Here is a 115,343-nt window from a genome sequence, read left to right on the forward strand (position 1 = left end):
ATATTGGCCGGTGTTCATTTGGGATTGCGTGATATTATCAAACCCGGCATCTCATCATGGGAAATTGAAGAATTTTCCCGGAACTACATTGAATCACATGGTGCAACGGCTTCTGAAATTGGATTTGACGGCTACAAGTTTGCAACCTGTGTCAGCGTCAATGAAGAGGTGGCCCATGGCATTCCCCGCAAGAATCTCATCCTCAAAAAGGGAGACATTGTCAAAGTCGATATGTGCGTCAATTTGGACGGATTCGAAAGCGATTCTTGCTGGAGTTATGCAGTTGGTAAAGTTTCAAAGGATGTCCAAAAATTGATGGATGTTACTTTAAAGGCCCTTTACTTGGGAATTGATCAGGCGCAGGTTGGTAATCGAATTGGTGATATCGGCTATGCTATTCAACAATATGTCGAAGTGGAAAATCATATGGGCGATGTCCGTGACTTAATTGGTCACGGGATTCAGCCAACCATCCACGAGCAACCCAACGTACCCCACTACGGCGAAAAGGGTAAGGGATTACGTTTGCGTGAAGGAATGACGATTACAATTGAGCCAATGGTGAACCTTGGCACTTGGAAAATTGTCCCCCGCGTTGTTGATGGCGATTCTTGGGAATACTACGCATCGGCCGACAACACGCCTTCTGCCCAATTTGAACACACCTTAGCAATCACAAAAGATGGTCCTCAGATTTTAACCTCACAGGATCCAGAGTTTGATAAAAGATACCTATAGAAAAACGGTTAACCACAAACCCAGTGATTAACCATTTTTTACTTCCATCCCCTATTTTCTAAATCCATCTCGCGTTTTCTCATTCCTGAAACGTATGGGTTCCCCGCCACAAAATAGCGCAGTGGCAACAACGTGCCATTTCCATTCTGACTAACACCAATTCGGGAGGATTCTCCCACCTTTGCTGGAATTTTTCCGGTTAATTGAATTGTGAGTGGGGCCTCATCTAAAGAAATGAGGTTTAAAGACTTGTCCTGGATACCAAGTGCCTGCATTAATTTCCCAGGGCCATTTGTTAATTCATACCCTTCACGCGAACGATTTTGTCGCATTAACTCAATCCCATCAACGGGTTCCAACCCTCTCACCAAAATCCCTTGGGGAACGGCGGCTTCCTGGGTCGCAATGTCAAACATGTACCGACCATGGATTGAATAGATATAAATCGTACCAGGATCACGATAGAGAGCTTCATTTGAGGGAGTTCGCTTCCCTTGAAAGGCATGAGCCGCTGAATCATTTTGTCCCAAATACGCTTCCGCTTCAGTAATGTAGCCGCTCATTACCCCCTGATTTGTCTGATAACGTAGCGTCTTTCCCAATAATTCACTGGCGATCAGCTCAGTTGGTTCCCCACTGAAGAACGCTGTTAATTCACTCATCAAATCCCCCTCCTTTTCTCTAATATAACTTGGTGGTAAACTTTCAACAAGGGTGGTGACTTTCATGAAACTTAAAATTGAACGGATTTACACCAAACCGATTGACCAAAACGGCTATCGAATCTTAGTGGATCGGCTTTGGCCACGTGGAATCTCCAAGGTGAACGCAGCTTTAGACCTTTGGAAGAAGGAAATTGGACCGTCAACTGACCTTCGGAAATGGTTCAATCATGATCCAGAGAAGTATGCTGAATTCAGTCAAAAATATATTGCTGAACTTGATGCAAACAAAGAAACGGCGGCATTTATTGATCTAATCAAAGACCAGCTTGAGCATCAGGACGTCATTCTCCTATTTGGCGCGAAGGACGAAACTCACAATCAAGCAGTTGTCCTCCAAAAATATATCTCAGAGAAATTATAAAAGCCTACTAACTCAACGTTAGCAGGCTTTTCTTATAGCGTTTCAAATATCAAATTTAGATTTAAAGCAATTAATATAATGGCGATAATCCACGAAGTCCATTTGACCCACGGCTTGTTCACGAATGGCCCCATGAGCTTCTTACTACTTGTGAAGATAATCAGTGGCACAATCGCAAATGGCAACGCAATGCTCAGGAACACCTGCGACAGTGTCAGCAACCCTTCGATCTTTGCCTCGTTACCCTTAAAGTAAATGGCAAAAATGAGCACGGGAGTAATTGAAAGTAATCGTGTTAATAGTCGTTGGGCCCAAAGTGGCATCTTTAAGTGAATGAACCCTTCCATAATAACTTGACCAGCCAATGTCCCCGTAATAGTAGAACTTTGTCCGGATGACAGCAGCGCAATGGCGAACAACATACTTAGAATTGGACTGGCAATTGCCCCCACAATTTGAGAATCCTGTAGGGCGTTGTACAAGTCGCCAAATCGACCTAAATCGCTGTTTGTGCCAAAGAATAGTGCGGCACCTAAGATTAATAGCAAACAGTTCACAACAAACGCAACCGTCAACTGTGTGTTCGAATCGATAATCGTAAATTTGATTGTCTTGCGAACACTTGCTTCATCGTTATGGTCAAAGCTTCTAGTTTGAGAAATTGAAGAACCCAAATATAAATTATGAGGCATCACAGTTGCACCCACAATTCCAAGGCCTAAATAAAGCATCGAATTATTAGTGACTAAATCCGTCTTGGGAACGAAGCCGCCCAAAATTTGAGAAAACTGTGGTTGCGCTAAAATAACTTCATATAGAAAGACAAAAAGAATAACGGCAACCAACGTCGCGACAATCGCTTCAATTTTTCTGAAGCCAAGTTTCATTAATAAGAGCAATATCAAAACATCTAATGCGGTAATTGCAATCCCGATAATTAGTGGAATGTGGAACAGCAACTCGATTGCAATACCGGAACCAATAATTTCAGCGATATCAGTCGCCATAATCGCTAATTCCGTGATAATCCAAAGGAATATTCCTAGGCCTTTATTTGTGTGATCACGCGTTAATTGTGCTAAATCACGTCCCGTGACGATTCCCAACCTTGCCGCCATCGCTTGAAGGAGCATCGCAATTAAACTAGATAATAGAATAACCGTTAACAGCTTATATTTAAATTGAGAACCACCGGCAATTGAGGTAATCCAGTTACCAGGGTCCATATAGCCGACCGCAATCAGCGCTCCTGGACCACTATATGCTGCAAAGGTTCGCCAGAAGCCCGCGTTTGCCGGCACATTAATCGTGCCATTAATTTCATCCAAACTCTTGCTTTGCCCATCGGTGACATCCATCATTTTTTCATGTTTTGTCTTATGTGTTTCGTCAGATTTTGCCATATTCTGCCTCGCTTCCTATGTGATGATTTATAAGATGACTATCGAACGACGATAACGGAAGTAGAGGCACGTTTCGCTAAATGTAGTCCAATTGTTTTACCTGACTTATGTCTGGCATCAACCATGTCAGCACCGCAGACAACGAGGTCTGGATGAAATTCAGGAATAATTTGATCCAGCACAACATCATCAACGTCACCGCCCTCACCAATTAGTGATTTAACGGACTTAACGCCATATTGTTTAGCCAAATTGGCATAATGCTTAACAACTTCTTCAACCGCCTCACGCTTTTTTTGTAAGCGATCTGGTGATAATGAATCATAAATATTAATATCTTCCATTTCCATAACGGAAACGATTCCCAAACTAATCCCATTGTCCTTTGCGTACGTCACTGCAAATCGAAACGCATGCTTAGTAGAATCAGTATCATCGGCATCAACCGTCAACAGTACCCGTTTAAAAAATAGTGGCAACGTTTGCTCACTTTCACTCATTTTAAAATCCTCCCTAATCAATCTTAATTATTCATTTCACATTATAGCATTAAGTCCCGTTTCATGGCGTTCAGCCGCCCAAATATATCAGACAAATTAAATACGCATTTCAAATTAAAGACAAATGAGACTATTTAATATTCATTTAATATTATGGACAATATACTAGTGTGTTAGTCATTATCATAAATTTAGGAGTGAGTAAGTTGGGTAAACATAAAAAGTTGTCTAAATTGTTAGCGCTGCCAGTACTGGCTTTGGGTCTTTTGCTCGTGTTAGCTGGTTGTAGTTCAAATGCATCGGGTGGTACCAGAGATGCCAAAACAAAATCAGGGGTTCTCTCAAGCGCCCAGGTTAAGAAAAACATTAATGGCCATTGATTACAACTCGTGAAGACAATCAAAAATCATTAACTGCTACATATAAAAAAGAAGTTGAGTCTACCAAAAACACTTTGGATACGCCATACGTTAAGGTAAATCCATACGAAACTTCGCCACTTTCCGCCCTGGTCATCTTCCATACCGATGATGCCGTAAAAGTGACCTACACGGTTGTTGGAAAAACGAAGAATACATCAATTTCAAACTCGGTTAAGGGTTACAGCAAGACCCACCAAATTCCAGTGGTTGGTCTTTACTCTGGCGCAAACACCGTTAAGATTACGACTACCGATAAAAATGGCAAAAAGGCAACTAAGTCATTGTCTGTGAAGACAACAACTTCGCTACCTAAATACATTAAGGATTCAAAACCAACCATCAAAAATACGAACAAATCAAAAATGGTGATCGGTAAAAATAAGTTAACGCTGCTTGTTCGATCAACTAAAGAATCATTTGCAGTTGATGGTGATGGCGTCGTTCGTTGGTATTCAACCCTTTGGAACCAACATTTGATGGAAAACATTCATAACGGCCACTTCTTGTTCCTAACTAAGAACAAGCAATCCGACATGATGTATAACGACCTTCTTGAGACCGACTACCTTGGCCGCGTCTACAAGGAATACTCATTTGGTACCAAGACCACCACTAACGAAACTGGTGCTGCTAAAGCTGAAACAACGATCATTCACCATGACATCACCGAGTTACCTAACCATAACTTACTTGTCACTGTGAACGACGGCTCAAAGAAGTACGTTGAGGACACAGTTGTTGAAATTTCACATAAGACTGGGAAAGTCGTTCGCGTCTTAAACCTTAAAAATATTTTGCCAGCCGCAATGTACAAGGAATATAAATCAAAGAAACGGGCTGATGGCAAACTAGATTGGTTCCATAACAATGCTGTCGACTACGTTAAGAAGGATCACAGTATCTTGCTCTCGAGTCGACACCAAGATTTGATGATGAAGATTAACTGGAAGACCCAACAAATTAAGTGGATTTATTCCGGCAAAAAGAAGTCAACTTGGCCCAAGGCATATCGCAAGTATCTATTGACCCCTACCAAAGGAACAGCGGTTACTGGTGGACAACATGGCCTTTACCAATTATCACAATCTAAATCAGGCAACATTGAAAACGTTCTGATTTTTGACAATAATATTGCCGTTACAAATGGTGATAAGAAAACGTCTGGCAAGTATTCTCAAGGAGTTCAATTCAAGATTAACCAAAAGAAAAAGACCATTACCCAAACTTGGGCTTATGGTAAAACGCTTGGCAAACAAAACTTTAGTTACATCATCGGTTACACTCAAAAATTAGGAACCGATAACTATCTCATGGACTATGGGTTCGTCGATGGCGGTAACAAGAGCAACATCGTTGAAGTTGATCAAAACAAGCAGATCTTCAACCTAACCGTTTCAAATCCAGCTTCAAAGGCTTACGTTTACCGAGCTTATCGAGTTGCAGTTTATCCAAGCAACTACACCTTCTCAGTTTACAAATAGCGAAAACTCAGTTAATTTAATAATGTTAAAGAAAATGCGTTGGAGGTGATTTTTCTTAACTCCAACGCATTTTACTATGATTAAGGGGACTCATTATGAAACGAAAATGGCCGGTCATCGGCGTCGTACTCATCATTATCATTGCAATCATCGGGGGATATGCCTATCACGAGCGAACTGTCATCAAGAATCGTTCACTGGTAAGTCAGACACACACAAACAAGCACACCTTATCAATCGCTCAAATCAAGCAAAATTTAACACCCACGCTTTCAACGACTCACATTGATGCAACCAAGTCGTTGCGGAGTTACTATAAGTCCCAGCTGGAAAATCTTACGGTTGGAACTGTCAATGGACAAGCAATCGTTAACCCTTACAAAACCAGTCCGTTAAGCGGCCTCATTTTGGTGAAAACGAAGACCGCTACAAAAGTAACCATGCAGGTTGTTGGGGACACTAAGGCAACGACTATCACGAAACACTATAAAAAATATCAGCAGAATCATTCCGTTGGTGTCCTGGGCTTATATGCTAGCCGAACAAATCAGGTGCAGCTAACGTTTACGACCAAATCTGGCACAAAAACAAGCGCCACTTATGACATGACGACGGCTGCCGTCCCCGCCGACGTTGGGACAAACACCCTCAAGAAATCGGTCCCCTCCAAAATGGCATTAGGCAAAGGAAACGCCAAACTGACCTTTGCCATCAGTAGTCAGGGAATTACCTATGGGTTGGACGCTCAGGGAAAAGTCCGTTGGTACAGCACCAAAGAAACATCGCACGTCTTTAAACGCCTCAAAAATAATCGCCTTTTGATTGTGACCAAAGTGGATGATAACTCTCATAAGTACAACGCCCTGCAAGTGACCGATTTCTACGGTCACGTTTACAAGCAGTACGATTTCAAGGGAATTTTCCCAACCCATTCAGATCATACGAAGCTCGCTGAAAACACCGTCATTCACCATGATGCAATCGAAATGCCAAACGGCGATTTTTTGTTAACGGTTGATGATGGCAGCGCAGACTACGTTGAGGACACCATGATTCAGATTGACCGCCAAACGGGAAAAATCAAGAAAGTTATCGATTTGAAACGAATTCTCCCCGTCAGTTCCTACACAAAGTACGAGGGCACCCATCGTTCCGACGACAAAATTGACTGGTTCCACCAAAATTCGATGTATTACGATCAGAAAAACGGTGAACTCATCATTTCTGGTCGAAACCAAGATATGATTTTCGCAATTAATTACAAAACATTGAGCCTTAATTGGATTTTAGCCGCCAATCAAAAGCTTCCGAAAAAGTATCAGAAATTTCTGCTAAAGCCAACCACCAAGAACTATAAATTCAACGCTGGCCAACATGCAGTTAAATTGATTCATACCGGCAAAATCAACGGCAATCAGGTTGAACTCGAGTTCTATGACAATAATGTGGTTGTAACTCGTGGAAACCAGAAAGCGTCAAAAACCTATTCCACTGGTGATATTGTCAAAATTGATCGAGTCAACCGAACCGTTACTAAAACCTGGAGTTATGGTAAATCGCTTGGAAAGACGAATTTCACCAATATTGTTGGAAGCAGTTACGCTATCGGCAACGATAATACGCTGATTAACTTCGGTTATGCCGATTCTGGTAAACGAAGCGAATTTGTGGAGGTAAACCGCAAAACCAATCAAGTTGTCTTTGATGTTGATCGAACGAATTTCTCAACTGGAGATTGGAGTTATCGCGCGCAGAGAATGACCTTGTTCCCATAAGAAAAGGAGTAAACGTAAAAACACGTTTACTCCCTTTTGTTATTTTGGATCATTGACCGCAAAATCGGGACGTTTCCCCGATAATGCTTGATCCACCATTTTCTCGGCACCCAGCGCCATTCTTTGACTTGCTTCAATGGTATTAGAACCCGTATGAGGTGTCAAAAATGCGTTGTCCAATCCAAGTAGTGGGCTGTCCTTTTTCAATGGCTCTTGTTCAAAGACGTCTAATGCTGCGCTTCTAATTTCACCGCTCTTCAACGCTTCCACCAGTGCCGCCTCATCAATCACCGAACCACGCGCAAAGTTCACAAGGCTGGCACTCGGCTTCATCATTCTAAGTTCTTTTGCGCCAATCATGTGATGGGTCGCCGGTGTGGCGGGAACGTGCAGTGACACATAATCAGATTCGGTCAAAATACGTTCAAGTGATACTTGCTCTCCGTAGGTACTTGTTTTCTCTGATCGATTATAAAATAAAATTTTAACGCCAAATCCAACGAGTCGCTTTGCGACCTCTTGGCCAATGTGACCAAAGCCAACAATTCCGACCGTTTTGCCGTTTAAGTCAAATCCCATCGTCTGTCGTTTGATATTCCAGTGGCCGTCTTCAAGCGCTTGGGAAGCCTGATAAGCGTTCTTCGATAGTAATAAGATATCTGTCACCGTTGATTCCGCCACCGTAATCGCATTTGACCCAGGATTATTTGTCACCCAAATGCCCAGCTCTGCAGCAGTTTCAACGTCAGTCGCATCGTAGCCGACACCCATGCCAGCCACAATGGTCAATTGTTTTAAGCTCTCTAGGGTTTGCTTGTCATAGCCGTGACCAATGGAAACAATCGCATCAACGTCAGCGGCTTTTCCCATAAAGTCGGCGTCCAGTTCGTGATCGTATTCGACGATGGTGTACCCTTTTTTAGTTAAATAGTTTTCGGTTAATTGTTCCCCATTTCTGGGAATTAAGACCTTCTTGCTCAATTACAGCACCTCATTTCGACTTTAATTATACCGGATTATAGACCATTGGACACAAAAAGCGAGACAAAATGTTCTTGCCTCGCCTATATTATTAACTGATTAATTTGTTGCGTGATTTGGTGACAAAATTAGATGACCATGAATTGCTGATCGTCGCTCAACCAAGGATTCACGTCGGCGTTTGGTAGCCAAATCCGATTCCTTTGCAGCCAAGATGACTGGATCCTTTTTGACGAGTTTCCAAATCGAGAATAATGTGATTAAACAAACTCCAATTAGTGGGAACCCGGCAATGACGGAAACAGTTTGCACGGCATTAAAGCCACCAACCAACATAATACCAAATGAGAAGAGCATGAAGACAACGACCCATGACATTCTGTTAAATCGGCTAGGTTCTTGGTTATGCAACGGTGTACTGGTGAATGATGCCAAAATATAAGCAGATCCAGAAATAGTTGTTGCCAAGAAAATAAAGCAAGAAACACCGTACAAACTCATCATGACGGTCTTCATTGGTAATGTTCCAATGACGGCAGCGATAACGGCAGCCTGACCTTGTGTGTTCAGTACGTGAACCAAATCAACGACACCCGTTTGCTGAATCCAAAGTGTGTAACCACCAAGGACCGCGTAGAATGACGCACAACCACCGGCACCATATGTCAGCATTCCGACAAGAACCTGACGAATCGTTCGGCCTCGAGAAATTTGGGCAATGAACAAGCCCATGATTGGCATGTATGATAACCACCAACCCCAATAGAATAACGTGTTCTGTTGACCAAAGTTATGATGCATCCCAAATGACATTGGAACAAACTTTTGAACAAATAAACCAACGCTATTAAATTCAGACCCAATCAATCGACGGGTTGGTCCAATGAGAAAGACCAACAGCAAGAATAAGATTGCGAGCCAAATATGAATTTCACTTAATTTATCAATTCCACCATTTAAACCATGAAAAACGGTGACAGCAAAAATAATGAACAGGAAGAAGAATAATCCTGATTTAAGAGTTAAATTGTCAGTCCAACCAGTGATTCCTGATAAAACTTTAGAAATAACTGGAACTTCCATTCCGATTGACGAGCCAATACCACCCATGATACCGAAAACGACAAGAAGATCGACAACGTTCCGGCCAATTGTTTTACCTCGACCTTTACCCTGCAAAACTTCCAAACCATCGCTCAAACGTTGAACATGGCCGCGCTTACGGTACAAGATGTATCCAACTAGGATGGTTGCTGGCGCGAACATCATCCACGCCATGGGCCCCCAGTTAAATTGACCGAACACCGTTGCCATGGCAAAAGCGCCCTTGGACATTGGTGCGGAACCGTAACTTGGATGCTGGATCATCCGAAGTGGATCAACCATGCTGAGCATCATGATACTTGCATCGATTGCCGTTGCAAATACCATGGCACCCCATTTGAAGTTACTATACTTAGGCTTGTCTGTTTCACTACCAAGCTTAATGTTCCCAAATCGACTAACAGCTAAGTAAATCAAAAAGATAAAGTTGATCGCATAAACCCATAGGTAAGCCCAATCTAAATGTATGTTGATCCAGCTCAGTACACTGGCTAAAGGTGCCTGCAATGCAGACCCACCAATGATGAAAACTAATGCTGCGACCATGAATACGGCGATGACTGGTATGAAAACCAACTTATCGATATTTTTACTTCTTAAAATAAAAATCCTCCTCTAATCTAGTGGTACCGTGCTAGGCTAACCCTATCGTTAATCTAGCAGCAACTCAATTTCGCGGGCAAATAAAAAAACGCACAGTCAGCAACTACTTTTAAAGCCACCTGCACAGCGCGTTTTACATCTTATACAAATTGCCAATTCCATTCACGATATTGATCTTAGTTTCATTATAGCCATTAATATCAATAAGTAAAATCGATTGGATGAATAAGCATTTTGTAACAGCCAATTGTAACCGTTGCCATCTTCATTACAAAGCAATTTGAAATTTATTTAGAAGATTTTGGAACTTCTTTGATAACTCTTGCTGGATTTCCGGCAATGACAACGTTATCACCAAATGATTTTGTGACCACTGAACCGGCACCGACAACAACATTGTCTCCCAAAGTAACGCCGGGAAGGATTGTCACTCGGCCACCTAGCCAAGCACTATCACCAATCGTAATGGGTTTGCCCATTTCAACATCGGCATTTCTTTCCGTGGGATCCAATGGATGAACTGGTGTATACAAGCCAATATTGGGGCCAAAATAACAATGACTCCCAATCGTAATTGGGCAAGTATCCAAAAATGTCATGTCATAATTACCGTAGAAGTGATCACCAATATGAATATTGAAACCATAATCAAATTTAAAATCTGATTCAACAAAAAAATGTTCGCCGGTTTCAGCTAGAAGATCCTTAAACCGACCGTTCCGTTTTTCGTTATCCGTAATATGGTTAATTGAAACCAATTCATTTCGAATAAACTCTCGTCGTTCTATCAATTCTGGGTCGAATTGCTGGTAGGCTTCACCTGCCGTCATTTTTTCACGCTCTGTCGTCAAAAGATATTCCTCTTTTCTTTTTACCCCTCTATCATATCACATCGTTAAACAACCACTTTTTTAGCATCGTGCTAGAATGAAGATAATTGGAATAAATCAACGAAGAAGGCTTTTATTTGAAACTTGCTATTACCATTTTTTTGCTAAATGCGTGTTACATTACTTTAAACACTTTTCGAACCATGCTGGTCGTCAGGCGGCAACGTCTATGGGCGCCACTGTTAGCTGTTGTGGAAGAATTTGTCTACGTTATCGCACTGGCGATTGCGTTGAAGAATATCAATTCACCCGTTAACGTCATCGCCTACACCGTTGGCTTTGGTTTAGGAATCTACCTCGGAATTTTGATTGAGGATCATATTGCGCTTGGCTACGTAAACTTTCAAGTTACCGTCGAAATCGATAATGATAGTCCAAGCTATGAACACAACAAGAAGCTCCCAGAAAAATTACGCCAAAGTGGTTACGGCGTTACTGAAACCTGGGGATATGGGCGTGAAGGCTCACGGCTCATTATGAGTATTCTGGCACCGCGTAAAGCGGATAAGCGACTTATGGCGTTGATTAAAGAACTTGCGCCTACCGCCTTTGTGATGGTAAACGAGCCAACTGAACTCTCAGGCGGCTTCTGGAGTAAGGAAGTTGATCGCCGATTTAGAAAAGCAATAAAAAAAGAAAAGTAGAAAAAAATCCTTCATAACCAGTCAAAATCTGATTATGGAGGATTTTTTAGCTACTTTTCTTTCTGATCGTAACCGCGCTTCGATTTGAAGCCCGCCTTAAAAACAACTTTCATTTGCTCAATATGACGTTCCTTAGTTGCTTCCGCTTTCGCACCAAAAATGAACCGAGCCCATTCTCGCTGATAGCCTGGCGTTAAGGCATTAAAGAATTCCTGCATTTTCGAATCTGTTGCTAATAACTCGGCCACTCTAGGAATATCGACTTCATAGTCTTTTAACGTTTTCTTTTCCATAATTTCCCTCGCTCCACTTAAAATCCTAATTTTTTCAAACTTTCAGCAATATCGTTAACGGAACGTTCTGTTGCCGCTTTATCCGCCACGGTGGGTTCTGCCTTTTTGATAACTGGTTCCTTTTTTAAAGCAGGTGCTGATACCTCAGGCTTCGTTAAATGCGCCTTGGTAGGTTTGTGGCTGACGTGGGGTTGCTTTGCGCCCTTGTCTGGCATCTCGTCCATCGTTTGATTGAGGAGCTCATCCACAAAAATGTTGCCATCATTAGTCGCATGACCCTTTGTCCACTCATACCGAAGCTTCGAAAATTGGGGCAGTAATCGGTCAAGTTCTTGCCACAGTTCTTTATTAAGAAGCTTGCCCGAGGAGCGTTTCCACCCATTCCGCTTCCAACCTTTCATCCAACCCTTGTTGATTGCATTTAAAACATAGGTCGAATCCATGACAATTAAAATTTCACGGTCAGTTAAATTTAACGAAACGAGTTTCCGCAGGGCTTCTCTCAATGCCATAATTTCCATGCGGTTATTAGTTGCCCCAAACTCGCCGCCAGATCCCGGAATGACGGTGTCATCCACTTCAATTCGGTATGCCCAGGCAGCTTTATCACTCGCCTTAACGTGGCCACCCTGAACGTTGCCAGTGTTGCGGGAACCCCCGTCCGTATAGACCACTACTTCATTTGTCCAGTGAACGAGTGGCGTCTTACCTTTTTTGAAATCTGAGGACGGTTTTTCTTCCTCATCTTTTAAATAGGCCTCAGCATCAGCCTTTGCCTTGAAGCTTTTATACTGTGCGCCAGGATAGCCTGAAACCTGCGCCTTTGTTTCATCCCAGTTTGTAAAAATACCGGTTTTCTTCCCTTTTCTTACGGCGTAGTACTTGGCCATTCCAACTCACCTCCCTGACTTTCCATTTTGAGTAATGCCGCTTTTAATTCAGGTCCAGAACTGTACTGACCTATTTTTCCATCAGATTTAATAACACGGTGACACGGAACCAGGTACATTACCGGATTATGTGACACTGCGTGAGCAACTGCTCGAGCCGCGGTTTTTTGTCCCATTTTTTCAGCTAATTCACCATAACTAACCGTCGTTCCATAGGTGACTTGTTCGAGCGTCCGCCAAACTCGCCTTTGAAAATCTGTTCCAATCGTTCGATCAATCGGTGGCATGGCGGACTTGCGACCAGCAAAATAAGAAACAAACCACTTTTTAAATCCGGCAAGGTTTGAAATCTCAGCCGTATCAATTGTGGCTGGATCATAAAAATTGTTAATTTCATCCTTAGCGCCATTTGGTGCGCCAACAAATACCAAGCCCCTCTCGGAGACACCAATCCATAACTTAAAATTGGGCAATGTAAGTTGATTTAGACTAATTTGCATTTCACGTCATCCCTTCGCTGGAACCTTAACGTTTAGTAAACATCGAACACCTCAATACTAATTTTACCGCGATTATGCTAAAATTGAACTAATAGATACAATCAGAGCACAATTAATTTAGAGGGGGCATTTGATGGATCATTTTCGAGTAAAGTTAATCACGGCTAACCAAGCCCGCGCACTGTTAAAGGATCAAAAAAGTCAGCGCGACGAGCCGTTTCCAGAACTGGAATCAACTGGTCAATACATATTACCTGATTACCGTTTAACTCGCAAACGTGAGGCGTTTAAGATTCGTCGGCACACATTTCTTAAACGGCACTACAAGTCATACGTTGCTTTTGATTCTGAAAATGGCCAGACATTGTGGATGCACAACTTTGCCAGTTTGACTGAAGCACTATTTTGGCTGGACACGGGTTTGAAGCCAACGGATACCGATTCTTCGTTCACCTATCAAGATTGGAAAACAAAGAATACCAGTGACATTCAGACTATTAAGGATCAGCTCAAGGTGATTAAGGAACAACAACCTAAGAAGATTAAAAAACGCAAATAGGTTAATTTATGATGATTGACCTAATCCCTCCATCGTATTTGGGGGGATTTTTTGTATAAACCTGTTTTTCTACCAACTATGTATGGCATAATGTAACCAAACTAACCGGTTTAGGAGGCCTCAGAATGCAGCGGTATGCCCACAGACATCTTTCACTTTCAAAAACATTAACGTTCGGCTTCATTTCAATTATTTTCGTTGGGACGATTTTACTAATGCTTCCCATCTCAACGACTGGTGGAAATGAAACCTCCCTACTAACGGCATTCTTTACGGCGACTTCTGCCACCTGTATTACCGGGCTGACTTTAGTCAATACGGCCCTGCACTGGACCTTTTTTGGCAAAGTCATTATTATGCTTCTAATGGAAGTCGGTGGCCTAGGTTTCATGACGTTTACGGTCCTCCTCTTCCTATTCATGAGACGAAAACTCGCCTTAACAACTCAACTCTTAACTAAAGAATCCCTCAACCTTAATAATCTGTCGCAAGTTAGCATCGTTCGATGGGTCATTAGCCTTTCACTCATTATTCAGCTGGTCGGCGCTGCATTACTATTTGTGGACTTTTATCCGCGTTTCGGCCTTTCAAAGGGCATCGGCTATAGTATTTTCCACGCCATTTCGGCATTTTGTAACGCCGGCTTTGATTTATTTGGTAACAGTCTTATTTCCTTCCGAAACGATCCCTACGTCCTCATTGTGATTTCCATTTTGATTATTGCTGGATCCTTTGGTTTCCTGGTTTGGCAAGATTTACTGCTTTACCACAAAACAAAACATCTCTCACTTCATACCAAATTAGCGCTCCGAACTGGCAGCGTGCTAATCATTCTAGCAATGATTATCTTCTTTATTTCAGAACGAAACTTTCATTTTGATCAATCGGGATCCTTCTTCGATCGTATCGTCGATACTATTTTTATGGCAATTACCCCACGAACAGCGGGATTTGTGACCGTTCCTTATAATAAGTTGTCAATGGCAGGGATTCTGTTCACGATGGCCCTCATGTTTATCGGTGGAACCCCTGGATCGACCGCTGGTGGGATTAAGACGACCACGGTGGGTCTTCTTGTGATTCAAAGTTGGGCGACCCTTAGAGGCAATCGTGACGCCGAATTTGGTCACCGTCGTTTCACACAGGAGAACATTTTTCGTGCATTAACGCTGGTTTTCGTTGCCTTAGTTATTTTGGGAGTTGCCATTATTATCCTAACCTTTACAGAAACGGTACCTAAAGGGTCTGGACTGGAGTACATTGTGTTTGAAGCCCTAGCTGCTTTTGGGACTACTGGGATTTCTTTGGGACTGACAGCTCATCTAACCGTCGTTGGCAAATTGATCATTATCGCCTTAATGTTCATTGGGAGAGTCGGAATTTACACAGTGATGTTCTCAATTTTAAATTCGGAGCATCCAGCAAAAGGGTACCGCTACCCAGAGGAGAGTGTCTTAATTGGATAAACTACGTGGAAAAGAAAACTTTGCAGTCATTGGATTAGGCCAGTTTGGCGGTTCAATTTGTCGGGCATTGGTTGAGGCCGGTGAGCAAGTTCTCGCAATTGATAAAAATGAAGAAATTGTGGATGATTTTATGAACATCGCGACACGGGCGGTCATTGCTGATGCAGAAGACGAGGATGTTTTAAAGAATCTGTCACTCGGCAGTTTCGATTACGTTTTTATCTCAATTGGCGAGCATATTCAGGCCAGTATCATGGCCACCCTGATTGTGAAGGAATTGGGCGCTAAGCACCTCATTTGTAAGGCTGAAAATTCGAGCCATGCCCGAGTTCTTGAGAAAATTGGTGCCGATAAAATTGTTCAACCAGAAAAAGATATGGGAAAACGGGTTGCCCTGCATACACTCAGGCCAAACATCGTGAACTACCTCGCCCTAAATGACACCGTGACTTTGGCTGAAGTCAAAATTGAGAATTCAGCTTTTGATGGACACACGTTGGCGGAACTAGCCATTCGTGAAAAATACGACGTCACCGTCATTGCGATTACGCGAAATGGTCGAGTTGATGTGTCGCCCCTACCAGACGCTAAAATTCATTTAGATGACACAATTGCCGTCGTTGGCGATGCGACGAATGTTGATAAATTTAATAAAGAAACAGATTAAAAAAACGAAATCTGAAGTGAACCCCGATAATTGGAGAAATCCAAATTATCGGGGTTTTACTATGTTTTCAAAAAAAATAAAATTACAGGCTATTCTAGAATTAGCACAGGGCCTTCCACCAAGCTATATCAATAAAAAGTACGGAATTAAAGGGTCTGCGACTATATATGAGTGGAAACGTCATTTTAATCAGTTTGGTGTGGAGAGTTTCCAAGACAAACAGACCAAGACTTACTTTGATTATTCGTTTAAAATGAAAGTAATTAAATGGTGTTTCAATCAAAGAGCCTCTTATCCTGAAACTGCGAAGCAGTTTAAAATCAAGCATCCAGCTGTAATCTGGCAATGGGAAAAAGCTTTTAAAGAAGGACGCCTCAATATTGATCAAAGGCGGTCGAAATTAATGTCCAATAAAGATGTAGAAAAGAAATCTAAAGAACAGCTAGAAGAAGAAAATCGTGTGTTAAGGGTTCGGGTGGCTTATCTGGAAAAATTGCACGCCTTGGCTCAGAAGAAGAAAGACTTACAAACCAAGAAAAAGCGCAAATAGTTACTGAGCTGAGGCGAGAATTAAACGAACAACTAAGCTTTATCCTCAAAGTTATTAATATGGCTAGTAGTAGCTTTCACTACGCCCTTGGGCGTAAAGATGACTCTAAATATCCGCACAAATTAGTAGCTGAAATCCTCCAGATTAGATTGGATAATCCTGACTTTGGCTATCGCACTGTAACTGCCGAATTAAAAAATAGAGGCAAGAGAATTAATCATAAGGTCGTACTCAAAATCATGAAGCAGAACAACGTTCTCTGTCATGCCTTTGATAGGAAAACCAGGAAGTATAACTCATATAGAGGAACTGTGGGCAAACTAGCTAAGAATAAATTAAAGCGTAGATTCAATACGAATCGACCTTATCAAAAAGTAGTCACCGATGTTACTGAATTAAGATGGGGAACCAGTTCCACTAATGAACGAGCTTACTTCACCGCTTTTGTGGATTTATTTAGTAATGAGATATTGTCTTGGAACCTTGGGCTTAGCCCAAATGTGGATTTTGTTACAACTCCATTGAAAGATTTAATCAAATCAAAGCCACAACTACCATATAAGATGCTGATTCATTCAGATCAGGGATTTCAATATCAGAATCGTAGCTATGTTTCAAAGTTAAAAGAAAACCACATCATCCAAAGTATGAGTCGCAAAGCGACATGCCTGGATAATGCGGTTGTTGAAAGCTTTTTCCATATTCTAAAAGTTGGAACAGTGCATAATAATCATTATGCCTCTTACGAAGAGCTTAAAATCGGCATTACCAAATATGTGGACTATTACAACAATAAGAGAATTAGAACAAAATTGGCTGGAAAGACCCCGGTTCAATACCGAGAGCTTTCCAACCAATTCAGTGCTTAAAATTAACTCCAATATTTGGGGTTCACTTCAATCAGGTGAACTGATTTCGTTTTTTTAGATTAATCACTCAAATGATCTAACGCATACTGCTTTCTGCCACCAGGCTTAGGAATCTGGTCTCCCATCATCATGTGGAAACCACCATCAACTGGTAACTCCGCCCCATTAACATAATCAGAGCGATTGCTTGCTAAGAACAAGACACTATCCGCAATATCGGATACAGTGCCAATCCGCTTGCTTGCCGTTAACTCTTTTCGGCCATTTTCAACGTCAGGATCAGAATAAAATCCCATGGACATTGGCGTTTTAACTAAACAAGGCATGATGACATTACTTCGAATGCCAAATTGTCCCCATTCAGCAGCGAGTTGTTTTGACAGCATATTCACGCCCGCCTTACTGGTACTGTACGCACCACTGTAGGTTTCTGGTGCTTCAGAGGCGACGGTCGAAATGTGTACCATTGACCCGCCTTCATGTTTCATCATCAGTTTACCGAAATGTTGTGCCATCAAAAAGTAACCATCTAAATTAACATTAAGCACCTTTTTCCAGGTCTTATACGATAGTTTTTCAAGTGGCGCAAATTTTAAGATACCTGCAGTGTTTACTAACACATCACACTTATTAAATTTTGCAGCCACCTTTTCCACTAACTCGGAAACTTGGTCTTCGTCCGTTGTATCACAAACTGCTCGCATTATTTCAACATCAAATTTTGCTTTAATTGAACTAGCCAATTTGGTTAACTTATCTTCATCTAAATCCACTAAGACTAGCTTGGCATGCTGCTCAGCCAACTCTAAACAAATTTTTTTGCCCATGCCACCAGCTGCTCCAGTAATCACACAAACTTTATTTGCTAAATTTAACCAACTTTCAGACATCTTAAGATCTCCTTTTGTTTAAGCGATACTCGTTTTCTTCTCCCTTAGGAGCAAGAGCGTTGCAACCGCACAAATGACGCCTAATACTGCGACCCCAACGTCGAACCACATAATATTTCGAATACTTTCCTTGGCAATAAAACCAGTGAAAATAGGAATTGTAAAGGAAGCCAATCCGCTAGCAGTGTAATAGATTCCTAAAACTCGACCCTTATGTTCAGGATATAGGTCACTCATGAGGGTTAATCCGATTTGTAAGACGCCGCCAGTTGCGGAAACGCCGATGACAAATCCCCCAATTGCGACCACCCAGTAGACCGGAAATGCTGCCATCAAAAATAGTGTTATCAGCGACACAATTGTATCAGCCAGCATAAAGTTCACTTGTTTGATCAATCGATTAACGATGATAGCGGTCAATAACACGCCAAATATGGAACCGACACTATAAATGCTAACCAACAACCTTGCACTCGTTAAATGCAAATGTAGCACTTCTGTTCCGTATTCAGTCAGCCACTGACTAATCAGATAAAAAGTCGCCATTCCAATATAGCCAAAAATCGTTAATACGATTGAGCTTACCACTTTACGACTAGGCGAAAGCGAGCTCGTTTTTTTGATTATTGGACTACTTTGATTACTAACCGAATCCGCCAATTTGGGGAATTTTCTGAATTGAAGATAGACCAGGTTTCCAATCAAAATGACGCCACCTAGAATAAATACCCAGCCATACCACATATTCGAAATATCGAGTACGGAGACCAAAATTGGTAAAAGTAACTCCCCAACTGATGAAAACGCCTTAATCATAATATTGGCAGAAGCCTCATGCTGCGGGAACAGGTCCATCAATGTTGGATAAGTACCCGCGTCCAAGAATGAATTTGCCATCCCCGCCATAATTCCCAAAATATAAGCTAAAACTAAATTTTTGCAAAATATTATTCCAAGGAAAAAGGGTAAATAGGTCAAAATTCCTAATCCCACAAAAATTTTCCGCCCAAATCGATCAGACAAAATTCCGGCAACGTAGAGCACCAGCAAATGGCCAATTCCGAGTGACGAAATTACAAATGAAACCCCTGCACTATCGACATTCCACTGGTCTCTTAACGAATTCATATTCTGAGCCAAAATCACGATTGCCATTCCGTAGACGACGTAATTTAAATAAAGGCAAGCGGCCGTCTTCATCTTTTCCGCCTTATTCATATCATTCAACTCACATTCTATTTGATATAGCAAAAAGGTCAGACAAGTAAGATAGCTTGATCTGACCTTTTTAGCATGGATTTATTCAGATGCTAATGACTTGTCCATCTCAATAAATTTAAGGAACTTGTTAAAACATGACTTAAGAAAGTCAACACTACCTGAATCAGTAATCTTGTTGTCTTCATCAAACTTGTTTCCAGCTTGTGGCAACATAAATTCACTACCAGGCATCACCTTAGCATCCACCCCTGGTGAATCCAGAATTTGACGAAGATTCGTTTGTGCACGAACCGTTCCTTGAATTCCAAGTGACGTACCGACAATCATAACTGGCTTGTCAGTAAATGGATGTTCAATGGATGAAAGCCATTCGATTGCGCTCTTCAAAGAGGCAGGAACGGAGTGGTCATATTCAGGTGTACTGATGACGATTCCGTCAGCATCCTCAATTTTGGCTGCAAGGTCCTTAACAATCTGAGGTTCACTTTCCAGGAGATCCTCGTTAAACATCGGAATATCCTTAATTTCACAAATTTCGAAATCAGTTTGGGCATCAAACAAATCACGCATTGAGTGTAATAACTTCCGGTTGTATGACTTAGAAGCGTTTGTCCCAACTAGCGAAACAATCTTTTTCTCTTGTCCGCCGACTTCATTCAATCTATCAGCATTCTTGCTAGCAGCTTCACCAGCTACATAGCCAGAAGAAATGCCCCAAGTATTCATCATACTTGGCATTGAATCATGACCGTTGGCACCGCCAATGACTTCACCAGCACCAAAGTAATTTGGCACTAACTTATCTGATTCATCTAATAGTTCAAGGTTAGCTGGACTAACTGAATAGCCACCCAGTGTGGTGGCGTAACGGCCACGTTGTTCAACGACGTAGAAAGTATCGCCTTCAAATTGGTGAAGGAACTTAGCGTCACGACCAAACTCAGGATCGCGACCCTTTTCTGCATAGCCTTGGTAGTCGGAAACAGTTTTTTCAAGTTGAGTAGCGTCAATTCCAGCTACTTTGGCAACGTCAGCTAAACTGCCTTTTGCAAATACAGGCTTCTTATCTTGGTTGTCAAAGAATCCTTTAATCTCTTCTGGTAAGAAATCATGGAGAACAAGCAAGTCATAAAATGCCTTCCAAGTCCGTTCGTCCATCACAAGGTATGAAATTCGATCTGGTTGCTCAAGGATTGCATCACGATCATCCGTGTAAGGAGCTGATTCGTTAACAATTCGTTTTCCCTTTGAGTTGACATAGATTGACCCTAAATCGGTTGCTTCCTTTGATGCGTAAGTTGTTAACTTGGCGATACCAGGTTCAACTTCAACACCATGAGGATAAATTTTGTACCAGCCGAGATCATGCGTCTTTAGCTTCAATTCTGAATTGAAACTGTATGCGTCACCGGTTGCAGTCATTGGACCGTAATAGTCGATGCCTTCACTTTCGGCACCACGCATTTTAGCGTTGGCTCCATGACCACCAGCTGCTAAAACAACTGATTTAGCCTTAATTTTGATAGTTTCGTTATCACTTTCAGCAACTAACCCATTCAAGTTACCCTTGCTATCAAATGTTAATTGTTCAACACGAGCAGATAGGATCACCTTGCCACCCTTGTCTTCAAATGCTTTGGAAACTTTTTTGATAAATTCATAACTACTTGCAGTTGGCAATTCGATTTGGCGATCGATTGAGTGTTCGATGGTTTGGGTCTGAGCTTTTTGATACTCAAGGCCAGCAAAATCACTGATGAAATCAATCGCAGATCCGATGTTATGCGCCATCAAATTAGTTAAATCTGGATAATTTGAGTCTTTGCTTTCACGAGCAACATCTTCTGCCAAATGTTCCGGAGTATCACCTGAGTTTCCAAAAATTTTCTTAGAAACTTCAGAACCGGTACCTGTTACGTTTGAACCATTAAGAATCGTGGCACCACCAAGGTAACCATTCTTCTCAACCAAAATCACATTTTGTCCTTCAGTTAAGACGCGTGCACCAGCAACTAGGCCGGCTTCACCACCACCGATAACGACAACATCAGTCTTCAAACGCGTTGTTTGGTGTTCAACCACTTTCTTAGGAATTGGCGTCAAATGAACGTCCTCTTCCTTAGTTGAATCCTTGGCTGAATCCAAAATGGATTTCGTCATAACCGTTGCACCACTAATGGTGTCAACATCAAATGATTGTTCGTCAACGATACTCTTCTTTAACTTATCAATAACTTGGTTAAAGATTCCAGAAGTTTCTGAATGTTTTAATATTTTTAGATCCTTGACTTTATCGTCCGCAACGTCAATTTCATAGTCAATAATACCGTTGTGACCTTTTGCCTGCCCTTTGATCTGTTTTTCTGAATTACTCAATAGTGTTTACTCCTTTACTTTGGCTTTTACTAGCTTAACTTTAAATCTTCAAGTTCGTTCTTAAGGTGAGCCAATGAAATTTGGCCAGGAGCTGAGGCTGCACCCACAGTTGCAAATGTCAGGCATGAGCCAAACACTTCGCCACTTAAACGAGAAACTTTTCCTAAATCACCCATCGACATGGTAATGATTGGTTGATCTAATTTTTCATTAGCTTCATGAGTAGCAGTTAACAATGTTAAAACATCATCAACTGAAGTTGGCATGACCGCAATCTTTGGAACGTCTGCGCCAAATTCTGCCATGCTCGTCAAACGAGCAACAATATCGGCTTCATCTGGGGTTTCATGAAAGTGATGATTACTCATAACAACCTTGACGCCATTAGCGTGAGCCGCTTCGACAACAGCCTTTACTTTGGTTTCGTCGTGATAGCGTTCAACGTCTAATGCATCAGCGTAGTTACCGGCAAGAACCTTCTTACAAATTTCAAAATAATCATCATCAGAAAGTTCAAGCTCCCCACCCTCGCTCATCGTTCTAAACGTAACGAGCAAAGCAGTTTCACCCAAGGCTTCACGGAGAGAATCCCCGACTTTAGTCAATTGGGCTTCATCTTGGACGCCTTCAAAATAGTCAATCCGCCATTCAATCAAATCGGCGCCTGCTTCACGAGCCTTTGTGGCCTGCTTAACGAGCTCTGATTCAGTTGTACCGGTAATCGGAACGGCCATTTTAGGACGACCTTCACCAAGCATCGTACTTCTCAATTTAACAGTATTTTTACTCAAGGTTAGCGCCTCCTTGTCGTTTTTTACCAAATAATTTATAGTATCGAATTGTAATTAAGACGGCTAGAACAAATCCTGCAAGCGCGATGAAAACGTCAAACAAGATAATGTTTGCCAGATTTGAGGACATTGCACCAGTTAACAGCGGAATTGTAAACGAAGCGATTGATCCTGCTGTATAAAAGGCACCCGTAATTGTTCCTTTTCCTTTGGGGAAGAAGGTTGACATAACAGTTAGTCCTAGTTGCATAACGCCACCAGCTGCTGAGAAACCAACAACGAATGACATAATTGAACAAATAAGTGCTGTAGGGAACAGATACATTAGAAGTAATGATGCGAATGATAGTAAGGTATAAACTCCCAAGAATTGAATTTCCTTAACAGCCTTTTTAGCTAAAACGGCTGTTAACAACACACAAACAATTGAACCGATACTGTAGTAACTGATTAATGCCCGTGAACTTGTATCTCCCATGTGCGCTATGCTTGCACCATATTGGCTCAACCACTGACTAACAAGGTAGAAAGTTGCTTGAGAAATGTAACCGTAAAGGATGAAGAGTGTTCCATCAATCCATAAGTTACCTTCTTGTAATTTGGCACCTGGGCCCTCTTCTTTTTCTTCTTCTGCTTCAGCCTCTTTAGCATCCTCATTTGGAGCTGGGAATTTACCAGCAAAGATAACGAAGATTAAACTGATTAAGAGAACAACGAGAGCGACAACGAATGACCAGCCAAACCACATTTTGCTAGCAACTAAGAAGCTAACAAATAGTGGCAAGATGAATTGTCCTGCAGAAATGAAGGCTTTTAGAACAACGTTGGCAGTTCCTTTAGCATTGGGAAACATTTCCATCAAAGCTGGATATGTCCCAGAATCAAGGAACGAATTTGCAATTCCGGCTAAGATACCAAAAATGTAGGCCACCGCAATCGAGGAACTCATTAATATCCCACCAAAGAACAGCATATAGGTGATTATCCCCAAAATAACAAATGGTTTACGCCCAAATTTATCTGATAAGGCACCTGAAACTAGTAGGACAATGATTCGTCCAATTCCCAATGAAGAAATAACAACTGCAACCCCACCGGCATTTGTGTGCCATTTAGTTGCAAGCATTGCCATGTTTTGCGCCAAGATAATGACACCAATACCATGGATAAAGTAGTTCATATACAAACTTATAGCAGTTGGCATATAACGATTTTTCATGTTTAAACTTCCCCTTTATGTGTGGACTATTTGGCGTCGTCGCCGAATAGAATTTCACGAATGTAATCAACTGGCATATCTTTCTTAGTCCAAAGCTTGAATGCGGCTGCGCCTTGTTCGAGCATCATGCCTAGACCGTTGAATACATGCTTAACACCTGCTTTTTCAGCAACTGCCATCAATTTAGTATCTCTTGGTGCGTAAACTGTATCGAATACGATTTGGTCTTCACTGAACCAAGTTGGGTCGGTAACTAAAGTCTGATCTTGAAGTGGATTCATACCAACACTAGTTGCATCGGCGTAAATGTATGAACTAGCAATTTCCTTCTTGAAATCGTCTTGATCTTCAAGTTCATGAAGGGTTGCTTTGCAGTCAGTTTTTTCGTTGATAATATCAACGTTACGTTTAGCATTGTCGAAGAATTCATCATGACGGTTAAAAATTGAAATTTCTTTAACACCATCTAAAGCAGCTTGGATAGCCATTGGAGTAGCAGCACCACCGGCACCGGCCAACGTCATCTTCTTACCGCGAATATCAAGTCCTTCATCAGCTAATGACTTCATGAAGCCAATTCCGTCAGTCGTGTATCCTGTTAGAACACCGTTATCGTTAACAACTGTGTTAACAGCACCAATCATTTCGGTAGCTGGATCTAATTTATCTAGTAATGGAATCACTTTTTGCTTGTTAGGCATTGAGATGTTTGATCCACGCATGTCTAAAGTCCGAATGGCATCAATTGCGCCAGGTAACTTCTCATTTGTGATTTCAAAAGCAAGGTAAGCAAAGTTCAAACCTAATTTAGCAAAAGCATTATTGTGCATTGTTGGGGACATCGAATGTCTGATTGGGTAAGCCATCAAACCAATAAGTAATGTGTGTCCGTCAAGTCGTTCTGTCATAATATAATCACTCCTAAATAAATTTTTGGGTAATTTGTTACTCAATTCACTTGCAATGTTAGCACTTACACCTATAATAATAAATAAGGATAAGTGTGGTAATCAATAGAAGTTCTCTATCAATAGAAGCTGGTGAACATTTTGAACATTAAACATTTGGTTTACTTCAAGGAGTTAGCGCGTACTGAGCACATGTCACAGGCGGCAGAAAATCTCGGGATTTCTGAGCCTTCACTTAGCTATGCCATCAAAAAGTTAGAAGTTGAACTTGGTGTGCCGCTTTTCGAACCGGATGGCCGAAACATCAAATTAACCCACCTTGGTGGTCTCTATCTCAAGTACATCACCGCAAGCATTAACAGCCTGAATCATGGGAATGACCTCATCAAACAACTGATTAATCCGAATAAGGGCTACGTTAAACTGGGATTCACCTACACGCTTGGCCAAAGCTTGGTTCCGGAACTCATTAAGCAGTTCTCCATTCAAGAAAATAATCGTGAAATTTCGTTTGAATTAAACCAAAGTTTCACCGCCCAACTATTGCGGGACTTATACGATGAAAAATACGACGTTATTTTATCCTCCGATGTCACTCAGTTTGGTGATCAGGATCCCCATAAAATCTTTAATTTCACGCCGATTGTCGAACAAGAAATAAAGTTAGCAGTTCCCTTTGACCATCCCCTCGCACAGGAAGCAGAGGTTCGAATGGCAGATATCGGAGATCAGCCATTAATTATGTACTCAAAGAATAGTGGATTAAGACCCCTAATCAATCAAATATTAGAACGTGCGGACATTCAGCCAAACATCAAATTTGAGATGGTTGATGATCACTCAATCGTTGGCTTTGTACGCCAAGGGCTGGGAATTGCGCTAGTGCCAAATCTCCCCCAACTCAATCAAGAATTTGTGAAACTAAAACCAATTGTTGATAATCCGGTTAATCACGAGCTGTTTTTGGTAACCAAGCAGAGTCAGTTCATCACCCCCTCTGTCAGCCGATTCCAGGAATTTGTTAAGAGCTACTGTTGGCAACACTATACAAATAAAGATCGATTAATTTAAAAAACGTCAACCTAGTTTTCACTAGGCTGACGTTTTTAAGTTACACAAGTTTTTCAGTCGTATTCTGTGGGCCATTTTTAAGAACAATAAACACAATAATACTGCAAAGGACGCCGATTACTGCGATTCCCACATCAAACCACATAATATTATGAATGCTCGTTTTAGAAATGAAAGCCGTAAAAACTGGAATCGTGAACGAAGCCAGGCCCCCAGCCGTATTGTAAATTCCGGTGATTCGTCCTTTCGTTGCCGGAAAGAGATTACTCATGACGGTTAAGCCAATTTGCATCACGCCACTTGCCGCCGATGCCCCGATAACAAAGGATCCAATATACATTATCCCCGGAATAGGAAGCAGCGACATAGCAATCAGTGCAATCAAGGAAACCGTTGTATCAAACAGCATGAACCAAACCGGCCGAATGAACCGCTCCACTAAAATAGCTGAAATCACAACACCAATAATTGAACCGACACTGTAAATACTAACAAGCAATCGGGCATGGACCATATTTAAATTAACAACCTCACTGCCGTACTTGGTTAACCATTGGCTAATCAGGTAAAAGGTGGCCATTGAAATGTAGCCGAAAATTGTCAAAATAATTCCTAAAAATAGATTCCGTTTGCTCGTCTTCGGTTTCGCAACCGGTGTCGCTTTCTCAACCTTTTTTGGTTTTGATTGCGTGGGATTATTTAATTTAACATTTCTCAAAAAGACGAGACTTATCGCCATTGCCACGGCACAAAAAATGAATGACCAGCCGTACCACAACTTTACAAACGACAGGACCGCAACAAAGATAGGCAAAATAAGTTCACCTATCGACGCAAACGCTTTAATCAGGATATTAGCTGAAGCCTGATTTTTGGGATAAAGCTCCATAAGCGCAGGATAGGTTCCAGAGTCCAGAAAAGAATTCGCCATTCCTGCAAAAATGCCACAAACGTACGCTGCTGGAATCGTATGCGACAAAACAATCCCAATGAAAAATAGCATGTACGTCACTATCCCTAATTTAATAAAAAAACTTCTTCCGAAACGATCGGACAAATTCCCGGCTATATATAAAACGAGTAACCGACCGATTCCTAGTGAAAAAATAACCAAAGAAACACCGGCATCATCTGTATGCCAATGTCGGCTTAAAACTGTCATATTTTGAGCTAAGATTACAATGCCCATACCATGCACAAAGTAGTTGAAGTACAAGCACGCTGTTATTTTAAATCGCTCTAAACGAGTCATTGATGCCACCTACGCTTTACTGTAATTTGAATTGATTAACGTGGTGTACGTTCAATATGTAACAAATGAATTAGTCCCATTAAATGCTGAAATGCAACAAAAGTCAACTTTAATTTGTCGGGCAAAAAAAAAGGATGAACCCATTCCGGTTTCATCCTTCCTTACTCAACTAGTCGACTTCCGTTTCGTTCCACCAATGATAAAGGAAACGATTAATACCAATATGATGGCACCGATAATCGATGGAACAAGCGCCATTCCACCAAGACTTGGGCCCCACGATCCGAGGATCATTTCGCCAAGCCATGATCCGACCAAACCGGCAATAATATTGCCAACCCAGCCCAATGGCATATCGCGACTGATGATTGCACTCGCCACAATTCCGATGATTGCGCCGACGATAAGTGTCCAAATTAAACTCAACATGGTCATCATCCTTTCTAAAATCCAAGGGAGTTGCGACTATACCTTGAGTGTAACTGGACACTTTGAATAAACCTTGGAGAAACTTTAGCATTTGTGTGACTACCAGTTTCCGGTGTCCCAGGTCCGTCCGTCAATTTCACCACTCACTTGATTGATTCGCTGGCTGAGCTCTTTTGCTGTATCTTGAACGGCAATGAACAGTGCTTTTTCGTCAAATTTTTGACTTTTCTCCGCCATCATTTGCGACTCGTTTAATAGCCAATCCAAATTATCCATCAATTTCACCCTCCCGCTTGATAAGTGCCAAAGTGTCCTGCAAATCCGACAGTTGTTCGGTGCCATTTTGCAATTCAGTCATGATTAATTGAACTCGCTGCTTGGTCGCTTCATCCAACTCTAGCTGATTCAATCGGCTAATTAGCCAAGTAATTTTAACCTGTAAATTATTTAACGGTTCCTGTGTCAGATAGCGTTGATATTTAATCAGTAGTTGGGCTTTCTCCTCATCCGTTTGGTAGGCAAATTGCGAAATGATCAGTGGTGGTAAAAAGGTCATCCCAAGCTTCAATGCCACTGCCTGAAATGGGGTTGTAATTTCCCCCATTCCAAAGTGTTCAGTCCCACCTCGTTCGTAGGCATCGCTCGGTTGCCCCGTTGAGATAACGAGCCCCAATTGCTTCTCATTGAAGTTCATCGTATCAAATTGGTCAGCCAAAACTAAATCTTCCCACTCTTTCAAACTTGCGGGTGCACTGTACCAATAAAGGGGAAATTGAAAAATAATTCGATCATGATCTAAAAATAAGTTTCGTTCAGCAGCAACGTCAAATGGCATGCTGGAATCTAGTGAATGCCAGGTGACGTTTTCAATTTGTGCAGCTCTTGCCAAAAACTGTTGGGTGTAAGAATTATCAACGTGTGGATGCGCCATTAATATGAGTGTTTTCAACGTTTGCCTCCAGTAAATTTTACCCCTATCATATCATTTAATTTGTGAATGAAAAGATTTGGCTTTTAGGGATTGTTAAAACGCTTTCGCAAACTTATACTGTAACTAGTCTTATTACAGAAAGGATGATATTTCAATGTTAAGTAAGACGAAGCATTTATTGGTTGGTTTATTGGGAATCGCCGTCATCGTGCCTTTGGTATTGGCAGGATGCGGAAAAAAGGAGGGTAGTAATAGCAATGATGTCAGTGTTAATGGCGACAAAACGTTAATCGTTGCCACTTCTGGGACGTTGTACCCTACTTCGTACCACGATACAAAGGGAAACAAGTTAACTGGGTTCGACGTTGAGATTGTCAGAAACGTGGCAAAGGAAATGGGCTATAAAGTAAAGTTCAAGGAACTCAACGTGGATGGTCAATTAACCGCCGTCAAAACCGGTAAGGCTGACATGGCAGCAAACGACTTCGGTATCTCGCCACAACGGAAGAAACAGTTTACCCTATCGACACCTTACAAGCACTCGTTTAACAGCTTGATGGTTCGAAAGAGTGACAATTCTGGAATTCATTCATGGGCGGATATCAAAGGTAAGAAGTCTGCTGGTGAAGCTGGAACCGGTTATCAACGACTTGCTAAGCAATTGGGTGCTAAGCTAGTCAACTACGATAACGTTTCAAATGACGTTTACCTTCGCGATGTTAAGAACGGGAAGACTGATTTTATTGCAAATGATTACTATCTTCAAAAATTGGCGCTCGCCGCAACACCTAACAGTGGTCTGAAGCTCATCAAGAACATGTACTTCAAGACGACTGACGATGGTAGTGGTGTTGGGATCATTATGAAAAAAGGAAACACCAAGCTGGATAAAAAAGTGAATGCTGCTCTAGCAAAACTTAAGAAATCCGGTAAGCTCGCAAAGATTTCAAAGAAATTCTACGGCACGGATGTTTCAAAACAGCCTAAGGTCAAGATTTCAAAAACCTTCACGATTAAAAACGATAATTAGCTTCAAGAATTGAGGTAAGTGGATGAATTGGCTAAGTCATTTCTCAATTCCGAATTTCTTTGACGCACCGCTCGCCGTACAGTCCATTCCAAAAATTTTAGCTGGCTTTCCCATTTCTGCTTTTCTAACGATTATCAGTTTTGCCCTCGCCCTCATTTTAGGATTGTTACTTACCTTGGCGCAGCTTAGTAAATTTCGGATTTTACACTGGCCGGCTCGGGCTTTCATTTCGTTTATGCGTGGGGTTCCCATGCTGGTCGTTTTGTTCATCATCTATTTTGGCTTTCAAACAGATGCAATTCCTGCAGCAATCATTTCATTCACAATTAGTTGTAGTGCATTCATCTCTGAGGTATTTCGCTCCTCATTTCTGGCCGTTAATAATGGTCAATGGGAAGCCGCCTACTCGCTTGGTTTACCATACAGAAAGGTCATCTCAAAGGTGGTGTTACCACAGGCGTTTCGAGTTGCCATTCCGGCCCTGGGCAATATCCTGCTCGATTTGTTCAAGGGAACGTCTTTAGCCGCAATGATTACGGTCACCGATATGTTTATGGATGCCAAAATAGTGGCGGGTGCAAATTTAGATTATATGACAATTTACATCACCATCGCCATTATTTATTGGTTCTTCTGCTGGCTGATTACAATCGGCCAGACCCAGTTGGAAAATCATTTAGCATTATAGCGAAACGCAAAACGGACAAGCCAACTTTTGGCTTGCCCGTTTTATTTATTATTGAAAGATTAACGTCCAGTATTGACCGCACTTTGGCGAGCAAAGACTGGTTTCAGGAAGTGAATTCCTAATCCTAGGACTGCTCCAGCAAGGGCTGGAACTACCCAGTCCATTCCTAAACTAGCGAAAGGTAGAACGCTTTGTTGGAATCCAACGAGTGCTTTACCAAAGGCACTTTGGCTGACAACTGGTGGAAAAGCCGCAACCATATCAAGAAGTGCGGGAACTGACGTGAAGACCACGACAAACGCATAGACAACTGAATCTCGTTTGAACAGTGGTGAGAAAACGGAAAGGAGAATCAATACCATTGCAAATGGGTATAAGAACATCAACATTGGTGTTGACCAGAGAATGATCTTCTCCAAACCGAAGTTAGCGGTTAAGAATGACGCAACACACATGAAACCTAACCATTGGCGATAGCTCACCTTTGAAAAATGCTTATGGAAATCTTGTGCAAATGCAGCAACCAATCCAACCGCCGTTGTCAAACAGGTAACAGTTAGCAATGTTGCTAAAAGCGCATGTCCAACACCACCAAGATAGTGAGTAACCAGTTGGTTGAACGCAACACCACCATCAGCTGAAACTTTATAATGGCCAAGGGTTGTGGAACCAAGCCAGATTAAGCCAACATAGATAACGCCGATCATGGCGGTTGCTAACACTCCGGCTTTGGCGGTAACGCGGGCGTTGCTCTTTCGAGATGTTTTTCCAAGTTGACGAACTGCTGTCACAACGGTTACACCAAAGGCTAATCCTGCCAATGCATCCATTGTGTTATACCCCTGAAGGAATCCATTGAAAAATGAATCACTTTGGTAGGCTGCCGTTACTTTTTGGCTGGCTGCTTGACCCATTGGTGACAAGAATCCTAGGGCGAACACAGAGAATAAAAGAACCAAAAATAGTGGATTTAGTACTTTACCAACACTGCTCATGATGTTTGATTCCTTGTATGACACTAAGAATGCTGTCCCAAAGAAAAGCAGTGAGAACACGAACAGGCCAATTTGACCTAAATTACTTGGTAAAAGAGGTTGAACCCCAACTGAAAATGGAATTGTCGCAGTACGCGGTGTTCCAAAAAGTGGTCCAATTGTTGCGTGAATTAGAATCATGAAGACTAACGCAAAGGCAGAACCAAGCGGCTTGCCAATGTCATAAACGCCTTCAGAATGAGTGACACTAATTGCTAAAACGGATAATAATGGCAAAACTACGGCGGTTACTAAGAAACCAAGTGTTGCAAGTCCCCAGTGTGCACCCGCTAGTTGTCCCAAGTGAATTGGGAAAATGAGGTTTCCTGCACCAAAGAAGAGACCAAAGAGCATTGAACTCACTAATAAGTATTGTTTAACTGTTAACGGTTTACGATTTAAATCTGGCATGTCATTCATAATATGTATTCCTCCAATTAATTTTGTCATTTAAATGTGGTTCCTCTAATGTGACTAATCTGGCCTTTCAAATGATCATCCCCTTCTTTTAATTAACGACGCCAAAAAGCACCCTTAATCCACTTCTGGATTAAGGGTGCTTTGCACGGTACCACCTTATATCGCTATTCCATTACTGAAATAGCCTCATCACGTACAGCAGAATACTGCGATACGCTAACACGATAATGGGTGTGCCCAGTGTAGATTACTATTAGTTCACTACATCGCTCAAAAGGGATTTTCGTCATTATATTTTGCTTCCTCTCACCAACCGAAGCTCGCTTAAAAAATGATAATAACTACTCAACTTTCTCATAGCGTTTTAATTTAAAACTAATCTTAACCAGTTTATGTCCCACTGTCAACCATTAAATCAAAATTTGTTATCTTTATTTTTCTCATAATTCAACTTAAAAAATACAAAAAAAGACTTACCACGAATGGTAAGTCTTCCCGCTTAACATTTAAGTTAATTAAGCAACAGTTACGTTAGCAGCTTGTGGGCCACGATCGCCGTCTTCGACGTCAAGGGTAACATGTTGGCCTTCTTCAAGAGTCTTGAAGCCTTCAGAGTTGATAGCTGAGAAATGTACGAATACATCTGAGCCGTTTTCTAAAGTAATGAAGCCGTAACCTTTATCTGCGTTGAACCATTTAACTGTACCTTGTTCCATAAGAATGAAACCTCCGTTGCGCTATTGCGCTAATTTATTTGCATTTGAAACTTTTGAAAAAGGAGCCATTCTTAAATAGAACGTTGTACCTTTATTCCGAAGCATAAATACATTAACCATAGAATAACAGCTATTTCGTTAAATAGCAACCCTTATTCTTTAATCAGCTTAAAATTAATCGATATTTTTTTGCATATCAAGGTGCGGAATGCCGTCAACTGGGTATACTTTGCTAATTGCTTTCAATCCGAAACTTTCGTAAAAGTTTTGTAGGTAAGCTTGGGCTTGAGCAAGAATCGTGGTTGTTCCCGGATACTGCTTGGGAATTTCTGCTAACAATTTTGTGACTAGTTCTCGTCCTAAACCACCTTTTCTAGCTTCCGGAGCCACAACGACTCGACCAAAGTGAACGACTTTACCCTCTTCAGCCGGTATCAAGCGGGCATAAGCAATGATATTGCCATCAGCATCTTTCGCAAAAAAATGCTTTGAAATCAGATCATCACGATCCACTTCCTGATAGTAACAAGTTTGTTCAACGACAAAGACTTTCACACGTAGTTCATAAATTAAAAACAATTCTTTAGTGGTGAGCTCATCAAAGCTTTTTACGTCAAAATCTGCCATAATTACACCAACCCTTCTTTTTCTAGAAGTTAGTATATCATGATTGCTTTATTGTTGCGAATACAACAAAGCGTCAAATTATTGGAGGTTTTTATTTTGGGAAAATACATTGTTCATTCAACGCTTCGTCCAATCGGAAGTCAGGTCATTAACAAGCTGGGTATCCATTCTTTCCTATCAGACGAGCCGGTAGCGGCAAAGGGAACCGATGCTGCTCCCAATCCTGTACAATATCTATTGGCAGCCGTAGGGAGCTGTATGGGGGCAACTGCACGCGACATCGAAAATCGGGAAGACTCCCTAACAATCAAAAGCTTTAATGTAGACGTTCATGGTGAAACAACCACCTACGCCGATCAAAGTTCAAAAGTAACCCATATCGATATCAAAATTAAGTCTGAAACGAATTTAGATCCAGTTGACCAGCAAACATTTTTGAACGAGGTCGTTCGCCAATGTACCGTTCACTCTTCATTAGAGGGATCAGTGCCAATGGATATTTCATTTGAATAGCAACCAAAAAACGCCTGGAATTTTAATTCCAAGCGTTTTATTTTACGATTAATTCAATTTCACCTTTACGCGCCGCAAAATTAATCCCCAATAACGGCTCCGTCAAAATTTTTTGGTATTCGGAAAGAACCTCATCTGGTAGCGGTGTGTGTACACTAAGTTCCATGATGAGTGAATCTGCAGAATCCGCACTCGAAAAATCAATAAACAGCCTAATCTTATTGATTACATCGTGAAAGAGCTCCGTCATAATTGCGTTTGGCTTCCCCTCCGTGTCGGTAATCAGAATCCGGTTTATCGTCAAATTTTGATGGTCAATTGTTGTCATCTTCAAGACATCAAACAGTGTGTTCATCTAGATTCCTTCTTCCGTTTGTCCTAAGTTGTTGGCTTAATTATACACATCAATCCTCAAAGGGTCATCTATTTACTCGTTCTTTATCAAAAGCTGCAAACAATTTAACTTGAACTTTTGGAATGGGTAAGTCATTTAAATCCGTTTGGGAAACTAATTTTCCCGGGAAATTGCTTAAGTCTGGGGCCTTTTGAAGCTCAGCTCTGTAAAGCTTAATTTGCCATTTTTGATGCGTAAAGGTATGGGTCACGTCCTTCACATCAGCATCATCAAATTGAACCTTTAGCCCATACTCGTCTGCCACTATCTGATTCAAAGCCTCTACAATAGTTAATTTAGGCTGTTTCTCTAAGAATTCCGTCACCGTTTCTTCGGAAATGAGCGGAAATGCCCATAAATCAGCTAGCATCCCCTTACTTGGCCGCTTTGTCAGTAAAACGCTGGTAGCTACCTCGATGACTAAGCCAAATTTTCGCTTTAACACGGGCCGAGGCTTTTTCGTTTTAACCGGATAACTTTCCTCAACCCCATCCAAATAAGCTTGATTAAATGCTCGAACGGGTGAATGCGCCGAATCTGGATTTGCAGCACTCATGTAGGACGAGCCCAAATCCATGATTGCCTGATTAAAATCGCCGGGCCGGGTTGGTGAGACAATCGGTTGCAGAATTTCTTCAAATAGGTGCCGCGTTTGGGGCTTGGCAATGTCCGCATCAATTTCAAGCAGCCTGGCAAACACTCTAAACGCATTCCCATCGATTGCAGGCACAACTTCACCAAACGAAATACTAGCAATTGCACCAGCCGTATACGGCCCAATTCCGGCTAATTTTTGCAATCCAACCGCCGTATTAGGCCATTTACCTTCGTAATCAAACACAACTTGTTTGGCGGCTTTTTGTAAATTTCTAGCTCGTGAATAATACCCGAGTCCTTCCCACATTTTCATTAAATCATTTTCGGCCGCGTTTGCTAAAGCCTCAATCGTCGGGAATCGCTTCATAAACCGCTCATAATACGGAATCACCGTCTTAACCTGCGTTTGTTGCAACATGATTTCCGAAATCCAGACGTGATATGGGTCATGATCTTGACGCCATGGTAGATGCCGTTTTTCTTGATCGTACCAAGCTAAAAGAGTGTCTTGAAAAGCTGCTATTCTATTTTTGGACCAGTTGATCACTTATTTTCCTCCACTTTGGCTTCTAGTGTGATAATCACATCGTTTAATTGATCGTCGGCAGGATTGGTTGGCACCACTTGTTCAAGAATGTCAGAAACTAAACTCAACCCGAGGTGGACTGCATGCCTTGTTAGCTCGTCTATGGCTTCTACCAAATGATCGATGCCAACAAACGTTTCTATTAAGTAATTGCCTGCTGGAAGCTCAATTGTTTCACTCGTTTTCCGTGAGGCGCTCGTCACTTGCCTTGCTGAATCATTTGTTGTTTGCGCAAACAGCTGGCTAACATCTGCTAGGGTAACTTGTTCATCATCCGTCACCTGCTGAAAGTACCGTGTCTGTTTGGCTTCAATTACAAAGTTTTCGTTTGCAACCGGTGCGGAACTTAAGTCAATCAATCGCTGCTTCGTCTCAGTTAACGTTTGAATTTGTTGCGCTATTTCGAGGACTTTTTTCTCGAAGTAGGTTTTTAATTCGCCAACATTCCGATTTCTCTGCAATTTAATTTCCGCCGGTGAAACGCCCACGGTCATCAATTGTTGAATTAATTCAGCGATTACCAACTGTTCAACGCGATATCGTTTATTGCCATTTTTGTCCCTTTTAATTGGACTAAACAAATCAATTTCATCTAAATGGGCAAGTTCGCTTTTGGTCAAATTGACCATTTTAGCAAACTGACCCGTTGTCAATTCTCCTTTTTTCAAGGAACACCTCGTTTCCCGTGGCTACAAGCTTGACACGCCTTATTCTGTCCCCTATTATCAAACTTAGGAGAACATTCGTAAAGGGGTGGTGAAGATGCACCAACGTCGCATTTTAATGAGCATCGTATTTTTGAGTGTGAGTTTATTTATTGTGGGGTGTACCGCCGCTCCCGAAAAGCCTCAACAAAAGACTGACGATAAGGGCGTAATGACCCAAAGACAGGTCCTTAACATTTCCGAAACCAAACCATTAGACACCATTGATATTTCAAAGGCAACCGGGTTTGGTAAGCTTGCTAATTCTACTGAGGGCCTTTACCGTCAGGGCGAAAGTGGCAGCATCGATCCTGGTTTGGCAAGTAAAACGGCCATCTCTAACAATGGTAGGCGCTACACGTTCACAATTAGGAAGAATGCTCGCTGGAGTAATGGTCAAGCCATTACAGCGCAGGATTTCGTCTATTCATGGAAACGAACGCTACATTCTGAAACTAAATCTGATTATACAGATTTATTCATTGGAATCAAAAATGCTGCTGCCATTGCCCACCACCATATGTCGGTCAACCGGCTTGGCGTCAAAGCGCAGGGTAAGCGAACCTTAGTGGTAAATTTGGAACACCCAATTATCTATTTTCAATCGCTGATGGCTTACCCACTTTTTGCCCCGCAAAATGCCGAAATCATCAAAAAAAGTGGATCCCGCTTTGCATCAACTGCCAGTAACCAAGTCTATTCTGGGCCGTTCAAGCTCATTAACTGGAAAAAAGGCGACCAGTCGCGGACCCTTGTCCCTAATCCTTACTATTGGGACCGAAAGCACGTTTATCTTTCCAAAATATCAATCAGAACCATTTCGAGTCCCTCTAGGTCGCTATCTTTGTACAGGGACCAAAAATTAGATTCAGTCGAACTAATTGGCAGACAAATCAAAAATAACTTTAGACGAATGGATTATACGATTCGCCCTTACTCAATGATGATGTTTCTCTCGTATAATTTCAGAAATTCGACGGGTAGTCAGCGTCAGTTACTCAATAACAAAGACTTTCGACTAGCTTTGTCCCACGCCATAGATCGAAAGAAATTAATCTACGACGGCCTACAAAATGTTTCTTTAGCACCACGTGGCTTTGTCACAACTGGTCTAAGCCGAGAAGTGAAATCTGGTGCTGATTTTGCGGGTGTCCAGCGTGCTTCTAGCACCGTAACCGGTTCAACCAAGAAGGCAAAGACTGAGTGGCAAAATGCACTCAACCAGCTCAATCGAAAATCAGCAACCATTAAAATTGTCGTGGTTAATTCCCAATTGAATCACCTTCTGGCAACTAACTTGAAGGAACAGCTTGAAAATAATCTGCCGGGATTAACCATCAAATTTAATTTTGAACCAACCACAGAAGCGGTCACTAACACCTTTAAATCGGGAAATGCAGATCTCATGATTTCTGGTTGGGGCGCCGATTTTTCGGATCCAATCTCATTTCTTCAGATTATGTCCTCGCGCAATCCCTATAATTATGGTGGCTGGACAAATAAGGAATACGACAAGCTTGTCTTATCAGCCATCAGTAATTCCGACAATGACGCTAGTCAACGTTGGAACACGATGCTAAAAGCCGATGAAATTTTGATGAAGGATCAGGGTGTGACCCCGCTTTATCAGCAAGTCCACTCATACTTAGTTAATCCGCATTTGAATGGCGTTGTCTTCAACTCAACGGGTGTGTCTGCGGATTATAAGGGCGCTTATTTTGTGAAATAAGAACCTAACACAGTACAAATAAAGGTCATGACGTGGTTGGGCGTCATGACCTTTCTCTTTACAATTTTTTATCTAATCTTACTAAATCATCAAAACTTTCTCGTTCAACAACTAGTTTTGCTTTGCCTTTTTCAACGAATACCACGGCTGGTCGCGGATTACGATTATAGTTTGAGGCCATTGAATACCCGTAAGCCCCTGTATCTAAAATGGCAATCACATCCCCAGCCTTCGTTTCAGGAAGTGGTTGATTTTGAATTAAAATATCTCCTGACTCACAATATTTTCCAGCAATTCTAACCGTTTCAACGGGTTTGGCTAATGGATTATTTGCCAGCACCGCTTCATATTCTGCCTGATAAAGCGCGGGTCGAATGTTATCACCCATTCCGCCATCCACAGCAACGTAAGGCTTGATACCGGGAACGTCTTTGCGGGAACCAATCGTATAAAGGGAATATCCAGCGGGACCCACGATTGAGCGACCGGGCTCAATCCAAATTTCAGGCGTGGCCAACTGGCGTTCAGTCGTACGAACCTTTACGGCCTTCACAATTGCGTCCACAAAGTCTTCTGGTGCAATTGGATCGTCCGTTTCAGTGTAACGAATTCCAAAACCGCCACCGACATTGATCACCTTGGGTTCGTAACCCAATTCATCATGCCAATCTGCCACGGTGTCGACCAATTTGTTGGCTGCCATGACGAACCCGTTCACTTCAAAAATCTGAGACCCAATATGTGCGTGAACGCCAAGCATGTTCATCCGTGGTTCAGCAAGAACTTGTTTCAAAGCGTCCTGCGCCTGACCAGATTTAATATCAAAACCAAACTTACTATCTTCTTGGCCAGTTTGATCGTACTCGTGCGTATGGGCAGAAATCCCAGGGGTTACACGGAGCATAACGTTTATTTCAGCTGATTTCTCTGCCAAAATTGCTGACAACAGCTTAATTTCGTGAAAGTTATCCAGCATGATGACGCCAACGTGCTGATCAACCGCCATTTCAAGCTCAGCAGTCGGCTTATTATTACCATGAAAGCTGACACTTTGCATCGGGAAATTTGCTTTCATCGCTGTGTAGAGTTCGCCGCCGGAGACAACATCAATGTGGCCATGCTCTTGCGCAATTAATTGATACATTGCAATGGTTGCGAAGGCTTTGCTGGCGTAACTAACCGCGTAATCCACCTTATTTTGTTCAAAAACGGATCTGAATCGATGAATCTGATCCCGAATTGCAGTCACGTCGTATGCTACTAATGGTGTCCCGTATTGCTTGGCCAAATCAAGGGCATCTACACCATCAATGGCTAAGTGACCCGCTTGATTTACCTGTTCCCTACTTAATTGTTCGCTCATCGTTTAACCCTCAATCTCTCTATTTGTCGGTTTCTGTTAGTCGTTGTTCCGCTAGTTTGAGTGCTTCATCACTGATGGCTGCTGAAGTAAACCGCTGCATTGGCGTAAAGCCATGGCGATCCTTAAACGCAACGGGCAAAGTCTTGATGACCGCAATTTCTAAATTGTTTTCAGTTAAAAATACTTGTCCCAGTTTCTTAAATTTGCCCTTGGTATGTTTCCCAGTTCGCCAAGAATGAAAATTAAAGCCAGCCTCATCAATCACATACTGTCCGGATTGATCGGTCGTTACTGGAACGCCAATATACTGTGTTACCTCATACTTGCCCTTCACTTGATCGCCTCAAATTTTAATTATTTTACTATTATACTATTGCAAAATAAGCTTGGCGAGCTGATCTGGGCCATTTTCACCAATTGCGTGCTTCACGAACCGCTTATCGATTGCGCGCGTAATTGCAGTTTCGTCTAGTGAGACGCCCGTCAATAGGTCCTGCAGCTTGTCCGCATGCTTCCGTGAAAGGACATCGCCGTATACGGCCATTTTACTAATTTGATTATTTTCTGTCGCAAAATTAAAAACGATTGCTTTGTCATCAAAAGCTTGACGGCGATACTGACTAAATCCTGGATTGGAGCCGAAATTCCAATTATCCTGATTGTACTTTTCAGCCAACCGCTCATCAATAATCTGCCAATCTTTCTCGCTCAAATGATACGTTTCAATTTGATCTAAGCTGTCAACTTTGAAAAGTTTTAGTAGTAGCTGTTCCCGAAATTCTTCCGGAGTTAACTTCTGATAGTCAGCTGCTAAAAATGGCTTAACATTGGTGATATTACTACGGTTTGATTTAACCCACTTACCATGAATCTTTTCTTCAACGGGGTGAAGTGCGTTGCTTGCGGCGTCAATGTTCATGTCAAACATCAAGGTGCCACCAGCTGCGTACCCGTCGCCGGCTTTCACCATCGTCATCCCCGTAAACTTATGATCATTAATAACCAAATCGCTCTTCCCGCGCAGAACTGCTTGTGAAGCTCCCAGTTCGTGTAAGGCATCCAAAACTGGTTGCGCGAACACGCCATAGTCGCCCCATTTGGCATTATCATCTGTTTCACCAACGACGATATTCTCAAAAATTAAGTTTCCGCGATCATGGTACACGGCACCGCCTCCGGAAGAACGGCGCACCAATTTAATCTTATTTTCGATAAGATAGGGCACGTTGACCTCAGCAAAAACATTCTGATTAACTCCAACAATGACTGCAGGATCGTTAATGTACATGATTAGGCCATGGCCTGGCAGCTTTAAATCGTTAATTAAATAGTTATCGAGTGATTGATTGACGATTGGATCATAAACGGGTTTACCGTTGCGACTAGTATCAATTAAAAACATGAGTTTCCTCCTCATTAACGCGTGATTTAATACACTTAGTTTACTTTGTCACCGTATAAAAGTAAACGCTTCCCTTTCAGCAAAAATCCGTTATACTTTAGGTAATATCTTTTCACAAAGGAGTATCGCACAAATGACTAATTCACCACAACAAACTGGCTTCTGGGCAAAATTAAAATCATTCTTCACGGGTCACTCATCCCGTTCGGCTGCTTTTGAGCCAACCGAAAAGGAAGGCGTCTGGTATTGGAAGAATCCGGATTCTGGAAATACACTGGTTGGCCTGACGAAATTCGCCTATCAGGATATTGGAAACATTACGTTTGTCGATTATCCAACAGCTGAAGATTCTATTGAAACGGATGATGACCTGGTAGAATTAGAGGGCGACAAGGCCGTTGAGAATCTAAAGGCGCCCGTTTCAGGACACATTGTCAAACGAAACCAAGACCTGATTGATAATCCAGAAAAAATTTCAGAGCAGTCAGATCGTGATAACTGGTTGATGGAAATTACTGAAAATTAAGTTAAATGATGCCAAAAAGAGGACTAAATCCAATGGATTTAGTCCTCTTTCAATAGTCAATGTTAGTTGGCAATTAGTTTTCTTTTGCTAGTTTGTCGGCTTCTTCGTCAATCGTTGCAAAACCTGACTTAGTACGCTTTTGAGGATGCTTTGAGCGTTCCTCTTCTGCTTTTTCGATCATAGCTTTACGATCTGCTTTACTTACTTTTCCTGCCATAAGCGATTCGCCTCTTTAATTTAGTTTGTGAGATAAAAACTCCACAACTCCACTGTATCACTTTTTCGGCAATGCGGCACAAATTAGCTCTAATTAAATTTTAATTAATATAGGCGTACTTATAACTCCACTGAGTTCCAGCGGTGTTATGCACAATTCCCTTTACGTCAGAACGTTGTAGGTATGACGTTTCATTTTGATAAAGAGGGGTCATCCCTTGATCTTCACTAAATAAACGACTTGCCTCAAGTAAATCTTGCCAACGTTTGCTTGGGTTATTGGCATCTTGGTCATCGGCTCTTTTGACTAATTTATCGTAGGCCTTATTACTATACTTCCCATAATTGTATGACGTTCCAGTCATTGGAATCTGGAGGAATGAGATTGGATCATTGAAATCTGCACCCCATCCAGAGATTGTAATATCAAATTGGCCCTTTTGACCGTACTGATTAGCTGTTTGCGTTGGAACGGCCTGGATATCTAAAGTAAAGCCAGGTAATACCTTTTCAAATTGTGCTTTAAGGTACTGGGTAACTGCACTCGTTGACGGATCATCATTTGCCGCAGTAATGGTCATCTTAAGCTTCTTTTCCCCAATAGCCTTCAGCCCTGATTTCCAATAGTTAGCCGCCAACTTTTCATTATGCGTCACTGTGTTTTTCACAGCTTGTCCCTTTGAGAAATCCTCGCCATTGTAGCTTGCCAACCCACTGGGAACGAATCCATTAGGCACGGTTGAACCGTCACCAAGAACCTTCTTGGTCAGTTGCTTTCTGTCTATTGCAAGAGAGAATGCACGGCGAATGTCTCGGTTATTAAGCGCCTTTCGATTCGTTGCATCAGGATCTTTGAAATTATACTTCAAATAGAAGATTTGTGAATATGGGTAAGATTTGAACTGTGCATCATCTTTGTAATTTTTAACTTGTTCACTTGAAAGTTCAGTTAAATCAAGCTTCTTTTGACGGAATAAATCTAGTCCAGTTGTTGGGCTCGAAACCACTGTGAAGTTCACTTTCTGAAGCTTTACAGCTTTTTTATCCCAGTACTGATTATTTTTTACGAAGGACCATTTGTTACCAGTTCCGTTCCAGTTCTTGATCTTAAAGGGTCCGGAATAAACCATATACTGTGACTTTGTGGCGTATTTCTTACCATATTTTTCGACCACTTTTTGATTTTGGGGTGCAAATAGTGGATATGCCATCAAAATTTTAAAGTAGGCAATCGGCTTGTCCAAATGAATGACAACCGTTTTACTATCAGTTGCTTCAATGCCTAATTTATCAGGGTTCAATTTCCCTTCATTAATCTTATCTGCATTTTTGATTCCTTCAAACAGGTAAGCATATTGCGATTTTGTACTAGGGGTCAATGTGCGGCGCCATGAATAGACAAAATCTTGAGCGGTAATCTTGTCCCCGTTGCTCCATTTGGCGTTCCGAAGCTTAAATGTCCAGGTTTTACCGTCCTTTGATTCAGTTGCCGATTTCGCAAGTCCCTTTGTTGACTTCCCATTTTTACCCAAACGGAAGAAACTCTCATAGACGTTACCTGTTTGTCCATAACCCGTGGCCTTTGCCAAATCAATTGTTGGCAGTGGTGCCTCAGCACTGAGGTTCAGAACTTGTGGCTTACTTGCTGTGCTACTTTCATTACCACAAGCGGTCAGAAATGCCCCTAATCCAACAACTGCAATTGCAACTAAACTACCCTTTATCCACTTTATATTTATCATAATTAATCCCCAATTCTGACTGATTTATTTTTTATTCGCTATATGGAACCCCTCAACATCCTGCAACAACACGCTTTTTTCATAGCGTTATTCACCTCCAAGAACAAGAAAGAGACCCCCAAATACCGGCACGAACACCGACACTTGAGGGTCTCTTAGCTGCATCAATCAATTTATCCGTTGGTTACAAACGGCTAATAAATTAATTTTGAAGCACAAAAAGAGGGTCCACTTCAGCGTTAACGTACGCAAATTGTGCACAACCAAAACACATATTTTCACAACAGCATTGCATTAACATTGAAGTTTCCCCCTTTCTCTCATAATTTATTAACCTAATATTACCGACCAATTGCCTGATTGTCAATAAACAAATTTCTCGTTTGACACCTCGTTTTGAAAGCGTCATTATAAAAGGTGAAACGTTACACAAGCATTTTTATTAAATTGATTGGGGATGACCAACATGGCAGTAGACAGTATTAATAGAGAAAATGAGCTAACTTTATGGCTATTAATAAGCTCTCCAAGGCCAGTCACAACTAGTTGGATTCTCGACTACTATGACATTGATCTCAATGCACTTCATCAAGATTTGAGCGTCATTGGTGATTTCACCAAGACATTCAGACTTACTTTAAATCCGGAATTCGATCAGCTTTCGATTTTTGGCCATGAAAATGATATTCAGCAAGGGATTATGTTTATCCTGATGGATTTATATTCCCAAACAAATGGCCAGCAAGACCATCTTCCGCAAACACCTTTTGCAAAACAACGGGTCATTGCAAAAATTCATGATGGCGTTAAAAATTTAGCGGCCTTTTCTGATTTAAACGAATCCAGTCAGGTCGACATTACCAATTACCTTTGGACACTAACAATGCGTTATCATTATGGAACTGTTAAGCACGCGGCGTTCCAGCAGTTGTTCACAGATAAACAGGCCAATATGATTCAGGAGTATGATAAGTTGTTTAATTGGTCAAAGGGTATTTTGCATGATTTGGCCCAGCTTTATAAGGATTTTGAGTTTCCTGAATTGGAAGTGTATTTGCTGACGTTGAGGGTGTGGCTGAATAAGTAAGAAGTGTGATACCTTACGCCCCTTTTCGAGCACTACTCATCCGCAGGCAAAAAGTGGCCGAGACAAAACTTTTGTTTTGTCTCGGCCACATCTTTTTACTATTACTTTTCCTAATCGGGCTCCAAAAGGCAACTTCCTATGCCTAACTACGATTAACAAACAATCCAGGTACGGGATTATTCGTTAATCTAGGTTGCGACTTGGACTGTCGCACTTCGACATAGTCCAATCGATATCGTAGCGGAGCGAAGTACGCTCGGAAGCTGACCGCCTTTTATCTCACCTACTCATGATCTCTGATTATAAAATTCTAAATATTGCTTTCCCGTCAACGACTCAACCGTTAGCTTAGTCACACTCGTGTTGGCCGGCTCCGGCAACGTCATTGGATCAGCTGGCTGCAAAGCGTTCAACGTAAATGCCTTAACCGTAAATCCGTGGGTCACGATTATCAGTTTCCCATCCGGATACTTCTTGGTCATACTCTTCGTAAATGCGGCAACGCGTTTTTGAACAGCCTCAAATGTTTCGCCATTCGCAAGTGGCGCATATGCTGGCAACACATCGTGCAGATGGTGGTCGAAGACTTCGGGAAACTCTGCTTCAAGATTGGCATTCTTTTGTCCATCCCACATACCATACGAAATCTCCAAAAGTCGATCGTCATAACTAACTGGCAATTTTGCCGTCTCATTAAGAATCGCTGCGGTCTCAATCGTTCGATGTAATGGACTCACAATCAATCGATCCGCAAATTGAATGTTAAATTTCGTTCGTAGATTTCGAGCTTGCTCCTTACCCCGATCATTTAAGTATGTAAATTTATCATTAATGATTCCCTGCTTGATTCCTGCCAAATTTGCATTCGTTTGGCCGTGACGAACTAGGTAAAATTCAGTCAATTAACGATCACTCCTCATTATCACTTTCTGTCATTATCTCATAACTTTATCATCTTTTTGATGTCATTTCGATTTCAACCTGTATCAACCTACTTGTCAGATTTATTTTCACATGCTATATTACAGATAATAAAGAAATCGGAGGATTTAGGCCAATGCGCATCTAATCATTTTCAACAACAGAACGATACTTTGCAACATGCTGAGTATAACCGTTTATTTAGTGTTGGGATTGATTAACTGCGTGCGGACTAAGTCTAATAGTTGGCACACGCTTACTGATAAGGTGTGCTTTTTGTATACCCTCAAATGCTTAATTGATCCCTTAAAGGGGGACAACCAAATGACACAAATTAAATTAACTCATCTTAAAAAAATCGTTGCTGGCGAACCATTATTCGACGCAACGGACCTGACCGCAACCACCGGAGATGTCGTTGGAATCGTTGGTAATAACGGAACTGGTAAAACAACTTTAATGAAAATTATTGCCCAGCAGGATACCGATTTTGAAGGACAGCGAACCGTTCAAGGCACCCTTTCCTTCGTCCATCAGGTGAACCCAATTACCGACAAAAGTGGTGGTCAAGAAACGATTGCCAAGATTCGTGAAGCCTTGGCGCTTAGACCAGAAATTCTAATTTTGGACGAACCAACCGCTAACTTGGATTAACAGCATCAAGACTGGCTCGTTAAGCAGGTCAACCAGTTCAACGGCTTGATATTAGTCATTTCTCACGATCGCCACTTTTTAACCCAAACTGCGACAAAGATTTGGGCGATCTCAAATGGTCAATATACCCAACTTGATGGTAATCTTGCCAACTTCGAACAACTCACCAAACAAAATCACGCCAATCAACTTCACGAGTATCACCGACAAACTCAAAAGGAACACGACTTAAAACTCGCCGTTCAGTCTAGAAAAGAAAAGGCAGCGAGAATTAGGCGTGGGAGTCGAAAAATGGGCCGAGTGGAGCTGGCCAAAACTAAATCTGCCAGAGAACAAAATGCTGGCAAAATGGAGCGTGGCGCACACGCCCTATTGAGTCGGGCGCAGAATCAAAACTCGGTTGAGAAACCATTCGAAACCTCTGCTATTAAGCTAATGGCCACTGATTTCCCCACCTTTTCTGGTAAAACCGTCGTGAGTGCGAATGATTTAACGCTAAAACCCTATGGAAAAGCGCTTTTAACAAATGGTTCTTTTCAAATTAAGCCTGGAGAACGAGTCGCCTTAGTTGGGCCGAATGGCATCGGAAAGACAACCTTGATAAGGGCTATTCTCGCAGGTCAACCTCATACGCACCTTTCTATCCACGCTAAAGTAGGCTATTTCAATCAAGACATCACTAAGTTACCGCTAAACCAAACCGTTTGGGAATTCATGAAGCGGCAAAGCGTTCTCGACTACGATCGTACCCGCCAAATGATGGGCGCATTTGGACTTAATAGTCCCTTCTATACGCGTCAAATTGACGAGTTAAGCGGTGGTGAACGGGTAAAACTGCAGCTACTCAGTGTGTTGCTCAGTGAAAGTAACTTTCTCATTCTGGATGAGCCAACCAACTTTCTTGATGGCCAAGCACTTGATGCCTTAGCTACCTATTTGATTGCCTATCCGGGCACAGTGCTTCTCGTTTCACATGACGTCGATTTTCGTCAACGGGTCGTCAGTCGAACGCTCAAATTCCAAGATCAGCAGTTGATAGATCCTCAAAAAACGGCCGTTCATGCCGCGAAACCAAGCGACCTGCCCCTGCTTCAGCTGAGGTATGATCAACTAATGACCGCTCCCGAGTCTGACTCCCAAGAATTACAAAGATTAAAAAAACAAATTGACTCTTTAAAATAAAGTTGAAATTCAATTTGACTTCAAAATAGAAATTTGTTAGATTTAGATTAGAAAGTGAAAGGGGTTCTATCATGTTTAAATTAAACAATCAAAATTTAAGTCTTGCCTCTTCCTGGTCTACATTCTCATTTATGTAGGCTAAGCTTTTTGTACCAAAAATGCCCTGCATAGATGAGTCACTCATCCAGGTAGGGCAGACAATCAAGTCTATAAATGGAGTAAATCCATGCCCTCATCGCACTTGCGGTGGGGGCTTTTAATTTAGAACGGGAGCGATTTTATGTCAGTGTACAATTTTTCAGCAGGACCAGCAGTGATGCCAAAACCAGTTATCGAGCAAATTCAAAGAGAATTACCTTCACTGAATAATTCCGGAATGAGTATTTTAGAAATCTCTCATCGAAGTCAGCAATTTGAGCAAATAATGGCCGATGCCGTTGCTAACATCAAGGACCTTATGGCGATTCCCGATGATTATCACGTTCTCTTTTTGCAGGGTGGCGGTACTGGTCAATTTGCTGCCGCTCCCCTGAATCTGGCAACTAAACACCGCTCAATTGCCCTTCTTGATAGTGGTCACTGGGCTGCAAAAGCGGGTGCTGAAGCCAAAAAACTAAGGTTCCACGTCACCACTTTAGCAACAACGGAAAGTGGTAAATACCGAGAACTTCCACGCTTAAACCAAACAATTCCAGCAAACTCGTTTGATTACTTACACGTCACTATTAATAACACAATTGAGGGCACCGCTTATCACGAGGTTCCCGAATCAAATATTCCAATCGTCGGCGATATGTCATCGAACTTTTTAGGCGAACGCTATGACGTTAAAGATTTCGGGATGATATTCGCCGGCGCCCAGAAAAATCTTGGCCCAGCAGGCGTCACTATTGTCATTATCAAAGACGAGCTCATGCATCACGTCGATGGCATCCCCAGCATTTTTGATTACCAACTGAACGCGGACAAGAATTCCATGTTGAATACCCCACCCGTTTTCGCCATTTACGCTTCCGGTCTCGTCCTCAAATGGTTAAAAGAACAGGGCGGCGTCGATGAAATGGAAAAACGTAATCGTGCCAAATCAAGCAAATTTTACGACTATCTCGATCAGTCTCACCTATTTAACTGCCCGGCCTTCAAAGACGATCGTTCGTTGACCAACATCGTGTTCTCAACAACTCACGATAAATTGGATCAAGCATTCGTTGAGGAGGCAACTAACGCTGGCCTACTAAACTTGAAGGGACATCGAAGTGTTGGTGGTTTGCGTGCGAGCCTGTATAACGCGATGCCGATGGCGGGTGTCGATGCCCTCATCGATTTTCTCTATCAATTTGAAAAGGACCACAAGGAGGTCACTACCCATGTATCAAATTAAAACGTTCAACGCAATTGCCCAAGCAGGACTCGATCAATTCACGGACGACTACCAAATTAACGAATCAGAAGCACCAGATGCCTACCTCATTCGCTCGGTCAATTTGCATGAAGCGACCTTCCCTAAAAAATTAAAGGTCATTGCCCGCTGCGGCGCTGGCTTTAACAACGTCCCTTTGGATAGAACAACGCAGAATGGTATTGCGGTTTTTACAACCCCAGGCAGCAACGCCAACGCGGTTAAAGAACTGGTTATTTCTTTGTTAATTGCCAGCTCACGAAACCTATTTACCGCAGCTGCGTTTAGTGCCAAGAACAGCGGCGCCGATATTTCACTCCGAACAGAAAAAGAAAAGACTCAGTTTAATGGCACCGAGCTCGCTGGCAAAACTCTCGCAGTCATTGGTGTCGGCCACGTCGGTTCACTAGTCGCCAACGCTGCAAATACCCTGGGCATGAAAGTCATCGGCTATGATCCCTACTTATCCGCTGATGCTGCTTGGCGCATTTCAACCAAAATTCATCGGGCAAACTTACTGGAAGCAGCAATTTCAAACGCCGATTACGTGACTATTCACGTTCCCAAAAATGAGGAAACAGTCGGCATGTTTGATGAAGCCATCATTTCCCAAATGAAACCCGGTGCCGTTTTGCTGAACTACGCTCGTGGTGGAATCGTTGATTTAGATGCTGCACTTGCTGCCCTAAATCATCACCAATTGACGCAATTTCTTACCGATTTTGGCGACGACAAATTGCTCAATCGTGACGATGTTGTCATCACCCCACACATTGGTGGTTCAACTGGACAGGCCGAATCAAACGGAGCCGTTCAGGGCGCGCAAACCATCATGAACTTTCTTGAAACTGGAAATGTTCAAAACTCAGTCAACCTACCTGACATTCAAGCCCCTTTTAAAACGAGATATCGCTTAACTTTAATGCACAAAAACATTCCCAACATGGTCGGTCAAATTGCGACCCTCCTTGCCGATTCAGGAATTAACATTGAAAATATGAGCAATGCCGCAAAGGGCGACACTGCCTATACCATCATTGATGTCGACCATTTAAAAGAGGTTCAAGAAACGGAACTTAAAAGTAATTTAGCAAAAATCCCAGCCGTTTATCGCGCTAGGTTATTGAAGAAAGCTTAATTATCTGCACATTAAAAGCCAGCTGAAATTTCAGCTGGCTTTTTCATTCTACTTAATAATTTCCTTATCCAAACTACTTCTTCCACGCTGCAGAATATAAATTGCCAAAATAACCATGGCTGATCCGATCACTTCCACAAATGAAATCTTGAGACTCAAGAAAATGACACTTAAGATGAACGTCATCACGGGTTGCACCGCATCCACAATGCTCACCACATCCGAAGGGGCAAAGTTTAAACTATATAACAGTAAGCTAAACGGTAGGATTGTTCCAACCACGATGACCGTTAAAACGGAGGCCACTAAGGTTCCCGTGATTGGCGGCGTTGACATCCAAAATGGATGATTCAGGTTAAACAAAATACCAGCGATAAACGTGCCCCACCCTAGGACCAAAATAGGTGAATGGTGGGCAACGATTGGCCGTGGTAAAACAACGTAGAATGCTGCCGTTATGCCGGAACCAATTCCCCAAAATAGGGACGCCATTGGAATCGACAACTGACTGATATCGCCCTTGGTAATCGCCAAGAAAACCCCAATCATTGAAATAACGAACGCCAGTAAATCACTTCGTAGTGGCATAATTCGTTTGAAGAGAAAGCTTCCCACCACGATAAAGAGCGGACTAAGGTACTGCAAAATAGTGGCCGCAGCAGCGGTTCCCGTTTGAACTGACATATAAAAAGTCAGTAGGTTTCCCATTAATCCAAAGATGGCGTAGGCAAGCAGCCACCCGATTGTATGCCAGTTTTTAAAAATATCAAAAATGCCCATTCTGTACTTGAATAAACTAATCACCAGTAAAATGGTGCCAGCCCCAATCGTTCTGATCGAAAGCAGCCACCCTGCTGGAATTGCCTGTCCTTGTGCGATAAACTGGAGCACCGTTCCCGAGATTCCCCACATTGTCGAGGCCACCGTTGCCCAAAAAATCCCCTTCATGACGTTTTTGCCAGGAAGATTATGACTATCCATATTCAAATTCACCCTATTCAACAAGATTAATGTAGTAACTCATACATTTTAATTGCGGCTTTTGCCCGCGATAAATCATTATTTGTCACCAAATTGACGAAAACTTTCCCTGAAAGCACGTCGTCAAATTGATAAATGTCGCCATAGCCGATTCCCATATACATTAGGTTCTGAGCAGACTTCGAATGGAGGAGGCCAAGTGTATGCCCCATTTCGTGTTCCAGAATTCGACTAAACTCGACCATGCGCGCTTGTCCAGCAATCCCTTTATCAATCATTAAATTGGCATCCGAGATTGACAGCGCTAGATTAAGTTGGTGTTGATAATTTTTCTTCATCTGTCTGCTAATATCACCAAGTTCAGTATTATAGTACACACGGGAAATTGCAATCGTCCTTGATTTATTAAACCACCAGGAAATGCCCCCGTCAATTTTGGTCTGGGCATCCCCGACAAATTTGATTGTAATGGAATGATGACTAGCTGTTCCTAAATAGAAACGCTTTTTCCCCAGTCGGCTATTCCAATCATTCATAGCTCTGTTTAAGCTGATGCCGACTGATTTGGAGTGAGTCGCGTCGTAAATGTAAACTCGGTGAGTCTTAGAGTAGCCCGTCTGAAACGCATAGTTAATGCCATACTTTTTCCCAATTTGCTTTTTATATTTTTGGGCTGTTTTTTTAGTCTTAATTTGACTGATTGTAACAGCACGACTAGTCGTCTTCGCGTGAACTGTTTCTGCAAATCCCACAGTCATTAAAGCGCCCATTAGTGCGGCTGCAAAAATACTAACCCCGATTTTCCAGTTCAACTTAGCTCACTCCCCTCAGTTTTCAAGCTAAGTATACTCAGGTTTCATTGCCTTTAGCAATCATTATTACCATTAATTTTAACCGTTATGATCTTCACCGGGAGCTGTGTCTTTTAACTTATCTAATACGGCCATATCGGCAACACTAATTTCAAATTCGACTTGTTTATTATTTTCAATGTGAGCGCTATTAGTTGCCTTTGGAAGGGGCAATAATCCGTGTTGCAAGACGTATCGAATCGCCAGTTGCGCAACAGAGACGTCATAGTGTGCTGCAATATCTTTGACCGCTTCGTTATTTAACAAGTAACCAGTGGCCAAAGGTGAGAAGGCTTCGACCAACATATTATGGTCTTGCGCGTAAAAAGTAATGTCTGGTTCTGTATAGCCAATGTAATATTGAATCTGGTTCACCATCGGCATGATTGTGGCATGTTTTAAAATGTTCTTTTGGTCGGCAACGTTAAAATTAGAAATGCCAATTGCTCGGACTTTACCGGTTTTATAAATATCTTCCATGGCTTGCCAAACTTCAATGTTCTGGGTACTATAATCGGCACCCATTTCATCCCATGGCCATGGTGCGTGAATTAAATAAAGGTCCAGGTAATCTAACCCAATTCGATCCATTGTTTCATCAAACGTCTTCATCGCGGCATCATAACTCTTGGCCGCAGCCGCAAGCTTAGATGTCACAAAAACATCTTCCCGGTTTAATCCGGAATCTCTGATGGCCCGTCCAACGCTTTCCTCATTGCCATACTGCCACGCTGTATCAATATGACGGTAACCCTGCGAAAGCGCCTCAGCAACCGCGTCATAGGCAACCTGACCATTTGGTACCTGCCAGGTTCCGAAACCAATTTTGGGAATCTTAACCCCGTTTGATAGTTCATACGTTTCCGTTAATTTGCTCATTTTGAGGACTCCTTATTTTTAATAAATTCAATGACGTCAGCCGCAAGCTGTTGACGGTACTTACTATACGTGATGACGTGTGGCGCCCCTTCGTATTTTTTCAAAGTCACACTTGTGCTCGGCCTTAGGTAGGTAGCAAGCTGTTCATTAATCCTCGGATCTAATAACTCATCCGCCGTTCCTTCAGCAATAAAAACGGGTTGCTTAATGCTTGATAGATCATCATGAATCCCCACCGTATAAGTACTGATTGCCTGCAATTGATCCGAAATATGCTCGCTAAGCCAGCCGACCCGCTCGGCAATAGTCTCTGGCGATAATTTTTCCTTTTGAAACCAGTTCTGAGCCCGTTCGACAAATCTTGCCTTGACGTGCGTTTTATCCACTGGAAAAAGGGGCGTGCTGATGGTTCCGCCACAACTTATCTCTGGAAAAGTTTCCATTAACTTAAGGGCAAAAATCCCACCCAGTGACTCGCCAAATACGGCAATTGGACTGTAACCATCCCGTTTCAGCAATTGGTAAGCGGCCAACGCATCCTCCCACCACATGTCTGGATGACCATTCGTGATGACGTTTTCCGGATCATCCGTCCCATGACCGCTAAATAAGGGACAGAGAACAGTATAACCAGCCTTATTCAAGTCCTGGGCAAATGAGCGAACATCGATTGGACTGCTTGAGAATGTATGAAAAAGTAGGATAGCTGTGGGACCACCTTTGAAATAAAACGTTTCTGGTAAAACTGGCATTGCGCCACCTCCAAATTTAATCACTAAAAAGGGCAAGAACCCTATACGACCGCCTAATAAGCTGGTAATATAGGTAAATACATACTTATTTTTCTATAAGCAGTTTGTCAATCAATGGTCATAACGACTTTAATAAAATTTTACCACAAGGGGGCGTTCACGATGACAACTGCTACCCCATGGAAACGAAATCTTTACATATTGTGGCTGGGTAACTTTATTGCTGGAATTGCGTTTAACCTACTCATGCCATTTCTACCGTTATTTATCAACACGTTGGGTCACTTCAGCAAAAATTCGCTCAACCTTTGGAATGGGGTTGCCTATTCCTCAACCTTCTTAGTGTCTGCTTTAATTGCACCGCTTTGGGGCCGTTTGGCTGATAAAAAGGGGCGAAAATTAATGTTGCTCCGGTCCTCGCTTGGAATGGCCGTCGTCAACTTAGCCATGGCGTTTGTCACAAATACTTGGCAATTAGTCTTTGCTCGAGTCCTAATTGGCCTCTTTTCTGGCTATATCCCTTCCGCTAGCGCCCTCATTGCAACCGAAGTTCCCCAAAATCAAAGTGGGAAAGCGCTAGGATTCCTAACGACTGGCAACATTTCCGGCACCTTGTTGGGACCCTTACTGGGTGGCGCAATTGCATCGGTTTGGGGCTACCGCAGCACCTTCATTATCACTGGGATTCTACTGCTGATTGTCTTCTTTTTAAGCCTAATCTTAGTTAAAGAGCACTTTACCCCCTTATCCGAGGAGAAAGCCAAGCTTAGTTTCAAACAGATTATGGCATCCACCCAACACGAAAACGTCATTTGGGGCATGATGCTGACCACCCTCATCATTCAAACGGCAATTACCATGGTTAATCCCTTCCTAACCCTATTTATCCGCGAACTCATGCACTTCCACGGGCCAATAACGATGGTTAGTGGCGTCATTGCCGCTACCCCAGGATTTGCCACCGTTCTCATTGCCGCAAAATTGGGCGACATTGGCGATCACATTGGCACCGCCCGAATTATCAAGATTGCACTTGGCCTTGGCGTTATCGTATTCATCCTAAGCGCCATTGTCACAAACGTTTGGCAGCTTTGGGGACTTCGCTTTATCATTGGTCTTGCGGATGCCGCCTTGCTCCCTGGCGTTCAGACAATGCTCATTAAAATGACCCCCAAAGAAAGTGTGGGGACCATCTTTAGCTATAGTCAATCTGCCCAGGGATTCGGCAGCGTCATTGGCCCGATGATGGGAGCCGTGCTTGCCGGTATCATCGATTATCGCGGCACCTTCGTGGTGAACGCTGTTTTACTGCTAGTGACCCTAATTGTTCTGATGATGATTCATCGTACAAATGAAAAATTAAAGTCAGCACTATAATTCATCCATAAAGAAGGGCTCCCCGTTTCGGGAAGCCCTTCTTTGCTATGTGTACGCATTTCATTTTCTATGTGAATTTTAGCTAATTAACGGCCAGCCTCAGCGATTGGTTCCACCTCTGCTGCACCAATTTCTTGGATAACTGCGTGGACGCGTTTGCCGTGTTGGTAAACGTCCTTATCACGCTGGATGACACTGATATCATCGATTGGATTATCGGCCATGATGATAAAGTCCGCAAACTTACCTGTTTCAATGCTTCCGTACTCATCGCCGACTTGCATGACCTTTGCACAAACAATCGTTGCTGATTCAATTGCTTGAGCGGGTGTCATATGGGCCTTTTCAACTTCTAGCTGAATCTCGTATGCACTTTCTTCTTTAAAGCCGTTATAGGGTGTTCCTGCATCCGTGCCCATTGCGATCGGAATTCCTGCTTTAGCGGCTTTTTCAATTGATTTAAAATGTTTCTTAATGTTAACAATGACCTTTTGACGCGCCCAGTCTGGAACGGTGCCTTCGCCAAATTCATAAATCCCGTACATGGCATTTAATGTTGGCACTACCGCGGTCCCGTGTTCCTTCATCATGGCAATCGTTTCATCATCAATATCAAAGCCATGTTCAATGGTATCAACACCAGCTTTGACGGCCTCTTTAATTCCCGCATTGCCCTGTGCATGAGCGGCAACCGTAAAGCCCTTATGATGCGCTTCAATAACCCCTGCACGAACTTCATCAAATGTGAGCTGAATGTCATCTGGCGTTTCGCCATTCTTTAGAACACCGCCAGTAACCATCATCTTAATGTTGTTGGCACCATTTTTCATAGCTGTTCGAACTGTTTTTCGCATTTCATCGGCGCCATCGACTTCGTAGCCACCATCTGAACCATGGCCGCCAGTCATCGAAATTGCTTGACCCGATGCTTTAATTTGCGGTCCTTGAATGAATCCTTGTTTTTGCATTTCTCGAATGGCAATATCAACATCAAATGGTGCGCCCACGTTTCTAATATAAGTAACCCCGTTGTCGATCATGTCTTGCATGTTATGAATGGCGTACATCGTTGCGGTTTCGCGAGTTGATGGATGACGTGCATCAACCTTGTCGGCAAAGTCGCGAGGAACACTCGTGATATGAGTGTGGGCGTTCATGATGCCCGGCATGACAAATTGATGGTGAACATCAATCGTGTTATCTGCGGAAATGTTGATGCGTCCTTCACCAGTTTGAGAAATTTTACCGGTTTCGTCATCTACGGCGAACCATGCGTCCCTGATAAAGTTGTGTTGGCGGTAGCTGTAAATGTTTGCGTTCTTGTAAATTGTTGTTGTCATAATAGTACTTCCCTTCGAATTTTAGTAACGGACCATCAGATTGTTCCTCTTGTAACGCTAACTGGGACTTCACTGCCACCACCTCCTTAAAATATAAAAAACGCCCTCAGTAATCGAAATTACTAAGGACGCTTTCAACGCGGTACCACCCTAATTGCTGGCTTGCGCCAACCTCTCACACACGGCCACTTGGCGATGTGTTTGACCGTTATCGGGGCCACCGGATTTTTTTATCAGCTCAAATCAACTTTTGGATATAAGTCATGGCACCTTCCCACTAACTGGCGCTCCCTTTGCATGGCTTAAATCGTCATCCTTGATTCTTCATTGCTTGTCGTTTAATTTGTTTTTAATGATTCACATCATAATCTCATTTAGAATAAAATGCAACCCTTTTTAAAAATTAAGTTCATGACAGACTGATACACAATTGTTAGTCGACTGTAATTCCCCTGTTTTTACTTTGTTTTATTTTCTCGTTACACTAGGGGTAAATATAATTACATAGGGAGGAAACATTTTATGAAGAAACAACCTTTATTAAAACGACTTATTACCGGTGCCTTTGTCGGTCTCGCATTTCTAGCTATTGGTGCCACTGGTGCGGATGCTGCTAAGACGAAGATTGCCGATGTGTCCCAATGGCAAGGTTCCATTAACTGGTCAAAGGCCTCAAAGCAACTCAAAATGGTAATCATCCGGGTTAAGCATGGTAACCCAGGAGATTCAGATTACGCGATTGATACAAAACGAAATACAAACGCAAACGGCGCTTACAAGTACAACGTGCCATTTGGCCAATACGACTTCGCTGAATTTGATAGTGTCGCTGATGCCAAAGCTGATGCAAAACAATTTTATAGCTTAGCCAGCAAAAACGCCAAGTTCTACGTTTTAGATAACGAAAAGCGTAAGCCAGGCGTTAAGGGTAAGGAACAAACTTACGTGAATGCGTGGTTAACCACGATGCGTTCACTGACCAACAAGCCTATCGTTTACTACTCATACCAAAACTTCGTATCCGTCCACAGCATCAACTACTCTAAGTTTGATGGCTCATGGATTGCGAACTACTCAAACAAGCCAAACGTCAGCACCGACTTATGGCAATACACGAGTAAAGGATCGGTCTCAGGAATTAGTGGCAACGTCGACTTAAACAAGGTCGTTGACTCATCCACTGTTTCTAGCTGGTACTCAGGATCAAGTACAAAGACGGCACCAAGCTATTACACTTCCGTAACTGCTGGTCAAAAGGTTACTGCTAAAAAGGCCTTCTACCAATACACAACCGCAAACTTCACGGGTAATCTTTCAAAGGTTTCTAAGGGCAAGACTTACACGGTTAAAGCAATTGCTAAGTCAACTAAGGGAACACCAAGAATTCAACTATCAAACGGCCACTACATCACGGCTAACAAAGCCTACGTAATGGTTAAATAAGCAATTTTAAAGAGCTGCGATTAATCTCGCAGCTCTTTTTTTAATGCACTAATCTTTTGTCATCCAATTTGTCCTTATCAAATACCTGCCGCACGATTGCCAATTCTTCATCCGTCGGCACAATTAACGCCATTATTGGGCTCGTTTCAACGGTAATCTGCCCTTCAACGCCAATCTCGTTTAAATTTGGATCAATTTGAACGCCAAGATGACTTAACCTTGTTAAAATTCGGCGGCGCATCTCGTCATCCTTTTCACCAATCCCACCTGAGAATACGAGCGCATCAACGCCACCCATTTCCGCATAGTAGGCGCCAACTTGTTTGACGACTTGATTTTCAAACATTTGCAAAGCCAGTTCAGATTGATAATTTTCCGAAGCGTTTAGGTCGCGCATGTCTGAAGAAAGCCCCGATACGCCGAGTAACCCTGATCGTTCATTCAGGATATTAATCACTTCTTCAGGCGTATCAAGATCCAACCGTTTCATCAAAAATGGCACTAGACTTGGATCAACATCTCCAGACCTGGTTCCCATCAGAACCCCCGTTACTGGGGTTAAGCCCATTGACGTGTCGTAAATTTTGCCATTCTTAAATGCTGAAATAGAAGCACCGCTGCCCAAATGCATGGTGATGATGTTCAAATCTGCTTGGGCTTGTCTCATCAAGGCTGCAGTTTGGCAGGCCAAGTATTCGTGGGAAATCCCATGTTCCCCGTAGCGCCGAATATGAAACTGTTTAGATAATTCGTATGGGATACCAAACAATGCCGTTTCTTCAGCCATTTGGTGGAAAAGGGCGCTATCAAATACAGCAAATTGAGGCGTATTTGGCAAATAGGAAATTAAAGTTTCCACCGTTGCGACCTGCATCGGATTATGCAGTGGTGCATAATCGCTGAGTTGTTTTAATTTTTCAATCACGGGCGCTGTTAATTCTGTGACGGATTTAAATTCGGCCGCTCCGGCAACAATCCGGTGGCCCACTGAACCGATTTCGTCGAGTTGGCTCACAATTTTGGATTCCACCAAGCTATTTAGCACGTTTTGGACGGCATCGTTCATGGATAGCTTATCGAAAGTCCGCTTTGTTTTATCACCGTTAAATTTTAACTTGACCGTTGAATCTGCCAAATTAATTCGCTCAACGTGCCCCTCTGCCACCACGATTTCTTCTGGCATCGAGAATAGTTTCCATTTAAGGGATGAGCTGCCAGCATTGATGATGAGAATTTTTTTCAAGTGAGCCACCTCCAATTTAGTGTTATCATATCTTATAAAGTCCCTCAATGGAAGCGGATTCACTGTCTTTTCGGTTTTCTTTCACTGAAAAATCATACTTCTCGAAAAAGGATTAATTTTTGGAAATAATTCGCCGTTAAAATTCCATAATATTGGGTTTTAGCGTATTATGATGGTAGTTTATAGATGCACTATTTCGTTCGGGGGAGAAGGGATCCATATGACTCATAAAAAACTAATTTTACACGTTTCGCTTGCAACATTATCGGGGCTAATGATTTTTGCACCAGTCGCCACTATTCCAGCACAAGCTTCCAGTGTTAAGCCTTCATCTGCAATGTTAAAGAAGAGCAATAGTTATTATAAAAAGCATTACAAAGCAATCGCAAAGAAGTATAAATTTACGTATAGTGCCCAAACCGGATTGAATAAATCTGGCACCATTTATGTCTATGAGAAAACGAAGAGTTCTTACCTCAAAAAAAGTCTCAGTTTGGCAATGAACTATTGGAATTCTAAACTTGGCCGCCAAGCAATTAAGGTTGGCTCCAAGAAATACCACACCGTCACCTTCTCCGTTTCCAACGCGAAAGCATCCAAATCGGATGACAGTGATGCTTGGTGGATCCCATCAACTAAGAAAGTTCAGATTCGTAACAGTCTCTATGCCGATGATCTTTCGGTTATCACAAATACAACATTGTATAACAGTGAAAAATCGCTCGTCAAAACGGCAAACGCCAATTTAGCAGCTTACAAAGCTGGCTTAAGCACCACTGATCCAGATTATCAGTCAAAGCTTGATACTTACCAACAGCAGCAAGTTGACTATGCGAAGGCCGCTTTTGATAACCAAGAGAGCAATTTGAAATCCGGACTGGCAATCAAGGCCCGTGAATTCGAATATGCCAACACCTTGGCTCACGAGTTTGGTCACGTGATGGGCTTAAAGCATTCGCCAAACAAGTCGGATTTAATGTACTGGGCGAGTGGGACAAACGATATTTATAATTATAATAAAGTCAAAAATAGTAGTAAGGGATTCAGCCTAGTCACAAGTACCGATGTTGCGAGAGCAAAGTTGGCAGTGAAAGTGCATAATGCGAGAAATTAACTAAAAGAAATGTTAACCACAAAAAATCATCCAGCTCATTAACTGGATGATTTTTTTATTTGACGCTATATGTGTCAACACCTTACCCACAACCGGTGTCGCCTATGTGTTTCTATGTGAATTCCTATGTGTTAAATTTTTCTATATGTGTCTTGTTCTATGTGTTGTTACTATGTGATGCTATGTGTTGGAACGTTATGTTGGAACTATATGTGCTACCTATACTGCCTGGGTGCCTTTTGAGAAATCGTATTGTTGCCTCCATTAGCAGTCACTCTAATCTGAATCTGACCATCGTCAGCATTCTTCATAATGTCCGATTCCATAAAACCACCCCCTCAAAATATGTATTTTAAATTTAGACGAAAAAAGCACCCTAACTCTCATTTCTGAAAGTTAAGGGTGCTATTGCACTTTACCACCTTAATTTGCCAATTTATCGCTAAATTAGCCTCATCCTGTACAGCCAAATTGGCGATACAGTCATGCTGTAACGGGCATCCCCGACGCAACCTACTTGAATTCAGCGCGCAACTTTAAAGAATGATGGTCGCAATCATGACTGTATCCCGTTTACACCAACTCGGGACTCTCTATAACAATCGGATAAAAGGATCGTTTCTTATAATCGTCTGTTAAATCTCATCTAAATTTAATTTATGAACTTAGTATAATCCTTTCCAGCATTTTTTCAACCCCCAAATTAAAAAAAGATAAACCAACATTATCTTGGCTTATCTCATAAAAATATTTGTTTAGAAGAACGCTGATGCTCTAGTCCAAGCCTTTTGGGCAGGAATATAGTAATACGTTGTTTGTTTCCCGTTATGCGCCGTTCTGACTGCTCGGCGGGTAACATTAACTGAACTTGGGAAACTTGCCGTAGTCCCAACTGATTTAGCCAACGTCGAGTCATTAAAGACCTTGGTATAGGTTGGATAACTTTGCAGTGGGGTTACCGTCTTGCTGTAGTCCTCATAAGTAATCTTATTAAATGAGAGTGACCCCGCTTTAATCCAGTAGCGAATACTGCTCGTACTTGAGGTAAATCGAACTCGATACCAGTTACCACTTGTGGCTTCAGCCCGCATATCGATGTACACGTGAGTTGCCTTAGAAGCCTTTAGTTTCTTGGTTGCATAGTTCCAGTTCTTAGATCCCTTGATATGCGTATAAAGAGCATAGGTCTTTTTAGCATTTGTCTTAAAGTAAGCATATTGAGATGCTAATCCAGCATAATATTTTTCGACTTTATTTGTCTTTTTATTTTTCTTGCTGTTGATAGGCGTTGCTGTTTTTTGCTTAGCTGCCTTTGCGGTTGCAGTTGCTTTAGCAGTTGAAACCTTGTTGCTATCAATGGTCATCCCATCCGTACTAAAGTTAGCTGATACAAATGAAATCGACTTCTTAGAAGACGTAATCTGATTATTGGAAACGTCAACGCCCGTGATATCGCCCGCTTCGCCATCTTTTTCAAAATAGACGTATCGGTTGCCAGGGTTCAAGTTAACAAACTTGTTATTTTTAATGTTGAGGTTATCCATTTGAATGTCTGAACGGGTATTGTATAACCGAATGTAGTTACCTGACCCTAACGCATGCTTGTTCTCAAAGGTATTGTTCTCGATATACAAGTTAGAAACGGCTACGAAATGTAAGTTAGCGCCATCTTCTTCTCGTAATGGTTTTGCATCCTGAACTGTATTTCCCTTGAAGTAAACGTCATGGATTGTGCCGTTGAATAGTTTCGTATAAACAACATGTTCCCCAACTGGGTTAGGCGCGTATGACTTAATGGTTCCAGACGCCTTGTTGATTGGTAAGAATTTGTTGTTTGAAATGTAGACGTTGTATGAAGGAAGTCCGTCATAACTATCACCGGAATTCTTATAGGACATTGCCTTAGAATTTGAGTAGTCAACTTGGATAGCTTCCTTATACTCATACCCCTTTTTTGGATAGAATCCATTAAAGGTTGAGTTCTTAATATGAATATTATGACTCCCACAAATATCAATGTAGTGTCCTGTGGGTGATTCGGCATTGGTAAACGTACACTTGTTAAAATTAACGGTTACCGCATGGTTCAAGCTTTGGACAAAAACACTCTGCGTATTTGCGGAAGGATGAGTTCCTTTAAACGTGGCATTATTCCATGTCACATTTTTGATCCCACCGTTATAGCCGTCTTCTGGACTAGGATAAGCGAAGGCAATCCGATCGCCACCCCGAATTTGGAAAATGGCTCCTTTGTCAAAATTAAACGTCACGTTTGAACGTAATTTAATCGCATTTAATTCTGAATCTTTAAATAGGTACGTCCCCTTGGTAATATGTATGGTCATTGGCGTATCGCTATTGTATTTGTCGAGTAGTTTTTGCAAAATTGGCGTATTGTCTGTCTTATCATCCGCCTTCATCCCCTGATGCTGTGCATTAACCGTAAACGAAGTAGCGGCTTCAACATTCTGCTTGGAATTGCTTGTGACAATCCCCGCACCCGTTGCTGCACCTAGTAGTAGCAAAGCTGCTATGTATTTTATGACTTTTTTCATTGAACTAATCCCCCTTGGTAAATTTGGTTCTGCTATCATTGTACAGAATAAATTGAAAGCGTGCGAATTTTTGTTCGTTTATCCACAAAATTTAATCTGCCTGAAATATAAATTTTACCAAAATAAAAAGGCTGAAACTTTCTCAGCCTTAATCCGAATTTTTATAGCACTTCTTTTTCAACGTACTTTTGTGCTAAGTCGTTAAAATCATAATTCTTTAAGTTTTGAATATCGTCTTTACCACTAAATAAAGCAGTGTATGATTGTGCGACCATCAAATTGATTTTTTGATCTTGATTATACTGAATCACAATCACGGGAATTCCATGTTCAAATGCTGCACCAATTTCGAAAATTGTTCCTGAATCTGGCTCGTTTTCTTGCGTTTCTTCCATTTGATAATCTAGGATAGCAACCACTGCATCGGCCTTACGTACCTGACGCATGTCGGAAGCAAACGTAGCAACCTGCCATTTAAATGATCCAAATTCTAAGTCCTCATGCTGATGTTCCATTGGCACAAAAATGCCATTTGAATCAATCGTTTTGTTGGCCTTAAGTAAATCGAGCACCTCTTTAATTCTGGCGTTCTGATTGTCGCTGAAAAATGGCGCTGCTAAGTAAATAGTATTCATAGTTAATCCCTTTCTCTTTACATACATATAGTAGTGATGAATTCATCATACCACAAAATATAGCATTATTAGCCAAAAATTTGCGAAAAAAAAGAATCCGACTTCCACCGAATTCTTCCTGAAATTTCTTCATTTTAATGGAATTGCATCCCACCATCAACTTCTAGCGTTTGACCTGTTACATAATCCGAATCTGGACCAGCCAAGAATGAAACACCAGCTGCAACATCTTCAGGTTCTGATAGACGTTTCAATGCGATATCTTTAGCAAATGTTTGCATACCCCATTCGTCATCTTTGCCAGCATTTTGGCCAACTTGATGCGCAATATCAAACATCATTGGTGTTTTGACAATTCCCGGTGCATACGCATTTACATTAATATGTTCTTCTGCCAGGTCACGTGCGGCAACCTGTGTTAATCCACGAATCGCAAATTTGGTCCCACTGTAAAGGGCTAAGTTTGGATTTCCGACAACCCCGGCTTGAGAGGTTGCGTTGATAATCTTGCCACCGTGGCCAAATTTCTTAAATTGTTCATGCGCTGCCTGAATACCCCAAAGAGTCCCAGCAACGTTTACGTGATAGACTTGATCAAATTGTTCAGGAGTGATGGTGTCGATTGGTGTTGTTGGACCAAGGCCAGCGTTGTTCACAATGACATCAAATCCGCCAAGCACTTTTGCGGTTTCTTGGACCGCCTTGAAGACGCCATCCCGATTGCTAACATCAACCTGAATGCCGACCGCTTTTCCGCCAGCATCGTTGATATCTTTGGCAACTTTATTCGCGTTAGTTTCGTTCAAATCAGCAACAGCTACCGCAAAGCCATCATCAGCTAGTCGTTTCGAAATTGCTTCACCAATTCCTTGCGCGCCACCGGTGACAAATGCTACTTTACCAGTTAATTCTGTCATTAATATCACTCCTTGTCATTTTTAAAGCAATTTCATTGTATCACTAGATGTAAGCGCTTACCAATTTTTATATTCTCTTATTCTTATTTTAATTTTTCGTTCATTACATCCAACGTTTTGATTGCTTTCTTACTCTATTAAGGTCAGAATTAAAGTCAACTATTGGCGAATAATGGAGGAATCATTTTGAAAACGACTCTAGAAGTACCCTTAATTGCACAACGTCCTGAATTACCAACTGGTTGTGAAATTACCGCTGTTACCATGATGCTCAACAGTGCCGGCTTTCATACTGACAAAGTTGATTTGGCACATCGGATGCCTTACGACAAAAAAGACCGCGATAAAGGCTTCATCGGTGATCCCTTTACTGATGATGGCGATAGCATTTACCCACACGCTTTAGTATCGCTGGTAACAGAGATTACTGGATCAGCAACTGATTTAACTGGCGCTACTTTGCCAGAGCTACTAGCCTATCTTGCCGACACGCGCCATGCCATCGTGGTCTGGGTCGGAGAATTCGACGGTTTCCACACTCACGCCTTAACTATTACTGGTTTTGACGATGACAATCAAATCATCTATTTTAATGATTGTTGGACCGACAAAGCGGATCATCTATCTTACGCAGATTTTGAAACTATTTGGGCTCGTCACGATCATCGGGCTCTGAGCCTCTAGTCATCTAACACAATGAAAACGTCATCCAAAATTGGATGGCGTTTTTTATTCTGACTATTTTTTTAAGAGACAGCTATTCATGCTCACTTCCTGGACTCTCCTCACCCTTTTTAACCGTATAGGATTTGGCACCAGTCCCTGCTAATTGACCAGCTTCAGCAATGAGATAATCTGGTCGAATCGGGGTACCGTCTAAGAAATCTTCTAAAATTTCTCGGGTTCCGGCAGCATAACGGGCTTGGGCCGAAAGTGAGGTCCCCGAAATGTGGGGCGTCATTGCTTCAAACGGCATTGTTCGCCAAGGATGGTCAGCTGGTGCAGGTTGTGGATACCAAACATCCCCTGCATATCCAGCCAACTGTCCTGAGTTCAATGCTTCCACAATCGCATCTCTCACGACCAATTCACCACGACTGTCATTGACAATGTAGGCACCCCGTTTCATCGACTTAATCATGTCTGCATCAACCATATGATAAGTTTCGCTGTGTAATGGTGGCGTTAAGACGGCCATATCAACCTGCTTCATCAAGTCATGAACATCCTTAATGAAGGTTGCCCCAAGTTCCTTTTCAACCTCAGGGGCTAGTTGATGCCGCTTCGTATAGACTAATTTCACATCAAATGGTTTTAGTCTTTTTAATACTGCTTGACCAATTCGTCCGGCGCCCACAACGCCGACCGTCATCCCCTCTAAATCATAGGAATGTTCAACCACATCCGCAATATTCCAGCCACCTTGACGGATGACTTCATTAGCTGGCACAAAGTTTCTCACTAGATCAAGAACCTGCATGACACTATGTTCAGCAACACTAATGCTATTACTGAAAGTCACTTCAGCGACTGTGATCTGGTGCTCATTTGCGGCATTCAAATCAACATGATCCGACCCAATTCCTGCGGTAATCGCCAGCTTAAGTTTCTTGGCCTTTTCAAACCGTTCTTTATTTAAATATCCCGGCCAAAATGGCTGCGAAATCACAACATCAGCATCCGGAAGCTCTTTTTCAAATACTGAATTCGGACCCTCTTTGTCTGAGGTAACAACCAGTTCATTACCCCCATCTTCTAAAAATTTTCGAAGTCCCAACTCACCAGAAACACTGCCTAACAGTTGTCCCAGAATGAAATCAATGTTTTTCGGATTTGGCACACTCGTCCCATCAGGATATTTGGTAATCTTAGGGATAGAATCTCGCGCATACTTTGTTGGGTACCCGTTCACTGGATCCGGATAGAGTACAGCTAATACCTTTACCATAAAGCATTCTTCTTTCTTTAAATGAGCCAATCATCACCTTTACCAACGCCAGTCTATCCTCTTAAGTAACCGCTTTCAAACAGAATGCTTATAACTTTATTATTTTCATTTTTTGTTTTCATAACCAAAAAAACACCACGCTTTGAAAGCTTGATGTTCGTCACCTTGTCTTAAATCATCTTAATTTTTAAGTCACCCAATCCGTCAATGTGGCTTTCAAGAACGTCACCCCGTTTTAAGTAAACTTGCGGACGACGCCCATTTCCGACACCACTTGGTGTGCCAGTGAAGATTAAATCTCCCGCCTTCAATTCTACAATAGAAGAAAGATACTCAAGCAGGGCTGGGACATCGAAAATCATTTGGTCCAAATGAGCCGACTGCATCGTTTCGCCGTTGACGTGAGTCGTGAGCTGTAACTTGCTTAAGTCGTTCACTTCATCAGGTGTGGTCAACCAAGGACCAATTGGTGAAAAACCGGCGAATGACTTTGAAAGTGAAAATTGCGGTGTAGCATTTAGAAACTGGACCTGCCGATCCGAGATATCCAGACCAACCATGTAGCCAGCCACATAGTTTTCAGCTTCAGCCTTAGAAATATTTCGTCCGTCCTGATTTATCACGACGACGAGTTCCGTTTCCCAATCAGTTTGATCGCCATGGACGGCCACGGCCGTATTGGCAGACGTTAGTGAACTACTAAATTTAGTGAAAATACTAGGCGCTTTGGGTAATTCAATGTGAATTTCTTTTGAGTGATCGACATAGTTCATTCCAACCGCAAAAATTTGCTGGGGAACGGGAACTGGAATTTCAAGATCTTTCACATCAAATGGCTGAGCGGCACCAAATTGATTTTCAGTCACTTCCGCTATCGATGCGGTCAGCGCATCGTCAGCTCCCAAAATGGGTTGTGCCTGCCATTTGCCCTCAACCTGAGAGACCTTGACTGGCTTACCATCTAACATTCCTAACTTCATAGAGAGACTTCCCTTCGTTCATTTAACTCCATTATACTGCTAATCTAATGGACGAGAACTTCCAAACCGGCTGCAATGAGACCACCCACTAGCGGTCCAAACATTGGCACCCATGAATACGACCATTCAGCATTGCTTTTATTGGGCACTGGCAAAATCGTATAGGCCAAACGAGGGCCCCAATCACGCGCCGGATTAATGGCAAAGCCAGTCGTGGTACCTAATCCCATTCCGACAACGGCAATCAGCAATCCAACAATCAACGGCTTCAACCCTTGCGTGAAATCTCCTAAGTTCAATAAAATAAAGATGAAGACAAAAGTCGCAATTAATTCAGAGAGAAAATTAAATAGGGGTGATTTGATTGCTGGACGCGTTGCAAAAATGCCAACAGAGTTTCCTTCAGCTTCATTCTTTGATGCTTTAAAATGTGGCGCAAATTGAATAATAACAAGTGCTGCACCTAAGAACGCGCCGATAAACTGACCTAATATATAGGGTAAAACTTCCGACCAAGGGAAAAAGCCAAAAGCTGCAAATCCAATTGTGACTGCCGGATTCAAGTGGCCGTCCGATCCTAAGACGCCCGCAACGTAAACACCCATCGTGACAGCGAAACCCCAGGCAAAACTCACAAATAACCAATCTTTTCCTTTTGCGTAAGTCTTGTTAAGGTTCAAACCCGCGCCACTACCCGTTCCTAGGGCAATCAAAATCATTGTTCCAAATAGTTCTCCAATAAATCCATGCATCCCATTCACCTACTTTTAGTTATTGATAGCGTTTTCAGTTTACCATTTTCATACTCTTTGGGGAAGTAATAACGAGTCCAAACCCAACCACTCGGCAATGTAAGTGCTTTATCCTCCACTCAGACATTAAAAACTGCTGAAATTGTGACATCATCCCCCATTTTTGCAATATTCGTTACCACATTGTAAATCCACCGATATTTGCACGTAATTGTTTGTGTGTAGTATGGGTAACATCTTGAAAATAAAGGGAGAGACATATATTTATGAATTTTAAGAAAGTTTTAGCTTCAACTCTAGGAACTGCAGCAGCATTCGCAGCAGCACTCGTATTTACAACAACCTCAGCAAACGCTGACACGAGAGTTACCGTCAAGAGCGGTGACACAGTATCGGAATTAGCACAAACATACGGCTCAACTATCAACTCAATTGAGAGCGCAAATAACATTTCTGGTCACATAATTTACGTTGGTGAAACGTTAAATATTCCTACTGGTTCAAGTACTTCTACTTCAACTAGCACGACTACTGCAACAACACCATCAACAACTACTACCACTCAGAAGAGTTACTCAACTCCATCATATTCAACTTCAAGTAACTCATCATACTCAGGTTCAAACTATTCAACATCAAACCATGCCTCAACTAGCACATCAACTTCTACCTCTACTTCAACATCAGGTTCAAGTTCATCTGCTAAAGCATGGATTGCTAACAAAGAATCTGGTGGTTCATACTCAGCTCGTAACGGCCAATACATTGGTAAGTATCAATTGAGTTCTTCATACCTTAAGGGTGATTACTCAGCTGCTAACCAAGAAAAGGTTGCTAATAGCTACGTATCATCACGTTACGGTTCATGGTCAGCTGCCAAGACATTCTGGCAAGCAAATGGCTGGTACTAAAATTAAATTATCAGCAAACTAATATCAAAAGCGTTGAAGGAATTCATTCCTCCAACGCTTTTTGTTAGTTTTTTCTTAAGCTACTGAATGCCAAATCGCTTTTCGTTGACTTCCTATCCTCTTTTTCGATACACTTAACAAAAATATAGACTCGGAGAACAAATAAATGAACATGACCACAATTACTGACCTGATTAGCCAATATGGCTATATCGGCATCGCGTTGTTGATCGCGCTCGAAAACATTTTCCCGCCAATTCCATCAGAGGTCATTCTTACATTTACAGGATTTTTGACCCTAACGCATGGCCTTTCAATCGTTGGGGCCATCATCGCTGCAACAGTGGGCTCCATTGCTGGTGCCCTCGTTTTATACGGTGCAGGCCGCTTACTCAAAGTTGAGCGCCTAGAGGCCATTATCAATGGTCGCCTTGGCAAAATTTTGCGCCTCAAAGCGACTGATATCGAAAAAGCGTCAAATTACTTCCTAAAACATGGTGGTAAAACCATTTTCTTGGGGCGCTTCGTTCCCATCATCAGGAGTATGATTTCAATTCCAGCCGGAATGACAAAGTACCCGCTGACCCATTTTATGACCCTCTCAATTATCGGAACCCTCATTTGGAATACCGTGCTCATATACTTGGGTCACAGTGTTGGCAGTGCGTGGCCTACGATTGTTGCGGGATTCTCATCCTACTCGAAAATTGCAGCCGTCCTCATCTTAATTGGATTGGTAACTGGCGCAATTTGGTGGTATGTTAAAAAGAAAAAAGCTGCATAGGAGATTTTAAATTGGAACTAATCGTTGGTAATCAAAAGTGGAACCGGGGTGCCGCACTCTTTATTCGTCAATCCGTCTTTGTCACGGAGCGCGGGATTGCCCGTGAAGATGAATTTGACGCAAAGGATACTGACGAAACCATTTACGTGGTCGCCTACGAGGATGCAAGCCATCCTGCTGCAACGGCTCGTTACGAAAAAATGGACGCTGAAACCGTTCGACCTGGACGCGTTGCCACTCTACCGGCTTATCGTCATCAAGGACTAGCCGCCAAAGTGCTGAATGCCCTTGAGGAATTTGCCCGCAAACAGGGCTTAACCCGGTCACTCATTCATGGTGAACTTGATGCGGTCGGCTTTTATGAAAAAATGGGTTATCAGGTTGCATCAGCCCCCTTTGAAGAGGACGGCGCACCGGTCGTAACCCTAACTAAACAGCTCTAACCTAAAAAGCTCTTCGGAAATTAATCCGAAGAACTTTTTTTGTCGTGATCACTTCTTGCTCTTAGTGCTAACAAAATCGTAATCGTATCAACTGCTTCCTGAAAAATAGCTCCCAGAAGGGCTGGAATAATACCGGTTGCGGCAATCAACATTAAAACGACTAAGATGACAATTCCCGTTAGAACATCATTTCGCGCAATGCGCATGGTATCCTGACTAATTTTAACAGCGCGGGCTAATCGGTGTAGATCGTCCTTCAAAATAACGGCATCGGCAGACTCACTTGCAGCAGTGGCGCCGTGTTCGCCCATTGCGACACCAACATCAGCGGCAGTCAATGATGGCGCATCGTTTACGCCGTCACCCACCATGATGACCGGTCTATTTTCTGATGGCACTTCCCGCAAAATTTCAACTTTATTCTCTGGTAAAAGATCACCATGAACCTCATCCAACCCCAAATCAGCCGCAATTGAATTTCCGATAGCTGATTGATCACCAGTAAGCATCACCGTTTTTTCAACGCCCAACTCTTTAAGCTCCGAAATGGTTGCTTTGGCCTCTGGTCGTAATTGGTCCAAGAACGTGATGACTCCCGCATACTGACCATCTACTGAAACGTAAATGGCGGTCTTATCTAATTTTTCAATTGGTTCATCGGTGACAAACTTTAGCTTACCAACCTTCACGTGTTTGCCATCAATCATGGCTTCAATTCCTTGGGCTGTGACTTCTTTTAGTTCTGAAGCCTCGCTGAGCATGTCGGCGGACACGTAATCAATCAGGGACCGAGCCAGCACGTGACCTGATTGTTGTTCAGCACTTGCGGCAAAATGGAGCAGTGTTTGCTCATCAAATTTGGCGCTTGGTTGAATTTGACTGACTTCCAATTTTCCCTTAGTCAGCGTCCCGGTCTTATCAAACGCAATTGTCTTGGCAAGGGCCAGCTTTTCAATAGTTGTCCCAGTCTTGACGATGATGCCGTTTTTACTTGTCCGACTCATTCCCGATACCAACGCAATCGGTGCCGCCAAAATCAACGGACATGGCGATGCAACAACCAGAACCTCAGCCAATCGAACTGGATCCCCTGAAATCAGCCACGCGATGACTGCAATTAAGACAGCAATAATCGTAAATGGAACCGCATAGCGATCAGCCATTCTAACAAATCGAGCCGGCTGTGATGCTGACTGCTTCACTAATTTGATAATGGCCTGATATTGACTATTTGCCGCCGTCGATGTGGCCTGCAGGGTAATTGCCTGATCACCATTAACGGAGCCCGACATAATATCGCTGCCGACGCCCTTTTCGACGGGACGCGACTCGCCCGTTAGCGATGACTCATCCATTGTTGCGGTTCCCTTGATAACCCGCGAATCAACTGGAACCTGTTCACCCGGTTTCACCAAAATATAGTCATCCACTTTGACTTCATTGGCCAAAATGTCAGTTGTCCGTCCATTTTTGACTAAATGAGCCTTTTGCGGCGAATTATCCAACAATGATTTTAATTCTTGACCCGCTTTGTGCGATGCGTAGTCTTCAAGCGTATCGCCGCCTGTCAGCATGACCAACACCATCAAACCAGCCCAGTACTCACCGACTGCCAAAGTAGCTACAATGGCCATTATCGCAAGCATGTCCACGCCATACTTACCAGACCGCAATGTTCGAATCATTTCGATTAGCATCGTTAACGCAACAAATGCCCCAATGACCGTCACCAAAATTTGAGCAAATAACGCATCGTGCAACCCAAATTCTAAAATGAGGGCAACCACTCCGGCTACCAACGTCATGCCTAATTTAAATCCATGCGACATGTTAACCCCTCCAATCGACACAGCTTCACTATTTTATTCCTAGCTACATTATAACAATTCTAAATTAAAAATAAACCTAAGTTACTTCAAATTAAAAAGCCACCCCATGGATGACTTTCTTAGCTACTATTTGATTAGTGTTTCATCGTATACTGCCCGCGCGCCACCAATTAAGCGGGGACGGGATGTTAACATCGTGGCTCTCGCCTCACCAATATCCTTTTGAGAAACCCGAATTGGAATTTGCACAAATTTAACGTGCATCCCAATTTCTGTGTCACCAATGTCCAATCCGGCATTGGCATCCCCGTTAATTCGTTCAACCTCAACCGGATCTTCAAATGAGTGGTACGCTGCAATTTGGGCTGCGCCACCAGCATGAAGGGACGGATAAACCGTTACAATTTCATAACCGCGTTGTTCAGCGACTTCCCGCTCCATCAACAACGCCCGGTTAATATGTTGACAGCCTTGGACCGCCAAATTCACATGATGCGCCGCTAAAATTGGGCGAATTGTTTCGATAATGGTATCACCAATCTTCTGGTTTGAATGACCACCAATTTTAAACCCAGCAACTTCGCTTGAGCTACAGCCAAGAACGAATAACGAATTCTTGGGTAACGTGACTTGCTCAAAGAATCCTTCTAGAACCTGCTTTGTCTGTGTTGCAATTTGATGCAAATCCATTTCAGCCATTTTAAAATCCCCTTTTCGTGAATACTCTGTTTATCTCTTTTTCATTAAAATCGATCATCTAGTTTGCTCAGTTCATGAATGACATTGTGCAGCGCCATTCCAAAGCGTAATTCACGATTAGAATGCATCGTTTCTTTGATTGCCACGGCCAGCAATTCGCTTGTCTTTTTTACTGCTGCATCTGCATCCCAACTCAATTCAATTAAACCGCTCAGGATTGCCGTAAATAAATCTCCAGCACCATAAAAGTGTTGATCCAGTAACGGATTTTCCACGTGCAATATGGCCCCGCCCGCCGTTTGCCACCAAACTTCTAATACACTATTCCGTTGAATCCCGGTAATGACCCCCAAGGACTTGTCATTCAGCTGGCCCGTTAATCGCGCCAAAACGTCTCGCACTCGACTTTCAGACATTTCTGGCTGCGGGTCGTCGCCAACTAGCAGTTGTGCTTCCGTCCAATTTGGCGTCAAAACGTCGGCCTGTTTAATCAGCGTCTTCATTTTTGTGACGTACGATTCATCAAACCCCTCATAGAGTTTGCCATGATCGCCCATCACTGGATCAATGGTCACTGTCGAAACAGCCGATTGTTGGATAAATTGGTCCACCATATCCACTAGCGCTGGTGTCCCGACGTAACCAACCGCGATCCCTGAAAACGTCATTGATGCGTGATACCAATGGGCCACGGTCCGTGCCACCCAGTCTTTCAAATCAATCGCCGCTGGCTTTCCAAATGCCTCCGTTTGCGTAGACAAAAGGGCCGTTGGCAATACTGACGTCGAAATTCCTAAACTTGCGTAAACCGGAATCGCAACATTCAGCGAGATTGCGGTTGCTGCCGATAAATCTTGAATGGTCAGAAACTGGCCTGTTTGCATACTTTTTCTCCTCAATTACCTGATATTAATTCGATTCTTTAGTCCGTAACTCATTAAGTAACCCACAATTGCGCCAACAATTCCTTGCACCAGGTTCATCGGAACCCCAAGTGCACCAACCGGAATCTTATATAAAATGGAATCAGTCACAAAGTAGCCAGCAACCATCACAATCGTGGCAATGGCTAGCCCCATAATTTGCGTTGAACGCTTCGTCTGATAGCCGAAATAACCGGCAACCCAGCCTTCCAAGCCATGAACAATCAGCGAAAACAGCATGTATTGTGAGTAGCCTGAAATTAAATCCAGCAGAAATCCTGATAGACCGCCAACAATGACCCCATCCCGTTTGCCCAATAAAAGCGCCGCAATAAAAATACCTGCATCACATAAATTAATATTACCATGGGTCATCGGCACCGGAATAATGAAGATTCGCGCAATTACGACGGTGGCCGCCGTGATCATCGCAACTAAAACAAGTTCTTTAGTCGTCATTCGGTTTGGATTTTGCATCTTGTTGCCCTCTTCCACTAATGTCATTCAATTATTAAGATATAATTAGAATAACCCTAACCAAGGACCTAAGCAATACAATTAGACAAACTTGCCAAACTGGCTAACGACAACTTCTCATTGAAAACTTAATATTTTTGAATTCTTATTGAAAACGGTTTCATATTCGATTAGAATAAGCTTGAACTACTAAATCTTGGAGGACACTAACATGTCAAAAGTATTAGCAATTAATGCAGGAAGCTCTACCCTTAAATGGAAGTTATTTAATTTACCAGAAGAGACCGTTGTTGCCGAAGGAATGGTTGATCGACTCAACCTGCCCGCCTCAGTTTTTAAGCTTAAATTGGCTAATGGTGAAAAGCATGACGAGACCCGTGACAACATTACCAATCGTCAGGCCGCTGCAATGGTGCTGACCCGTTTGAAATCTTTACATATTCTGGAACATTTGCACGAAATTGTTGGCGTTGGGCACCGCGTCGTTGCCGGTGGGGAAGACTTTAAAGATTCCGCCGTTATTACCCCTGACGTCTTGAAGAAGATTCAGGCGCTATCTTCATACGCGCCCCTTCATAATCCTGTTCAAGCCTACTATATTAAGACGTTCCAAAAGTTACTCCCTGATGCTGTTCAGGTTGCCGTATTTGATACGTCACTCTATACGGACATGCCACAGGTTAACTACATGTACAGCATCCCCTACGAATACTATGAAAAATTTGGTGCCAGAAAATATGGCGCCCACGGAACCAGCCACCGGTATGTTGCGCACCGTGCCGCTGAAATTTTGGGAAAGCCATTTGAGTCTCTCAAAATTATTACCCTTCACTTGGGATCTGGATCCTCAATCACAGCATTTGATCACGGTCACGCAATTGATACCTCAATGGGGTTCACCCCTCTCGCTGGGGTTACCATGGGAACGCGTTCCGGTGACATCGACGCCTCTTTAGTCGCCTACCTAATGCAAAAATTAAAGATCACAGACGTTCAAGACATGATTGATATCCTAAATCAAAAGTCTGGATTACTTGGAATCTCAGAATTATCCCCCGACCAACGAGATTTGGAAAAGGTGGAAAGTACCAATCCCAAGGCTAAACTTGCCTTAGATATTTTTGTAAACCGTGTCATTAGTTATATCGGAAGCTATGTCGCCAAATTAAACGGCATTGATGCCCTCATCTTTACCGCGGGATCTGGAGAGAACGGCATTGAAATGCGTCAAAAAGTTGCCGACCAATTGGGTTACTTTGGCATTACCGTTGATCCAGAAAAGAATAACGTTCGAGGCAAAGAAACCCGAATCAATGAGGATAACGCACCGGTTGACGTCCTTGTCGTTCCAACCAACGAAGAATTAATGATTGTTCGAGATGTTGAACGATTAGGAAATGTGAAATAATTTGACTAGGTGGTCTTGCACCACCTATTTTTTTTGCTAAAATGAAGTCATTATATGTCGATGAAGGAGCTTTCAATGGAACCCGAAACCACCCCCATAACCGCGGCCGGTTATCAAAAAATTGAACAGGAAATTGAGCGTCTCAAGTCAACTAAACCCACTGCAATCAAACGGTTAGCTGAGGCTGCAGCGCTTGGTGATCGATCCGAGAATGCAGAGTATAGCGAATCTAAACGAGCCCTAGGACAACTAAAGGGGCGGATTCAATTTTTAACCAAGCAATTACAGTACTCGGAAGTCGTTACCCCGAGAAACGACTCTAAAATTGAAATTGGTAAAACAGTGACCATCCAGTTTTTGGACGACAACGAAGCCGAAACATTTGAAATCGTTGGCAAACCTGAAGCGGATGTTGACGCAAATAAAATCTCACTCGTTTCTCCAATCGGTTCCGCCTTGTTGGGCGCAAACGTTGGCGACACAGTCACGGTCACTGCGCCAGCCTTTAGCTATCAGGTAAAAATAACGGATGTAACCCTCAGTTAACCATTTCATTTAAAAAATGCGTATAATTGAAGATAAGTAATGGAGGTAATATTTTTATGAAATCAATCAAACTTGGCAACACACAGTACGAGGCTTCTCAAGTTGCCTTAGGAATCATGCGAATGGATGCTCTTTCAGTTGATGACGCAGCAAAGGTCATTGAAACTGCCCACGATGCCGGCATCAATTTTATCGATTCTGCCGATATCTATGGTGACAACAAGTCGGAAGAAGTCTTTGGTAAAGCGCTGAAACAGTCATCCTTAAGTCGAAATGACTTTAAGATTCAATCAAAGGGTGGCATCATACTTGATACCCGCTACGACTTTTCAAAACAACATCTACTGGATGCAGTTGATGGCGAATTGAAACGGATTGGAACGGATTACTTGGATTCATTCCTCTTACATCGTCCAGATCCTTTGATGGAACCAGATCAAATTGCGGAAGCTTTTGATGAGTTACAGACTAGTGGGAAGGTGCGCCACTTTGGTGTTTCAAACTTCAACCCTGGTCAAGTTGACTTCTTACAAGCCAACGTCAGCCAACGTTTAATGATCAATCAACTTCAATTTGGCGTGATGCATACTGGGGCCATTGACTTTGGCATGCATACTAACCAACAGGATGAAGGTAGCATCGATCACGACGGTGGCATGATTGAGTATTCTCGTTTACACAACATGACGATTCAAGCTTGGTCACCATACCAATACGGCGCCTTCGAGGGTCCTTTCATCGATAACCCTAAGTTCCCAGAACTTAACGCCGAGCTTCAAAAGCTTGCCGACAAATATGGTGTGACCAAGAATGCCATTGCGACTGCTTGGATTATTCGCCACCCAGCACGCATTCAAGTGATTCTTGGCAGCATGAATCCTCAGCATATTCAAGAAAGTGCTGCGGGTGCAGATGTCACCTTAACGAAGCAAGAATGGTATGACGTCTACTTTAAAGCGGGACACAATTTACCATAAATTTGACCAAATAAAGAGTGATTCGGTTTTTAAACCGAATCACTTTTTTGATACGCGTTTAATTAAATAATAGAGCAAAAATACGGGACTAAATAAGATAATGATCAACCGAATTGTAAACCCAGATGCCAGCATGTTAACTTTACTATCCTTAACGTATTTAGCCGTGGGTTCATGCGGCTTTATCCCAAATTCGCGATTATTGATTGTGGGAGATGGCATCCCCAGTGTCGAGCTCGGCTCAGTCGTACTCATGTTGCCCTGATTCACATCCAGCATGCCATCCTTTCCTGGCGGAAAAACCTTAAGTACCACGTAGGGATAAATGGCGAAGTAGCTGATAGTGAAGTACAACATCATCCACGTGAACCGCCAAATAAAATCGCCGGCTTTGGTCGTTGTAAAGCCTGCCAGTCCTACGATGATGAGGAACGGAATTAAACCTGCCAAATAGCTATTGACGTATTTTTTCATGACACTCCCCCACTTACTAAACTTCAAGTACCACCATAATTAAGTTAAGCCAAATCATAATGGTCAAGTATTCATACGAAACTGCCAAATTGGTATGCCTGCGGATAATTCGGTTAAATAAAATAATCATCACCATTAAATTTCCAAGAAATCCTAAAAATCCACTCAGGCTTAAAAACGTTGGGATAAATGCGATAATCATCCAAATTCGTTCCCAACCTGTTAAATTAGAATAGTCAAATCCACCAATATCACTTTGTTCATGATTCTTAAACCATTTACTTCTGACAATAAGGAAAACAAGGGTGCAGACGATGGCGGGAATCATGGCGTAGATTACGATTGCTGTGTGTGGCTTTTGAATATGAAAGTAAAATAGGCCGAAGCCAATGTACAACCAATAAACCAGGAGCCCCAGCAAAGCAAGTCCTTTCATAAAGTTGGCTGAAATGTGATTATGGCGCTGTTTCAAATTTTGTCCTCCTCTGCAGTGCTTCTTTCAAGATTCTCCTATTTTCTCAAAACTTTGATTCCCCAATAATATACGATAAAAAGAACACTAACCATAATCATCGCAAACCGTAAAACAACATCTAAAAAAATATATAAAGCAACGTAGGGATAAAGGCCAAAAGAACTAATGATAAAGTAAATAACCCATCCCATTAAATGCTAGTAAGTATCACCCATATAAACTGATAACCCCCGCCAAACCAATAATGATAACTGCAGGAATAAGGCCAATTAAATAGATTGGTATTAATTTTTTCAGTATCGCATATTCTTCCTTTTAAAGACCGCTGCGATGCTAATTATAAGTATCACCAAAAGGTAAGAAGCGTAATTATTACTAGAATCGCCTGTTTGTGGCAATTTTTGTTGTTTCCTTATTAATTTTTTCTTATTTGTTACAGATTTCTGAGCTTTCTCGCTTTTGGAATCGATCCTGCTTGGTCGAGCGTAATTTTTGTATCGATAAAATAGCGGTTCATTAGGTGATACTATAAGAATCGCATTCTGTATCTGCTTTCCAACGAGAAATCTCGAAATTACGCTAAGGTCACCATTAGAATCAACCGTAATTATATAACTGCTACTCTTTTGAAAGACAAAACTATATTCGTGTCCAAAATTGATTGTTCTATCTTTAATTACGTTTCCATTTGTATTCCAAATAGTTAATGCATATTGCTTTTTGTTGTAATTTAACCGTTCAAACAGGATTGATGCACCATTAACATAGTCATGTTGTACAATGCCTATCCTTTTGTCAGCCGTCCAATCAATACAAGTGTCCGACCCATCTTTATGTTCAACGTCTGATTCCACATCTGTCCGATAATAATAGGATACATTAATAATCCCACTTTTAAATAATCCTGCTGTGTTATTTGATTTTGATTCTAGAATCCACTGTCCATTGTTGTTAAGTAGGTCTAACGCCTTTGTTTTATACGGTGTCCCAACTACTCCTGTTATTTTTTTCTTAGCATATACTTCTTCTCTATTTTTAGTTTCGTTGTAAAGGTAAGAAACTACCACAGTTCCTTTCTTTTGAGCTTCGGTCACTGCTATATTATCAGATTTATTTTCTGTTGATTGACCTACTTGAACAGTCTTCTTCGTTTCATTTGAAACGGCGGTTTTCTTCTCTTTTCCTGTAATTAGGTTTCTTTCTGTCTGATTCGATTCTGTCTTAGTAACCTCCGGGCTATCTTTACTGCTGTCCTTCGAGTTACTCATCTGACTCGATGGCTCAGAATTAACAGACGAACTACTGTCAGATGACATACTGACATTCGCTTTTACGCCTATTTCACCACCTATAAAAGTCAGAATTAACGTCATTAAAAAAACGAGTAACTTACCAATAACTACCTGATAGTTACGATTAATCTTGCTCAATTTGAATTCCCTCTTTTCTGAATACCCACCAATCCGAGCATAAGACCCAACATGATTCCAAATATCGAAAAATTAATCGTTTTTTCTTCATTAGTCTGAGGTAAAATTTTCTGTTCCACTTTTAATGACCTAATTGAATTTTCTTTTACTTTAGTGTTTATATTTTGAGTACTGCTCCCATTATTTGAATTGTCCACTATCGTTGGCATTCCATTCACATTCTTAATCACAGTACTTGCCCCAAGATATGTGATGCTCTGTGACTGCCCATTCTTCAACGTATAGGCTTTCCCATTGATCGCTAACCAGATTTTTTTGTTTTTCATTAATCTCATGGCCACTCGTACGGAATGACTTCCGAATTTTATTTGAGCTGTGGCCGCTGTTGCTTCTCCCTTTTGATTATATTTTCCAACCGTTGATAAATACACAAACTTATTCTTATAAATAAAGGAATATCGTCTCTCTCGACCTAATCTATCGAAAACAGCTTGCGTATCAATATTTGCTCCATAATCGGTATCAGCATCAATATAAGAATTACTTAATTTAAGAATCTTTAAATCATTAATAACGTAAAAAAGATGGCTCCCATCTTTAAATAAATGATTATCTGTTTTAGCAACACTCGATGGCAACTTTTTTGGCATTCTTTTACCTTCAAATAAGTAATCCGAATCCGTAAAGGTGGCACGTTTAAATATGCCGTTCCTCGCATAAAACACAGTTTCATTTCCGTTAAAATCAGAAAATAGAATTCTGGACCAGTTGCCCGTTGAATCTACCTTGTTCCAAGTCTGTGATAAATCCTCATTTGTAATAAATTGCTCATCATTTTTACTTTTCTTGTATTTATAAGGCGCTCTTTTTGTCGTTGTCTTCGTTATATGAGAAACCGTGCTGCTCTCTTCATTTGTATTTTTCTTTGCCGCCAAAATTGCTTGCTGAGTATTTGAAGACGAACTGTTACTACTACTTGTTTCACTATAACTACTGCTACTGTCAACCTGTGTTGCACTTTGCAAAGACGTTGTATTAGATGTCGTCGTATCCGCCTTCACTGTCATCCCTATTGACAGACTCACTAGTAACGCTCCCCAAGTTAACAAACGCTTTTTCATTACAATCTCCCCACTCCACTTGTAATATTTATGTAACATTAAAATTATCATATTCTATTTCTATTTCGTCGTCAAGCTCACTTATTAACAATAAAAAAGGCGTTCTTCTTTTTCAGAAGAACGCCTCGTTACTTTAACTTTATATATGAATAACCCCGTTTGCCAGCATGAAAATAGTCACAACCGCTGTTGCGCAAATCAGCACGGTTGCCACCCACTCTCGTTTGGTAAGCAATATGTTGACTGCATCCTTTCTGGCAAGCATGTACAGCACGATTCCTGGAATATAAACAATCAGACAAATCAGCAGGTATTCAATCCCGGCGAGAATAATGGCACCGAGTTGGAATAGCAGCGCAAAGATTCCGATTGCTAACTGCAGCCGATTGCCACTTTCCGAACGGTGTTGCCATGAAAACTTCACTTGGTAAGCAGCCACGAAAATGTAGCAAATCACAATTGAGGCAGTACATAAACTATACGCAAAAACGTAAGCCTGACTTGTAAATACTAGCGAGATCAGAAACAGTTGAACGATAATTCCCGTCAGAACAAGTGCAGTTGTTGGTGCGCCAAACCGGTTCTTTTTCCCAAAAAATTTAGGTAAGAGATGCTGCTCAGACATGGATTGCAGGGTTTCAGCTGGTAACATCGTCCACGAAAGCCATGCACCAAGAATTGAAATGAGCAAGCCAATACTAATGAACGCGCCACCCCATGCCCCAACCATATTGTCAAAAATATAGACCATGGCTGGTTGTTTCATCGTTGCCAAGGCATCCCTGCTCATGTACCCGTACGGTAAAATTGAAGCGAGACAGTAGATGACTAGTAGTCCCAGCACCCCGTAAATCGTAGCTCGTCCTGCAATGCTGCGACTCTTTGCGCGGGCGGACATGATGGTCGCGCCTTCAATACCAACGAAGACCCACATCATGACCATGAGACAGCTCTTAATTTGACCAACCAAATTTCCGGTTGTCATTTGGCCTTGCATATTCGTCCAAAATTGAGCGGTAAATGTATGACCCTTAAAGAGCACAACTGCCACGATAATGAACGTGAAAATTGGAATCAATTTGCAGACGGTAATGACGGTATTCATCAACGCTGCACTTTCAATTCCCCGATTCACTAGGTAGGTAAGTGCCCAAACAACAAGACTTGCTACTATTATGGACGGCACATTATTGCCGCTCTTGAAGATTGGAAAAAAGTAACCAAGTGTACTCATGAACACTGTGGCAAAGGCCACGTTTCCCAGCCAGGCAGACATCCAGTAACCCCAGCCACTGATGAACCCGACAAAGGTTCCGAACCCGGCTTTTCCATATGAGAAAATGCCATCTAAATCTGGACGCTTATTTAATAGATTATTCAGCGACAAGGCTAACATTAGAATCCCAAATCCGACGATCACCCAAGCAATCATTGCGGGCCCTGGAGATGCCGCACTTGCCAAATCACTACTTAACGCAAAGATGCCTGAACCAATAGAGGAGGTAATCACTAATGCTATTAATGTTATCCCGTTTATCGGGTGAGCTGTTTGATTATTCATAACTTTCCCCGTATTCTTTCTGCTACTAACGGAATGCCCGTTTAACAGCATTTTCACGTTTCTTACTATATCATAGAATACAGGAAAAACATTATGAAACCATGATGAAAGTATGAATTTTTATGAAATTTTGACTTTTAGAACATTCGGCCCACTAAATAATGAATAATCATCGTGATAATTCCAACAATGATGTTTCGAATAATCGCAGTTTTTGCAAGGCCATGACCCAATCTGGCACTTAAAAATCCCGTTAACGCAACGGATACCATAACTGCTGCAATCGTAATTGGCCATTGATAAGCAACTGGTGATAGTGAAATGGCTAACAAAGGAAATAAGCCACCTGCGCCAGCGGCAAATAGTGACGCAAATGCTGCATCCCAAGGATTCATGTAGTGGCCCAGTTGAATATCATATTTTACACTCGTAACCGTTTCCAATGGTTTTTTATTCATGAGGTCCTTAGCGATGGCCATTGAGGTCTCAGGCGTGACGCCCCGATCAACGTAATAATCCCGCACCGTTTGGAGTTCATGCTCGTAGTCTGTCTTAATAAGTTGCCGTTCACGTTCCACGGCAGACTTCTCTGTATCTTTTTGGGTACTAACCGAAGCATATTCGCCGGATGCCATTGAAAAGGCACAGGCCAGCAAATCTGATAGTCCCGCAATAAAGATGGTGAATTGGTCAGTAGTAGCCGCGGCAACACTGACTAGAACCCCCACAACCGTTAGGATTCCATCGTTTGAACCAAGAACACCGGCTCTCAACGTGTTGAGCTTTTCATCCATCGTTAAGCCTGATTTTTCACTTTTCGACTTCTTTTTAAACATTTACGACACCTCCCTTATTGTCCGAGTAAGTGACCGATGTAAAAGGTCACAATCATGGTTAATATTCCGGCAACGATATTCCGGAAAACACCCTTTTTAGTATCCGACTGTCCTAAACGGGCGGCCGTGTAGCCAGTAATTGTTAGTCCAATAATCACCGCGATAAAGGTTCCCCAGATTCTCATCGACTGTGGCAGTAACGTGATTGCAACCATCGGCAAAATAGATCCCGTTGGAAAAGCAATCATCGAGGCAATGGCTGCCGCATAAGGGCTCGTAAACTCATTCACGTTGAAGCCGTAGCGTTCTCGGACGGTCGTGACCACCGCATCTTTCTCCATCATTTCTTTAGTTGCCTGAGTCGCTAGCTCGGCCTTGATTCCTGAATCAACATACTTTTGCTTAACAAAGTTAAATTCGTCATCGTAGTGATCGTCAACCGCGCGTTTTTGTTCCATCACGGCACGGCGCTGAGCGTCTTTTTGTGTATTAACTGAAACATACTCCCCCATCGCCATTGAAACGGTTCCGGCAATGGCTCCTGAAAATCCCGAAATAAAAATTGCAAAACTATTCGTGGTTGCACCTGCCACACCGACAACGATTCCGGCAACGGATAGGATGCCGTCGTTAGCCCCCATGACGGCCGCTCGCATGATATTAATTCGTGCAGCTAAACTCATTGGTTTCTTTGCCATACTAATCCCCTCTTACTTTAGAATAATTCTAATCAATCAACAAATCTATTCTACCCCTTTTTTCAAAAGAAAAAAGCCTGAAGTTTAATTTCAGGCTAATTCATTAATGATTAAATACTATTTTCCGATTTTATTCCCAAACTTCCTCAGCAATTTCCTTCACTAGGGTCAGCTTATCCCATTGTTGTTCCTCGGTGAGTTTATTTCCCTCTTCGGTTGAGGCAAATCCGCATTGGGTTGATAATGCGAGATTTTCCAATGGCACGTATTTTGCAGCTTCATGAATTCGGTCAATTACCTCATTCTTATCTTCTAATTCTGGGAACTTCGACGTGATTAAACCGAGCACAATCCGCTTGTCTTTGTTGCCATTCCAAATTTTAGCCAACGGAGCAAAACCACCGGCCCGTTCGTTATCATATTCTAGGAATAGGCCATCATAGTTAAGTTGACCCAAATACTCAGCAACCACATCGTAACCGCCCGCAAACAGGTAGGTGGATTTAAAGTTTCCTCGACAGACATGGGTTGTCACCGTTAAATCAGCTGGTAAATCAGCAATCGAGGCGTTAATCACTTTAACTGCATCCTCTGCCAATTTAACAAATTTTGCGTGCTCTTCCGGCTGATCCTTCGTCGCATTTAGCTGGCTAATTAAAAATGCCCAAGTCGTGTCGTCAAGCTGAATGTAGCGACAACCTAGTTCGTAGAAATGCAAAATTGTGTCGCGGTAGGCGTTTGCTAAATCCACCAAATAAGCATCCCAACTATCGTAAAATTTTGACCAGTTATCGCTACGGTTATCCCGGAACAGCATCGTTGGTGATGGAATCGTCTGTTTGGCCAAAACGTCTTCAGGAGTCAAGTTATTAAAATACTTAAAGCTATCGAAAAATGGGTGGTCTGGATTGAACGCAATCTTACCGACCAAATCGGCGTTATCAGTCCGGGTTTTGTCCCCCTTGAACTTATAGCTCTTGTGATAGTCGTAGTGACCCACGCCGGTTAGGCCCCAAAGAAAGTCTAAATGCCACCAGCTACGGTTATATTCGCCATCCGTTACTGCGTGCAAGCCCAACTCAATTTGCTTTTCGACAATCCGTTTTGTTTCGGCATGTTGAACTTCTTGTTTGGCAGCCTCATTAATTTTTCCAGCCGCAAAATCGGTACGTGCCTGCTTTAGTTTTTCTGATCTTAACAAACTTCCGACAACGTCATAGTTAAATGGAATCTTGGTTAGTGTTTTTTGGGTCATTATTATTCCTCCAGAATTTGTATTAAATATTTGTACAAAAAAATCGCCTCTAACCCGTCATTTGACAGATTAGGGACGAATTTTCGCGTTACCACCCTTGTTTACACTTTCCTTGCAGAAAGCGCCTCACCGGTACCCAACAGTACCTGGCAAGTTATCGGTTGCAACCGGTCAACCAGCGTGAACTGGCCAACAACTATTTAGAGCTCATCTTCGTTTAACCCGCGCACGTCCTTTTCCACCGACCGGACTCTCTTGATTGCGATAGCTAAATTACTCTTCTCCTCAAAGCTTTTCGTACATACATTAAAATTTAATGATAAATATAAGCCGTTTTGGCAACTTTGTCAAGTCGCTGAGATGCCACCGTCTACATTAATCCTAGCGCACTTCGACCGGACTATCAATTGCATTTCTTAATGTCTTCGCATAGTCGGCCAATTTTTCTGGTGCTTCTCTGCCGTACTCTTCCACCAGTTTGACCATTGCACTTCCAACAATGGCGCCATCCGCTAACTGGGCCATCTCCCTCGCCTGATCAGGCGTATGAATGCCAAATCCAACGGCGACTGGCACATCCGTGTTTGCCCGAATTGACTGAATGACCTCACTTAAATCGTTAGCAAATGATTCTCGGGTTCCAGTGACACCAAGGGAAGATACCATATAAATGAAGCCGGTCGCAGCTTTCGCAATTTTGGGGATTCGATCTGCTGAAGTGGGCGTAATTAACGGAATAATATCAACGTCATATTTTTCAGCAATTGGCACAATTTCATCACGAGATTCGTACGGCAAGTCGGGAACAACGAGGCCACTGACCCCAAGTTCTTGACACTTTTTACAAAAAGCTTCGTATCCGTACTTAAATGGAATATTGATATAGGTTAAAAATACCAATGGTACTTGCGTTTGTTTCCGAATTTCTGCCACAATATCAAATATTTTGGCTGGGGTGACTGCTTGCTTAAACGCTCTGAGGTCGCCCGCCTGAATAACTGGACCATCTGCGACTGGATCCGAAAACGGAATACCCAATTCGACAATGTCTGCACCGGCGTTTGCGAGTGCGACCACGTTTGCCACCGTTCCGTCAAAATCTGGATCATCCGCAATAACAAAAGGAATTAGCGCTTTATGATTGGTAAATACATCACTTAAATTAGTCATCAATTTCAACTCCTCGGTATTTGGCAATGGAAGCAACGTCTTTGTCGCCTCGTCCTGATAAGGTACATACAATAATTTTATCTTTACTCATCGTAGGTGCAATCTTTCGCACGTAGGCAACAGCGTGACAGCTTTCGATTGCCGCCACGATGCCTTCCTGTTGTGCAATGTACTCGAAGGCATCAACCGCTTCATCATCCGTGATGCCCACGTATTGTGCTCGACCTTTGGCAGCTAAAGAAGCGTGTTCCGGTCCAACTCCTGGATAATCTAACCCAGCGGAAATTGAATATACTTGGTCAATTTGACCATCTTTGTCCTGCAGGAATAAAGACTTCATTCCGTGGAAAATGCCGGTGCTCCCCCGCTCGATGGTGGCTGCGGTTTGATCCGTATCAACGCCTTTACCGGCGGCTTCAACCCCAACCAATTTGACGGAAGGATCATCGATGAAATCCGCAAAACTCCCGATGGCGTTACTACCACCACCAACGCAGGCAACGACCATATCTGGCAAGGTTTGTTTTTGGGCCTGCAACTGTTTCTTCGTTTCCTTGCTGATGACGCTTTGGAAATCATGAACTAATTTTGGAAATGGGTATGGACCAACTGCTGAACCCATGACGTAAAAGGTATCGTCGACTCGACCAGCCCACTCCTGCAATGTAGCGTTAACGGCATCCTTGAGGACCATCGACCCAGTTGTTACAGCATGCACTTTGGCACCCAACAATTCCATTCGATAAACGTTTAGTTTTTGGCGTTCGGTATCCTTCTTACCCATGAATATTTCGCATTCCATCCCCATCAAGGCTGCAACGGTTGCCGTCGCAACACCGTGTTGTCCGGCGCCTGTTTCGGCGATGAATCGGGTTTTACCCATATGTTTTGCCAAAAGGGCTTGTCCTAAAACGTTATTAATCTTGTGAGCACCCGTGTGGTTCAAGTCTTCTCGCTTCAAATAAATTTGAGCGCCACCGAGGTCTTCAGTCATGTTCTTTGCGTAGTAGAGCAAAGAGGGCCGATTGGCGTAATCTCGCAACAAGGTATGTAATTCATTTCTGAAATCAGCATCGTCCTTTAACTCATCGTACGTTTTTTCAATCTTCGTTAATTCATTCATTAAGGTTTCGGGAATATATTGTCCCCCGAACTCACCATAGTGTCCTTTTTTAGTTGTTTCCGTCTTTAATTGATCCATTTTTAGTCTTCCCTTCTCTTAAGCAATTCCGTGTGCCAATTTGACTAGCTCATTAATCTTGTCAAAATCCTTGATACCCTTGGTTTCGGCGCCACTGGAGACGTCTACAAAATCTGGGGCCACTTTCTCGATTGCTTCTATTATATTTGTGGTGTTTAACCCGCCAGCCAAAAATAATGGCTTATGAGGCTGCTTAACAATTTGATTCCAATCGAGCGGAACGCCACTTCCCTTTCCACTATCAACCATTTGGTAGTTGGCCTGGGTGGTTTCCCGGGTCACCTTAATCACTGGAATCCCATTAGATTGTAGCGCGGCCACGACCGTTTCATCTTCGCCACCGTGCAACTGAACAATACTGATGGCTCCGGATTTGACCGCATCAACCATTTCGACCAACGGTGCATTCACAAAAACCCCAACCGTGGGAATATCATCTGAAATAAGCTGTCTAAGTCGGATTGCCTGTTTCAGCTTTATTTGCCGCTTGCTTGGTGCAAACACAAACCCCGCTAAATCTGGTCTTGCGTCATTAACAAACTGAGCATCTTCCTCACGCCTCAACCCGCAAATTTTGATTTTTGCCATCGAAAGCACCCTCTAGTTCTTTGATCATTTGCACCTTGTCAGTCGCCCGCATCAGGGTCTCACCAATGAGGACACCATTGATACCAGCCAGTTCAAGCCGTTTCACATCCTGACGATTTTTAATCCCACTTTCGGCAATCATCGCCACTGACTTTGGAATAAACTTTCTTAGCCGTTCACTGTTGGTCAAATTCATTGAAAAATCTTTCAGATTCCGATTGTTGACGCCAATTATTTTTGCGTTAACGGCCAACGCCCGTTTAATTTCTACTTCACTATGAGCTTCCACGATGGCGGAAAGTCCCAACGAAGTTGCTAAATTCAAGTACTCTTGTAATTCTGGTTGCGTCAAAATGCTCACAATTAGCAAAATTATCTTAGCGCCACTAACCTTGGCTTGGTAAATCATGTAGGGGTCGATGGTGAAATCCTTTCGCAAAACGGGTACATTGACTCGTTTGGCAACGGCCTCTAAGTAGGTCAGTTTCCCTTGAAAGTAATCTGGTTCGGTTAGGACTGAAATGGCAGTGATGCCTGCCTGATTGTAGGCATCCGCGATCGTTTCGTATGGAAATTGTGCGGCGATTAACCCCTTTGAGGGCGAGGCTTTTTTGATTTCCCCAATAATGTGAATCCCAGGCTTTTCCAACGTTTCACTAAATGTGAGACCATCGCCGATTGGCATTGCTTCGGCCTGCTTCTTAATTTCAGCAAATGAGACCTGTTGCTTTTCATGTGTCAGCCGGATTTTCGTGGCTCCAACCAAATCGTCGAGAATCATGCAACCACCGCCTGACGACTCAATTGAATAAATTCATCAAGCTTATCGCTGGCAGTCCCATCGTCAATGATTTTGGTTGCTAACTTAACGGCATCTTCGATTGATAGGTCAGGATGAACAACGTGAATGGCGGCACCAGCGTTCATCAACACAATATTTCGAGTTGCTTCTCCTTTACCAGCAAGAACGTCCCGCGTAATCTGCGCATTTTCTTCAGGTGTCCCACCAACGATTGCTGAATGAGGTGCCCGTTTGAACCCAAATTGTTCAGGTGTAATCTCGTACTTCGTAACTTTTCCATCCCGTAGCTCGGCAACCGCGGTACTATCAGAAATGGAAACCTCATCCAATCCATCGCGTCCATAGACGACCATGGCATTCTTAACGCCCAATTCAGCTAGGACGTGTGCCAATGGCTCAACAAGTTCCTCCGAGTAAACGCCCAGCAACTGATTGGTTGCGTGTGCAGGGTTTGCAAGTGGTCCTAAAATGTTAAATAACGTTCTAATCCCAAGCTCTTTTCGGACGGGCGCCACGTATTTCATTGCTTGATGATATTCCTGGGCAAACAAGAAACAAATTCCGATTTGTTCAAGCATGGCGGCGCTGAAGGCTGGTGAGTCATCAATCTTAACGCCTAGGGCTTCGAGAACATCCGCTGCACCGCTTTTAGATGAAGCGGCCCGATTACCATGTTTAGCAACTGGAATTCCGGCACCAGCAACAACAAGTGCTGACGTGGTTGAAATGTTAAATGAGTTTGAATGATCGCCGCCGGTCCCCACGATTTCTAAAACGGGTTCGTCAGTGTGAAATTTCAACGCATGTTGGCGCATCGCGCTGGCAGCTCCAGCAATCTCAGCAACCGTTTCATTTTTCACGGATAATGCGGTGAGTAAACTTGCAATCTGAACGTTTGATGCTTTACCATTCATAATTTCATCAACAACTGTTTGGGCTTCTTCAAATGTTAAATCGTTTTTTTCTGATACTTTCTTAATGGCATTTTCAATCATATTAATCACTCCGTATTTTTATTTTTGTGTTCTTCTGGAATTGACTCGTTTAGTTTTTGCCATCGTTTTCCTGGATTAATCATCATTTTATTTTCTCCTTTAGATACAAAAAATCCGCCCATAACAAGAATTAACTTGTTAAGGACGGATTTTCCGCGGTGCCACCTTAATTCGATAAAGAACTAGCCCTGTAAGTAAAAACGGGTTAGACTTCTCGCGCTTAGCAAGGGACGATCATCCCTCCGACAACTGACGTATGCCTGACGTTTCTTCGTACTCGAAATCTTTCGGAAGAACCCTCTGTGGTCCATTTAACCGCCTGCGTTCGGCTGCCATTCTCAGCACCGGCAACTCTCTTGACGTGCACAACGATCTTGATCTCCACTTCATTGGTTTATTTGAGCGAACTATTTATTTGTTGAAGCAATATTAAATCTTAATGATAAAATTGTCAATGCTTTAATTTACTTTTAATTTCGAATCAGCACATATTCCGCAAAAGTTCTCAAGTAACTGTCTCCCAACACTCGGATCCGTCATGATTGATTCTGGATGAAATTGCAGTCCAAAAACGGCATTTTGAGTATCTTCAAGTGCCATTATTTCGCCATCCATCGTGGTTGCCGTTACCGTTAATTCTTCTGGTACGACCGTTGCGTCCACAATCAGAGAATGATATCTGGCACCTTCAAACTTAGCTGGGCAATTTTCGAAGAGGCGAGAAGAACTGGTTTGGACAATCTGGTCTGGTTTGCCATGCATCAACTTTGGTGCATTAATAATTCGGCCGCCGTAAACGTTGGCAATGGCTTGATGCCCTAAACAAACGCCCAAGATGGGAACTTTGCCTATCAATTGAGTGATTTGTGCTTGCATGTTACCCGCGTTTTCTGGGCGACCGGGACCTGGCGAAAAGAGAACGCCGTCAGGATTGGCTGCGACCAGTTCGGCTGCGGTTAACTCATCATTTTTGATCACCTTAATTTCAGTTTGGGTAATCGTTCCGAGCAATTGATACAGATTATAGGTGAAACTATCGTAATTATCGACCAGATATAGCATTTTGCATCCCCTCCTCGCTTGCTTCAATTAGCGCTGCCTTGACCGCACTTGCCTTATTGTTAAATTCCTGATATTCGTACTTCGGAATACTGTCGGCAACAATTCCTGCACCAGAATGAATCACGACCTGGTCACCTTTTCGATAGGCCAAACGAATCCCAATACATAAATCTAAGTCACCATTAAAATCCATATACCCTAAACAACCGCCGTAAATTCCTCTTTTTTGCTTTTCCAAATCGTCAATAATTTGAATGGCGCTTAATTTTGGTGCCCCTGACAAAGTTCCCGCTGGCATCACCGCGTTAATCACGTCAATGGCACTGGCAGTCGCATCCGCAACGCTCTCAATTTTTGATCCCAAATGCATCACATTTGCGAATTTAAGTAGTGCCCGCGTACGGGTAACCTTTACCGTGCCAAATTTGCTAATTCGGCCTAAGTCATTTCGCCCTAAATCGATGAGCATGTTGTGCTCGGAAAGTTCCTTTTCACTGGTCGTTAGCTCAGTTGCAAATTGGTCATCCTCAGCCTCAGTCTTGCCCCTTCGCCGTGTGCCAGCCAATGGATACGAATATAGCTTCCCGTGTTGACGGGTAATCAGGGTTTCCGGTGATGCACCCAACGTCTCAAAATCACCATCCCGAAAATAGAATTGATAGGGAGCGGGGCTTTCTTCAAATAGGCGCCGACTTGCCCCCAGCAAACTGCCAGACATCGTGGCCCGCTGCGGATTTGACAAAATTAGTTGGAACACATCACCCGCAACGATATGCTTCTTGGTTTCAGCGACTTTTTCCGTAAATTCTGATTCACTGAACTGTAATTTAAAGTGACTGTCCAAATGAAAGTGTGGCTGCTCCACGTCCCCGCCTTTTATAATCGTTTGTGCCAGTCCTTGCAGAGACTGGATAACAGTTTCGTATCGCGCTTTCGTCAGCGTCTTCATCGGCTCAATTTGGGAAATTGTTACCTGCTTCGTCGCATGATTATGCGCAACCACTTGATCCACCATGAAAAGATCAACGTCAGCCAACTGATCCTGATCCCTTGCTCGTAAGTGGAGTTTCGGATTCGCATATTTGACGTAATCGTAGCTGAAATAGCCAATCAAGCCGCCAGTGAATAAGGGTAATTCCGAAATTTTAGGTGTTTTCAAACTGGCCAGCAATTTCTCTAGTACAGGCTGTATGGAAACCTTCTTGACAGTTTGACGACCATGACTTACTTCCGTTAAAATTCCATCGCGATAAGTGATTTTCCGTTCAATTCGGGTCGCAATAAAATCATATCCCGGTTCATCATTTTTAGGTGTCCCCGCCAGCAGAACAGCTGGATCGCCCGTTCCCCTTAAAATCTGCACCTGTTGAATGGGATCAAATTGTTCCATTTCAAATGAATAGGTGACTGGTACCGCAGCAAACTTCTTTCCGATTTCGATTAGTTGTTCGTATTTCATATGGCACTCCTCCTTAAAATTGAACACAAAAAAATCCGCCCATAACAATCAACTTGTTAAGGACGGATTATTCCGCGGTGCCACCTTAATTCGATAAAGAACTAGCCCTGTAAGTGAAAACGGGTTAGACTTCTCGCGCTTAGCAAGGGACGATCATCCCTCCGACAACTGACGTATGCCTGACGTTTCTTCGTACTCGAAATCTTTCGGAAGAACCCTCTGTGGTCCATTTAACCGCCTGCGTTCGGCTGCCATTCTCAGCACCGGCAACTCTCTTGACGTGCACAACGATCTTGATCTCCACTTCATTGGTTTTATGAGCGAACTATTTTATTGTCACAAAGAATAGGCTTTCTTTTTCCAGTTGTCAATAAAAAATCAAAATTCAGTTTGGTAACTAACGGTGCTTTCCCCATTGCCACTAGGCGTCACCATTAATTGTCCCGGAATTTGATCCTGAAGTTCTTTGACGTGGCTGATAATGCCAATCATCCGTGAATTACTTTCCATCGACTGCAGCGTTTCCATAGCCCGTTCAAGTGCATCTTCGTCCAAGGAACCAAACCCTTCGTCGATAAATAAGGCCTCAATCTTGATGCCGCCAGATTGATTTTGAATGACTTCTGCTAACCCAAGTGCAAGGGCCAGAGCCGCTATGAAGCTTTCACCACCAGAAAGGGTGTTAACACTCCGTTGCTTTCCAACATTATCATCATAAATGTTAATTCCGAGTCCCGTCTTACCTCGGCCAGATTCTGGTTCGGTCGCTAATTCAAACCGGTAGCGGCCGTTCGTCAAACTGGTTAAACGGGCATTTGCTGTAAATAAGACCCGTTGCAGGTAAGTCTGTAAAACGTATCGTTCCAAACTCAGTCGTTGACTCCCATTACCATTCACCACTTCGCTCAATTCAGCTAATTTGTTGAGCTGTTCAAGTTGAGTCCGCTGCTGATTCATGAGTGCCTGCATTTTTTCAACTAATTCTTGATTAACCTCAATCATTTGCTCCAAGTGATAATAGGCTTGTTGCGCCCCTTCACTCGTTTCTTTAATGGCCGCCAGCTGTTTCGTCAATAGCGCTAAATCTGGCTGTTTCTGATTGCCAACTGCCTCTTTTGCCTGCCTGATTTGTCCCTTAATTTCACTTTGCTTTTCACTAAAATGATCAACTTCTGCTTTCAGGGTAGCTAGGTCGTCCAGCTCTTGGATCAACTGGAGTAACAGCCCGATATCATCTGAATGAAGTTTCTCGACCGTCGCCGCCTTTAACTCCTGTTCCAAGCTAGCGTTGGTTTTTTCCTGTTTCTCAAGTTGACTCGTGACATTCTTAACGTCCGCTGCCAATTGAGTCAACGCGACCTGCTGCTTTTCCACAGTTGCATTGGCCGCTTTTAAATCCGTATCAAATTGCGTTCGACTGGTCCTTAATTCCGAAAGTTTCGTTTGATAAGCATCAACAGTTACCAAATCGGCTGGTAGCTGCTTCGTTAACTCAATCTTCCGCGTTTGCAATTGCGCCTGACGTAAATTAGCATCATTTAATTGCTGGTCACAAGAATCTAACTGTGACTGCAACTCTGTCAGCAGTGATTTGCTGGTGATACTGGTTTCTTTGCTTTTTGAAATTTTGCCTAGTTCCGTTTTGAGCACAGTTTGGTCACTCTCAACTTGGGATATTTCTTCACCTACTTGCGCTTTATCCGTTGTGTTGGACTTATTTTGGTCATTTAACGCAATCGCGGCGTCATTTAGCTGTTGTCGTTGTTCCTTTGCCGTCGCTTCCAGCGCCTGCCATTCCTGCTGTCTGAGTCCCAATTGTCGGGTACTTTCATCAAATTCGGCTTTGGCGTTTTTAACCTGAACTTCACTAACGTCAATGGTAGCCGTCGGTGCAGGCACCGGATGATCAGTCGATCCGCAAACGGGGCAAGGGGCTCCGGGCGTCAATTGTGCGCTAAGTCGGGATATTTCTTCAGCAAGCCACTTTTGATTAATCGTGTCATACTGCGTTTTTCGCTCATCATTTTGCGTTTGACTCAACGTCACAGCAGCCTTAGCACTGCCAACTTGTTCAAGCGTCATTTGTAGCTTAGCTTCTAGGCCATCCCTAACTTCAATTCGGTGTTTTAAATTGATTAGCTGTTGCTGCTTTAGTTTTAAATCTGCCTGCTGTTTGAGAAGGCCAGATTCTTTTCCAATCGCAGTTTCTAGCGCTGTTAACTGGGTCTGTTCCGTGACTAATTTCTCATTTAATGTGGCTTTTTGACTCGTGAAACTAGTTAAATCCACCTTTGCTTGAGCTAATTCAGTCTCAGTCTTGGCCAATGAATCGTAATGATCCCGAACGGCTTCCAATTGACCAATCTGTTTCGTGACCGCATCCATTTCAGGTTGCCGCACAGTTAAGTTAGCCTGATCCTGTTGGGCTTTTTTCAAAAATTCAGCAGTTTGCTGCTGCTTTTCCTGACTACGAGTCAATTGACTGCGTAAAGCAACCAATTCTTCACGACCTTGCTGCCAATTTTCTGCATGGCCACGCAATGATTGGGCCCACCGTAAATCTTCAATTTGCGCTTTGACTTCATTGATGTGCGCCGATTGTGCATCAAGCTTCGTTTGGGCTTCAGCCAACTGGGCCAACTGTTGAATTTGCTCGGTTAGTTTTTGTCCCTCAGTGAGCTCTTTTTGCAGGCCTGTGACCTTTGCTTCCGCCGCTTTAACAGCCGCCCTTTGTTGCACCAAATTTGTTTGGCTAGTCGTTTGTTGCTCGGCCATCAGCTTCAAAACATCTGTTGGCAATTGACTTTCTTGCGCCTGTTGCTTATTTTCGTCGGTCCATTTAAGTTGGCTCTGATAGGTGCCTAATTGCTGCTCGATATCAGCATTTGCCGTTTTCTTATCCGCCAGTAAATTTTTAAGTTCTTCGGCCCAATTTTCAAACAGTTCTGTCCCAAATAAATCGCGTAAAATAACCTCTTTATCGCCACTTGAGGCAGTCAAAAATTCGCGGAACTTTCCTTGAGGAATTAAAATGATTTGCTTAAACTGACTTGCCGATAGTTGTAGCAAATTTCGAATGTAATCATTCACCGTGTTAATTTTGGTTAATTGATTAAGTTCCTCGCCGTCCTTGAACACCGTTAATTCAACTTTTGCGGGACGATCAGTGACGCCACTACCATTTTTCTTAGCAATCAACTGATCCGGCTTTCGTTCAATAACGTAGGTCTTTCTCTCGTGGGTAAAGGTAAAACTAACACTTGTTTCGTCAGTCATGGTGGCAAAATCAGCCCGCATTTGCTTACCATCTCGTTCTTTTCCAGAGGTTTCACCAAATAAAGCAAAGCACATCGCATCAAATAGTGTGGTCTTCCCGGCACCTGTTTTACCACTGATAAGGAAAACGGGAAAGTCCTTGAATACCGTGAAATCAACGTGTTGATCTCGATACGGACCAAAGAAATGAATATCTAACTTTTGTGGTTTCATTCGTCATCCTCCTTAGCGGCGGTTAGCGCCTGTGCAGCCCATTTCTGCTGATCCTTCGACATTCGTGAATCAGTTGCTTGGTTGTAAAAATCAGTCAAAAGCGTCATCGGATCTAAATTAGGATCAATTCGCTTCTGACTTTCGACATCCTGGATGCCATATTTCCGATCCAAGTTAATGATATAGGGATAAATTTTGCGTAACCGCGCCATCACATCCGTGATCACATCAACATCCGTCAAAGAGATTGCAATGAAATTTGAGCGGTTAACTTTTTCGTAATAGGCCGGATCAATCAGGGTTGCAAATGATTCCGTCAAAATTTCGATATCCTTTTTAGGCTTAATCGGCACAAATTTGGCGTTATAGGGGGCCGTATCAACTATCCAAACGCCCTTCTGCTGCTTGGCCTCGGAAAGGGAAAACTTCACGGGTGACCCACTGTATTTGACCGCTTCGGCATGCAAGGCATCCTTTCCGTGCAAATGCCCCAATGCAACGTAATCAAATGCGACCATGGAATCAACGGCAATCGCATCTAATCCACCGACTTCAACGGTCGTTTCTGAATCAACGTGTTGACTGCCTGCAGCAAAAAAATGGGCCACTAAAACATGCTGTTTAGTTGAATCAAATTTTTTCTGCATTTCAGCGACAAGCCGATTCATCGCCTGCTGAACGTTTTGGATACTGTCATCTTCAAAAAAGTGCCGAACTTGAAAGGGTTCAAAATAGGGCAATAAAAAGAATTGCGTATCTGCCATTTCAATTGGCGTTAACGCCTGCGCAATCGTTGTATGCAAATAGAAATGGGTCGCTTCATACCAATGGCTTCCACTTCCTAATCGTGGCGCACTGTCATGATTGCCACTTACCGCTAAAATTGGAAATTTTCTAGTTAAATTTAAATCTAAAATCATCGCATCTAATTGATTAATTGATTCTTCGCTAGGTACTTTCCGATCATATAAATCCCCTGCGATGACGATGGCATCTACTTTTTCTTCCTTAGCAATTTCAGCAATTTGTTGGTAGGCATCCTGTTGCTCGTCAACCAAATCAAATTCATGAAGCTTTTTGCCGATGTGCCAATCGGCGGTATGTAAGAATCGCATGCTCATTCCCCATTTTCATTAGTTTAGTTGTTGTTAATTGTAACTTGAATCAACCCGCTTGGAAACTTTTGGGTCAAATTATCGCTTTTTGGCCAAATCCAGTTTGCTCATTCAAGAAGTTTCATGTATCATGTTCTCATATTCGTTTAAATTTTTATGAATTTTTCGCTCGCTTTTTCGTTGTTATATTTATCATTCGTCCGACTTTACGAGTAAATATTTAAATGAACATCTTATTATAATTAAATGAGAAAGGAAATTAAGGCTATGCAAAGAAAATTAAGCGCAAGACAGATGCAAATGATCGCCCTCGGTGGAACAATAGGTGTTGGACTCTTCATGGGGTCCACCTCCACCATCAAGTGGACCGGCCCTTCCGTTTTAATTGCCTATGGAATTGCTGGAATATTTTTATACTTAATCATGCGGGCTCTCGGTGAGATGCTGTATGTCGATCCGGATACCGGTTCGTTTTCCAAGTTTGCCACCGAGTACATGCATCCCGTCTTTGGCTACCTAACTGCCTGGAGCAATATCTTCCAATTTATTGTCGTTGGAATGAGTGAAATGATTGCGATTGGTGGTTATATGGAATTTTGGTGGCCAGGATTGCCTGCATGGATCCCAGGTCTCATTGCGATTACTTTCTTGTGTTTGGCTAACTTGATTTCCGTTAAAATGTTTGGGGAACTTGAATTTTGGTTTGCATTAATCAAGGTTGTGACGATTGTCCTAATGATTATCGCCGGCTTGGGACTCATTATTTTCGGAATTGGTAATCACATGCACCCAATTGGTATTAGTAACATGTGGACTCACGGTGGTTTCTTCACCGGTGGCGTCAAAGGCTTCATTTTTGCTCTTTCAATTGTTCTCGCATCTTATCAAGGAATCGAGTTAATCGGGGTTACAGCTGGTGAAGCTGAGAATCCTCGTCACACGCTTGTTAAAGCAATTCAGTCGACTGTTGCTCGAATCCTCATCTTTTATATTGGTGCTATTTTTGTGATTGTTTCAATCTACCCTTGGGATAAGCTCAACGCTATTGGTTCACCATTCGTTGAAACCTTTGCCAAAATCGGTATCACAGCCGCTGCCTCAATCATCAACTTCGTGGTTGTTACTGCCGCTCTTTCTGGCTCAAACTCCGGTATCTACAGTGCAAGTCGGATGTCATTTACCCTTGCTAACCGAGGCGAATTACCAAAGGGCTTCCTCAAATTAAATCGTCATGGCGTTCCATACTGGTCCGTTATTTCAATTTCATTGGGAATTTTCTTAGGAGTTGTTTTGAATTTCTTAATTCCAATTTTCTGGCCTAAAGCAAGCAACATTTTTGTGCTAGTTTATAGTTCAAGTGTTCTTCCCGGAATGATTCCCTGGTTTGTCATTTTAATCAGTCAAATCAACTTCCGAAAAGCCCATGCGGACATTATGGATGAACACCCCTTCAAGATGCCATTTTCACCAATTTCAAATTACGTCACTATTTTCTTCCTGCTCTTAACATTGGTCTTCATGTTTGTTAATCCAGAAACTCGGATTCCAATCATCGTCGGTGTTGTCTTCCTTGTCTTTATGACAATCCTTTACTTTGTGAAGTTCCATGGAAACGAAGAAGCAGCCATTGCCAAGTCAAAACAAGGTGAAGAAGCAAAGAATGAAACTAATTAATAAACTCATGAAGATCCGCTAGATGCGGGTCTTTTTTTGTGTCCCAATGTGAAATAGATTACAATTATGAATCCTTGATATGTCAATTTAAGACTTCTATATTTAAATAGTAATCAAAAATATGCACAGGAGGTTTTCTAATGACAACTGTTTTAGTTCTTGGAGCAAACGGTAAAATTGCCAAATTAGCTGAGGATCGGTTTTTTGCTGACGGTGATTTAAAAGTCAAACTGTTCTTACGAAACGCCTCACGTTTGGATAGTGCTAACACTAAAGACGCCGAAATCATCGAGGGCGACGTCACTGACGAATCAACCTTAGCTGCCGCTGTAAAAGGCGTTGACGTTGTTTACGCCAATTTGGCTGGTGGTAATATTGAAGATCAAGCTAAGGCCGTTGTACAGGCTTTAGACGCGCAAAACGTCAAACGACTCATTTGGATTTCAACCCTTGGAATTTATGATGAAGTCCCTGGCAAATTTGGTGAGTGGAACAACAAGACCCTTGGAAGCTACATTACAAACTATGCGGCTGCTGCCAAGGTTTTGGAAGATTCCGATCTTGATTACACCATCATTCGACCAGCATGGTTAACCAATCATGATGAAGTGGCATACGAAACGACTCAAAGAGATGATACTTTTAAGGGGACTGAAGTTTCCCGTAAGAGTGTCGCTGACTTTGTCTACAAATTGGTCAAGTCTCCTACCCAAGAGGTTCGTCACTCAGTTGGGCTAAACAAACCTAACACTGACGGTGACAAACCAGCTTGGTACTAACCTAATCTATAAATACGAAAAACACTTTCGGAATAATGAAGGACTCCGATAAAGTTAGACAAAAATCTAACTGAATCGGAGTCCTTTTCTGTATGTCAAAATATACTTTAGAATTTAAAATGAAAATTGTTAATGAGTATTTAGAGGGTAATTATAGTTATAAAGATTTGGCAAGTATGAATGGCCTGAATCATTCAATCATTGTCAGATGGGTCCAACGTGCAAAAATCAATGGAATGTCAGCACTGGCATCCAAAAAGGCAAAACGAAGTTTTAGTGGTCAAGATAAGGTTAATATATTAGACTACATGTTAACTAATGGCTTAAGTTTCAATGAAACAGGTGCTCATTTTGATGTGGAGCCCAGTTTGATTTATCAGTGGAAAAGGAAATTTGATGAACATGGCATTGATGCCTTACAAGCCAAACGAGGAAGGCCATCAAAACAAATGATAAAAAAGAAAGCAATCCCGAAAAATAAATTAGATGCGTTGAAACAAGAGAATTTGGAACTAAAGCAACAGCTTCAGACAGCTAAAATGGAGCTAGCCGTCTCAAAAAAATTAGAAGCCTTAGCGATCAAGAAAAGACGACGAAAGAACAACTTACCCAAGTAGTACAATCGTTAAGGCAGCAATTCGACCTAACGGTCCTCTTAGCAGTTGTAGGATTAAATCGCAAAACTTTTTATTATCATTTAAAGCATTCCCACGATGATAAATATCGTGAAGTAAAAGATGTCATCCAATGGCTTTACGATGGTAGCGAGGAGACTTATGGCTATCGTCGAATGCATGTAGAACTATTGAAAATGCAGTTTACGTATGATGACGATACGGTTCGTAAAATCATGCGCAGCATGGATTTAATGCCTACGTGCTATTGGACAAGATCTGGTAAGTTTTCTTCGTATCGTGGTGAACAAGGAAAAGTTGCTAAAAATATAGTTCGAGAAAAATATGTCATCAAACAGAAAAAGTCGTTTAAATTTGTTGTAGAACAGCCGTACGATGTACTGACGACCGATGTTACCCAAATTAATATACTTGGTACTAAACTCTATTTGTCCGCCGTTATCGACATGTACAGTAAAGAAGTATTAGCATTTGACATACGAAACTCACCAAATGCTGCCCAAGTAATTGCGTGTTTAGATCAGCTAAAAGAGGTCTTGCCTGAAGATGTAACTCCAGTACTCCATAGTGATCAGGGGACCTTATACCAATTAGATGGATATCAAAATAAGTTAAAAGAAATTGGTTTATCTCAAAGTATGTCCCGTAAGGGAAATTGTCTCGATAATGCACCAATGGAAAGTTTTTTCAGTTTAGCAAAAAGAGAATTCATCTGGCGTAAAAATTTCAAATCAGTCGAAGAATTTAAGCAAGCTTTTGCTAAATACATCTCAAGATTCAACAACGTGCGAATTTCTAGAAAAAGTAAGGGCCTGACTCCTATCGAAATTAGGAATCAAGCCCTTACAGCCTAAAAATATTAATATAAGTGTCTAACTTTTTTAGAGCCCATCATAACGCCGAAAGTGTTTTTTTGCTTTATTAACTTTTCTTTGTAACCAAAAGTCCGAAACCTAGCGTTGAAACTAAGATCATCAAGCCAATAATTAAACTTAGAAGTGAATTAGCGGCATTGGTTTGCGGCAATACTGAGCTCTTTTGAACTTTTACATCACCTTTGATTCCTGGCTTAGAAGCTTTTGTGGCCGTTGGTACCTTAGCCTTAGCAGGTGTTTCTGGTTTTGCAGGAGTCTCTGGATCTGGTGTAGCAGGTTCCTCAGGGACTGCCGGTTCGCCAGGAACATTTGGCGTCTCCGGAGTATTTGGAGTATTGGGCGTTTCCGGAACACTTGGAACTTCCGGCGTTACGGGTGTTTCAGGAGTACTAGGGTTGCTAGGGTTGCCTGGAACTTCAGGAATGATTGGTAATGGATTGGCTTTATTTGTAAACGTTATTTCAAAGCGGCTATCGCTTACCAACTGTAATCCAGAATCACTCGTCGTGAACCCTTCGACTACTGTTTCATTTACCTTGTACTTAATGTTGTTTGGTAATTTAAGAAAACTAGCTTGCCAATTATTGGCCTCGTTCAAAGTAACCGTATCGATCACTTGGCCATTTAATGGATTCGTTGGATCATCAAGCGTCAAATTAACTGTCACTTGATCAGGCAACTTGACCTCTAACCCATCTGTATCCCACTGCTTAATTGCTTTAATATCAATGGTTGATTCGGTTGTTTCGCCAAAGTAGATGGACCCATTTGAACCAACGCCACCACCACGAACTGCGGAGTTGCCTTTGATAATGACCGTGGCCAAACTAGCCGCAAGTGTCTGTGCTGCCGATAGGACACTTGATTTTAATGAAATTTCACCTGACTCGTTTTCAACTGTGACCGGTGTATCCGTTTGACTCCCATCCCGATCATGATACCAATCAACTGAACCGCCACCAAGAATTCGGTTATCCAACGAGAGGGCTGCATTAGCGTATTTAGACTCGCTCGAAACGTCATCACCTTGATTTAAGGCGGTGTTCCCAAAAATAGCAGTTCCATCCGTTACCCGAATTTCGGCATCGGCTGTTGGACAGAACCAGACACCACCACCGGCACCAATTTCGAGTGGGTGAATACCATCCCAATAGGAGGTTTTACCATCTACTGCTGAGTTTTCAGTGATTAAGGCGTTACCGAGACGCAATGTGTATTCAGCAATACTCAGATAAATCCCACCACCATGATCTGCTGAAACGTTGTTCGTAATCTCAGCTTTATTGATTGTGACATTATCTGAATTAACATAAACACCACCACCAGGACCGGCAGCTTTGTTGCCATCAATTAGGACATCATTAATGACTAATCTCGCGATATTGTACTTGTTTGCATTTGCTAACGATAAACTAGCTCCTGGTACATAACCGGTGGAGACGGAAATCCCGCCACCAACTGCATAAGGATTAACGTAACCGCCAGTATAATAGCCAGCAATGTTATTAGAAATTTCGCCACCATTAATCGTCACGTCACCATTTCCATAGATGTTGATTCCACCAGAATGCGACCAACCGGTATTTCCTTTGATGACGCCCCCATTCATGACAAATGTCGAGGGAGCTTCCTCTGTACTTCGAACAAGGTCCCCAACGCTCACACCACCAGCTTGATCACTCATGTTGTTGTAGATGAGACCACCGTTCATAATGAAGTGTGAACTATTATGAACGCCAACACCGCCGGCCACTCCTTGTTCAGCAAATGGCCAAACGTAATTTGATTCAACATCACTACCTTTATTAATTGTGAATGTTCCCTCGTATGTAACGAGAACGCCACCGGCGGCAAATGAGACGCCACCGCTGCCTGAAGCATCGACCACTGAATTTGCAAAAACATAACCCTGATTATTCAGTGTTAAGTTCCCACCAAGAACAACGATGGGTGCTCGATTCAAAGCTTTGGTGACTAACGAAAACCCAGTGACCGTTGTGTTTTCAATACTCGATGTCCCGTTAACCCTAATGGGCACGGACGCCATATTGAAATTTTCAGTCGGCGAAATCGTAATGCCATGAATCTGATTTCCCAATAAATTAACGGTAGAACCTTTAACGATGTTAAACGTATTGGTCAATAACAATTTAATTGGATCTAATTGATTAATAAACGTAATGTTTTGTCCGGCAATGCTTTTAACTTCACCAGTAAATGACATATCGTTTGCTAAAACAATTTTGTACGCCGAATTATCGGTCGGAATGCGCTTAATGGCATCCAAAACTTCCTGCTCGTTTGTAACGGTAATTGTTTTTGACGCGTCTTCCTCAGCAGCCTTAGCTTCAGGTACAGGGGCCACAGCAGCTCTTGCGGCTTTTGCCGGAGCTTTCTGGCTTTCTGAACCTTCAGTTACAACTGCTTTAGATTGATCCTGCACAACTTCACCATTTGAATCCGCAGCGGGTTCCCCCGATGAGCTGGAAGCGCTAGATGCACTGGATTCAGCTACCGCTTCACTACCTTCTATGGTCGAAATTGACGACTCGCTGACTAACTGACTTTCCCCCGTTGGATCCGCGGTTGCGGCACTTACATGGTTTAACGTTACTCCCCATAACATTAAACCAACAAATACAGCGACAACAAGTCCACGAATCCAACAAAAACTTCTTACTTTCATAACTATCCCCCCAGATATAAGTAATCCGCCTGCACAGTTATTGCACATAAGTATTGTGCAGAATAATAATACCATGCTATTAATCATAATGGAATAAGCGCTTTCATTTTTTGCAACATAGGTTACAGAAAACTTACTAATCATCACAATTTAATGACATTCAATATTTTTGAACGAATCCATGGCAAAATAGAGGAAATACTAAATGGAAGCTTACTATGCACTTACTAAAAAGAATGACATTAATGGGCGTTGCGGTCGTTTCACTTTCTGGAATAACCTATACTGCTCAAACAGCTAACGCATCTACATACTCAACTGTTTCATCTACAACAATGACTAAAACCGCCTATCATAAAAAGAGTACAACTGGAGCGGTTTACAACGCCAGCCATACCAAAAAGGTTGCTACGCTAAAGGGCTACCCCAACACGACTTGGTACGCAACCAAGAAAGTCGTCCTTAAACATAATGGTAAGAACGCCATTTACTACCAAGTTAAGAATGGCGCCGGCACCAAGTCAGGAATTATTTGGCACAGTTATTTAACTAAGGGCGTTGCACCGTTTAACGTCAAATATGCAAAAAATGCGGTCGCATACGATGCCACCGACAATAAGGTTGTCTGGTCAAAGAGTGCTAACACGGCTCGCCCAATTGCATCCGTTTCAAAATTAATGACCCTGTACTTAGTTGATAAAAAGGTCGCAGGTTCTGGCTACTCATGGAGTTCAAAAGTTAAAACCAATTATTCCGGTTTAGTTGCCATGGGTAAGGATTCTGCTTGTGGTGGCTTCAGATTTACAAAGTCGTCATACACCGTTAAACAATTGTACGACGCCGCATTAATCGATTCTTCAAACAATGCTGCTATTGCGCTGGGTCAGTGGGTTGCTGGTGGCTCTACTCCAACTGCTAACAAGAAATTCATTTCAATGATGAACGCGCAAGCGAAGAGTTGGAATCTTGGTAAAGCGAAGTTCGTTTCTTCTTCTGGTTTAGAGCAATCAGACTTGAAGGCTTTCGGTTACTCAATTGGTGGTGCTGACGCAAACATGGTCTCAGCAAAGGACGTCGCTTTAATTGCTGATCATTTGATCACTGATTACCCAAGTACGTTAACCACAGCTTCAGTTAAATCAATGACTTTAAGCGGACAGACACTTTACAACTACAACAACATGCTTTCCGGTCGTAAATACTATCAATCTTCTCTGAAAGTTGACGGGTTAAAGACTGGTTACACACCAAAAGCAGGTTACTGTTTCGTCGGAACTGGCCAGAAATCGGGTCACAACCGAATCATCACGGTTGTTTTACATGATGAAAACGAGTTTACTGAAACCCAATCAATTATGAACAACGCCTATAGCAAGAATTTACTTTAGGCCAAAAAAAGCGGCACACCCCGACTTGAGATGTGCCGCTTTTTGCTATTTAAAATTTAAATGACGTTTCGTTCAAAAGGCTTGTTGCTGATACCTTCATCAAGAATCTTCTTGCTCCATTCTTTAGCAGAGAACAATGAATGGTCACGGTAGTTACCACAGCTGGTAATATCAGTGCCAGGGACATCTTCCCACTTTGTAACGTTGGCAATTTCTTCAAGAGAACCCTTGAGGGCCTTGGCAACTTCAGTAGTCGTATGTTCGCCCCACATGATCAAATGGAAGCCAGTCCGGCAGCCAAATGGTGAGCAGTCAATAACGCCGCTCATTCGGTCACGTAGCAAACCAGCAAGCAAATGCTCAATTGTATGTAACCCTGCAGTAGGAATTGCATTGGCATTTGGTTGAACAAGACGGAGGTCAAAGTTAGTGATTGAGTCGCCCTTTTCACCGTGTTCCTCCGTAATTAAACGTACGTATGGTGCCTTTACCTTTGTATGATCCAATTGAAAACTTTCAACTTTTGCCATTTATATCACCCTTCGTTCTCTTATTCATCCAATTAAAAAGCACCCGCCCTAAACCGAATCGGTTAAGGGGCGAATGCATCGCGTTACCACCCTTGTTCGCACGAATTAACGTGCCTCAAAAATGGATAACGGCCAATTCCGGATGAGCAGCAACACCGCTCATCAGCTCCAAGTTCATCTTCACCAACTAAAATTTCCTTGCTCGCACTAACCAAGGTCGCTTTCAAATTTTACTTAGTTACTCTTCTCTTCAACGCTTTTCTAATTAGATGTTAATTTCAGTATAGTAACCGACAAACTAAATGTCAATTTCATTTGCCAACAGTTAAATCTAAATCTCGAAAATACCAGGTATCACATCCAGGATGTAGGTCCTGTGGTAGTGGCTGCTTTAATTGTTCAAATTGATATTTTTGATATAACTTATTTGCAATCGGTAGCCGACTATCCGTCACTATGTACATCTTCTGATACCCATCTTGCCGCGCATAAGTTGCTGATTTTTCTAGCAACTTTTTTGACAAGCCTTGCCCTCTTGCCTGCTTGTCTATGTAGAGTTTTTGTAACTCACAAATTCCGGTAGTTCGGTCTAGTGGACCAATGCCACAGCCACCAACAACCTCTTTTTGCTCATTCACGGCAACCCAATAGGCCGCGTGCGGTAATTCTTCGTAGTATTCCGCCAGCTCATCTAGTTGCGGATCAAAGTAAGCCGTCCCCGGTTTATCCAAATGGGCATCCCGCAAGCAAGCTTGTAGGATATGCTTCATGGCAACGTTGTCTTTAGGTTCCATTATCCGAATTTGCATGTGCATGCCGCCTTTCTCATTGTTTTCTAATAAATATAGCAGAAAGCGTCGCAAAAATCAAAAAAGGATTGAAGCTCATAAGCACCAATCCTTTAATTTGCTTTATTATCTAATAAATCTCCAAGATTTTTAATTAGGGTGTCGTACTTTTCTGGAAACGCTTGATACAAATCCTGAAATAAATGTTTACCAGTACTCGTTAAATCGACAATTCGAAGCCGCCGATTACCACTGACCGTATGCTCTGTCAGTAGTTTTTGTTTCAACATACTCGATATTTTAGTCGAAATGTATGAATTTTGCATCCCGGTTTTTTTGGCCAGATTGGAAGCCGTCATTGCACCATCAATTGCCAGTTCGCTAATGATAGCCAGATCATTAAGGGAAATGTCGCCTTCGTCCATAATGTGGTTAGAAGCCGTCACAACAAGCTTTCGAACGTTGATTAATTGTTGAATTTCACTATAAAACTGTTCTTGTTCCGCTGAACTGTGTGGTTCCATTGATATTCCTCCCTCAATAAGCCCCTGATTATCAAAGCGAACAGTTTTTAATTATTTGTTAAAATAATACCAGTTATTTACTTATATTATACCGATTATTCCATAATTCGTAAATACCATTAACAAATAAAATACAAATTCTAAGAAAATAGTGTGCTTGTTAATATAATTGGTCGTAAACAACTGTTTATGATAGCATTACGTAAGAAGACCGATTTGGAGGAATAAAAGATGAAGGAATATCGAATTAACTTTAATAATAAAATAACTAAAGAAACAGTCACCATTCGCTATAAGGTTCTATTGGATGATCCGGAGCACCAAAAAAGCATTGCCCAATTTGGTAGTGCCGCCTTTCAGCGCTTCTCTACTCCAGAGAAATTTTTCCTGACAGGTCAGGCAGCTCTAGAAATGATTGGGATTATCAACAACGGCATGACCGCTGATTACCGTCTCAAAAACATCTGCTTTGCTTCCAGTCAAGACCAAACCATTCTTCAAGTGCCTGCTCAAGATGATATTATTAAAATGGTGCACGATTCGGAAGCTGATCCGACACAACCACTTCCAGAAATAAACATTGTAAAACAGAACTTAATTGGATAGAAAATAGATTTTAAATAGGGACTCAGTCAAATGACTGAGTCCCCTATTTCTACTTAATCATAATCGTCGGCTTGTTCTTCGTAATCAACTGTACCGCTATTTCGCCACCTAAATAAGTTTTGATATTATCAGTTAGTTCTTTTACGGCTTTTCGATGAGTTTCCTGCCACTCCGGCTTTAGGCACTCAATGTACAGGAGAAAATTAGTGGAATCCTCAGTTGCTTCGGAAACCTCCGAATCTCGCCAGGCCCAGCAACGACTCGTTACGTTAACATCATCCCGATAAATAACTTCACCGGGCAACGCCGGGTCATTTTCCGATTCACCAATTGCGACAAACGGCCCACCACCCTTCGCCACCGTTAACTGCATGTTGCCATTAATTTTGTCCTCATCTAAAGCGGCAACTGCAAACCCATAAGTGAGCGAAATTGTATTATATAAGTCAACTATCGGATTAATACTTCGAACTGGATGTCCCTTTTTTGCCCGCTTCAATAAATTTTCCACGGCAAAACGAGCACCCTTTTTCGTTTTAAACTTTGAAAAAGCCTCACGCCATTCATGAATCAACGGGTTCTTGCTAATTGGCTCATAGGGAATTAAGTCCTCGACTTGATCATTCGCATCCGCTAGCAAATGCGCCGGTACCTGTCCGTTATCATGATTATCGATTCCCCGAACGGTAATAACTGCCAATTGCACCTCCGGAAAAATATCCCGAAATGGTTCCGTAATCGTAAATTGATGTGCCACCGTCATCACTCCATCTCATTTATTGGCTTCATTATAGCCTTGCCGCCTTACCAAAACAATGCTAAAAGCCGACCACGCTGCCATCAGCTCGCGGTTCCGTTCCACCAACTAACACACCCGTTTCTGGGTTACGCAAAATGATTTGGCCACGACCAAATGCGCCACCACTTAAGTCCACTGAAATTTCATGACCCCGTCGTTGTAATGCCTCAGCTAATGGCTGTGAGAGACTTTTCTCTACCAACACTTTCTTGTCCTCAAGCCATTGCCATCGCGGTGCATCCAATGTCGCTTGCGGATTTAAGTTAAAGTCGATTAAATTTGTGACAACTTGCAAATGACCTTGTGGTTGCATGTACCCACCCATCACGCCAAACGGGCCAACCGCTTGACCGTTTTTAGTCAGGAACCCTGGCATAATAGTGTGGTAGGTCCGTTTCCCAGGGACCAGCACGTTCGCATCTTCAGGGTTAAATGAGAAGGTCTCCCCACGATTTTGCAGGGCAATGCCCGTTCCAGGAACGACCACACCAGACCCAAATCCCATATAGTTACTCTGAATCCAGGAAACCATGTTCCCCTCACCATCCGCTGTACAGAGATAAACGGTGCCACCCTTTGGCAACCGTCCTGGTTCCGGCTGCAAGGCGGTTTTGGAAATCAATTTTGCGCGTTCTTGTCCGTATTCAGGCTTGAGCATGGCCGCCACTTGGTCGCCCATATCACGTGGATCGGTGATGTATTGCTTCCCATCCGCAAACGCCAGCTTGATGGCTTCAATTTGCCGATGCAAATTTTCAACTGGGTCAGGCGTTGGAAAATCAAGATTTTTCAGAATATTGAGGGCCATCAAAGTGACCATTCCTTGGCCATTTGGTGGTAATTCCCACACATCATATCCCTTATAGTCAACGCTAAGTGGTTTAATCCACTCCGCTTCATACTGGTTCAAATCTTCAAAGCTCAAATAACCGCCAGTTTTGGCGGCGTAATCACTGATCAGCTTTGCCAAACGCCCATGATAAAATGAATCAGCGCCCGTTTCGGCAATTTCCTGCAACGTTTTTGCGTGATCAGGTGACCGCCACATTTCCCCTGCAGTTGGAATTTCACCATTGGGATTAAACACCCTAAACCATTCATCAAAAAGTGGCCCATGAAACGCCTTTTTAAATTTACGTGACGCATTGCGCCAAAGTTTTGCAAGCTGCGGACTAAGTGGGTAGCCCTCCTCTGCATATTTAATTGCCGGTGCCAAAACTTGAGTCAATGGTAATTTGCCAAAACGCTTGGAACACGCTGCCCATCCAGCCGGCGTTCCAGGAACCATGACGGGCTCCCAACCGTAAGTTGGCATCTGGTCGAAGCCAGCTTTTTTTAATTTATCAACCGAAATTGACTGCGGTGCCACACCACTTGCGTTCAGGCCGTAGAGCTTGCCCTTCATCCAAATGATGGCGAAACAATCGCTGCCAATGCCATTAGTGGTGGGTTCCACAACACTTAAGCAGGCCGCAGTGGCAACTGCAGCATCCACCGCATTTCCAACTTGTCTCAAAATTTCTAAGCCAGCTTCCGCAGCTAATGGTTGAGCCGTCGCAACCATCCCGTTTCGTGCAACAACTGGCATTCGCTTTGATGCGAACTGTTGATATTCATAGTCAAACAAGTCCGTCACTTCTCTCAATTATTAAAATCATATTAGAAAACTAATTTTAATATACCATTACCTCATTTGGTGTCAACACAAAAAAGCACGGACAAACGCTCATAAATCAGCGATTCTCGTGCTTTTATTTTAGGATTGTGCGAGCTGTTTCAACCATTCTTGCGTCGAAATATCATCATTGGTGTTACGAACATAGCCCAATGGATCGAAGATGGTCTGGACTTTTTGCCAGTCTATCTGATCATCAATCAAGAAACTCGATTGAAGTTGCTGAATCTGTTCCGTTGTCACGCCAGCTAACCGCTTTGCGTCCTCCTGGAACGTATCAATGAAGAAGTTTACCGCTAGCTGCTCAGAGATCAGCCTTTGAATCCCCACCTTATCTAACTCATCCGTCACTAGTATGCGCTGGGCGAGTGGGACCGCCGGAAGTTCCTTGACGATGAAGTGCTGAACGACGCCCCAATTTTCAGCCATCTCTTTGAAAAATTGCCAGGGAACGCGGATATTGACTCGTTGCAAAGTCGTCTTCGTCAGTTGTTGAATTGACCATTTCGGGGACTCAATCGTTTGTCCGGTTTCAATCCAAATCATTAAAAACCGTTGCATTGTTTCCTGTGAAGGCTTATTAAGGTTCTTTTTAAGCGTCAGCCCGTAACGAACCAGGACAAATTCCTCCAACTTTTCGTCGGCGATGGTTCGCCTGTTTCCCTGTTTCTTCTGTTTTATTCGATTTTTTAATTGTTTCTGGGAACTAACTCGCGAAAATTTACCCTGCTTAACCATTTACTCACCTATTTCAAATTGATTATGGGGTCAGTTTACCATATTCAGCCTGTCGCTCCCATTTTGATAAATTTCTTACTTAATTTTCAATAATTGACCATTTCGTTTTCAAAATAGTTTATACTAAAATGTAAGCGTTACCAGTAATGAAATTTTAACTTGGAGTGAATACAAAATGGCAGATATTACCGTAATTGGTTCAAACATGATTGACCTCATGACTTATATTGATCGGATGCCCGAAGAGGGCGAAACAATCAGTGCCCCCTCTTTCTCAATGGGATTTGGTGGTAAAGGATCTAACCAGGCAATTGCTGCGTCCCGCCTTGGTTCCGATGTTGCCATGATTACGGCGGTCGGTGCTGATGAATTCGGCCAGCAACAACTCGACAACTATCAAGAAAATGGTATCAAAACGGATATGATTATTCACGGTAAGGCCAATAGCGGCGTTGCCCCAATTTTCGTTGAACCCACATCTGGTAACCGAATTATTATTGTGAAGGGTGCCAATGATGAGTTAACACCAGACGCACTTGACCAATTCAAATCTCAAATTCAGTCCTCAAAATTAATTGTCCTTCAGCAGGAAATTCCGCTGGAAACGAATTACAGGGCGATTGAAATTGCGCGTGCAGCCAACGTTCCCGTTCTCCTAAATCCAGCTCCTGCCGTTGAGGGAATTAACAGGGAATTTGTTAACCAAGTGCAGTTCTATGCCCCTAATGAAACTGAGCTTTCAACCATCACGGGTATGCCAGTAGAAAGTATCGATGAGATTAAGGCAGCTGCTCATAAATTAATCGATGAGGGTGTCGAAAATCTCATTGTGACGATTGGTTCTCGTGGGGTCCTTTGGGTTTGCAAGGACGATTTCAAACTAATTGACGCTCACAAAGTTGATGCTGTTGATACGACCGGCGCTGGTGATTCATTCATTGGTGCCTTTGCCCATTACTACGTGGCGGGTGAGTCCGTTTCTGAAGCCCTCCAACACGCCAATGATTATGCGGCGGTGACGGTCACAAGAAAAGGCACTCAAAAATCTTATCCAACTGCAGCAGAGTTGAAGAATTTATAATTGCACATAAAAACAGGTCAACCTGGACGGAAAACTGTCCACGTTGGCCTGTTTTTAATTTAATGCCTATTTTCTTTTCGTTTCATTTCTACGAATCTTCCCGAAAATAGAATACCACTTGCCACTAAGCCCAAGAGCCCAATGATGGTTGCCACTTTTCCAAGCGTTAAACCGGGAGTATGGTACGTCAACACAATCTTATGGTGACCCGCTGAAACAGCCGCCCCAACAAAGCCCTTGTTAACAACCTTTGTCGCTTTGGCTTGACCATCCACCGTCAACTTCCATCCCTTACTGTAAGGAATAGAGGTCGTGAGAATCCCATTGGTTGAATTATGAGTCGTACCGGTCACTTTATTCGAGTGAATCGTCAAATTGTTCAGCTTCGTCTTCTTCAACTTCTGAAGGCGATTGGTATATGATTTACCAAATGGAACCGCAATCAGCTTTGCCTTTTTGATGTTCAACCCCGTCACACCCGTTAATCTCAGGACAACGCCCTTTCGATTCTTTGTGGAGTAACCTAGGTTAATCAACGTATGCGACTTCTTTTCGTAGTCGGACATGTTATTAACCCCAAGTTGAACACTATTATTGGAATTATCCGCCGTTTCTGCCGTCAAAGAGTAGCCCTTCACGTTCGGATTTAAGATGGCCGAGCGCATTTGCTGGAATTCTTTGAACTTCGAGCGAGTTTCATTCCTGAAGACGGACACATACCATTTTTGGGTTAACACGTCACGCGTGGTTGGTGCTTTAATTGAAATTCCAGACAGGTCTAAATACAGTTCCGTATTCTTCACCTTACTTGGATTTTTAAAGTTCAGCTTGTATACCATCACGTTTCCAGATGCATCACTCGTAATTGAGTGAAGTCCGGATTCGTTTTCCGTTGCGTTATCTTCATAAATGCTGCGGTTTTTATTCAATGCTTGTTGCAACGTTGGGGTTGCTGGATAGACACCTGAACCGTATTTTTGATCTTTGTCAACCTTAGGTGTAAAGGTCTGGATTTGTGATTTACTTTGGCTTTCGGGCAAAACAGAAATCGATTTTTCAAAGTTATTACGCTCACGATAAAGGACGACTTGTCGTTTATTCATGAGGGGATGGCTTAGATTTTCGACTGCATAACTAATTGTTTTGCTGCGATTTTTCACCTTTGCCGTTTTGACGCCCGTTGCCTTACCTTCCGTAACGGCACCGTACGTCATACTCTGTTCTCGTTGCCAAGGGGACATCTTTTGGTATTGGGCGTTAGTCACTTGCTTTGTTTGCACATACGCTAATGGTAAGGCATTGTTGTTCTTCAAAAGGACCGTTCCCGTATTATTACCTACGCCACGCGCCTTCTTATCCCGAAAACCGCGAATATGGCCATTTGCTTTACGAACGTATTTAAAGCCATATGGCATCGACTGCTTGCCAACTTGGTCAATACGCATGAATAGATATCTCACGCCAAGCACATTTTCCAATGTGGTTCTGTGATCGGCACTTCTAATCGGATCATTCATTGCGGATTGCGAATTTCCAACCGATTCCGAAAAGTCTAAAACCTTTTTATCTTGAACCGAATAGTAAGCCCCAATATTATGGACTCCTAAAAGCATTGGAATATCGTTGTTAACCGTTTTGTAGTTATAGTAGCCCTTGGTTGTGGACGTCCGGTAAAAATTGCTTGCTGACTGTTTCAGCTTTTGGTCCACTTGATCATAGTAGTTCTTAGCCCACTGCGTTGCACTACCCGCAAATAATTGCTGTTCAGTGTAGCTGGAAGCATCTGTGTTATATAGGCCCATTCCAGTACTAATCAATGAAACAAAGGCCGCGACCCCCAATGCTGGCCATCGCCAGCTTTGATGGTTGAGAAAGAGGTTAGGGGTGATGACAATCACAAGTGTAGCGGCTAGTAAAACGTAGGCCATTACTTCGTGTGCATCCCTGAAAAGCCCCCCAATCAAGGCCCATGAAACAACAAGTAGGAGTAAGCACCCAATTGTCATCCACCAACAATCAGATGTACTTAATTTGTTGAAATGTTCAAGCAGAACCATTGCCGCTAGGGCCATTGGTAACTGAATAACCATCACCCATCGATTAGAAGGCGACGACATAACGTTAAACGTTGCGGCAACCCATGGAAACAGGGTTCCAAGGAAAACCAAGATGAGACCAGTGGCTAGTGCGCCATTTTCTCTGAAATGTTTGAAGACATAGATCATTCCCAAGAAACTGAGACCCGTTATCCCAAATATCAACCAATAGTTCACCCCGTTTGTTGAAAGGATTGAACTTGGTAAGGTTAAGTAATAGTCATGGGTATACAATTTGAACCCATTTGCAAAGTTGGTCCCTCCAACTCGAGTTGAAGACAACATGGCAATAACGGTTGGAATCAACAGAATGCCAGCACTTAATATACCGACCACAATGGTTAAAGCAAAATGCCCCAATATTTGTAGCAGGCTGCGATTAAGCGTTCGGCGCACCTTCATGTCAATATACCGAATAATGGCGTATAGGAAACTAACCAATCCCAATAAGTAGGCAAAATAGACGTTACTAAGGAGCGTAAACGCCGTTGCAATCATCATGACAATTGGTGATTTTCCCTGATAAATCCGGTCAATTCCCCAGAATAACAACGGTAGGAAGATCAATGGCATCAAGAAAAATGGGTGATGAATACTGACATAAAAGGTAAAGCTGTTAAATGTGTAAAGGAGACTTCCAATCACAATGTTTCGATGCTTGAATCCCAAGCTTTTTGCAAAGGGAATAAAGGCCAATCCAATGGCATACAATCGAATAATAATAAATAATTGATAGGCCCGTTCAATTAACCTAGCTGGAAATAGCGCAACTAAGTAGTTCACCGGATCCCCCAGCACGTAATAGGAGAAGGTTGATAACTTATCGCCACCGAGCCCCAGATCCCACGACCAGCCACTAAGCGACTCATGGCTCGTTAATAATTTATGTAATTCCGTTAATATTGGAAAATGTTGGGCAATCCCATCCAATTCCCAAATAAATGATCGACTATTGAGATAAATAAGGCCATACGTCATTGCAACAATCGCAACGAACAGGACGGTATACGCGATAAGTGGGACCCAAATGCGATCAAGCATTCGCCCACGTGGTTTGGCAGACATGTGCCGGTTCTGATTTATCATAATTTCGTTAACACTCCATTTATTAAATCCTCTGAAACACAACTACCACATTTTCCAATACATCATTCGGTAAGTCAATGTTCATGAGAGATTCTTCATATTAATGAGAAATTTGAAATATAAAAAAAGACCCCCATCTCTGAAAGTCTATCTTAAATTAGCTACGCGTAATCCCGGTTCTCCAGCCCTGGCCATACCAGCGTTTTGACAACTGGGTTCACAACCGGCGCTTCGTTTTGCTTTTCAACAGCGAGCTGATAATTTTTAAATTCTCGATTTGATAAACGATTTAATGCGTTAAGTGTCGCCCGTCTTCGTGTAATTTGCGGATCCATTATTTCTTCAACGTGGTAGCAGGTTGAGAATCTTGCTAAAGCCTCTTGCTCCACCTCATTCAAATGTAAGTCTGGAACTTGAGAATAAGTCAGAAAGGCACATTGGTCAGGCTGATTCAAAATAACTTGCACTAATTGATGTCCTTCATATTGAAGTTGAAATTTTATCCGATATTCGCTGAGCATCGTCAATGGCTTCAACACATTATCCCGCAGCTTAGTAAAATTCTGCTGGTAACTAACTGGTACTTCTAATAGGTCAAAAAAGTTCTGCGCCTCAAATATGCTATTTTGCATCCCAAATTTAATTAAAAATTGTTTATAGCTATTATTATTCATTCAAGTCACCCCTTCAGCTTATCTATTCTATAAGAATAGCGAAAAGGTATGACTTTTTTATAACTCAAATAGGAAGAAATAAAGTTTTCTATTCTTACTCTTCAATCTCTTGGATCAATCGGCGGACACGCTTAAGCAGTTTTTCGTTATGGTTAAACCGGGCAAATGCGTCCGAATCTCGTAGCATTGCAAGCACCTGTGCCTTATCCGTTTTCATCGCCACCCAGTTTTGGGCAAGCTGATACTGCGCTCTGGCAGTGTAAAAAGTAACGTGACGCTCGGAGCTTCGCGTGATCACATTCTCCAACAGCGTGTTGCTAGTTTCGTAGTCGGCGACGTTTGAGTAAAATTCTCCTGTATAGAACAGCATACTTAATACCTTCCACACGGTACTCGTGTCGGTCTGGTTAACGTGACTCAATCGTTCTGGCATTTTGGAAAAGAAGAATTCTGCGCGCTTCTGGTCACCGGCGTTAGCATATGAAATTCCTAGTCCAACGTAAGCAAGCTGCGCATAAATTGTCTCGTGATCCTCGTCTAAGCCATTCAAAATTTGTTCAAAACTAAAAATCGCATCATCTTGTTTTTGGTTACTCAACGCCAAACTAAATCCGCGAACATACAGATACTGCATCTTGCTTTCTGGATTATTTAGCCGATCAAAGTCGACCAGCTCTAATTGTTTAAAGGCATCTTGATAGTCGCTTGTGATGAGGTCGAATTCTGCTCGCTCAAGAATTTGAGAATAACCAGTATCGTTCATGTCCTCATTTGGAAAAATATCATTCAATGATAATCCCAGTCGTTTACACAACTGAACCAATATCTTCGTCGAAATCATTTTCCCATTTTTTTCGAATTTGCTAATCGTCGCCTGTGTACAAATCCCTTCGGCGAGCGTTGCTTGTGTATAACCTAACTTTTTCCGGGTTTGAATAAACTTTTCAATATCCATGTCTAGGCCCTCTAATTCAAAGATTTGACTTCATTATAGCAGACTCTTGCCCAAACCCAATCGCTTTTGTGATTTCACAAGT

113 protein-coding genes and 2 other annotated features (1 of these 115 only partly in view) are annotated in these 115,343 nt (G+C 42.4%); of the genes, 39 read left to right on the forward strand and 74 right to left on the reverse strand.

What is annotated here, in order from left to right; translation table 11 throughout:
- On the forward strand, positions 1 to 738 hold the 3' portion of the coding sequence (gene map / locus FGL90_RS02870; RefSeq protein WP_010619394.1) for a type I methionyl aminopeptidase. 54 nt of this gene lie to the left of the window's left edge; only the last 738 of its 792 coding nucleotides appear in the window; its start codon lies beyond the left edge, outside the window; the stop codon is at positions 736 to 738.
- Positions 739 to 776: 38 nt separating this feature from the next.
- On the opposite strand, the gene FGL90_RS02875 is transcribed toward map, so the two are convergent.
- Positions 777 to 1,400 carry a DNA-3-methyladenine glycosylase gene (locus FGL90_RS02875; protein ID WP_147656771.1) on the reverse strand — a complete coding sequence of 208 codons (624 nt, stop codon included), beginning with the start codon at positions 1,398 to 1,400 and terminating at the stop codon, positions 777 to 779.
- A gap of 64 nt (positions 1,401 to 1,464) precedes the next feature.
- Here FGL90_RS02875 and FGL90_RS02880 point away from each other — a divergent pair, with 64 nt between their 5' ends.
- The gene (locus tag FGL90_RS02880) at positions 1,465 to 1,824 is read left to right on the forward strand and encodes a DUF488 domain-containing protein (RefSeq protein WP_010619392.1); all 360 of its coding nucleotides are present in this window, start codon (positions 1,465 to 1,467) and stop codon (positions 1,822 to 1,824) included.
- 32 nt (positions 1,825 to 1,856) lie between these two features.
- Here FGL90_RS02880 and FGL90_RS02885 read toward each other — a convergent pair whose 3' ends face one another.
- Together FGL90_RS02885 and FGL90_RS02890 are read right to left on the reverse strand one after the other, a co-directional pair.
- Positions 1,857 to 3,227, reverse strand: coding sequence for an Nramp family divalent metal transporter (locus tag FGL90_RS02885; protein WP_010619391.1), 1,371 nt, complete (start codon positions 3,225 to 3,227; stop codon positions 1,857 to 1,859).
- 38 nt (positions 3,228 to 3,265) lie between these two features.
- Entirely contained in the window at positions 3,266 to 3,727 is a 462-nt protein-coding gene (locus FGL90_RS02890) for a universal stress protein (protein WP_147656773.1), read from the reverse strand.
- Between the two features lie 206 nt (positions 3,728 to 3,933).
- On the opposite strand from FGL90_RS02890, the gene FGL90_RS10375 reads away from it, so the two are divergent.
- The 3 genes from FGL90_RS10375 (at position 3,934) to FGL90_RS02900 (ending at position 7,405) form a co-directional block, all read left to right on the forward strand.
- Entirely contained in the window at positions 3,934 to 4,107 is a 174-nt protein-coding gene (locus FGL90_RS10375) for a hypothetical protein (protein ID WP_187240432.1), read from the forward strand.
- Positions 4,104 to 5,630 carry an aryl-sulfate sulfotransferase gene (locus FGL90_RS02895; RefSeq protein WP_147656775.1) on the forward strand — a complete coding sequence of 509 codons (1,527 nt, stop codon included), beginning with the start codon at positions 4,104 to 4,106 and terminating at the stop codon, positions 5,628 to 5,630. The genes FGL90_RS10375 and FGL90_RS02895 overlap by 4 nt, the downstream gene beginning before the upstream one ends.
- Positions 5,631 to 5,725: 95 nt before the next feature.
- Positions 5,726 to 7,405, forward strand: coding sequence for an aryl-sulfate sulfotransferase (locus tag FGL90_RS02900; protein WP_147656777.1), 1,680 nt, complete (start codon positions 5,726 to 5,728; stop codon positions 7,403 to 7,405).
- 39 nt (positions 7,406 to 7,444) lie between these two features.
- On the opposite strand, the gene FGL90_RS02905 is transcribed toward FGL90_RS02900, so the two are convergent.
- The 3 genes from FGL90_RS02905 to FGL90_RS02915 form a co-directional block, all read right to left on the reverse strand.
- Positions 7,445 to 8,386 (reverse strand): phosphoglycerate dehydrogenase, encoded by a 942-nt coding sequence (locus FGL90_RS02905; protein WP_147656779.1) that lies wholly within the window; start codon positions 8,384 to 8,386, stop codon positions 7,445 to 7,447.
- Between the two features lie 99 nt (positions 8,387 to 8,485).
- Positions 8,486 to 10,066: a BCCT family transporter gene (locus FGL90_RS02910; RefSeq protein ID WP_147656781.1), complete on the reverse strand. Its 1,581-nt coding sequence runs from the start codon at positions 10,064 to 10,066 to the stop codon at positions 8,486 to 8,488.
- A gap of 314 nt (positions 10,067 to 10,380) precedes the next feature.
- On the reverse strand, positions 10,381 to 10,923 hold the full coding sequence (locus FGL90_RS02915) for a sugar O-acetyltransferase (protein WP_033445185.1): 543 nt from the start codon (positions 10,921 to 10,923) through the stop codon (positions 10,381 to 10,383).
- 137 nt (positions 10,924 to 11,060) lie between these two features.
- On the opposite strand from FGL90_RS02915, the gene FGL90_RS02920 reads away from it, so the two are divergent.
- Positions 11,061 to 11,627, forward strand: coding sequence for a DUF2179 domain-containing protein (locus FGL90_RS02920; protein ID WP_147656783.1), 567 nt, complete (start codon positions 11,061 to 11,063; stop codon positions 11,625 to 11,627).
- Positions 11,628 to 11,677: 50 nt separating this feature from the next.
- On the opposite strand, the gene FGL90_RS02925 is transcribed toward FGL90_RS02920, so the two are convergent.
- The 3 genes from FGL90_RS02925 to FGL90_RS02935 are packed head-to-tail and all read right to left on the reverse strand — an operon-like array spanning position 11,678 to position 13,310.
- Positions 11,678 to 11,920 carry a YdeI/OmpD-associated family protein gene (locus FGL90_RS02925; protein ID WP_010619383.1) on the reverse strand — a complete coding sequence of 81 codons (243 nt, stop codon included), beginning with the start codon at positions 11,918 to 11,920 and terminating at the stop codon, positions 11,678 to 11,680.
- A 17-nt stretch (positions 11,921 to 11,937) separates the two neighbouring features.
- Entirely contained in the window at positions 11,938 to 12,810 is an 873-nt protein-coding gene (locus FGL90_RS02930; protein ID WP_010619382.1) for a ribonuclease H family protein, read from the reverse strand.
- Positions 12,789 to 13,310 carry a methylated-DNA--[protein]-cysteine S-methyltransferase gene (locus tag FGL90_RS02935; RefSeq protein WP_147656785.1) on the reverse strand — a complete coding sequence of 174 codons (522 nt, stop codon included), beginning with the start codon at positions 13,308 to 13,310 and terminating at the stop codon, positions 12,789 to 12,791. The genes FGL90_RS02930 and FGL90_RS02935 overlap by 22 nt, the downstream gene beginning before the upstream one ends.
- Before the next feature lie 133 nt (positions 13,311 to 13,443).
- Between FGL90_RS02935 and FGL90_RS02940 the strand changes: the two genes are divergently transcribed.
- The 5 genes from FGL90_RS02940 (at position 13,444) to FGL90_RS02960 (ending at position 17,421) form a co-directional block, all read left to right on the forward strand.
- On the forward strand, positions 13,444 to 13,869 hold the full coding sequence (locus tag FGL90_RS02940; RefSeq protein ID WP_010619380.1) for a hypothetical protein: 426 nt from the start codon (positions 13,444 to 13,446) through the stop codon (positions 13,867 to 13,869).
- Positions 13,870 to 13,994: 125 nt separating this feature from the next.
- On the forward strand, positions 13,995 to 15,335 hold the full coding sequence (locus tag FGL90_RS02945; protein WP_147656787.1) for a TrkH family potassium uptake protein: 1,341 nt from the start codon (positions 13,995 to 13,997) through the stop codon (positions 15,333 to 15,335).
- The gene (locus FGL90_RS02950) at positions 15,328 to 16,002 is read left to right on the forward strand and encodes a potassium channel family protein (RefSeq protein ID WP_010619378.1); all 675 of its coding nucleotides are present in this window, start codon (positions 15,328 to 15,330) and stop codon (positions 16,000 to 16,002) included. The genes FGL90_RS02945 and FGL90_RS02950 overlap by 8 nt, the downstream gene beginning before the upstream one ends.
- Before the next feature lie 61 nt (positions 16,003 to 16,063).
- Positions 16,064 to 16,552 carry a helix-turn-helix domain-containing protein gene (locus tag FGL90_RS02955; protein WP_147656789.1) on the forward strand — a complete coding sequence of 163 codons (489 nt, stop codon included), beginning with the start codon at positions 16,064 to 16,066 and terminating at the stop codon, positions 16,550 to 16,552.
- An 8-nt stretch (positions 16,553 to 16,560) separates the two neighbouring features.
- Positions 16,561 to 17,421, forward strand: a complete 861-nt coding sequence (locus FGL90_RS02960) for an IS3 family transposase (RefSeq protein WP_235809393.1) — start codon at positions 16,561 to 16,563, stop codon at positions 17,419 to 17,421.
- Between the two features lie 59 nt (positions 17,422 to 17,480).
- Here FGL90_RS02960 and FGL90_RS02965 read toward each other — a convergent pair whose 3' ends face one another.
- The 6 genes from FGL90_RS02965 to FGL90_RS02990 all read right to left on the reverse strand — a co-directional run bounded on the left by FGL90_RS02965 (position 17,481) and on the right by FGL90_RS02990 (position 24,826).
- Positions 17,481 to 18,311, reverse strand: coding sequence for an SDR family NAD(P)-dependent oxidoreductase (locus FGL90_RS02965; RefSeq protein WP_010619377.1), 831 nt, complete (start codon positions 18,309 to 18,311; stop codon positions 17,481 to 17,483).
- 18 nt (positions 18,312 to 18,329) lie between these two features.
- Entirely contained in the window at positions 18,330 to 19,529 is a 1,200-nt protein-coding gene (locus FGL90_RS02970; RefSeq protein ID WP_010619376.1) for an MFS transporter, read from the reverse strand.
- Positions 19,530 to 19,610: 81 nt separating this feature from the next.
- Positions 19,611 to 21,908 (reverse strand): FAD-dependent oxidoreductase, encoded by a 2,298-nt coding sequence (locus FGL90_RS02975; protein ID WP_147656791.1) that lies wholly within the window; start codon positions 21,906 to 21,908, stop codon positions 19,611 to 19,613.
- Positions 21,909 to 21,937: 29 nt separating this feature from the next.
- A complete protein-coding gene (gene aroD, locus FGL90_RS02980; RefSeq protein ID WP_033445183.1) occupies positions 21,938 to 22,666 on the reverse strand; it encodes a type I 3-dehydroquinate dehydratase in 729 nt (242 codons plus the stop codon).
- Positions 22,667 to 22,691: 25 nt separating this feature from the next.
- Positions 22,692 to 23,918 (reverse strand): MFS transporter, encoded by a 1,227-nt coding sequence (locus FGL90_RS02985; protein WP_010619373.1) that lies wholly within the window; start codon positions 23,916 to 23,918, stop codon positions 22,692 to 22,694.
- 26 nt (positions 23,919 to 23,944) lie between these two features.
- The gene (locus FGL90_RS02990; protein ID WP_010619372.1) at positions 23,945 to 24,826 is read right to left on the reverse strand and encodes a shikimate dehydrogenase; all 882 of its coding nucleotides are present in this window, start codon (positions 24,824 to 24,826) and stop codon (positions 23,945 to 23,947) included.
- Positions 24,827 to 24,967: 141 nt separating this feature from the next.
- Between FGL90_RS02990 and FGL90_RS02995 the strand changes: the two genes are divergently transcribed.
- The gene (locus tag FGL90_RS02995; protein ID WP_147656793.1) at positions 24,968 to 25,897 is read left to right on the forward strand and encodes a LysR family transcriptional regulator; all 930 of its coding nucleotides are present in this window, start codon (positions 24,968 to 24,970) and stop codon (positions 25,895 to 25,897) included.
- A 40-nt stretch (positions 25,898 to 25,937) separates the two neighbouring features.
- Here FGL90_RS02995 and FGL90_RS03000 read toward each other — a convergent pair whose 3' ends face one another.
- The 4 genes from FGL90_RS03000 to FGL90_RS03010 form a co-directional block, all read right to left on the reverse strand.
- Positions 25,938 to 27,149, reverse strand: a complete 1,212-nt coding sequence (locus FGL90_RS03000; protein WP_147656795.1) for an MFS transporter — start codon at positions 27,147 to 27,149, stop codon at positions 25,938 to 25,940.
- A 165-nt stretch (positions 27,150 to 27,314) separates the two neighbouring features.
- The gene (locus FGL90_RS03005; RefSeq protein WP_147656797.1) at positions 27,315 to 27,578 is read right to left on the reverse strand and encodes a GlsB/YeaQ/YmgE family stress response membrane protein; all 264 of its coding nucleotides are present in this window, start codon (positions 27,576 to 27,578) and stop codon (positions 27,315 to 27,317) included.
- Between the two features lie 99 nt (positions 27,579 to 27,677).
- Positions 27,678 to 27,854, reverse strand: a complete 177-nt coding sequence (locus tag FGL90_RS10380; protein WP_010619368.1) for a hypothetical protein — start codon at positions 27,852 to 27,854, stop codon at positions 27,678 to 27,680.
- Positions 27,847 to 28,527 (reverse strand): NAD(P)H-dependent oxidoreductase, encoded by a 681-nt coding sequence (locus tag FGL90_RS03010; protein ID WP_147656799.1) that lies wholly within the window; start codon positions 28,525 to 28,527, stop codon positions 27,847 to 27,849. Before FGL90_RS03010 ends, FGL90_RS10380 begins: the two co-directional genes overlap by 8 nt.
- Before the next feature lie 136 nt (positions 28,528 to 28,663).
- Here FGL90_RS03010 and FGL90_RS03015 point away from each other — a divergent pair, with 136 nt between their 5' ends.
- Both FGL90_RS03015 and FGL90_RS03020 read left to right on the forward strand, forming a co-directional pair.
- Entirely contained in the window at positions 28,664 to 29,539 is an 876-nt protein-coding gene (locus FGL90_RS03015; RefSeq protein ID WP_010619366.1) for a transporter substrate-binding domain-containing protein, read from the forward strand.
- A 22-nt stretch (positions 29,540 to 29,561) separates the two neighbouring features.
- A complete protein-coding gene (locus FGL90_RS03020) occupies positions 29,562 to 30,227 on the forward strand; it encodes an amino acid ABC transporter permease (protein ID WP_147656801.1) in 666 nt (221 codons plus the stop codon).
- 59 nt (positions 30,228 to 30,286) lie between these two features.
- On the opposite strand, the gene brnQ is transcribed toward FGL90_RS03020, so the two are convergent.
- The 3 genes from brnQ to FGL90_RS03035 all read right to left on the reverse strand — a co-directional run bounded on the left by brnQ (position 30,287) and on the right by FGL90_RS03035 (position 33,024).
- Positions 30,287 to 31,681 (reverse strand): branched-chain amino acid transport system II carrier protein, encoded by a 1,395-nt coding sequence (brnQ, locus tag FGL90_RS03025; RefSeq protein WP_010619364.1) that lies wholly within the window; start codon positions 31,679 to 31,681, stop codon positions 30,287 to 30,289.
- 129 nt (positions 31,682 to 31,810) lie between these two features.
- Positions 31,811 to 32,048: a binding site (T-box leader), on the reverse strand.
- A 148-nt stretch (positions 32,049 to 32,196) separates the two neighbouring features.
- Positions 32,197 to 32,397: a cold-shock protein gene (locus FGL90_RS03030; RefSeq protein ID WP_010619363.1), complete on the reverse strand. Its 201-nt coding sequence runs from the start codon at positions 32,395 to 32,397 to the stop codon at positions 32,197 to 32,199.
- Positions 32,398 to 32,571: 174 nt separating this feature from the next.
- Entirely contained in the window at positions 32,572 to 33,024 is a 453-nt protein-coding gene (locus FGL90_RS03035) for a GNAT family N-acetyltransferase (protein ID WP_010619362.1), read from the reverse strand.
- Between the two features lie 96 nt (positions 33,025 to 33,120).
- Here FGL90_RS03035 and FGL90_RS03040 point away from each other — a divergent pair, with 96 nt between their 5' ends.
- Positions 33,121 to 33,537, forward strand: coding sequence for an OsmC family protein (locus FGL90_RS03040; protein WP_029327511.1), 417 nt, complete (start codon positions 33,121 to 33,123; stop codon positions 33,535 to 33,537).
- A gap of 37 nt (positions 33,538 to 33,574) precedes the next feature.
- On the opposite strand, the gene FGL90_RS03045 is transcribed toward FGL90_RS03040, so the two are convergent.
- The 3 genes from FGL90_RS03045 to FGL90_RS03055 all read right to left on the reverse strand — a co-directional run bounded on the left by FGL90_RS03045 (position 33,575) and on the right by FGL90_RS03055 (position 35,782).
- Entirely contained in the window at positions 33,575 to 33,892 is a 318-nt protein-coding gene (locus FGL90_RS03045; RefSeq protein WP_147656803.1) for a hypothetical protein, read from the reverse strand.
- A 64-nt stretch (positions 33,893 to 33,956) separates the two neighbouring features.
- On the reverse strand, positions 33,957 to 35,075 hold the full coding sequence (gene mutY, locus FGL90_RS03050) for an A/G-specific adenine glycosylase (RefSeq protein WP_010619359.1): 1,119 nt from the start codon (positions 35,073 to 35,075) through the stop codon (positions 33,957 to 33,959).
- Entirely contained in the window at positions 35,072 to 35,782 is a 711-nt protein-coding gene (locus FGL90_RS03055; protein WP_010619358.1) for a MerR family transcriptional regulator, read from the reverse strand. The genes mutY and FGL90_RS03055 overlap by 4 nt, the downstream gene beginning before the upstream one ends.
- A gap of 94 nt (positions 35,783 to 35,876) precedes the next feature.
- On the opposite strand from FGL90_RS03055, the gene FGL90_RS03060 reads away from it, so the two are divergent.
- Entirely contained in the window at positions 35,877 to 37,547 is a 1,671-nt protein-coding gene (locus FGL90_RS03060; RefSeq protein ID WP_147656805.1) for a peptide ABC transporter substrate-binding protein, read from the forward strand.
- A gap of 58 nt (positions 37,548 to 37,605) precedes the next feature.
- On the opposite strand, the gene lysA is transcribed toward FGL90_RS03060, so the two are convergent.
- The 3 genes from lysA to FGL90_RS03075 are packed head-to-tail and all read right to left on the reverse strand — an operon-like array spanning position 37,606 to position 40,312.
- Positions 37,606 to 38,910 carry a diaminopimelate decarboxylase gene (lysA, locus tag FGL90_RS03065; protein WP_010619356.1) on the reverse strand — a complete coding sequence of 435 codons (1,305 nt, stop codon included), beginning with the start codon at positions 38,908 to 38,910 and terminating at the stop codon, positions 37,606 to 37,608.
- A gap of 19 nt (positions 38,911 to 38,929) precedes the next feature.
- Positions 38,930 to 39,244 (reverse strand): DUF7671 family protein, encoded by a 315-nt coding sequence (locus FGL90_RS03070; RefSeq protein ID WP_147656807.1) that lies wholly within the window; start codon positions 39,242 to 39,244, stop codon positions 38,930 to 38,932.
- 36 nt (positions 39,245 to 39,280) lie between these two features.
- Complete coding sequence (locus tag FGL90_RS03075; protein WP_147656809.1) at positions 39,281 to 40,312, reverse strand: lipoate--protein ligase; 1,032 nt, start codon at positions 40,310 to 40,312, stop codon at positions 39,281 to 39,283.
- Positions 40,313 to 40,445: 133 nt separating this feature from the next.
- Here FGL90_RS03075 and FGL90_RS03080 point away from each other — a divergent pair, with 133 nt between their 5' ends.
- Positions 40,446 to 40,838: a glycine cleavage system protein H gene (locus FGL90_RS03080; protein ID WP_147656811.1), complete on the forward strand. Its 393-nt coding sequence runs from the start codon at positions 40,446 to 40,448 to the stop codon at positions 40,836 to 40,838.
- 73 nt (positions 40,839 to 40,911) lie between these two features.
- Here the strand turns inward: FGL90_RS03080 and FGL90_RS10385 are convergent, their stop codons facing one another.
- Positions 40,912 to 41,055 (reverse strand): hypothetical protein, encoded by a 144-nt coding sequence (locus FGL90_RS10385; RefSeq protein ID WP_010619352.1) that lies wholly within the window; start codon positions 41,053 to 41,055, stop codon positions 40,912 to 40,914.
- Positions 41,056 to 41,155: 100 nt separating this feature from the next.
- Positions 41,156 to 42,796: a peptide ABC transporter substrate-binding protein gene (locus tag FGL90_RS03085; RefSeq protein ID WP_147656813.1), complete on the reverse strand. Its 1,641-nt coding sequence runs from the start codon at positions 42,794 to 42,796 to the stop codon at positions 41,156 to 41,158.
- Positions 42,797 to 43,262: 466 nt separating this feature from the next.
- Between FGL90_RS03085 and FGL90_RS03090 the strand changes: the two genes are divergently transcribed.
- The gene (locus FGL90_RS03090; RefSeq protein ID WP_010619350.1) at positions 43,263 to 43,883 is read left to right on the forward strand and encodes a hypothetical protein; all 621 of its coding nucleotides are present in this window, start codon (positions 43,263 to 43,265) and stop codon (positions 43,881 to 43,883) included.
- Between the two features lie 287 nt (positions 43,884 to 44,170).
- Here FGL90_RS03090 and FGL90_RS03095 read toward each other — a convergent pair whose 3' ends face one another.
- Positions 44,171 to 44,785 (reverse strand): histidine phosphatase family protein, encoded by a 615-nt coding sequence (locus FGL90_RS03095; protein WP_147656815.1) that lies wholly within the window; start codon positions 44,783 to 44,785, stop codon positions 44,171 to 44,173.
- A 343-nt stretch (positions 44,786 to 45,128) separates the two neighbouring features.
- On the opposite strand from FGL90_RS03095, the gene FGL90_RS10470 reads away from it, so the two are divergent.
- The 4 genes from FGL90_RS10470 to FGL90_RS03110 all read left to right on the forward strand — a co-directional run bounded on the left by FGL90_RS10470 (position 45,129) and on the right by FGL90_RS03110 (position 49,177).
- A complete protein-coding gene (locus tag FGL90_RS10470; RefSeq protein WP_225423047.1) occupies positions 45,129 to 45,458 on the forward strand; it encodes an ATP-binding cassette domain-containing protein in 330 nt (109 codons plus the stop codon).
- Positions 45,459 to 45,503: 45 nt separating this feature from the next.
- Positions 45,504 to 46,640, forward strand: coding sequence for an ATP-binding cassette domain-containing protein (locus FGL90_RS03100; RefSeq protein WP_225423048.1), 1,137 nt, complete (start codon positions 45,504 to 45,506; stop codon positions 46,638 to 46,640).
- Positions 46,641 to 46,920: 280 nt separating this feature from the next.
- Positions 46,921 to 48,021: a 3-phosphoserine/phosphohydroxythreonine transaminase gene (gene serC / locus FGL90_RS03105; protein ID WP_010619347.1), complete on the forward strand. Its 1,101-nt coding sequence runs from the start codon at positions 46,921 to 46,923 to the stop codon at positions 48,019 to 48,021.
- Entirely contained in the window at positions 48,008 to 49,177 is a 1,170-nt protein-coding gene (locus tag FGL90_RS03110) for a phosphoglycerate dehydrogenase (RefSeq protein WP_010619346.1), read from the forward strand. Before serC ends, FGL90_RS03110 begins: the two co-directional genes overlap by 14 nt.
- Positions 49,178 to 49,225: 48 nt before the next feature.
- Here FGL90_RS03110 and FGL90_RS03115 read toward each other — a convergent pair whose 3' ends face one another.
- From FGL90_RS03115 to FGL90_RS03130, 4 genes are all read right to left on the reverse strand, one after another.
- Complete coding sequence (locus FGL90_RS03115; RefSeq protein WP_147656817.1) at positions 49,226 to 50,158, reverse strand: DMT family transporter; 933 nt, start codon at positions 50,156 to 50,158, stop codon at positions 49,226 to 49,228.
- A 26-nt stretch (positions 50,159 to 50,184) separates the two neighbouring features.
- Positions 50,185 to 50,970, reverse strand: coding sequence for a matrixin family metalloprotease (locus tag FGL90_RS03120; protein WP_147656819.1), 786 nt, complete (start codon positions 50,968 to 50,970; stop codon positions 50,185 to 50,187).
- 78 nt (positions 50,971 to 51,048) lie between these two features.
- Positions 51,049 to 51,888: an aldo/keto reductase gene (locus FGL90_RS03125; protein WP_147656821.1), complete on the reverse strand. Its 840-nt coding sequence runs from the start codon at positions 51,886 to 51,888 to the stop codon at positions 51,049 to 51,051.
- On the reverse strand, positions 51,885 to 52,640 hold the full coding sequence (locus tag FGL90_RS03130) for an alpha/beta hydrolase (protein WP_147656823.1): 756 nt from the start codon (positions 52,638 to 52,640) through the stop codon (positions 51,885 to 51,887). Before FGL90_RS03130 ends, FGL90_RS03125 begins: the two co-directional genes overlap by 4 nt.
- Before the next feature lie 162 nt (positions 52,641 to 52,802).
- Here FGL90_RS03130 and FGL90_RS03135 point away from each other — a divergent pair, with 162 nt between their 5' ends.
- On the forward strand, positions 52,803 to 54,017 hold the full coding sequence (locus FGL90_RS03135; RefSeq protein ID WP_147656825.1) for an MFS transporter: 1,215 nt from the start codon (positions 52,803 to 52,805) through the stop codon (positions 54,015 to 54,017).
- Between the two features lie 86 nt (positions 54,018 to 54,103).
- Here the strand turns inward: FGL90_RS03135 and FGL90_RS03140 are convergent, their stop codons facing one another.
- A complete protein-coding gene (locus FGL90_RS03140; RefSeq protein ID WP_010619340.1) occupies positions 54,104 to 55,357 on the reverse strand; it encodes a metal-dependent hydrolase family protein in 1,254 nt (417 codons plus the stop codon).
- 522 nt (positions 55,358 to 55,879) lie between these two features.
- Here FGL90_RS03140 and FGL90_RS03145 point away from each other — a divergent pair.
- Complete coding sequence (locus FGL90_RS03145) at positions 55,880 to 56,800, forward strand: GH25 family lysozyme (protein WP_147656827.1); 921 nt, start codon at positions 55,880 to 55,882, stop codon at positions 56,798 to 56,800.
- A 40-nt stretch (positions 56,801 to 56,840) separates the two neighbouring features.
- On the opposite strand, the gene FGL90_RS03150 is transcribed toward FGL90_RS03145, so the two are convergent.
- Entirely contained in the window at positions 56,841 to 58,043 is a 1,203-nt protein-coding gene (locus FGL90_RS03150) for an acetate/propionate family kinase (RefSeq protein WP_147656829.1), read from the reverse strand.
- Between the two features lie 220 nt (positions 58,044 to 58,263).
- On the opposite strand from FGL90_RS03150, the gene FGL90_RS03155 reads away from it, so the two are divergent.
- A complete protein-coding gene (locus tag FGL90_RS03155) occupies positions 58,264 to 59,157 on the forward strand; it encodes a matrixin family metalloprotease (RefSeq protein ID WP_010619337.1) in 894 nt (297 codons plus the stop codon).
- Between the two features lie 755 nt (positions 59,158 to 59,912).
- On the opposite strand, the gene FGL90_RS03160 is transcribed toward FGL90_RS03155, so the two are convergent.
- The 3 genes from FGL90_RS03160 to FGL90_RS03170 all read right to left on the reverse strand — a co-directional run bounded on the left by FGL90_RS03160 (position 59,913) and on the right by FGL90_RS03170 (position 63,264).
- Positions 59,913 to 61,712 (reverse strand): glycoside hydrolase family protein, encoded by a 1,800-nt coding sequence (locus tag FGL90_RS03160; RefSeq protein ID WP_010619336.1) that lies wholly within the window; start codon positions 61,710 to 61,712, stop codon positions 59,913 to 59,915.
- A 161-nt stretch (positions 61,713 to 61,873) separates the two neighbouring features.
- A complete protein-coding gene (locus FGL90_RS03165) occupies positions 61,874 to 62,347 on the reverse strand; it encodes a nucleoside 2-deoxyribosyltransferase (protein WP_010619335.1) in 474 nt (157 codons plus the stop codon).
- Positions 62,348 to 62,481: 134 nt separating this feature from the next.
- Complete coding sequence (locus tag FGL90_RS03170) at positions 62,482 to 63,264, reverse strand: (S)-acetoin forming diacetyl reductase (RefSeq protein WP_010619334.1); 783 nt, start codon at positions 63,262 to 63,264, stop codon at positions 62,482 to 62,484.
- Positions 63,265 to 63,450: 186 nt separating this feature from the next.
- On the opposite strand from FGL90_RS03170, the gene FGL90_RS03175 reads away from it, so the two are divergent.
- Positions 63,451 to 63,948 (forward strand): C39 family peptidase, encoded by a 498-nt coding sequence (locus tag FGL90_RS03175; protein ID WP_010619333.1) that lies wholly within the window; start codon positions 63,451 to 63,453, stop codon positions 63,946 to 63,948.
- A 73-nt stretch (positions 63,949 to 64,021) separates the two neighbouring features.
- Here the strand turns inward: FGL90_RS03175 and FGL90_RS03180 are convergent, their stop codons facing one another.
- The 3 genes from FGL90_RS03180 to FGL90_RS03190 form a co-directional block, all read right to left on the reverse strand.
- Entirely contained in the window at positions 64,022 to 65,212 is a 1,191-nt protein-coding gene (locus FGL90_RS03180; protein WP_147656830.1) for an NAD-dependent formate dehydrogenase, read from the reverse strand.
- Positions 65,213 to 65,382: 170 nt separating this feature from the next.
- Positions 65,383 to 66,192 carry a fumarylacetoacetate hydrolase family protein gene (locus FGL90_RS03185; RefSeq protein WP_147656832.1) on the reverse strand — a complete coding sequence of 270 codons (810 nt, stop codon included), beginning with the start codon at positions 66,190 to 66,192 and terminating at the stop codon, positions 65,383 to 65,385.
- Positions 66,193 to 66,236: 44 nt separating this feature from the next.
- Positions 66,237 to 66,944 carry an MIP/aquaporin family protein gene (locus FGL90_RS03190; RefSeq protein ID WP_147656834.1) on the reverse strand — a complete coding sequence of 236 codons (708 nt, stop codon included), beginning with the start codon at positions 66,942 to 66,944 and terminating at the stop codon, positions 66,237 to 66,239.
- A 266-nt stretch (positions 66,945 to 67,210) separates the two neighbouring features.
- Here FGL90_RS03190 and apf point away from each other — a divergent pair, with 266 nt between their 5' ends.
- From apf to FGL90_RS03205, 3 genes are all read left to right on the forward strand, one after another.
- Positions 67,211 to 67,855 (forward strand): aggregation-promoting factor, encoded by a 645-nt coding sequence (apf, locus tag FGL90_RS03195; RefSeq protein WP_147656836.1) that lies wholly within the window; start codon positions 67,211 to 67,213, stop codon positions 67,853 to 67,855.
- A 166-nt stretch (positions 67,856 to 68,021) separates the two neighbouring features.
- On the forward strand, positions 68,022 to 68,639 hold the full coding sequence (locus tag FGL90_RS03200) for a DedA family protein (RefSeq protein ID WP_010619328.1): 618 nt from the start codon (positions 68,022 to 68,024) through the stop codon (positions 68,637 to 68,639).
- 11 nt (positions 68,640 to 68,650) lie between these two features.
- The gene (locus FGL90_RS03205) at positions 68,651 to 69,082 is read left to right on the forward strand and encodes a GNAT family N-acetyltransferase (protein ID WP_010619327.1); all 432 of its coding nucleotides are present in this window, start codon (positions 68,651 to 68,653) and stop codon (positions 69,080 to 69,082) included.
- 20 nt (positions 69,083 to 69,102) lie between these two features.
- Here FGL90_RS03205 and FGL90_RS03210 read toward each other — a convergent pair whose 3' ends face one another.
- From FGL90_RS03210 to FGL90_RS03225, 4 genes are all read right to left on the reverse strand, one after another.
- The gene (locus FGL90_RS03210; RefSeq protein WP_147656838.1) at positions 69,103 to 70,911 is read right to left on the reverse strand and encodes a heavy metal translocating P-type ATPase; all 1,809 of its coding nucleotides are present in this window, start codon (positions 70,909 to 70,911) and stop codon (positions 69,103 to 69,105) included.
- Between the two features lie 126 nt (positions 70,912 to 71,037).
- Positions 71,038 to 71,601 (reverse strand): TIGR01440 family protein, encoded by a 564-nt coding sequence (locus FGL90_RS03215; RefSeq protein WP_147657877.1) that lies wholly within the window; start codon positions 71,599 to 71,601, stop codon positions 71,038 to 71,040.
- A gap of 53 nt (positions 71,602 to 71,654) precedes the next feature.
- The gene (locus FGL90_RS03220; RefSeq protein ID WP_147656840.1) at positions 71,655 to 72,494 is read right to left on the reverse strand and encodes a bifunctional hydroxymethylpyrimidine kinase/phosphomethylpyrimidine kinase; all 840 of its coding nucleotides are present in this window, start codon (positions 72,492 to 72,494) and stop codon (positions 71,655 to 71,657) included.
- Positions 72,495 to 72,509: 15 nt separating this feature from the next.
- A complete protein-coding gene (locus FGL90_RS03225) occupies positions 72,510 to 73,010 on the reverse strand; it encodes an ECF transporter S component (RefSeq protein ID WP_147656842.1) in 501 nt (166 codons plus the stop codon).
- Between the two features lie 211 nt (positions 73,011 to 73,221).
- Here FGL90_RS03225 and FGL90_RS03230 point away from each other — a divergent pair, with 211 nt between their 5' ends.
- The 3 genes from FGL90_RS03230 to FGL90_RS03240 all read left to right on the forward strand — a co-directional run bounded on the left by FGL90_RS03230 (position 73,222) and on the right by FGL90_RS03240 (position 75,941).
- Positions 73,222 to 74,418, forward strand: coding sequence for an acetate/propionate family kinase (locus FGL90_RS03230; protein ID WP_147656844.1), 1,197 nt, complete (start codon positions 73,222 to 73,224; stop codon positions 74,416 to 74,418).
- A 75-nt stretch (positions 74,419 to 74,493) separates the two neighbouring features.
- Positions 74,494 to 74,964 carry a transcription elongation factor GreA gene (gene greA, locus FGL90_RS03235; RefSeq protein WP_147656846.1) on the forward strand — a complete coding sequence of 157 codons (471 nt, stop codon included), beginning with the start codon at positions 74,494 to 74,496 and terminating at the stop codon, positions 74,962 to 74,964.
- A gap of 56 nt (positions 74,965 to 75,020) precedes the next feature.
- The gene (locus FGL90_RS03240; RefSeq protein WP_010619320.1) at positions 75,021 to 75,941 is read left to right on the forward strand and encodes an aldo/keto reductase; all 921 of its coding nucleotides are present in this window, start codon (positions 75,021 to 75,023) and stop codon (positions 75,939 to 75,941) included.
- Between the two features lie 39 nt (positions 75,942 to 75,980).
- Here FGL90_RS03240 and FGL90_RS03245 read toward each other — a convergent pair whose 3' ends face one another.
- From FGL90_RS03245 to FGL90_RS03325, 17 genes are all read right to left on the reverse strand, one after another.
- Positions 75,981 to 76,415 carry a hypothetical protein gene (locus tag FGL90_RS03245; RefSeq protein WP_010619319.1) on the reverse strand — a complete coding sequence of 145 codons (435 nt, stop codon included), beginning with the start codon at positions 76,413 to 76,415 and terminating at the stop codon, positions 75,981 to 75,983.
- 16 nt (positions 76,416 to 76,431) lie between these two features.
- Positions 76,432 to 76,887: a hypothetical protein gene (locus tag FGL90_RS03250; protein ID WP_010619318.1), complete on the reverse strand. Its 456-nt coding sequence runs from the start codon at positions 76,885 to 76,887 to the stop codon at positions 76,432 to 76,434.
- Positions 76,888 to 77,183: 296 nt separating this feature from the next.
- Positions 77,184 to 78,320 carry an LPXTG cell wall anchor domain-containing protein gene (locus FGL90_RS03255; protein ID WP_147656848.1) on the reverse strand — a complete coding sequence of 379 codons (1,137 nt, stop codon included), beginning with the start codon at positions 78,318 to 78,320 and terminating at the stop codon, positions 77,184 to 77,186.
- Positions 78,317 to 79,441 (reverse strand): LPXTG cell wall anchor domain-containing protein, encoded by a 1,125-nt coding sequence (locus FGL90_RS03260; RefSeq protein ID WP_187240433.1) that lies wholly within the window; start codon positions 79,439 to 79,441, stop codon positions 78,317 to 78,319. Before FGL90_RS03260 ends, FGL90_RS03255 begins: the two co-directional genes overlap by 4 nt.
- Positions 79,442 to 79,580: 139 nt before the next feature.
- A complete protein-coding gene (gene arcD, locus FGL90_RS03265) occupies positions 79,581 to 81,002 on the reverse strand; it encodes an arginine-ornithine antiporter (protein ID WP_147656852.1) in 1,422 nt (473 codons plus the stop codon).
- A 137-nt stretch (positions 81,003 to 81,139) separates the two neighbouring features.
- Complete coding sequence (locus FGL90_RS03270; RefSeq protein ID WP_147656854.1) at positions 81,140 to 81,838, reverse strand: VIT1/CCC1 transporter family protein; 699 nt, start codon at positions 81,836 to 81,838, stop codon at positions 81,140 to 81,142.
- Positions 81,839 to 81,852: 14 nt separating this feature from the next.
- Positions 81,853 to 82,536 carry a VIT1/CCC1 transporter family protein gene (locus tag FGL90_RS03275; RefSeq protein WP_147656856.1) on the reverse strand — a complete coding sequence of 228 codons (684 nt, stop codon included), beginning with the start codon at positions 82,534 to 82,536 and terminating at the stop codon, positions 81,853 to 81,855.
- 130 nt (positions 82,537 to 82,666) lie between these two features.
- On the reverse strand, positions 82,667 to 83,791 hold the full coding sequence (locus FGL90_RS03280; RefSeq protein ID WP_147656858.1) for a vitamin B12 independent methionine synthase: 1,125 nt from the start codon (positions 83,789 to 83,791) through the stop codon (positions 82,667 to 82,669).
- 381 nt (positions 83,792 to 84,172) lie between these two features.
- Positions 84,173 to 84,961, reverse strand: coding sequence for a tryptophan synthase subunit alpha (trpA, locus tag FGL90_RS03285; RefSeq protein ID WP_010619311.1), 789 nt, complete (start codon positions 84,959 to 84,961; stop codon positions 84,173 to 84,175).
- Complete coding sequence (trpB, locus tag FGL90_RS03290) at positions 84,954 to 86,162, reverse strand: tryptophan synthase subunit beta (RefSeq protein ID WP_010619310.1); 1,209 nt, start codon at positions 86,160 to 86,162, stop codon at positions 84,954 to 84,956. The genes trpA and trpB overlap by 8 nt, the downstream gene beginning before the upstream one ends.
- 18 nt (positions 86,163 to 86,180) lie before the next feature.
- Positions 86,181 to 86,750 carry a phosphoribosylanthranilate isomerase gene (locus FGL90_RS03295; protein ID WP_010619309.1) on the reverse strand — a complete coding sequence of 190 codons (570 nt, stop codon included), beginning with the start codon at positions 86,748 to 86,750 and terminating at the stop codon, positions 86,181 to 86,183.
- Positions 86,716 to 87,531, reverse strand: coding sequence for an indole-3-glycerol phosphate synthase TrpC (gene trpC, locus FGL90_RS03300; protein ID WP_147656860.1), 816 nt, complete (start codon positions 87,529 to 87,531; stop codon positions 86,716 to 86,718). Before trpC ends, FGL90_RS03295 begins: the two co-directional genes overlap by 35 nt.
- Positions 87,528 to 88,547 carry an anthranilate phosphoribosyltransferase gene (trpD, locus tag FGL90_RS03305; RefSeq protein WP_147656862.1) on the reverse strand — a complete coding sequence of 340 codons (1,020 nt, stop codon included), beginning with the start codon at positions 88,545 to 88,547 and terminating at the stop codon, positions 87,528 to 87,530. The genes trpC and trpD overlap by 4 nt, the downstream gene beginning before the upstream one ends.
- 459 nt (positions 88,548 to 89,006) lie before the next feature.
- Positions 89,007 to 89,609, reverse strand: coding sequence for an anthranilate synthase component II (locus tag FGL90_RS03310; protein WP_010619306.1), 603 nt, complete (start codon positions 89,607 to 89,609; stop codon positions 89,007 to 89,009).
- Positions 89,590 to 91,068, reverse strand: coding sequence for an anthranilate synthase component I family protein (locus tag FGL90_RS03315; protein ID WP_147656863.1), 1,479 nt, complete (start codon positions 91,066 to 91,068; stop codon positions 89,590 to 89,592). Before FGL90_RS03315 ends, FGL90_RS03310 begins: the two co-directional genes overlap by 20 nt.
- A 378-nt stretch (positions 91,069 to 91,446) precedes the next feature.
- Complete coding sequence (locus FGL90_RS03320) at positions 91,447 to 94,557, reverse strand: AAA family ATPase (protein ID WP_147656865.1); 3,111 nt, start codon at positions 94,555 to 94,557, stop codon at positions 91,447 to 91,449.
- Entirely contained in the window at positions 94,554 to 95,672 is a 1,119-nt protein-coding gene (locus tag FGL90_RS03325) for an exonuclease SbcCD subunit D (protein WP_147656867.1), read from the reverse strand. The genes FGL90_RS03320 and FGL90_RS03325 overlap by 4 nt, the downstream gene beginning before the upstream one ends.
- 267 nt (positions 95,673 to 95,939) lie before the next feature.
- On the opposite strand from FGL90_RS03325, the gene FGL90_RS03330 reads away from it, so the two are divergent.
- The 4 genes from FGL90_RS03330 to FGL90_RS03345 all read left to right on the forward strand — a co-directional run bounded on the left by FGL90_RS03330 (position 95,940) and on the right by FGL90_RS03345 (position 99,614).
- A complete protein-coding gene (locus FGL90_RS03330; RefSeq protein WP_010619302.1) occupies positions 95,940 to 97,346 on the forward strand; it encodes an amino acid permease in 1,407 nt (468 codons plus the stop codon).
- 140 nt (positions 97,347 to 97,486) lie between these two features.
- On the forward strand, positions 97,487 to 98,125 hold the full coding sequence (locus FGL90_RS03335; protein WP_010619301.1) for an NAD(P)H-binding protein: 639 nt from the start codon (positions 97,487 to 97,489) through the stop codon (positions 98,123 to 98,125).
- Between the two features lie 92 nt (positions 98,126 to 98,217).
- On the forward strand, positions 98,218 to 98,742 hold the full coding sequence (locus FGL90_RS03340) for a helix-turn-helix domain-containing protein (protein WP_010620867.1): 525 nt from the start codon (positions 98,218 to 98,220) through the stop codon (positions 98,740 to 98,742).
- A complete protein-coding gene (locus tag FGL90_RS03345; protein ID WP_076621487.1) occupies positions 98,688 to 99,614 on the forward strand; it encodes an IS3 family transposase in 927 nt (308 codons plus the stop codon). Before FGL90_RS03340 ends, FGL90_RS03345 begins: the two co-directional genes overlap by 55 nt.
- Positions 99,615 to 99,681: 67 nt before the next feature.
- Here the strand turns inward: FGL90_RS03345 and FGL90_RS10550 are convergent, their stop codons facing one another.
- Positions 99,682 to 102,321, reverse strand: coding sequence for a Cna B-type domain-containing protein (locus tag FGL90_RS10550; RefSeq protein WP_263862595.1), 2,640 nt, complete (start codon positions 102,319 to 102,321; stop codon positions 99,682 to 99,684).
- A 218-nt stretch (positions 102,322 to 102,539) separates the two neighbouring features.
- Here FGL90_RS10550 and FGL90_RS03355 point away from each other — a divergent pair, with 218 nt between their 5' ends.
- The gene (locus FGL90_RS03355; RefSeq protein WP_147656871.1) at positions 102,540 to 103,709 is read left to right on the forward strand and encodes a serine hydrolase; all 1,170 of its coding nucleotides are present in this window, start codon (positions 102,540 to 102,542) and stop codon (positions 103,707 to 103,709) included.
- A gap of 56 nt (positions 103,710 to 103,765) precedes the next feature.
- Here the strand turns inward: FGL90_RS03355 and FGL90_RS03360 are convergent, their stop codons facing one another.
- The 3 genes from FGL90_RS03360 to FGL90_RS03370 all read right to left on the reverse strand — a co-directional run bounded on the left by FGL90_RS03360 (position 103,766) and on the right by FGL90_RS03370 (position 105,551).
- The gene (locus tag FGL90_RS03360; protein WP_147656873.1) at positions 103,766 to 104,239 is read right to left on the reverse strand and encodes an S-ribosylhomocysteine lyase; all 474 of its coding nucleotides are present in this window, start codon (positions 104,237 to 104,239) and stop codon (positions 103,766 to 103,768) included.
- Positions 104,240 to 104,301: 62 nt separating this feature from the next.
- Positions 104,302 to 104,502 (reverse strand) — a binding site (T-box leader).
- Between the two features lie 48 nt (positions 104,503 to 104,550).
- Complete coding sequence (locus FGL90_RS03365) at positions 104,551 to 105,048, reverse strand: GNAT family N-acetyltransferase (protein WP_010619297.1); 498 nt, start codon at positions 105,046 to 105,048, stop codon at positions 104,551 to 104,553.
- A 92-nt stretch (positions 105,049 to 105,140) separates the two neighbouring features.
- On the reverse strand, positions 105,141 to 105,551 hold the full coding sequence (locus FGL90_RS03370) for a MarR family winged helix-turn-helix transcriptional regulator (protein WP_010619296.1): 411 nt from the start codon (positions 105,549 to 105,551) through the stop codon (positions 105,141 to 105,143).
- Between the two features lie 231 nt (positions 105,552 to 105,782).
- Here FGL90_RS03370 and FGL90_RS03375 point away from each other — a divergent pair, with 231 nt between their 5' ends.
- Positions 105,783 to 106,157 carry a hypothetical protein gene (locus FGL90_RS03375; protein WP_147656875.1) on the forward strand — a complete coding sequence of 125 codons (375 nt, stop codon included), beginning with the start codon at positions 105,783 to 105,785 and terminating at the stop codon, positions 106,155 to 106,157.
- A 49-nt stretch (positions 106,158 to 106,206) separates the two neighbouring features.
- On the opposite strand, the gene FGL90_RS03380 is transcribed toward FGL90_RS03375, so the two are convergent.
- From FGL90_RS03380 to FGL90_RS03390, 3 genes are all read right to left on the reverse strand, one after another.
- Entirely contained in the window at positions 106,207 to 106,914 is a 708-nt protein-coding gene (locus FGL90_RS03380) for a B3/B4 domain-containing protein (protein ID WP_225423049.1), read from the reverse strand.
- 61 nt (positions 106,915 to 106,975) lie between these two features.
- Positions 106,976 to 108,592 (reverse strand): gamma-glutamyltransferase family protein, encoded by a 1,617-nt coding sequence (locus FGL90_RS03385; protein ID WP_404814662.1) that lies wholly within the window; start codon positions 108,590 to 108,592, stop codon positions 106,976 to 106,978.
- Positions 108,593 to 108,712: 120 nt separating this feature from the next.
- A complete protein-coding gene (locus FGL90_RS03390; RefSeq protein ID WP_147656879.1) occupies positions 108,713 to 109,369 on the reverse strand; it encodes a hypothetical protein in 657 nt (218 codons plus the stop codon).
- A 175-nt stretch (positions 109,370 to 109,544) separates the two neighbouring features.
- On the opposite strand from FGL90_RS03390, the gene rbsK reads away from it, so the two are divergent.
- Positions 109,545 to 110,450 carry a ribokinase gene (gene rbsK / locus FGL90_RS03395; RefSeq protein WP_010619290.1) on the forward strand — a complete coding sequence of 302 codons (906 nt, stop codon included), beginning with the start codon at positions 109,545 to 109,547 and terminating at the stop codon, positions 110,448 to 110,450.
- 59 nt (positions 110,451 to 110,509) lie between these two features.
- On the opposite strand, the gene FGL90_RS03400 is transcribed toward rbsK, so the two are convergent.
- The 3 genes from FGL90_RS03400 to FGL90_RS03410 all read right to left on the reverse strand — a co-directional run bounded on the left by FGL90_RS03400 (position 110,510) and on the right by FGL90_RS03410 (position 115,261).
- Complete coding sequence (locus FGL90_RS03400) at positions 110,510 to 113,632, reverse strand: YfhO family protein (protein ID WP_147656880.1); 3,123 nt, start codon at positions 113,630 to 113,632, stop codon at positions 110,510 to 110,512.
- 161 nt (positions 113,633 to 113,793) lie between these two features.
- Positions 113,794 to 114,306: a hypothetical protein gene (locus FGL90_RS03405; protein ID WP_010619288.1), complete on the reverse strand. Its 513-nt coding sequence runs from the start codon at positions 114,304 to 114,306 to the stop codon at positions 113,794 to 113,796.
- Between the two features lie 94 nt (positions 114,307 to 114,400).
- Complete coding sequence (locus FGL90_RS03410) at positions 114,401 to 115,261, reverse strand: helix-turn-helix transcriptional regulator (RefSeq protein ID WP_010619287.1); 861 nt, start codon at positions 115,259 to 115,261, stop codon at positions 114,401 to 114,403.
- Positions 115,262 to 115,343: the final 82 nt, after the last annotated feature.

This window comes from Secundilactobacillus malefermentans (assembly GCF_008033155.1).
In the GTDB taxonomy this organism is placed as follows: Bacteria; Bacillota; Bacilli; order Lactobacillales; family Lactobacillaceae; genus Secundilactobacillus; species Secundilactobacillus malefermentans.

Coding starts and splice junctions, on each gene's coding strand:
- FGL90_RS02875 (WP_147656771.1), bottom strand. CDS start 1,400: ATGAGTGAATTAACAGCGTTCTTCAGTGGGGAACCAACTGAGCTGATC.
- FGL90_RS02880 (WP_010619392.1), top strand. CDS start 1,465: ATGAAACTTAAAATTGAACGGATTTACACCAAACCGATTGACCAAAAC.
- FGL90_RS02885 (WP_010619391.1), bottom strand. CDS start 3,227: ATGGCAAAATCTGACGAAACACATAAGACAAAACATGAAAAAATGATG.
- FGL90_RS02890 (WP_147656773.1), bottom strand. CDS start 3,727: ATGAGTGAAAGTGAGCAAACGTTGCCACTATTTTTTAAACGGGTACTG.
- FGL90_RS02900 (WP_147656777.1), top strand. CDS start 5,726: ATGAAACGAAAATGGCCGGTCATCGGCGTCGTACTCATCATTATCATT.
- FGL90_RS02915 (WP_033445185.1), bottom strand. CDS start 10,923: ATGACGGCAGGTGAAGCCTACCAGCAATTCGACCCAGAATTGATAGAA.
- FGL90_RS02925 (WP_010619383.1), bottom strand. CDS start 11,920: ATGGAAAAGAAAACGTTAAAAGACTATGAAGTCGATATTCCTAGAGTG.
- FGL90_RS02930 (WP_010619382.1), bottom strand. CDS start 12,810: ATGGCCAAGTACTACGCCGTAAGAAAAGGGAAGAAAACCGGTATTTTT.
- FGL90_RS02935 (WP_147656785.1), bottom strand. CDS start 13,310: ATGCAAATTAGTCTAAATCAACTTACATTGCCCAATTTTAAGTTATGG.
- FGL90_RS02940 (WP_010619380.1), top strand. CDS start 13,444: ATGGATCATTTTCGAGTAAAGTTAATCACGGCTAACCAAGCCCGCGCA.
- FGL90_RS02945 (WP_147656787.1), top strand. CDS start 13,995: ATGCAGCGGTATGCCCACAGACATCTTTCACTTTCAAAAACATTAACG.
- FGL90_RS02955 (WP_147656789.1), top strand. CDS start 16,064: ATGTTTTCAAAAAAAATAAAATTACAGGCTATTCTAGAATTAGCACAG.
- FGL90_RS02965 (WP_010619377.1), bottom strand. CDS start 18,311: ATGTCTGAAAGTTGGTTAAATTTAGCAAATAAAGTTTGTGTGATTACT.
- FGL90_RS02970 (WP_010619376.1), bottom strand. CDS start 19,529: ATGAATAAGGCGGAAAAGATGAAGACGGCCGCTTGCCTTTATTTAAAT.
- aroD (WP_033445183.1), bottom strand. CDS start 22,666: ATGCTTGGTGAAGGTCGTCCTAAAATGGCCGTTCCGATTACCGGTACA.
- FGL90_RS02985 (WP_010619373.1), bottom strand. CDS start 23,918: ATGAAAAATCGTTATATGCCAACTGCTATAAGTTTGTATATGAACTAC.
- FGL90_RS02990 (WP_010619372.1), bottom strand. CDS start 24,826: ATGACAGAACGACTTGACGGACACACATTACTTATTGGTTTGATGGCT.
- FGL90_RS03000 (WP_147656795.1), bottom strand. CDS start 27,149: ATGACTCGTTTAGAGCGATTTAAAATAACAGCGTGCTTGTACTTCAAC.
- FGL90_RS03005 (WP_147656797.1), bottom strand. CDS start 27,578: ATGTTGAGTTTAATTTGGACACTTATCGTCGGCGCAATCATCGGAATT.
- FGL90_RS10380 (WP_010619368.1), bottom strand. CDS start 27,854: ATGGATAATTTGGATTGGCTATTAAACGAGTCGCAAATGATGGCGGAG.
- FGL90_RS03015 (WP_010619366.1), top strand. CDS start 28,664: ATGTTAAGTAAGACGAAGCATTTATTGGTTGGTTTATTGGGAATCGCC.
- FGL90_RS03020 (WP_147656801.1), top strand. CDS start 29,562: ATGAATTGGCTAAGTCATTTCTCAATTCCGAATTTCTTTGACGCACCG.
- brnQ (WP_010619364.1), bottom strand. CDS start 31,681: ATGAATGACATGCCAGATTTAAATCGTAAACCGTTAACAGTTAAACAA.
- FGL90_RS03030 (WP_010619363.1), bottom strand. CDS start 32,397: ATGGAACAAGGTACAGTTAAATGGTTCAACGCAGATAAAGGTTACGGC.
- FGL90_RS03035 (WP_010619362.1), bottom strand. CDS start 33,024: ATGGCAGATTTTGACGTAAAAAGCTTTGATGAGCTCACCACTAAAGAA.
- FGL90_RS03045 (WP_147656803.1), bottom strand. CDS start 33,892: ATGAACACACTGTTTGATGTCTTGAAGATGACAACAATTGACCATCAA.
- FGL90_RS03060 (WP_147656805.1), top strand. CDS start 35,877: ATGCACCAACGTCGCATTTTAATGAGCATCGTATTTTTGAGTGTGAGT.
- lysA (WP_010619356.1), bottom strand. CDS start 38,910: ATGAGCGAACAATTAAGTAGGGAACAGGTAAATCAAGCGGGTCACTTA.
- FGL90_RS03075 (WP_147656809.1), bottom strand. CDS start 40,312: ATGTTTTTAATTGATACTAGTCGCAACGGTAAACCCGTTTATGATCCA.
- FGL90_RS03080 (WP_147656811.1), top strand. CDS start 40,446: ATGACTAATTCACCACAACAAACTGGCTTCTGGGCAAAATTAAAATCA.
- FGL90_RS10385 (WP_010619352.1), bottom strand. CDS start 41,055: ATGGCAGGAAAAGTAAGTAAAGCAGATCGTAAAGCTATGATCGAAAAA.
- FGL90_RS03085 (WP_147656813.1), bottom strand. CDS start 42,796: ATGATAAATATAAAGTGGATAAAGGGTAGTTTAGTTGCAATTGCAGTT.
- FGL90_RS03090 (WP_010619350.1), top strand. CDS start 43,263: ATGGCAGTAGACAGTATTAATAGAGAAAATGAGCTAACTTTATGGCTA.
- FGL90_RS10470 (WP_225423047.1), top strand. CDS start 45,129: ATGACACAAATTAAATTAACTCATCTTAAAAAAATCGTTGCTGGCGAA.
- serC (WP_010619347.1), top strand. CDS start 46,921: ATGTCAGTGTACAATTTTTCAGCAGGACCAGCAGTGATGCCAAAACCA.
- FGL90_RS03110 (WP_010619346.1), top strand. CDS start 48,008: ATGTATCAAATTAAAACGTTCAACGCAATTGCCCAAGCAGGACTCGAT.
- FGL90_RS03115 (WP_147656817.1), bottom strand. CDS start 50,158: ATGGATAGTCATAATCTTCCTGGCAAAAACGTCATGAAGGGGATTTTT.
- FGL90_RS03125 (WP_147656821.1), bottom strand. CDS start 51,888: ATGAGCAAATTAACGGAAACGTATGAACTATCAAACGGGGTTAAGATT.
- FGL90_RS03130 (WP_147656823.1), bottom strand. CDS start 52,640: ATGCCAGTTTTACCAGAAACGTTTTATTTCAAAGGTGGTCCCACAGCT.
- FGL90_RS03135 (WP_147656825.1), top strand. CDS start 52,803: ATGACAACTGCTACCCCATGGAAACGAAATCTTTACATATTGTGGCTG.
- FGL90_RS03140 (WP_010619340.1), bottom strand. CDS start 55,357: ATGACAACAACAATTTACAAGAACGCAAACATTTACAGCTACCGCCAA.
- FGL90_RS03145 (WP_147656827.1), top strand. CDS start 55,880: ATGAAGAAACAACCTTTATTAAAACGACTTATTACCGGTGCCTTTGTC.
- FGL90_RS03155 (WP_010619337.1), top strand. CDS start 58,264: ATGACTCATAAAAAACTAATTTTACACGTTTCGCTTGCAACATTATCG.
- FGL90_RS03160 (WP_010619336.1), bottom strand. CDS start 61,712: ATGAAAAAAGTCATAAAATACATAGCAGCTTTGCTACTACTAGGTGCA.
- FGL90_RS03165 (WP_010619335.1), bottom strand. CDS start 62,347: ATGAATACTATTTACTTAGCAGCGCCATTTTTCAGCGACAATCAGAAC.
- FGL90_RS03170 (WP_010619334.1), bottom strand. CDS start 63,264: ATGACAGAATTAACTGGTAAAGTAGCATTTGTCACCGGTGGCGCGCAA.
- FGL90_RS03180 (WP_147656830.1), bottom strand. CDS start 65,212: ATGGTAAAGGTATTAGCTGTACTCTATCCGGATCCAGTGAACGGGTAC.
- FGL90_RS03185 (WP_147656832.1), bottom strand. CDS start 66,192: ATGAAGTTAGGAATGTTAGATGGTAAGCCAGTCAAGGTCTCTCAGGTT.
- FGL90_RS03190 (WP_147656834.1), bottom strand. CDS start 66,944: ATGCATGGATTTATTGGAGAACTATTTGGAACAATGATTTTGATTGCC.
- apf (WP_147656836.1), top strand. CDS start 67,211: ATGAATTTTAAGAAAGTTTTAGCTTCAACTCTAGGAACTGCAGCAGCA.
- FGL90_RS03200 (WP_010619328.1), top strand. CDS start 68,022: ATGAACATGACCACAATTACTGACCTGATTAGCCAATATGGCTATATC.
- FGL90_RS03210 (WP_147656838.1), bottom strand. CDS start 70,911: ATGTCGCATGGATTTAAATTAGGCATGACGTTGGTAGCCGGAGTGGTT.
- FGL90_RS03215 (WP_147657877.1), bottom strand. CDS start 71,601: ATGGATTTGCATCAAATTGCAACACAGACAAAGCAGGTTCTAGAAGGA.
- FGL90_RS03220 (WP_147656840.1), bottom strand. CDS start 72,494: ATGCAAACAGGCCAGTTTCTGACCATTCAAGATTTATCGGCAGCAACC.
- FGL90_RS03225 (WP_147656842.1), bottom strand. CDS start 73,010: ATGCAAAATCCAAACCGAATGACGACTAAAGAACTTGTTTTAGTTGCG.
- FGL90_RS03230 (WP_147656844.1), top strand. CDS start 73,222: ATGTCAAAAGTATTAGCAATTAATGCAGGAAGCTCTACCCTTAAATGG.
- greA (WP_147656846.1), top strand. CDS start 74,494: ATGGAACCCGAAACCACCCCCATAACCGCGGCCGGTTATCAAAAAATT.
- FGL90_RS03240 (WP_010619320.1), top strand. CDS start 75,021: ATGAAATCAATCAAACTTGGCAACACACAGTACGAGGCTTCTCAAGTT.
- FGL90_RS03245 (WP_010619319.1), bottom strand. CDS start 76,415: ATGAAAAAATACGTCAATAGCTATTTGGCAGGTTTAATTCCGTTCCTC.
- FGL90_RS03260 (WP_187240433.1), bottom strand. CDS start 79,441: ATGAAAAAGCGTTTGTTAACTTGGGGAGCGTTACTAGTGAGTCTGTCA.
- arcD (WP_147656852.1), bottom strand. CDS start 81,002: ATGAATAATCAAACAGCTCACCCGATAAACGGGATAACATTAATAGCA.
- FGL90_RS03270 (WP_147656854.1), bottom strand. CDS start 81,838: ATGTTTAAAAAGAAGTCGAAAAGTGAAAAATCAGGCTTAACGATGGAT.
- FGL90_RS03275 (WP_147656856.1), bottom strand. CDS start 82,536: ATGGCAAAGAAACCAATGAGTTTAGCTGCACGAATTAATATCATGCGA.
- FGL90_RS03280 (WP_147656858.1), bottom strand. CDS start 83,791: ATGACCCAAAAAACACTAACCAAGATTCCATTTAACTATGACGTTGTC.
- trpA (WP_010619311.1), bottom strand. CDS start 84,961: ATGACTAATTTAAGTGATGTATTTACCAATCATAAAGCGCTAATTCCT.
- trpB (WP_010619310.1), bottom strand. CDS start 86,162: ATGGATCAATTAAAGACGGAAACAACTAAAAAAGGACACTATGGTGAG.
- FGL90_RS03295 (WP_010619309.1), bottom strand. CDS start 86,750: ATGGCAAAAATCAAAATTTGCGGGTTGAGGCGTGAGGAAGATGCTCAG.
- trpC (WP_147656860.1), bottom strand. CDS start 87,531: ATGATTCTCGACGATTTGGTTGGAGCCACGAAAATCCGGCTGACACAT.
- trpD (WP_147656862.1), bottom strand. CDS start 88,547: ATGATTGAAAATGCCATTAAGAAAGTATCAGAAAAAAACGATTTAACA.
- FGL90_RS03310 (WP_010619306.1), bottom strand. CDS start 89,609: ATGCTATATCTGGTCGATAATTACGATAGTTTCACCTATAATCTGTAT.
- FGL90_RS03315 (WP_147656863.1), bottom strand. CDS start 91,068: ATGAAATACGAACAACTAATCGAAATCGGAAAGAAGTTTGCTGCGGTA.
- FGL90_RS03320 (WP_147656865.1), bottom strand. CDS start 94,557: ATGAAACCACAAAAGTTAGATATTCATTTCTTTGGTCCGTATCGAGAT.
- FGL90_RS03325 (WP_147656867.1), bottom strand. CDS start 95,672: ATGCGATTCTTACATACCGCCGATTGGCACATCGGCAAAAAGCTTCAT.
- FGL90_RS03330 (WP_010619302.1), top strand. CDS start 95,940: ATGCAAAGAAAATTAAGCGCAAGACAGATGCAAATGATCGCCCTCGGT.
- FGL90_RS03335 (WP_010619301.1), top strand. CDS start 97,487: ATGACAACTGTTTTAGTTCTTGGAGCAAACGGTAAAATTGCCAAATTA.
- FGL90_RS03340 (WP_010620867.1), top strand. CDS start 98,218: ATGTCAAAATATACTTTAGAATTTAAAATGAAAATTGTTAATGAGTAT.
- FGL90_RS10550 (WP_263862595.1), bottom strand. CDS start 102,321: ATGAAAGTAAGAAGTTTTTGTTGGATTCGTGGACTTGTTGTCGCTGTA.
- FGL90_RS03355 (WP_147656871.1), top strand. CDS start 102,540: ATGCACTTACTAAAAAGAATGACATTAATGGGCGTTGCGGTCGTTTCA.
- FGL90_RS03360 (WP_147656873.1), bottom strand. CDS start 104,239: ATGGCAAAAGTTGAAAGTTTTCAATTGGATCATACAAAGGTAAAGGCA.
- FGL90_RS03365 (WP_010619297.1), bottom strand. CDS start 105,048: ATGCAAATTCGGATAATGGAACCTAAAGACAACGTTGCCATGAAGCAT.
- FGL90_RS03370 (WP_010619296.1), bottom strand. CDS start 105,551: ATGGAACCACACAGTTCAGCGGAACAAGAACAGTTTTATAGTGAAATT.
- FGL90_RS03375 (WP_147656875.1), top strand. CDS start 105,783: ATGAAGGAATATCGAATTAACTTTAATAATAAAATAACTAAAGAAACA.
- FGL90_RS03390 (WP_147656879.1), bottom strand. CDS start 109,369: ATGGTTAAGCAGGGTAAATTTTCGCGAGTTAGTTCCCAGAAACAATTA.
- rbsK (WP_010619290.1), top strand. CDS start 109,545: ATGGCAGATATTACCGTAATTGGTTCAAACATGATTGACCTCATGACT.
- FGL90_RS03400 (WP_147656880.1), bottom strand. CDS start 113,632: ATGATAAATCAGAACCGGCACATGTCTGCCAAACCACGTGGGCGAATG.
- FGL90_RS03405 (WP_010619288.1), bottom strand. CDS start 114,306: ATGAATAATAATAGCTATAAACAATTTTTAATTAAATTTGGGATGCAA.
- FGL90_RS03410 (WP_010619287.1), bottom strand. CDS start 115,261: ATGGATATTGAAAAGTTTATTCAAACCCGGAAAAAGTTAGGTTATACA.